Annotated in this window: 101 protein-coding genes, 1 tRNA gene and 1 pseudogene (2 of these 103 only partly in view); 55 read left to right on the plus strand and 48 right to left on the minus strand. The window is 68.5% G+C overall.

Annotated elements, in window-relative coordinates:
- Window positions 1-890, plus strand: partial view of an EAL domain-containing protein gene (locus AC07OC_RS04040; RefSeq protein ID WP_494600420.1) — the 3' end only. 1531 nt of this gene lie to the left of the window's left edge; 890 of the gene's 2421 nt are visible here — the last part of the coding sequence; the start codon falls outside the window, past its left edge; its stop codon occupies window positions 888-890.
- On the opposite strand, the gene AC07OC_RS04045 is transcribed toward AC07OC_RS04040, so the two are convergent.
- From AC07OC_RS04045 to AC07OC_RS04055, 3 genes are all read right to left on the minus strand, one after another.
- Window positions 820-1890, minus strand: a complete 1071-nt coding sequence (locus AC07OC_RS04045; protein WP_494600421.1) for a DMT family transporter — start codon at window positions 1888-1890, stop codon at window positions 820-822. The genes AC07OC_RS04040 and AC07OC_RS04045 overlap by 71 nt on opposite strands.
- A gap of 86 nt (window positions 1891-1976) precedes the next feature.
- Window positions 1977-2768: a helix-turn-helix transcriptional regulator gene (locus AC07OC_RS04050; RefSeq protein WP_494600422.1), complete on the minus strand. Its 792-nt coding sequence runs from the start codon at window positions 2766-2768 to the stop codon at window positions 1977-1979.
- Window positions 2769-2796: 28 nt separating this feature from the next.
- A complete protein-coding gene (locus AC07OC_RS04055) occupies window positions 2797-5211 on the minus strand; it encodes a YgiQ family radical SAM protein (RefSeq protein WP_494600423.1) in 2415 nt (804 codons plus the stop codon).
- 191 nt (window positions 5212-5402) lie between these two features.
- Between AC07OC_RS04055 and AC07OC_RS04060 the strand changes: the two genes are divergently transcribed.
- Window positions 5403-6377, plus strand: coding sequence for a bifunctional helix-turn-helix transcriptional regulator/GNAT family N-acetyltransferase (locus AC07OC_RS04060; protein ID WP_255594662.1), 975 nt, complete (start codon window positions 5403-5405; stop codon window positions 6375-6377).
- Window positions 6378-6410: 33 nt separating this feature from the next.
- Here the strand turns inward: AC07OC_RS04060 and AC07OC_RS04065 are convergent, their stop codons facing one another.
- The 4 genes from AC07OC_RS04065 to AC07OC_RS04080 all read right to left on the minus strand — a co-directional run bounded on the left by AC07OC_RS04065 (window position 6411) and on the right by AC07OC_RS04080 (window position 8505).
- Window positions 6411-7019, minus strand: a complete 609-nt coding sequence (locus AC07OC_RS04065) for a pentapeptide repeat-containing protein (protein WP_255590805.1) — start codon at window positions 7017-7019, stop codon at window positions 6411-6413.
- A 179-nt stretch (window positions 7020-7198) separates the two neighbouring features.
- Window positions 7199-7549 (minus strand): SMR family transporter, encoded by a 351-nt coding sequence (locus tag AC07OC_RS04070; RefSeq protein ID WP_218295130.1) that lies wholly within the window; start codon window positions 7547-7549, stop codon window positions 7199-7201.
- Entirely contained in the window at window positions 7546-8121 is a 576-nt protein-coding gene (locus AC07OC_RS04075; RefSeq protein WP_494598133.1) for a TetR/AcrR family transcriptional regulator, read from the minus strand. Before AC07OC_RS04075 ends, AC07OC_RS04070 begins: the two co-directional genes overlap by 4 nt.
- Window positions 8122-8307: 186 nt before the next feature.
- Window positions 8308-8505, minus strand: coding sequence for a hypothetical protein (locus AC07OC_RS04080; RefSeq protein ID WP_218295132.1), 198 nt, complete (start codon window positions 8503-8505; stop codon window positions 8308-8310).
- A gap of 207 nt (window positions 8506-8712) precedes the next feature.
- On the opposite strand from AC07OC_RS04080, the gene AC07OC_RS04085 reads away from it, so the two are divergent.
- The 3 genes from AC07OC_RS04085 (at window position 8713) to AC07OC_RS04095 (ending at window position 11185) form a co-directional block, all read left to right on the plus strand.
- A complete protein-coding gene (locus AC07OC_RS04085; RefSeq protein ID WP_218338668.1) occupies window positions 8713-9306 on the plus strand; it encodes an IMPACT family protein in 594 nt (197 codons plus the stop codon).
- A 156-nt stretch (window positions 9307-9462) separates the two neighbouring features.
- Entirely contained in the window at window positions 9463-10878 is a 1416-nt protein-coding gene (locus AC07OC_RS04090; RefSeq protein WP_218295134.1) for a dihydrolipoyl dehydrogenase, read from the plus strand.
- 91 nt (window positions 10879-10969) lie between these two features.
- Entirely contained in the window at window positions 10970-11185 is a 216-nt protein-coding gene (locus AC07OC_RS04095; protein ID WP_218295135.1) for a YjfB family protein, read from the plus strand.
- Between the two features lie 31 nt (window positions 11186-11216).
- On the opposite strand, the gene AC07OC_RS04100 is transcribed toward AC07OC_RS04095, so the two are convergent.
- The 3 genes from AC07OC_RS04100 to AC07OC_RS04110 all read right to left on the minus strand — a co-directional run bounded on the left by AC07OC_RS04100 (window position 11217) and on the right by AC07OC_RS04110 (window position 14597).
- Complete coding sequence (locus AC07OC_RS04100; RefSeq protein WP_492805298.1) at window positions 11217-12362, minus strand: NAD(P)/FAD-dependent oxidoreductase; 1146 nt, start codon at window positions 12360-12362, stop codon at window positions 11217-11219.
- A 21-nt stretch (window positions 12363-12383) separates the two neighbouring features.
- Window positions 12384-13943 (minus strand): amidase, encoded by a 1560-nt coding sequence (locus AC07OC_RS04105; RefSeq protein WP_494600424.1) that lies wholly within the window; start codon window positions 13941-13943, stop codon window positions 12384-12386.
- A 132-nt stretch (window positions 13944-14075) separates the two neighbouring features.
- A complete protein-coding gene (locus AC07OC_RS04110; RefSeq protein WP_255594663.1) occupies window positions 14076-14597 on the minus strand; it encodes a P-loop NTPase family protein in 522 nt (173 codons plus the stop codon).
- 93 nt (window positions 14598-14690) lie between these two features.
- Between AC07OC_RS04110 and AC07OC_RS04115 the strand changes: the two genes are divergently transcribed.
- The 3 genes from AC07OC_RS04115 (at window position 14691) to AC07OC_RS04125 (ending at window position 17510) form a co-directional block, all read left to right on the plus strand.
- Window positions 14691-14999 (plus strand): helix-turn-helix domain-containing protein, encoded by a 309-nt coding sequence (locus tag AC07OC_RS04115; RefSeq protein WP_492805301.1) that lies wholly within the window; start codon window positions 14691-14693, stop codon window positions 14997-14999.
- A 46-nt stretch (window positions 15000-15045) separates the two neighbouring features.
- Window positions 15046-16365: a type II toxin-antitoxin system HipA family toxin gene (locus AC07OC_RS04120; RefSeq protein ID WP_492805303.1), complete on the plus strand. Its 1320-nt coding sequence runs from the start codon at window positions 15046-15048 to the stop codon at window positions 16363-16365.
- Window positions 16366-16460: 95 nt separating this feature from the next.
- Complete coding sequence (locus AC07OC_RS04125; RefSeq protein ID WP_494600425.1) at window positions 16461-17510, plus strand: phytanoyl-CoA dioxygenase family protein; 1050 nt, start codon at window positions 16461-16463, stop codon at window positions 17508-17510.
- Between the two features lie 94 nt (window positions 17511-17604).
- Here the strand turns inward: AC07OC_RS04125 and AC07OC_RS04130 are convergent, their stop codons facing one another.
- A complete protein-coding gene (locus tag AC07OC_RS04130; RefSeq protein ID WP_494600426.1) occupies window positions 17605-18924 on the minus strand; it encodes a cation:proton antiporter in 1320 nt (439 codons plus the stop codon).
- Between the two features lie 217 nt (window positions 18925-19141).
- Between AC07OC_RS04130 and AC07OC_RS04135 the strand changes: the two genes are divergently transcribed.
- The 4 genes from AC07OC_RS04135 (at window position 19142) to AC07OC_RS04150 (ending at window position 21749) form a co-directional block, all read left to right on the plus strand.
- Entirely contained in the window at window positions 19142-19774 is a 633-nt protein-coding gene (locus tag AC07OC_RS04135) for a hypothetical protein (protein ID WP_218338672.1), read from the plus strand.
- A 236-nt stretch (window positions 19775-20010) separates the two neighbouring features.
- Window positions 20011-20295, plus strand: coding sequence for a 7(1) septoil knot domain-containing protein (locus AC07OC_RS04140; protein WP_218295142.1), 285 nt, complete (start codon window positions 20011-20013; stop codon window positions 20293-20295).
- A gap of 237 nt (window positions 20296-20532) precedes the next feature.
- A complete protein-coding gene (locus tag AC07OC_RS04145; protein ID WP_218338673.1) occupies window positions 20533-21132 on the plus strand; it encodes a chromate transporter in 600 nt (199 codons plus the stop codon).
- A complete protein-coding gene (locus AC07OC_RS04150; RefSeq protein WP_218338674.1) occupies window positions 21129-21749 on the plus strand; it encodes a chromate transporter in 621 nt (206 codons plus the stop codon). Before AC07OC_RS04145 ends, AC07OC_RS04150 begins: the two co-directional genes overlap by 4 nt.
- A 90-nt stretch (window positions 21750-21839) precedes the next feature.
- Here AC07OC_RS04150 and AC07OC_RS04155 read toward each other — a convergent pair whose 3' ends face one another.
- The 4 genes from AC07OC_RS04155 to AC07OC_RS04170 all read right to left on the minus strand — a co-directional run bounded on the left by AC07OC_RS04155 (window position 21840) and on the right by AC07OC_RS04170 (window position 25459).
- Window positions 21840-23006, minus strand: a complete 1167-nt coding sequence (locus AC07OC_RS04155; RefSeq protein ID WP_369642382.1) for an ABC transporter substrate-binding protein — start codon at window positions 23004-23006, stop codon at window positions 21840-21842.
- A gap of 136 nt (window positions 23007-23142) precedes the next feature.
- Window positions 23143-23874 (minus strand): SIR2 family NAD-dependent protein deacylase, encoded by a 732-nt coding sequence (locus AC07OC_RS04160; RefSeq protein ID WP_255590812.1) that lies wholly within the window; start codon window positions 23872-23874, stop codon window positions 23143-23145.
- 34 nt (window positions 23875-23908) lie between these two features.
- The gene (gene rlmB / locus AC07OC_RS04165; protein ID WP_218338677.1) at window positions 23909-24655 is read right to left on the minus strand and encodes a 23S rRNA (guanosine(2251)-2'-O)-methyltransferase RlmB; all 747 of its coding nucleotides are present in this window, start codon (window positions 24653-24655) and stop codon (window positions 23909-23911) included.
- A gap of 90 nt (window positions 24656-24745) precedes the next feature.
- Window positions 24746-25459, minus strand: coding sequence for an ABC transporter ATP-binding protein (locus AC07OC_RS04170; RefSeq protein ID WP_218295148.1), 714 nt, complete (start codon window positions 25457-25459; stop codon window positions 24746-24748).
- 15 nt (window positions 25460-25474) lie between these two features.
- Here AC07OC_RS04170 and AC07OC_RS04175 point away from each other — a divergent pair, with 15 nt between their 5' ends.
- Window positions 25475-26155, plus strand: a complete 681-nt coding sequence (locus AC07OC_RS04175) for an arylesterase (protein WP_369642381.1) — start codon at window positions 25475-25477, stop codon at window positions 26153-26155.
- Between the two features lie 15 nt (window positions 26156-26170).
- On the opposite strand, the gene AC07OC_RS04180 is transcribed toward AC07OC_RS04175, so the two are convergent.
- From AC07OC_RS04180 to AC07OC_RS04195, 4 genes are all read right to left on the minus strand, one after another.
- Window positions 26171-26362 carry a hypothetical protein gene (locus tag AC07OC_RS04180; protein ID WP_218295150.1) on the minus strand — a complete coding sequence of 64 codons (192 nt, stop codon included), beginning with the start codon at window positions 26360-26362 and terminating at the stop codon, window positions 26171-26173.
- A gap of 49 nt (window positions 26363-26411) precedes the next feature.
- Window positions 26412-27251, minus strand: a complete 840-nt coding sequence (locus AC07OC_RS04185) for a DUF2189 domain-containing protein (protein WP_494600427.1) — start codon at window positions 27249-27251, stop codon at window positions 26412-26414.
- 73 nt (window positions 27252-27324) lie between these two features.
- Complete coding sequence (locus AC07OC_RS04190; RefSeq protein ID WP_218338680.1) at window positions 27325-28563, minus strand: PLP-dependent transferase; 1239 nt, start codon at window positions 28561-28563, stop codon at window positions 27325-27327.
- Window positions 28564-28637: 74 nt separating this feature from the next.
- Window positions 28638-29096, minus strand: a complete 459-nt coding sequence (locus tag AC07OC_RS04195) for a BON domain-containing protein (RefSeq protein ID WP_218295153.1) — start codon at window positions 29094-29096, stop codon at window positions 28638-28640.
- A gap of 152 nt (window positions 29097-29248) precedes the next feature.
- On the opposite strand from AC07OC_RS04195, the gene AC07OC_RS04200 reads away from it, so the two are divergent.
- From AC07OC_RS04200 to AC07OC_RS04215, 4 genes are all read left to right on the plus strand, one after another.
- A complete protein-coding gene (locus AC07OC_RS04200) occupies window positions 29249-30961 on the plus strand; it encodes a SulP family inorganic anion transporter (RefSeq protein WP_218338681.1) in 1713 nt (570 codons plus the stop codon).
- Between the two features lie 84 nt (window positions 30962-31045).
- Window positions 31046-31813, plus strand: coding sequence for a GGDEF domain-containing protein (locus AC07OC_RS04205; RefSeq protein ID WP_218295155.1), 768 nt, complete (start codon window positions 31046-31048; stop codon window positions 31811-31813).
- A gap of 10 nt (window positions 31814-31823) precedes the next feature.
- Window positions 31824-32681, plus strand: a complete 858-nt coding sequence (locus tag AC07OC_RS04210) for a MinD/ParA family protein (RefSeq protein WP_218295156.1) — start codon at window positions 31824-31826, stop codon at window positions 32679-32681.
- A 98-nt stretch (window positions 32682-32779) separates the two neighbouring features.
- Window positions 32780-33526, plus strand: coding sequence for a sulfurtransferase (locus tag AC07OC_RS04215; protein ID WP_218338682.1), 747 nt, complete (start codon window positions 32780-32782; stop codon window positions 33524-33526).
- 117 nt (window positions 33527-33643) lie between these two features.
- On the opposite strand, the gene AC07OC_RS04220 is transcribed toward AC07OC_RS04215, so the two are convergent.
- From AC07OC_RS04220 to AC07OC_RS04240, 5 genes are all read right to left on the minus strand, one after another.
- A complete protein-coding gene (locus AC07OC_RS04220) occupies window positions 33644-34534 on the minus strand; it encodes a pirin family protein (RefSeq protein WP_218338683.1) in 891 nt (296 codons plus the stop codon).
- Window positions 34531-34938, minus strand: a complete 408-nt coding sequence (locus AC07OC_RS04225) for an OsmC family protein (RefSeq protein WP_218338684.1) — start codon at window positions 34936-34938, stop codon at window positions 34531-34533. Before AC07OC_RS04225 ends, AC07OC_RS04220 begins: the two co-directional genes overlap by 4 nt.
- A gap of 51 nt (window positions 34939-34989) precedes the next feature.
- Window positions 34990-35544, minus strand: a complete 555-nt coding sequence (locus tag AC07OC_RS04230) for a flavodoxin family protein (protein WP_218295160.1) — start codon at window positions 35542-35544, stop codon at window positions 34990-34992.
- Window positions 35545-35682: 138 nt separating this feature from the next.
- Complete coding sequence (locus tag AC07OC_RS04235; RefSeq protein WP_218295161.1) at window positions 35683-36096, minus strand: DoxX family protein; 414 nt, start codon at window positions 36094-36096, stop codon at window positions 35683-35685.
- A gap of 46 nt (window positions 36097-36142) precedes the next feature.
- On the minus strand, window positions 36143-36844 hold the full coding sequence (locus tag AC07OC_RS04240) for a pirin family protein (protein ID WP_218338685.1): 702 nt from the start codon (window positions 36842-36844) through the stop codon (window positions 36143-36145).
- Window positions 36845-36949: 105 nt separating this feature from the next.
- Between AC07OC_RS04240 and AC07OC_RS04245 the strand changes: the two genes are divergently transcribed.
- The 5 genes from AC07OC_RS04245 to AC07OC_RS04265 all read left to right on the plus strand — a co-directional run bounded on the left by AC07OC_RS04245 (window position 36950) and on the right by AC07OC_RS04265 (window position 41980).
- Entirely contained in the window at window positions 36950-37888 is a 939-nt protein-coding gene (locus AC07OC_RS04245; protein WP_218295163.1) for a LysR family transcriptional regulator, read from the plus strand.
- Between the two features lie 118 nt (window positions 37889-38006).
- Window positions 38007-39155, plus strand: coding sequence for an NAD(P)/FAD-dependent oxidoreductase (locus AC07OC_RS04250; protein WP_255590813.1), 1149 nt, complete (start codon window positions 38007-38009; stop codon window positions 39153-39155).
- On the plus strand, window positions 39152-40129 hold the full coding sequence (gene gluQRS, locus AC07OC_RS04255; RefSeq protein WP_218338686.1) for a tRNA glutamyl-Q(34) synthetase GluQRS: 978 nt from the start codon (window positions 39152-39154) through the stop codon (window positions 40127-40129). The genes AC07OC_RS04250 and gluQRS overlap by 4 nt, the downstream gene beginning before the upstream one ends.
- A complete protein-coding gene (trmB, locus tag AC07OC_RS04260) occupies window positions 40126-40893 on the plus strand; it encodes a tRNA (guanosine(46)-N7)-methyltransferase TrmB (protein WP_218338687.1) in 768 nt (255 codons plus the stop codon). Before gluQRS ends, trmB begins: the two co-directional genes overlap by 4 nt.
- A gap of 34 nt (window positions 40894-40927) precedes the next feature.
- Window positions 40928-41980: a GGDEF domain-containing protein gene (locus tag AC07OC_RS04265; protein WP_218295166.1), complete on the plus strand. Its 1053-nt coding sequence runs from the start codon at window positions 40928-40930 to the stop codon at window positions 41978-41980.
- A 93-nt stretch (window positions 41981-42073) separates the two neighbouring features.
- On the opposite strand, the gene AC07OC_RS04270 is transcribed toward AC07OC_RS04265, so the two are convergent.
- On the minus strand, window positions 42074-45052 hold the full coding sequence (locus AC07OC_RS04270; RefSeq protein ID WP_218338688.1) for an HD domain-containing phosphohydrolase: 2979 nt from the start codon (window positions 45050-45052) through the stop codon (window positions 42074-42076).
- A 98-nt stretch (window positions 45053-45150) separates the two neighbouring features.
- Window positions 45151-47784, minus strand: coding sequence for an alanine--tRNA ligase (alaS, locus tag AC07OC_RS04275; RefSeq protein WP_218338689.1), 2634 nt, complete (start codon window positions 47782-47784; stop codon window positions 45151-45153).
- A 474-nt stretch (window positions 47785-48258) separates the two neighbouring features.
- Between alaS and AC07OC_RS04280 the strand changes: the two genes are divergently transcribed.
- The 11 genes from AC07OC_RS04280 to AC07OC_RS04330 all read left to right on the plus strand — a co-directional run bounded on the left by AC07OC_RS04280 (window position 48259) and on the right by AC07OC_RS04330 (window position 59080).
- Window positions 48259-49173, plus strand: coding sequence for a dihydrodipicolinate synthase family protein (locus AC07OC_RS04280; protein ID WP_218338690.1), 915 nt, complete (start codon window positions 48259-48261; stop codon window positions 49171-49173).
- Window positions 49174-49255: 82 nt separating this feature from the next.
- Window positions 49256-50398, plus strand: a complete 1143-nt coding sequence (locus AC07OC_RS04285; protein ID WP_218338691.1) for a branched-chain amino acid ABC transporter substrate-binding protein — start codon at window positions 49256-49258, stop codon at window positions 50396-50398.
- 85 nt (window positions 50399-50483) lie between these two features.
- Entirely contained in the window at window positions 50484-51422 is a 939-nt protein-coding gene (locus tag AC07OC_RS04290; protein ID WP_218339071.1) for a 4-hydroxyproline epimerase, read from the plus strand.
- A 36-nt stretch (window positions 51423-51458) separates the two neighbouring features.
- Window positions 51459-52580: an NAD(P)/FAD-dependent oxidoreductase gene (locus AC07OC_RS04295; RefSeq protein WP_218338692.1), complete on the plus strand. Its 1122-nt coding sequence runs from the start codon at window positions 51459-51461 to the stop codon at window positions 52578-52580.
- The gene (locus tag AC07OC_RS04300; protein ID WP_218338693.1) at window positions 52577-52852 is read left to right on the plus strand and encodes a 2Fe-2S iron-sulfur cluster-binding protein; all 276 of its coding nucleotides are present in this window, start codon (window positions 52577-52579) and stop codon (window positions 52850-52852) included. The genes AC07OC_RS04295 and AC07OC_RS04300 overlap by 4 nt, the downstream gene beginning before the upstream one ends.
- Window positions 52849-54150: an NAD(P)/FAD-dependent oxidoreductase gene (locus AC07OC_RS04305; protein WP_218338694.1), complete on the plus strand. Its 1302-nt coding sequence runs from the start codon at window positions 52849-52851 to the stop codon at window positions 54148-54150. The genes AC07OC_RS04300 and AC07OC_RS04305 overlap by 4 nt, the downstream gene beginning before the upstream one ends.
- Window positions 54147-55193 carry an Ldh family oxidoreductase gene (locus tag AC07OC_RS04310; protein WP_218338695.1) on the plus strand — a complete coding sequence of 349 codons (1047 nt, stop codon included), beginning with the start codon at window positions 54147-54149 and terminating at the stop codon, window positions 55191-55193. The genes AC07OC_RS04305 and AC07OC_RS04310 overlap by 4 nt, the downstream gene beginning before the upstream one ends.
- A 128-nt stretch (window positions 55194-55321) precedes the next feature.
- Complete coding sequence (locus AC07OC_RS04315; RefSeq protein WP_218295175.1) at window positions 55322-55960, plus strand: TRAP transporter small permease; 639 nt, start codon at window positions 55322-55324, stop codon at window positions 55958-55960.
- A 16-nt stretch (window positions 55961-55976) separates the two neighbouring features.
- Window positions 55977-57242, plus strand: coding sequence for a TRAP transporter large permease (locus tag AC07OC_RS04320; protein WP_218295176.1), 1266 nt, complete (start codon window positions 55977-55979; stop codon window positions 57240-57242).
- 57 nt (window positions 57243-57299) lie between these two features.
- A complete protein-coding gene (locus tag AC07OC_RS04325; RefSeq protein WP_218295177.1) occupies window positions 57300-58301 on the plus strand; it encodes a TRAP transporter substrate-binding protein in 1002 nt (333 codons plus the stop codon).
- Window positions 58302-58405: 104 nt separating this feature from the next.
- The gene (locus AC07OC_RS04330; protein ID WP_218295178.1) at window positions 58406-59080 is read left to right on the plus strand and encodes a GntR family transcriptional regulator; all 675 of its coding nucleotides are present in this window, start codon (window positions 58406-58408) and stop codon (window positions 59078-59080) included.
- Between the two features lie 105 nt (window positions 59081-59185).
- Here AC07OC_RS04330 and AC07OC_RS04335 read toward each other — a convergent pair whose 3' ends face one another.
- Window positions 59186-60604: an aminotransferase-like domain-containing protein gene (locus AC07OC_RS04335; protein WP_218295179.1), complete on the minus strand. Its 1419-nt coding sequence runs from the start codon at window positions 60602-60604 to the stop codon at window positions 59186-59188.
- 188 nt (window positions 60605-60792) lie between these two features.
- On the opposite strand from AC07OC_RS04335, the gene gabT reads away from it, so the two are divergent.
- The 6 genes from gabT to AC07OC_RS04365 all read left to right on the plus strand — a co-directional run bounded on the left by gabT (window position 60793) and on the right by AC07OC_RS04365 (window position 68157).
- Window positions 60793-62085, plus strand: coding sequence for a 4-aminobutyrate--2-oxoglutarate transaminase (gabT, locus tag AC07OC_RS04340; RefSeq protein ID WP_218338696.1), 1293 nt, complete (start codon window positions 60793-60795; stop codon window positions 62083-62085).
- Between the two features lie 43 nt (window positions 62086-62128).
- Window positions 62129-63229 carry an ABC transporter ATP-binding protein gene (locus AC07OC_RS04345; protein WP_218295181.1) on the plus strand — a complete coding sequence of 367 codons (1101 nt, stop codon included), beginning with the start codon at window positions 62129-62131 and terminating at the stop codon, window positions 63227-63229.
- 78 nt (window positions 63230-63307) lie between these two features.
- A complete protein-coding gene (locus AC07OC_RS04350; RefSeq protein WP_218338697.1) occupies window positions 63308-64339 on the plus strand; it encodes an ABC transporter substrate-binding protein in 1032 nt (343 codons plus the stop codon).
- A 34-nt stretch (window positions 64340-64373) separates the two neighbouring features.
- On the plus strand, window positions 64374-65639 hold the full coding sequence (locus AC07OC_RS04355) for an ABC transporter permease (protein WP_218338698.1): 1266 nt from the start codon (window positions 64374-64376) through the stop codon (window positions 65637-65639).
- A 21-nt stretch (window positions 65640-65660) separates the two neighbouring features.
- On the plus strand, window positions 65661-66482 hold the full coding sequence (locus tag AC07OC_RS04360) for an ABC transporter permease (protein WP_494600428.1): 822 nt from the start codon (window positions 65661-65663) through the stop codon (window positions 66480-66482).
- A 184-nt stretch (window positions 66483-66666) separates the two neighbouring features.
- A complete protein-coding gene (locus tag AC07OC_RS04365) occupies window positions 66667-68157 on the plus strand; it encodes an NAD-dependent succinate-semialdehyde dehydrogenase (protein ID WP_304505114.1) in 1491 nt (496 codons plus the stop codon).
- A gap of 83 nt (window positions 68158-68240) precedes the next feature.
- Here AC07OC_RS04365 and AC07OC_RS04370 read toward each other — a convergent pair whose 3' ends face one another.
- Window positions 68241-69467 (minus strand): YeeE/YedE family protein, encoded by a 1227-nt coding sequence (locus AC07OC_RS04370; protein ID WP_494600429.1) that lies wholly within the window; start codon window positions 69465-69467, stop codon window positions 68241-68243.
- Between the two features lie 174 nt (window positions 69468-69641).
- Window positions 69642-70607 carry a sulfurtransferase gene (locus tag AC07OC_RS04375; RefSeq protein WP_218295186.1) on the minus strand — a complete coding sequence of 322 codons (966 nt, stop codon included), beginning with the start codon at window positions 70605-70607 and terminating at the stop codon, window positions 69642-69644.
- 166 nt (window positions 70608-70773) lie between these two features.
- Here AC07OC_RS04375 and AC07OC_RS04380 point away from each other — a divergent pair.
- A tRNA-Gly gene (locus AC07OC_RS04380) sits at window positions 70774-70847 on the plus strand.
- A gap of 101 nt (window positions 70848-70948) precedes the next feature.
- Here the strand turns inward: AC07OC_RS04380 and AC07OC_RS04385 are convergent.
- Window positions 70949-71863 carry a pseudouridine synthase gene (locus AC07OC_RS04385; protein WP_218295187.1) on the minus strand — a complete coding sequence of 305 codons (915 nt, stop codon included), beginning with the start codon at window positions 71861-71863 and terminating at the stop codon, window positions 70949-70951.
- Window positions 71864-72163: 300 nt separating this feature from the next.
- On the opposite strand from AC07OC_RS04385, the gene AC07OC_RS04390 reads away from it, so the two are divergent.
- Window positions 72164-74503 carry an AsmA family protein gene (locus tag AC07OC_RS04390; RefSeq protein ID WP_494600430.1) on the plus strand — a complete coding sequence of 780 codons (2340 nt, stop codon included), beginning with the start codon at window positions 72164-72166 and terminating at the stop codon, window positions 74501-74503.
- A gap of 53 nt (window positions 74504-74556) precedes the next feature.
- Here the strand turns inward: AC07OC_RS04390 and AC07OC_RS04395 are convergent, their stop codons facing one another.
- The 3 genes from AC07OC_RS04395 to imuA are packed head-to-tail and all read right to left on the minus strand — an operon-like array spanning window position 74557 to window position 80241.
- Complete coding sequence (locus AC07OC_RS04395; protein WP_494600431.1) at window positions 74557-77856, minus strand: error-prone DNA polymerase; 3300 nt, start codon at window positions 77854-77856, stop codon at window positions 74557-74559.
- Window positions 77857-77876: 20 nt separating this feature from the next.
- Window positions 77877-79400: a DNA polymerase Y subunit UmuC family protein gene (locus tag AC07OC_RS04400; RefSeq protein ID WP_494600432.1), complete on the minus strand. Its 1524-nt coding sequence runs from the start codon at window positions 79398-79400 to the stop codon at window positions 77877-77879.
- The gene (imuA, locus tag AC07OC_RS04405) at window positions 79363-80241 is read right to left on the minus strand and encodes a translesion DNA synthesis-associated protein ImuA (RefSeq protein WP_218295188.1); all 879 of its coding nucleotides are present in this window, start codon (window positions 80239-80241) and stop codon (window positions 79363-79365) included. Before imuA ends, AC07OC_RS04400 begins: the two co-directional genes overlap by 38 nt.
- Before the next feature lie 167 nt (window positions 80242-80408).
- Here imuA and AC07OC_RS04410 point away from each other — a divergent pair, with 167 nt between their 5' ends.
- The gene (locus tag AC07OC_RS04410; RefSeq protein ID WP_218295189.1) at window positions 80409-81029 is read left to right on the plus strand and encodes an IPTL-CTERM sorting domain-containing protein; all 621 of its coding nucleotides are present in this window, start codon (window positions 80409-80411) and stop codon (window positions 81027-81029) included.
- 66 nt (window positions 81030-81095) lie between these two features.
- Here AC07OC_RS04410 and AC07OC_RS04415 read toward each other — a convergent pair whose 3' ends face one another.
- Window positions 81096-82406 (minus strand): HD-GYP domain-containing protein, encoded by a 1311-nt coding sequence (locus AC07OC_RS04415; protein WP_218295190.1) that lies wholly within the window; start codon window positions 82404-82406, stop codon window positions 81096-81098.
- A gap of 473 nt (window positions 82407-82879) precedes the next feature.
- Between AC07OC_RS04415 and AC07OC_RS04420 the strand changes: the two genes are divergently transcribed.
- Window positions 82880-83167 (plus strand): DUF4148 domain-containing protein, encoded by a 288-nt coding sequence (locus tag AC07OC_RS04420; RefSeq protein WP_492254866.1) that lies wholly within the window; start codon window positions 82880-82882, stop codon window positions 83165-83167.
- 92 nt (window positions 83168-83259) lie between these two features.
- Complete coding sequence (locus AC07OC_RS04425) at window positions 83260-83556, plus strand: DUF4148 domain-containing protein (RefSeq protein ID WP_494600433.1); 297 nt, start codon at window positions 83260-83262, stop codon at window positions 83554-83556.
- A gap of 130 nt (window positions 83557-83686) precedes the next feature.
- On the opposite strand, the gene AC07OC_RS04430 is transcribed toward AC07OC_RS04425, so the two are convergent.
- From AC07OC_RS04430 to AC07OC_RS04440, 3 genes are read right to left on the minus strand one after another with little or no spacing between them, the layout of a single operon-like run.
- Entirely contained in the window at window positions 83687-84442 is a 756-nt protein-coding gene (locus AC07OC_RS04430; protein ID WP_218295192.1) for a GntR family transcriptional regulator, read from the minus strand.
- A gap of 1 nt (window position 84443) precedes the next feature.
- Entirely contained in the window at window positions 84444-86219 is a 1776-nt protein-coding gene (locus tag AC07OC_RS04435; protein WP_492244829.1) for a glycerol-3-phosphate dehydrogenase/oxidase, read from the minus strand.
- Window positions 86216-87760 carry an FGGY family carbohydrate kinase gene (locus AC07OC_RS04440; RefSeq protein ID WP_492244830.1) on the minus strand — a complete coding sequence of 515 codons (1545 nt, stop codon included), beginning with the start codon at window positions 87758-87760 and terminating at the stop codon, window positions 86216-86218. Before AC07OC_RS04440 ends, AC07OC_RS04435 begins: the two co-directional genes overlap by 4 nt.
- A 181-nt stretch (window positions 87761-87941) precedes the next feature.
- Here AC07OC_RS04440 and AC07OC_RS04445 point away from each other — a divergent pair, with 181 nt between their 5' ends.
- The 6 genes from AC07OC_RS04445 (at window position 87942) to AC07OC_RS04470 (ending at window position 94034) form a co-directional block, all read left to right on the plus strand.
- The gene (locus AC07OC_RS04445) at window positions 87942-88988 is read left to right on the plus strand and encodes a substrate-binding domain-containing protein (RefSeq protein ID WP_218295194.1); all 1047 of its coding nucleotides are present in this window, start codon (window positions 87942-87944) and stop codon (window positions 88986-88988) included.
- Window positions 88989-88999: 11 nt separating this feature from the next.
- Window positions 89000-90520, plus strand: coding sequence for a sugar ABC transporter ATP-binding protein (locus tag AC07OC_RS04450; RefSeq protein WP_494600455.1), 1521 nt, complete (start codon window positions 89000-89002; stop codon window positions 90518-90520).
- Window positions 90517-91551 carry an ABC transporter permease gene (locus AC07OC_RS04455; protein WP_492244831.1) on the plus strand — a complete coding sequence of 345 codons (1035 nt, stop codon included), beginning with the start codon at window positions 90517-90519 and terminating at the stop codon, window positions 91549-91551. The genes AC07OC_RS04450 and AC07OC_RS04455 overlap by 4 nt, the downstream gene beginning before the upstream one ends.
- Window positions 91548-92555, plus strand: coding sequence for an aldo/keto reductase (locus AC07OC_RS04460; protein ID WP_218295196.1), 1008 nt, complete (start codon window positions 91548-91550; stop codon window positions 92553-92555). The genes AC07OC_RS04455 and AC07OC_RS04460 overlap by 4 nt, the downstream gene beginning before the upstream one ends.
- Before the next feature lie 50 nt (window positions 92556-92605).
- A complete protein-coding gene (locus AC07OC_RS04465; RefSeq protein WP_218295197.1) occupies window positions 92606-93448 on the plus strand; it encodes a class I fructose-bisphosphate aldolase in 843 nt (280 codons plus the stop codon).
- 292 nt (window positions 93449-93740) lie between these two features.
- Window positions 93741-94034, plus strand: coding sequence for a DUF4148 domain-containing protein (locus AC07OC_RS04470; protein WP_218338710.1), 294 nt, complete (start codon window positions 93741-93743; stop codon window positions 94032-94034).
- 139 nt (window positions 94035-94173) lie between these two features.
- On the opposite strand, the gene AC07OC_RS04475 is transcribed toward AC07OC_RS04470, so the two are convergent.
- Together AC07OC_RS04475 and AC07OC_RS04480 are read right to left on the minus strand one after the other, a co-directional pair.
- On the minus strand, window positions 94174-94812 hold the full coding sequence (locus tag AC07OC_RS04475; RefSeq protein ID WP_218295199.1) for a 3-oxoacid CoA-transferase subunit B: 639 nt from the start codon (window positions 94810-94812) through the stop codon (window positions 94174-94176).
- A 2-nt stretch (window positions 94813-94814) separates the two neighbouring features.
- Complete coding sequence (locus AC07OC_RS04480; RefSeq protein ID WP_218295200.1) at window positions 94815-95522, minus strand: CoA transferase subunit A; 708 nt, start codon at window positions 95520-95522, stop codon at window positions 94815-94817.
- Window positions 95523-95599: 77 nt separating this feature from the next.
- On the opposite strand from AC07OC_RS04480, the gene AC07OC_RS04485 reads away from it, so the two are divergent.
- On the plus strand, window positions 95600-96142 hold the full coding sequence (locus AC07OC_RS04485; protein ID WP_218295201.1) for a PAS and helix-turn-helix domain-containing protein: 543 nt from the start codon (window positions 95600-95602) through the stop codon (window positions 96140-96142).
- Between the two features lie 4 nt (window positions 96143-96146).
- On the opposite strand, the gene AC07OC_RS04490 is transcribed toward AC07OC_RS04485, so the two are convergent.
- The 5 genes and pseudogenes from AC07OC_RS04490 to AC07OC_RS04510 form a co-directional block, all read right to left on the minus strand.
- Window positions 96147-96536 (minus strand): carboxymuconolactone decarboxylase family protein, encoded by a 390-nt coding sequence (locus tag AC07OC_RS04490; RefSeq protein WP_494600434.1) that lies wholly within the window; start codon window positions 96534-96536, stop codon window positions 96147-96149.
- A 119-nt stretch (window positions 96537-96655) separates the two neighbouring features.
- Entirely contained in the window at window positions 96656-98866 is a 2211-nt protein-coding gene (gene katG / locus AC07OC_RS04495; RefSeq protein ID WP_494600435.1) for a catalase/peroxidase HPI, read from the minus strand.
- Window positions 98867-99141: 275 nt separating this feature from the next.
- Window positions 99142-100086 carry an NAD(P)-dependent oxidoreductase gene (locus AC07OC_RS04500; RefSeq protein WP_494600436.1) on the minus strand — a complete coding sequence of 315 codons (945 nt, stop codon included), beginning with the start codon at window positions 100084-100086 and terminating at the stop codon, window positions 99142-99144.
- On the minus strand, window positions 100083-100769 hold the full coding sequence (locus AC07OC_RS04505; protein WP_494598391.1) for an RraA family protein: 687 nt from the start codon (window positions 100767-100769) through the stop codon (window positions 100083-100085). The genes AC07OC_RS04500 and AC07OC_RS04505 overlap by 4 nt, the downstream gene beginning before the upstream one ends.
- A gap of 270 nt (window positions 100770-101039) precedes the next feature.
- Window positions 101040-102036: pseudogene (locus tag AC07OC_RS04510) on the minus strand (Bug family tripartite tricarboxylate transporter substrate binding protein).
- Between the two features lie 133 nt (window positions 102037-102169).
- Here AC07OC_RS04510 and AC07OC_RS04515 point away from each other — a divergent pair.
- Genes AC07OC_RS04515 through AC07OC_RS04525 form a run of 3 tightly spaced genes read left to right on the plus strand, consistent with a single transcriptional unit; the run spans window position 102170 to window position 104358 of the window.
- Window positions 102170-103009: an IclR family transcriptional regulator gene (locus AC07OC_RS04515; RefSeq protein ID WP_255590817.1), complete on the plus strand. Its 840-nt coding sequence runs from the start codon at window positions 102170-102172 to the stop codon at window positions 103007-103009.
- A gap of 52 nt (window positions 103010-103061) precedes the next feature.
- Window positions 103062-103643 carry a peroxidase-related enzyme gene (locus AC07OC_RS04520; RefSeq protein WP_218338714.1) on the plus strand — a complete coding sequence of 194 codons (582 nt, stop codon included), beginning with the start codon at window positions 103062-103064 and terminating at the stop codon, window positions 103641-103643.
- Window positions 103644-103647: 4 nt separating this feature from the next.
- Complete coding sequence (locus AC07OC_RS04525; protein ID WP_218338715.1) at window positions 103648-104358, plus strand: hypothetical protein; 711 nt, start codon at window positions 103648-103650, stop codon at window positions 104356-104358.
- 24 nt (window positions 104359-104382) lie between these two features.
- Here the strand turns inward: AC07OC_RS04525 and AC07OC_RS04530 are convergent, their stop codons facing one another.
- Together AC07OC_RS04530 and AC07OC_RS04535 are read right to left on the minus strand one after the other, a co-directional pair.
- A complete protein-coding gene (locus AC07OC_RS04530; protein WP_218338716.1) occupies window positions 104383-104802 on the minus strand; it encodes an acyl-CoA thioesterase in 420 nt (139 codons plus the stop codon).
- A 142-nt stretch (window positions 104803-104944) separates the two neighbouring features.
- On the minus strand, window positions 104945-105727 hold the full coding sequence (locus AC07OC_RS04535; protein ID WP_218295210.1) for an SDR family oxidoreductase: 783 nt from the start codon (window positions 105725-105727) through the stop codon (window positions 104945-104947).
- 140 nt (window positions 105728-105867) lie between these two features.
- Here AC07OC_RS04535 and AC07OC_RS04540 point away from each other — a divergent pair, with 140 nt between their 5' ends.
- The gene (locus tag AC07OC_RS04540; RefSeq protein ID WP_218295211.1) at window positions 105868-107568 is read left to right on the plus strand and encodes an electron transfer flavoprotein-ubiquinone oxidoreductase; all 1701 of its coding nucleotides are present in this window, start codon (window positions 105868-105870) and stop codon (window positions 107566-107568) included.
- Between the two features lie 71 nt (window positions 107569-107639).
- Here the strand turns inward: AC07OC_RS04540 and AC07OC_RS04545 are convergent, their stop codons facing one another.
- Window positions 107640-109304: a methyl-accepting chemotaxis protein gene (locus AC07OC_RS04545; RefSeq protein WP_218338717.1), complete on the minus strand. Its 1665-nt coding sequence runs from the start codon at window positions 109302-109304 to the stop codon at window positions 107640-107642.
- A gap of 101 nt (window positions 109305-109405) precedes the next feature.
- Window positions 109406-112426: the 3' portion of a hydantoinase B/oxoprolinase family protein gene (locus AC07OC_RS04550; protein ID WP_494600437.1), read on the minus strand. It continues 642 nt past the right edge of the window; the window shows 3021 of its 3663 coding nt (coding positions 643-3663); its start codon lies beyond the right edge, outside the window — the gene reads right to left on this strand; it ends in the stop codon at window positions 109406-109408.

The following is a 112426-nucleotide window of genomic DNA, read 5'->3' on the forward strand; positions in this document are numbered from 1 at the left end:
CCGCGCTCACGTCCATACAGGAAGCGATGCGCGTGGCCGACATGGCCTGCTACCGCGCCAAGGAGGGCGGCCGCAACCGGGTGTTCATCTACCAGCCCGAGGACATCGAGATGACCCGGCGCGAAGGCGACATGGACTGGGTGCGGCGCCTGCGCCTGGCGCTGGAGCACGACCGCTTCCAGCTGCACGCGCAGGCCATCGGCGCGCTGCAGGTCCACGCCGAAGAGGGTTTGCACATGGAGGTGCTGCTGCGGCTGCGCGAGGAAGACGGCCAGCTCGTGGCGCCCGGCACCTTCATCCCGGCCGCCGAGCACTACGGAATGATGCCCTCCATCGACCGCTGGGTGATCCGGCACACGCTGCACGCGCTGGCGCTGCACCAGCGCACGCCGGGCGCCCTGCCGCTGCACACCTGCGCCATCAACCTGTCGGGCACCAGCCTGGGCGACGACAGCCTGCTCAAGTACATCCGCACCACCCTCACCGAATCCGGCCTGGACCCCGCACTGCTGTGCTTCGAGATCACCGAGACCAGCGCCATCTCGCACCTGCCCAACGCCGTGCGCCTGATGAAGGAGCTGCAGCAGCTGGGTTGCCGGTTCGCGCTGGACGACTTCGGCGCGGGCATGTCGTCCTTCACCTATCTGAAGCACCTGCCGGTCAACTACCTCAAGATCGACGGCGCCTTCGTGAAGGACATGCTGCAGGACCCCACCAGCCGCGCCATGGTGGAAATGATCCACCGCATCGGCCATGTGATGGGCAAGCAGACCATCGCCGAGTTCGCCGAGAGCGCCGCCATCGTGGACGCGCTGCGGCTCATCGGCGTGGACTATGCCCAGGGCTACGCGGTGGCGCGGCCCCTTCCGCTGGGCGAGTGCCTGGGCTAGGCGGTACCGCCGGCGGGTGGCGCCGCGCTCCCCGACGCGCGGCACGCCGCCTGAGGTCCGCTGCCAGGCGCCCCGGCACCACGGCGCCGCTGGCCAGCACCACGCCGGGGACCACCAGCGCCAGTGCCGCCCAGGCACTGCGCTGCGGCACCTCTCCCAGCAGCCAGGCCGCGCCCAGCGCCGTGAGCACGGGCACCAGCGCGGCGGACAGCGCCGCGCGGGCGGCACCCAGCCGTGCAATGGCCACCGTGTAGGCCACCAGCCCCAGCACACCGGCCATCACACCCTGCCCCAGCGCCTGGAAGGCCACGTCGGTCCAGGGTGCCGTCACCAGGCGCGGGGCGCCCCAGACAATCACCACGGGCACCAGCAGCACCGCAGATCCCAGGTTCACCAGGGCGGCCCCCTGCCAGGGCGACAGGCCACAGCCCCGAAACGCCAGCGTGTAGGCGGCCCACAGCACGGCCGCCAGCACAAACAGCAGATCCCCGCGCCAGGACGCCAGGCCATCGCGCCACACCCCCAGGCCCAGCGCCGCCACGCCCAGCGCCATCAGCACCAGGCCCAGCACGCGCAGGCGCCCCAGCCTGTCGCCCTGCACCAGCCGCCCGCCCAGCGCCACGAACAGCGGCATGCAGCCGGCCATGAAGATGCCCATGTGCGCCGCCGGCGCCCAGCGTGCCCCCGCCAGCACCAGCAGGCCAAAGGGCAGCCCGCCCCCCAGCACCAGCAGGGCCAGCCGTCCCAGGGACATCGCGGCGGGCCATCCGGTGCGCCGGCACCACAGCGGGGCCAGCACCAGCGCCGGAACGCCATAGCGCAGCACGGCCAGCTCCACCGGCCCGAGCGACGTGGTGACGCCGTGGCGCGTGACGATCTGCCAGCCGCTGCCCACAAGGGCCGCTGCCAGCGCGGCCAGCACCCCGATGGCCAGGTTCCGGGCCGGCGATGCAGGCCGCGCGTGAAAAATGCGAGAAATGGAAAACGCAGAAGAGGACATGGCGCCAGTCTCGCGCCCATGGCCCCGGCGGGATATCAGAATCCTGCGCTTCGCGCGGCCGCGGGCTTGGCAGGCTTTCGCGGGGTCTACCCGCCCCGCCCCTGCAGCGCGGACCGCGCCTGCGCCAGCGTCACGCCCACCTCGGCGCGAAAGACAGCGCCCAGGTGGCTCTGGCTGCAGTACCCCAGGTCGTGCGCCAGCGCGGCCAGGTCCGATTCACCCGCCTCCAGCCGCTGCAGCGCGGCCGCCATCCGCAGGCGCTGGCGGTAGCCGTGCAGGCCCAGGCCCAGATGCCGCCGAAACAGGTGGGCGAGGTGAAACGCCGAGCAGCCGGCCGCGTCCGCCGCATCCTGCAGGGACCACCGCTCGCCATCGGCCAGGGCCACCCGTTGGGCCATGAAGCGCCGCGCGCGCCCTACCGTCCGCGGCGCCGAATGCGGCGGCGTGCCCTGCGGCACATCGAACGCCGCGCCCCCGGCGGGCAGCGGGCGCCCATCGGCCAGCGCCCGCCAGTGCATGCGCAGGCGCCACAGCAGGCGCGGCGTGAGCATGCGCACGCGCGGCCACAGGTTGTTCTGGTTGCCCGGGGCGCCCACCGGCCCATTCCCCTGCGTGCTCACCACGATGCTGGTCTGCGGCGTGGGCTGCAGGGGCCGCATCTGGTAGGGCAGCCCCTGCGGCAAACCCAGGGCCGTCAGGCCGTCGAGCAGGACCACCTGCCCTGCCATCTGGAACTCGGACAGCCCGTCCATGGGCAGCACCCAGCGCCCGGAGGCTGCTTCGTAGGTCGCGCTCCACCGCACGGGCGCGGCATGCTTGAGAACCCGCTCGACCTTCCATGCGGCGCCGGCGTGCAGCAGGGTGCGTTGCTGGGGCATGGCGGGTGTGGCGCGCGTGGCGGCCCGCCTAGCGGGCCTTCTTGAATGCCTTGCCGCTCTTGCCGCCGCCGGACGCGGTGGCGCCCCCTGTCACGCGCGGTGGCAGGCCGGTGTGCTGGGTCAGGATGCGGCCCTTGGTGGGCTGCTGCACGCTGCGCGATGCGGGCACCACGGCAGCCTTGGCACCGGTGGGGGTGGAATTCTTGCGCCGGGCGCTCTGGTAGCCGCCATCGGTCAGCGGCTGGAAGGTCGGGATCAGGTGGTGCTTGCCGTTGCCAATGAGGTCAGCCCGGCCCATGGCCTTGAGCGCATCGCGCAGCAGCGGCCAGTTGTTCGGGTCGTGGTAGCGCAGGAAGGCCTTGTGCAGGCGGCGGCGCTTTTCGCCACGCACGATGTCCACGGTCTCGCTCTCGCGCGTGATCTTGCGCAGCGGGTTCTTGTTGCTGTGGTACATGGCCGTGGCCGTGGCCATGGGGCTCGGGTAGAAGGTCTGCACCTGGTCGGCGCGAAAACCGTTCTTCTTGAGCCAGATGGCGAGGTTCATCATGTCCTCGTCGCTGGTGCCCGGGTGCGCGGCGATGAAATAGGGGATCAGGAACTGCTTCTTGCCCGCCTCTTCGCTGAACTTCTCGAACATCTGCTTGAACTTGTCATAGCTGCCGATGCCCGGCTTCATCATCTTGGTCAGCGGGCCCTGCTCGGTGTGCTCGGGCGCGATCTTGAGGTAGCCGCCCACGTGGTGCTGCACGAGTTCCTTCACGTACTCGGGCGACTTCACGGCCAGGTCGTAGCGCAGGCCCGAGCCGATGAGGATCTTCTTGATGCCCTTGAGCGCGCGGCCCCGGCGGTAGATCTTGATCAGCGGGTCGTGGTTGGTGCCCAGGTTGGAACAGATGCCCGGGTACACGCAGCTGGGCTTGCGGCAGGCGGCCTCGATTTCGGGGCTCTTGCAGCCCAGGCGGTACATGTTGGCCGTGGGGCCGCCCAGGTCGCTGATGGTGCCGGTGAAGCCCTTGACCTTGTCGCGGATGTCCTCGATCTCCTGGATGATGGAATCCTCGGAACGGCTCTGGATGATGCGGCCCTCGTGCTCGGTGATCGAGCAGAAGGTGCAGCCGCCAAAGCAGCCGCGCATGATGTTGATCGAGAACCGGATCATCTCCCACGCGGGGATCTTGGTCGCGCCGTCGTGGCTGCCGTTCTCGTCGGCATAGCTCGGGTGCGGGCCGCGCGCGTAGTGCAGGTCGAACACGTGGTCCATCTCGGCCGTGGTCAGCGGGATGGGCGGCGGGTTGATCCATACGTCGCGGGCGGTGGCACCCTCGCCGTGCGCCTGCACCAGCGCGCGGGCGTTTCCGGGGTTGGTCTCCAGGTGCAGCACGCGGTTGGCATGGGCGTACAGCACCGGGTCGCTCTTGACCTGCTCGTAGCTGGGCAGGCGGATCACGCTCCTGTCGCGCGGCGGCACCTTGAGCTTCGCCTTGAGCGCCGGGTTGGCCACGAACAGCATGGGCTGGATGGCGGGGTTGGGTTCAGCCGTTTGAAGGTCTTTTTGGCCTCCAGCGCTTGATGGATCTGCGCCAACAGCTACAGAATCAGGAGCATCCTCCTTGCTGCAGGTGGTGCCCTGCGCCGCCGCCTGCTCGCTGGTCGTCATGTAGGGGTTGACGTGGGTCTCCACGCGCCCGGGCTCGTCCACGCTGGTGGAATCGATCTCGAACCAGCCCTTGCCGCTCTCGTCGTCGGGCCGGCGCACGAAGGCCGTGCCACGCACATCGGTGATCTGCTCGACCGGCTCGCGCGCGGCGATGCGGTGCGCCACCTCGACCAGGGCGCGCTCGGCGTTGCCGTACAGCAGCAGGTCGCACTTGCTGTCCACCACGATGGAGCGGCGCACCTTGTCGCTCCAGTAGTCGTAGTGCGCGATGCGGCGCAGGCTGCCTTCGATGCCGCCCAGGATGATGGGCACGTCCTTGAACGCCTCGCGGCAGCGCTGGCTGTAAACGATGGCCGCGCGGTCGGGGCGCTTGCCGCCAATGTCGCCGGGCGTGTAGGCGTCGTCGCTGCGGATCTTCCGGTCGGCCGTGTACCGGTTGATCATCGAGTCCATGTTGCCCGCCGTCACGCCCCAGAACAGGTTGGGCTTGCCCAGCACCTTGAAGGGCTCGGCGCTTTGCCAGTCGGGCTGGGCGATGATGCCCACGCGAAAGCCCTGGGCCTCCAGCGTGCGGCCGATCACGGCCATGCCGAAGCTCGGGTGGTCCACATACGCATCGCCCGTCACCAGGATGATGTCGCAGCTGTCCCAGCCCAGCTTGTCCATCTCGGCGCGGCTCATCGGCAAGAACGGGGCCGTGCCAAAGCGCTTGGCCCAGTACGGGCGGTAGCTGGTCAATGGCTTTGCGGCACGCGCAAAAAAGGAGACGTCGACGGGGGCGTTCATTCAGATGGGGAGCGCGGCCAGCCCATGTGCGGATGGGGCCTCGTGGGGCGCGGCTGTGGTGGATAACCCGTGATTTTACGTTGGCAGGCGTGTTTTGTCGCCCCGAACGCACTTGCCCTTCACTCCCCAAGGTTTGATGGAGATCAGGCATATACTTGCTTTTGTCAATTAATTACATGACAAAGGCATATATGAGCACGAATCCATCCTCCCAGGCCAGCGCAGCCGCAGGCAGCGCGCCCGTCGCCGCCGACGCCGTGAAGGCCGTGCGCAGGTTCAATCGCTTCTTCACCCGCCGCGTGGGCGTGCTGGACCCGTACCTGGGCAGCGATCTCTCGCTGACCGACGTGCGCGTGCTGTACGAGCTGGCCCACCGCGACGCGCCGGTCGCCAGCGAGCTGGCCCGGGACCTGGGCCTGGACGGCGGGTACCTGAGCCGGATCCTGCGGCGTTTTGAAGGCGCGGGCTGGATCCTGCGCAGCGCCAGCGCCCGTGATGCGCGCCAGAGCGTGCTCACGCTCACCCCTGCCGGGCGCGCTGCGTTCGAACCGCTGCAGCAGCGCTCGCGCGACGAAGCCGCCGCGCTGCTTGCCCCGTTGCCGCCGGCCCGGCGGCACGAACTGGTGGACGCCATGCAACGCATCGAGGCCTTGCTGGAGCCCGCCAGCGGCGCCGCGGCGGCGCCCAAGGTGGCCGTGCTGCGCGACCCCGTGCCCGGCGACATCGGCTGGGTGGTGCAGCAGCATGGCGAAATCTACTGGCGCGAGTACGGCTGGGACAGCCGCTTCGAGGCACTGGTGGCGGACATCGCCGCGCAGTTCGTGCGCAAGTTCCAGCCGGGCTGGGAGCGGTGCTGGATCGCCGAACTGGAGGGCGAACGCGTGGGCGCCGTGTTCGTGGTGCGCAAGTCCGCCAGCACGGCCCAGTTGCGGATGCTCATCCTGTCGCCCCGGGCGCGCGGCCTGGGGCTGGGCGCCCGCCTGACCGACGAGTGCATCGCGTTCGCGCGGGCCAAGGGCTACCGGAAAATGGTGCTGTGGACCAATAGCTGCCTGGCGGCCGCGCGTGGCATCTACGCCAAACGCGGGTTCAAGCTGGTCAAGTCGGAACCCTACGAGGGCTTCGGCCAGCAGGCCGTGGGCGAAACCTGGGAGCTCAGGCTGTAGAAAAGCGCCGGCGATCCGGCCGCCTCGCCGGCTTCACACCACCCGGATGCCCAGCTCGCTGACCAGCACCCCCGCCTGGTCGGCCGAGATGATGGCGCCCTTGAAAGACTGCGCCAGGTGCGCGATGCGCAGCCCGCCCAGGTCGACCGACCGCAGGTCCGCGCCATCAAAGCGCGCGTTCTTCAGGTGCGCATCGCGCAGGCTTCCGCCTTCGAACACAGCATCCCGAAAATCGCACCCGGCCAGATCGGCATCCGACAGGTCCAGCTGCTCCACCGTCTGCTTGCGAAACGAGACGCCGCGCAGGTCGGCCCCCACCAGCAGCGAATCGTGAAAACCCAGCCCCAGCGTGCCGGCCTCGCGAAAATGCGCGCCGGTGAGCTTGACTTCGGCGAACCGTGCCGAGGCCAGGTTGGCGCGGTCCCAGGAGGTGTTGTTCAGGTCGCAGCGGTGAAAGCGCGCCTCGGTGAGGTCCGCCAGGCGGAACTGCGCCTGCCCTGCCCGGCAGTCCAGCCAGCGTGTGCCGCCAAGATCCGCCTTGTCCAGGGAGGTCCCGAGGAACGAACAGCCAATGAACTGGGCGCCGCGCAGCGGCAGGCCCGCCAGGTCCAGCCCGTCGAAGTCGCATTGCTCAAAGTGCAAGGCAGGATGTCCTGCCGCCAGCAGCGCTTGCAGTTGCGCTCTCGAAGGTGTCTGGCCAGTGACGCAGAAAGGCCCGGCGGACGGGGAAGGTCGCAGGTTCATGGGAAACAGGTACAAAAACGGGAATCGGTGGATAGGACATGCCGCGAGGCCGCAAGCCGGGCCGCCTTGGCGGCTGCTCAGTGGCCCACGCTGTGGGAAAACAGGTTCACCACCAGGACACCCGCCACGATCAGGCCCAACCCAATCACGGCCGGCAGATCCAGGCGCTGGCCGTAGTACACCCAGCCCACGGTGGAGATCAGCACGATGCCCACACCGGACCAGACCGCATAGGCAATGCCCATCGGCAGCGTCTTGAGCGCCAGCGAGAGCAGGTAGAACGACGCCATGTAGGCCACCGCGGTGACCGTGCTCGGCACCAGCCGGGTGAATCCCTCGGAGGCCTTCAGTGCCGTGGTGCCCAGCACTTCCAGCAAGATGGCGGCGCCCAGGATCAGATAGGTGCCCGCGGACGTGCTCCAGGTCATGGCCGGCCTCCTTGGCACAGGGACAGGAGGATGTCCAGGATGGCGGCCTTGCGCGGCTGGTCGAGTGCATAGACATCGAGCATCTGCGCGAACCAGAACCCGTCTCCCGCCAGGCGGCAGGCCAGCAGCACATTGGCCATGTGGGGATCGTCGCCGTCGGCCTTCAGTGCCGCCGCCATCGCGGCATGCCACCGCTGGCGGCACGGCGCGGACGTCAGGGCCAGCAGGCCGATCGCCCGCTGCGTCTCCACCTGGCGGCTGTCCGAGCCGCTGTCAAAACAGGTCCTGATGTAGGCACGCGCATGGCGCCCGGGCGTGTCCTCTTCCTGGTCCAGCGCTTTCGCAAAACACTGTTCAAACTCCTCGAAGAGCTGGTCCGACAGCGCATCCAGCAGGGCCTGCTTGCTGCGGTAATGGTGCTGGAGCCCGCCCTTGGTCACGTGGGCCCGCTGGGCCACGGCATCGAGCGTGACGGCGTGGGGGCCCTCCCGCACCAGGAGTTCCCGGACCACGGCCAGCAATTGGCTGCGGATCAGTTCAGGCTGTTTTTGGCGGCGATGTGCTTCGGTCATTCAACAAACCATCCAGATGGATTGTTTATTGTACCGAGGAGCCAGACCGATATCGACGAAAGCCCGCAGGGAACCGTGGGGACTTTCCGTGGCCATGCACGGCCCTGCATTGCCGCTACCCAGGAAGAAGGAAGGCGCCCGGGTGCTGGACAGGGCGGGGCCGCCCGTCGAGCGCCGTCGCCCTGGCTACCATTCCCCGACTTCACGCACCCGCTGCGCCAGATCCGGGAACGCGTCCTCCGCCACCGCGGCTTCGGCCTCGGCAGGCATGGCCTGCGCAACCGCCACGCCAGCAGCGGGCGGTGCCGAGCGCGACAGGAACCTGCCAAAAAGATGGTGGCCCCAGGCGGCATGCGACGGGGCGGTGAACGGGATGGCGAACATGGCGGTTCCTTTTTATAAGGCTTCGGCGCTGCAAAAAACTGAGCGCCAGCGTAAGTCAGGGCTTCAATGCGCAGTGTAGGAATCCGCGCCGCACTCCTGTGTGACAGAACACACGGTCGCGGGCGTTTCACGCGGGCGTACCCCTTCCCGCGGCCCTGGGCTGTGACTTTTTTCACACACGGGCCGCCCCCTTACACTCTGCGCCCCATGCCCCACACTCTGGCCGCGCCCGCGCACAGCGAACTTGTCATCAAGAAAAGCCGGTTCATTGGCTGCGTGCAGCCCATGGCCGACCGAGCCAGCGCGCAGGCCGCGGTGGATGCGCTGTGGAAGCAGCACCCTGGTGCCGCGCACATCTGCTGGGCCCTGCTGGCGGGCGGCCAGTCGGCGGCGGTGGATGACGGCGAACCCGGGGGCACGGCCGGGCGGCCCATGCTCGACGTGCTGCGCCACCAGGACCTGGAGGGGGTGCTGGCCACGGTGGTGCGCTACTTTGGCGGCGTGAAGCTGGGAGCGGGCGGCCTCGTGCGCGCCTACACCGACACGGTGGCGCAGGCACTGCTCACCGCCCCCAAGGTCACGCTGCAGCGCATGAAAACCCTGCAGTGCCTGGTGCCCTACGCCCTGGAAGGCCTGCTGCGCCGCGAAATCGACCTGGCCGGGGCCGAACTGTCAGAGGTGCGGCATGGCAGCCTGGTCACCGTGCAGCTGCGCCTGCCCGAAGCGCGGGCCGCGGCCTTCGTGCAGCGCATCAACGACTGCGGCCAGGGCCGCGTGGGCTGGACCGAGCCGGCGGCCTGAACGACGGCACCTTTCGGGGCTGCCGCGAGGGCAAGGGCTTCGCCGGCCACGCCGCGCTGCCCGGGCAGGGGGAACCAACAAAGGCCTTTGCGCCTACAAGCGCCGCGCGGCCGGGCCGCGACACTCAGGGTTTGCAGGGCTCCCAAGGAACCACCCATGAGCCAACCGCTCGACACCATCATCATTGGCGCAGGCACAGCCGGCCTGGCCGCCCTGCGCGAGGTGCGCAAACGCACGGACCGCTACCTGATCGTCAACGAAGGGCCCTGGGGCACCACCTGCGCGCGGGTAGGCTGCATGCCCTCCAAGGCACTGATCGAGGCGGCCAACGCCTTTCACCGCCGCCACGCATTCGAGGAATTCGGCCTGCGGGGCGCACAGGCCCTGACCGCCGACATACCGGCCGTGCTGCGGCGCGTGCGCGCCCTGCGCGATGATTTCGTGGCGGGCGTTCTGAAGGCCACCAGCGGGCTGGGCAGCGCCCAGGTATCCGGGCGCGCGTCGCTGGCCGGCCCGCACGCGGTGGACATCGACGGCACCCGCCATGCCACGCGCAGCATCATCATCGCCACCGGCTCGCGCCCGAGCGTGCCGGACGAATGGCTGGCGTTTGGCGACCGCATGCTCACCACCGACACCCTGTTCGAGCAGCCCAGCCTCGGCCCCCGCATCGCCGTGATTGGCATGGGCCCCATCGGCGTGGAGATCTCCCAGGCGCTGGCCCGGCTCGGGCTGCAGGTGGCCGCCTTCACCACCGGCGACACACTGGCGGGCCTGAGCGACCCGGCGCTCAACGCCGAACTGACAGCGCTGCTCAAGAAGGACATGGTGCTGCACGCCGGGGCCCCGGCCGAACTGCGGGAAGTGCCCGGCGGCATCGAAGTGCGCAGCGGCTCCCACCGCGTGGTGGTGGACCAGGTCGTCGCTGCCATGGGCCGCGTACCCAATATCGAGCACCTGGGCCTGGACACCCTGGATGTGCTGCTGGACAAGCATGGCATGCCCACGGTGGATGCACGGACCCAGCAGATCGGCAGCCTGCCCGTGTTCCTGGCCGGGGACGCGAACGCCCACGTGCCGCTGCTGCACGAGGCGGCCGACGAAGGCCATATCGCCGGGATGAATGCCCTGGCGGAGACACCTGCGCGCTTTCAGCGCCGCACCCCGCTGGCCATCGTGTTCTGCGATCCCAACGTCGCGATGGTGGGCCAGCGCCTTGCCGACATGGACCCTGTCCACACCATCACGGGCACGGCCAGCTTCGACGACCAGGGCCGGGCCCGGGCAGCCCAGCACAACCATGGGCGCATCTGCCTGCACGCCGACCGGGCCACCGGCCGTCTGCAGGGCGCCGAGATGTGCGCGCCCCAGGGCGAACACATGGCCCACCTGCTTGCATTGGCCATTCAGCAGAAACTGACGGTGCACGACCTGCTGGGCATGCCGTTCTACCACCCCACGCTGGAGGAAGGCTTGCGCACGGCGCTTCGGGACGCAGCACGGCAGTTGCCCGGGGTTCGCGCGTCCGACCTGGCGGCGTGCGGAGCCATTGGGGCGGCGGCGCTGGAGTGAGAATGGCAACCCCAGGCGGGCCCGGATATGTAAAAACCCTCAAGCCTGCCGCACGCATGCCGATATGAATCCATCACCCCAAGGAATCACCATGGACGTCGCCCTCACCAACAGCATCGTCAACACCGCCACCGCGCTGGCCAGTGCCAAGACGTCCGATGCGCTGAACATGGTGGTGCTGAAGAAGGCGCTGGACATGCAGGCCACGTCAGCGGCCACGCTGCTGGATGCCATGCAGCAATCCATGCCCCAGCCAGGGCTGGCCACGTCCGGCACGCTGGGTACCCAGGTCAACACGTTCGCCTGAGGCCCCCTTCGGCCAAAAAGCAGACGCGCAGCTATCGCAGCCGTGCAGGCGACAGCCCTTGCGGCGCCACCCCCTCGCGCACCAGTTCTTCCGCCAGTGGCTCGCCGCGCAGCAGCTGCCGCGCCAGCAACGAGGCGCCCGCCGCGCTCTGAATCCCATACCCACCCTGCCCCGCCAGCCAGAAAAAGCCGGGTACATGGTTGTCCCAGCCAATCACCATGTCGCCATCGGGCACGAACGAGCGCAGGCCCGCCCAGGTGTGGGAGGGGCGGCGGATCTGGAAGGTAGTTTTTTCCTCGATGTGATAAATCCCCGTGGCCACGTCCAGTTCTTCGGGCACCACGTCGTGCGGGTGCGTAGGGTCCGCGTTGGCCGGCGAGCCCAGCAGCTGGCCCGCATCGGGCTTGAAGTAAAAACTCTCGTCGATGCCGATCACCGCAGGCCAGTGCGTGGCATCCATGCCCTCGGGCACGGCAAAGGTGAAGGCGGTGCGGCGGCGCGGCTCCAGGCCAATGGGCGGCACGCCTGCCAGGCCCGCTACCACGTCAGCCCAGGCGCCTGCGGCGTTCACAATGGTTTTGGCCTGCAGCACCCGGCCATCGGCCAGGGTCACCTTCCAGCTATCGCCAACGCGCTGCAGGGCCGTGACCTCGGCATTCGTCAGCACCTGGCCGCCGCGCTGGCGCAGGCCACGCAGGTAGCCCTGGTGCAGCGCGTGCACATCGATGTCGGCCGCCTCGGGCTCGCTCATGCCTGCGGCCACGGCTTCGGGCTTCAGGCACGGCAGCTGGGCCAGCAGTGCGGCCTGCTCCACCCATTCCACGTTGGGCGAGATCGCATGGGCCTCTGCATAGGCCTGTTTCAGCATGTCGAGCTGGTCCGGCCCCGCCACGTAGACGACGCCACGGGGCGAGAGGATGGGGTCCGACCCGAACTTTGGCGGCGGCGCGTCGTAAAAAGCGCGGCTCGCCCGCGTCAGCGCCTGGATGTTCGGTGTGCCGTAGGTAGCCATGTACAGCGCGGCCGAACGGCCGGTGGTGTGGTAACCGGGCTGCGATTCGCGCTCCAGCAGCAGCACGCTGGCGCCCTGCCCCCCGACGCGCTCCTGTACAAGCTGCCACGCCACCGAGGCGCCCGCGATGCCCGCGCCAATGACGATGGTGTCCGCTGATTGCATGGTTCTGTCTCCTGGCTCGAATTACACCGCTGACACTTGCGCCGCCGAGGTGGCACGGTCATCACGCGGCAGGCTGCGCGCATCGCGCGGATCGGGCGCACCGGTCACGATGGAGGTCAGCGTGGGCGCGGCGTTTGTTTGCATCAGCTTGGCGATGTCAGGCCGTGGGCGGGCAAGCCCGGCGATGCCCTTGAAGGCTTGCTCCAGCGCGTGGCCCACGCCCAGCGTGTGGCGGTCGGCGCGAAAGCGCCCGACGATCTGCAGACCAAACGGCATCCCCACGTCATCCAGCCCGCACGGCAAACTGAGCGCTGGGTGCGTGGTCAACGTGGTCACATAGGTCAGCGCCAGCCATCGGTAGTAGTTGGCCTGCGGCTCGCCGTTGATGTGGCTGGCGAACAGCTGCGTCCACGCAAAAGGCGACACGGGCGTGGTGGGCGCCAGGATCACGTCGTACTGCTCATACAACTTCTGGAACTGCGCCAGGATGCGCGTCTGCTCGGCCTGCGCCCAGGCGCTGTCCAGCAACGTCATCGCCGCGCCCATCTCGTAGTTGGCGCGGGTGTTGGGGCCCAGGCTGGTGGGGTCGCGCTCATAGGCCTCGCGCGTGCTGGCCACAAAGGCTTCGGCGCGCAGCACGTCAAAGCAGCGGTGCACGTCACCCAGGTCGATGTCGATGGCATCGCAGCTGGCAAACAGGTGCTTCATGGCCTGCACCTTCTGGCGGAACACGGCGCGGATGCCGTTGTCCACGGCGCAGGCGCCAAGATCTTCGGTGTACGCCACGCGCAGGCGGCTCAGGTCCACCGCTTCGGGCAACAAAAAACTCATCGGGTCCAGCGGGTAGCTCAGCGGGTCGCCCGCCGACATACCCGCCGTGGCGGCCAGTTGCAGGCAGGCCTCTTCTACCGTACGGCCCATGGGGCCCACCACCGAAATCGGCGTCCAGCCCAGCAGCTTGCGCGAGCTGGGCACCACGCCGGGCGACGGCCGGAAGCCCACCACGCCACAGATAGAAGCTGGAATGCGCAGCGAGCCGCCCGTGTCCGACCCCGTGCACACCGGCAGCATGTCGCACGCCAGCGCAGCGGCAGAGCCGCCCGACGAGCCTCCGGCGTTCAGGTTGGGGTTGAACGGATTGCCGGTGGCGCCCCACACGGTGTTGCGCGAGTTGGCACCGGCGCCCATCTCGGGGATGTTGGTCTTTCCGGTGACGATGGCGCCCGCCGCGCGCAGGCGCGCCACCAGCACGTTGTCCTCCGCCGGGATATTGCCGCAGTAGATCTCCGAGCCATAGGTGGTCAGCAGCCCGGCCGTGGCTTCCAGGTCCTTCACGCCCAGCGGCAGGCCGTGCAGCAGGCCCAGCGGCTCGCCGCGCAGCACCGCCTGCTCGGCGGCCTGGGCCTCGGCGCGGGCGCGGTCGTAGCAGGTGGCGGTGATGGCATTCACATGCGGGTTGACGGCCTCGATGCGCGCCATGCAGGCGTCGAGCAGCTCGACGGGCGAGATCTCGCCCGTGCCGATGCGGTGGCGCAGTTCATTGGCGGTCAGCTCGACCAGGGCGTTGTGTGGAGTGGTCATGGCGTTGGTGTCCCTTTCGTCGTTCTGTGGTTTTTCCGCTGGTGCGGCTGGCGGCGGTGTTGGCCGGGGCGTGAAACGGCGCGAACCCACGGCCGCCATCTTGGCATGGTGGGGGCGCCCCCACCCGTTGCTTCAGAACCCGGGCAATGCCCTCATCACAGCCGCCACCAGATTCTGGACGGGAGCGTCCGAGCTCAGTTCGATATGGGGACCGCGCCGTGCCGCGAGCCAGTCCCGCTGCCTCTGCAGGCTTCTGCCTGGCAACACCCCGTCATCGTATTGAGCCGCCCATTCCAGGAAAGCAGGATTCGCCTGGCCAAAGCGCTGCGCCTCCCGGTGGCGAAGGCGCGCGAGGCGCGCGGGAGCATCCAGGTAGAGAAACACGATCAGGTCAAAGCAGTCTTCCAGTTCCTGCCCCCACCCGGCCACGGAACCGGCCAGCACCGCCACCTTGCTGGCGCGCAAGTCGCCGAGGAGCAGGGCCAGGCGCTGTGTAGGGTCCCGCCTGCTGGTGAACGGCGGCGTGGTGGGCAGCCAGTAGTAGTCGTCAGCGTCGAGGTGGGCCCCGTTCAACGCTGCGGCCAGGGCCGCGCTCAGCGTGGACGTGCCAGAGCCTGAAGCACCGGTGACATGGATTCGCAGCAGCTGGGTCAATGGTGGATTCCTTGAACTGTATTTTTGCCAAGACCAATGGCGATAATGATACCTATGTTTATCTTTTTCAAATAAAAGAGTATAAATATAATCATGAACAACTATCTCATTCAGAGCCTGGCCATCGCCCGCAAAGCCGGCAAGCTCACCCAGGCCGAACTCGCCGAGCGCGCGGGCCTCTCCCGCATGACCGTCCAGCGCACCGAAGGTGGCGACCTGGACCCGCGCTACTCCACCCTGGCCGAGATGGCCCGCGTGCTGGGCATGGACATCATTGCCGTGCCCAGCAGCCTGCGGCCCAGCCTGGAGGCGTTCATCCAGTCGGGCGGCAAGTTCCTGGGCCAGCCCGCGGGAGTGGACGCGCCGCCGTCGGTGGTGGACAGCCTGAGCCGCGCCGGCTGAGGCCGCCAGCGCCCACACCCGCACGCGCCTGCGCATACCCGGCCCCATGAGCACCTCCATCCGCTACCTGCGCCTGTACCTGCACCGCCCCGCCCTGGCAGACGGCGCGGCGGGCGGGCGCGAGGCGATTGGCTACCTTTCGCAGTACGGCGACATCCTGCGCGTGTCGTTTGACGAGAGCTACATCCGCAACCCGCAGCGCCCCACCCTGTCGCTCAGCTTTCAGGGTGCCGACGAGGCAGCCACGCAGCAGATCCTGGCGTCGGCGCGGGATGCACGGCTGGTGCGCACCGACGGGCGCTGGCCCGTGTATTTTCAGAACCTGCTGCCCGAGGGCCACAACCGCGAGCGGCTGGCGCGCGAGCGCGGCTGCAGCCCCGACGACGAGTTCGAACTGCTGGCCGCCGCGGGCCACGACCTGATGGGCGCGCTGGAGGTGGAGCCCGTGCCCGCGCAAGACGGCATCCCCGACGTGGTGCGGCACTGGCACACCACGCAAGGGCTGGACGTGCTGGAGCCGGGCTTTGTCGAGTTCCCGGTGGAAGACGCCGCATCGCTGCCCGGCGTGGTCACCAAGTTCAGCGCGGTGCTGGACGGCCGCCGCTACACCGTGCGCCGCCAGGGCGCGGCCGGCAGCGTGATCCTCAAGCTGCCCACCACCGCGCACCCCGACCTGGTGGCCAACGAGTTCGCCGGCTACCAGCTGTGCAAGGCGCTGGGCCTGCACTGCGCCGATGCACGCGTCATCACCCGCGCCGAGGCCGACCTGCCGGGCACCGTGCCCTTCAACGAGATATTGGCCGTGCAGCGCTTTGACCACCTGCCCGGCGGCGCCCGCGTGCACATGGAGGAGTTCAACCAGGTGCTGGGCTACACCCCGCGGCAAAAGTACGGCAAGGGCATCCTGCAGGACTGGTCCACCATGCTGCGCGTGCTCAACCGCCTGAGCCGCCAGCCGGTGCAAGACACACGCGAGTTCCTGGCGCGCATGGTGGCGTTCATCCTCATGGGCAACACCGATGCGCACCTGAAGAACTGGGCGCTGGTCTACCCCGACGGGCGCGTGCCGCAACTGGCGCCGGTGTACGACCCGGTGTGCGTGGCCGCGTTCTTCGAGGGCGTGCCCGAGGGCCAGTACGCGATGAACCGCTCCATCGACCGCGCGCTGCGCGCGTTCAGCTGGGACGACATGGAAGGCCTCATGAAGTCGGCCGGACTGCTGCGCGTACCGCGCCACCTGGCGCTCCTGCGCGACACGGTGGCGCGGGCCCGGGAGCAATGGCCCCGCCTGATCGCGGATGCACCCGATTCCCTGCGGGCCGCCGTCAGCCAGCGGCTTGCCGGGGGCGTGGCCCTGGCACGTTGACAGCAGGCGACGTTGCAAAATGTGAGGGCGCCCTCGGGCACGCGTGTGCACCATCGGCCGTGCCCTCTTTCCATTCTCCTGTCCCCTGCCCCTCCATGTCCGCCGCTGCCGCCCCCACGCCCCTGCCCCACCAGCTGCCGCCAGACACGGAGACGGGCGCCTTGCGGGTCCCCCACCTCAAGCGCTGCTGGGCCCGCTGGATGGCCGCCCGCAGGGGCCTGGCACAGAGCTCCCACGGGGAAGGCCACCGCACGCAGATCGTGCTGGCCGCGCTGGGGGTGGGGCTGGAGCAGACCATGCAGTACGTGCTGCGCGAGGCCCCGGAGTTCGCCGCCTTCGAGGACTGGATCGTGCGCACGGCGGGCGCGCCCGATGCAACCAACGTGGCGCGGATTCAAGCCCTTGTGGATGGCGGCCCGGCGCCCGAAGCGGCCTTGCAGTTGCATGCCCGAATCGACGCGATGGAGCCCGTGCTGAATACGGACGACCTGGCGCATTGGGACGAGCATGGCTACGTGGTGGTGCGCGCTGCCGTGCCGCCGCACGACAGCGCCGCCGCGGCGCACGCCGTGTGGGACGCGGTGCGCGCCGACCCCGCCGATACGGCGTCGTGGTATGCCCACGCCCCGCGCAACACCATGGTCCAGCTGTTCCAGCACCCCGCCTTCGAGGCCAACCGGCGCTCCCTGCGCATCCACAAGGCCTTTGCCCAGCTGTGGGGCACGGCGGACCTGTGGCGCAGCACGGACCGCTGCGGGTTCAATCCACCCGAACGCGCGGGCTACCCCTATGGCGGCCAGGGCATGCATTGGGATGTGAGCCTGCACCAGCCCATCCCCTTCGCCACCCAGGGCATCCTGTACCTGACCGACACGCCCCCCGAACAGGGCGCCCTCACCCTGGTGCCGGGTTTTCACCGCCGGGTGGGCGGCTGGCTGGAGCACCTGCCCGCCGGCGCCGACCCGCGCCAGCAGGACCTGCACGCGCTGGGCGCCACGCCCATCGGCGCCCACGCGGGCGACCTGGTGATCTGGCACCAGGCCCTGCCCCATGGCCCCAGCCCGAACCGGGGCGCGCGGCCCCGCCTGGTGCAGTACATCAACATGGCCCCCGCCCACGTCCCCAGCCACGCCACCTGGATCTGACACCGCCCGCCCCTTCGCCCCGCGCGTCCCGGCAAGGCGCCGCTCCATCCGGCGGCATTGGGTGGCATCCACCGTGGCCGGCGGCCGGCGCCCTTCAGTCCTCGGCCACCCGCCTGGCCTCCTTGCGCTTCTCGTAGCGCCGCATCAGCGGCGTGACCGAGATGCCGTGCAGCAGCACCGAGGCCACCACCACCGCCAGCGTGATCGCCAGCAGGCGCTGCGCGATCACCGGGTGCAGGCCGTGCGTGATGGCGTACATGAGGTAGTACACGGAGCCGATGCCGCGGATGCCAAACCACGCGATGAGGCGGCGCTGGGAGCGCTTCGCCCGGGTCCCCACCAAACCGGCGTAGACCGCCAAGGGGCGGATGGCGAACAGCAGCAGGGGGACGAACCACAGCACCTCGGCATCAAAGTTCACCACGGTGAGCAGGGCGCCCACCACCAGCACCACGGCGACTTCGGCGATGCGCTCGAGCTGGGCGTTGAACCGCTCGACCGCCTGCATCATGTGGCCCGGCGCCTGCGCGGGCTCCATGTGCCCGACTTCCGTGGCGCCCTCCACCTCCGCCAACGTCGGCGCAGGGCCGGCGGGCTGCGCCGCCACGCGCCGCAGCGCCAGCCCGGCGGCGAAGACGGCCAGAAACCCGTAGGCATGGCACAGCAGGGCCGTGCCATAGGCCAGCGCGATGAGGCCCAGCACCATGAACTCGTCCGGCCCCAGCATCTCGCGGTGGCGCATGCGCAGGTACAGGATGGCCCGGCCCACCACCGCGCCCAGCGCGAAGCCGATGCCCACGCCCCCCGCCACGGCCCAGAGCACGTCCACCGCCCACCAGCGCCATCCCCCCTCGCCCAGGTCATGCAGGGACATCAGCCCGAGGCCGAGCATCACCAGGGGAAACGCGGTGCCGTCATTGAGCCCGCCCTCGCCCGTCAGGCCAAAGCGCAGGCGGTCGCGGTCCTGGGGGTCGGCCACCTGCACGTCCGACGCGAGCACGGGGTCGGTCGGGGCGAGGATGGCCCCCAGCAACACCGACACCCCCAGCGGCAGCCGCAGCAGCCACACGCCCACGGCCGCGATGGCCCCCACCGTCAGCAGCATGGAGACCGTGGCCAGCTGCAGCGGGATGCGCCAGCGCGCATCGCGCAGCGGCAGCTCCAGCTTCAGGCCCACGGTGAAGAGCGAAATCAGCACGGCGATCTCGGTGAGCCGCTCCAGCAGCGCCGCATCGCCCAGCGGGTCCAGCACCAGCAGGCCCAGCCCCCAGGGGCCGATGCCCACGCCCACGGCCAGGTAAAGGATGGCCGAGCTGAGCGGTACGCGCGAGATCAGCGAACTCGTCAGTGTCATCACCACCAGGAGCAGGCCCACCAGCAGGAAGCCCAGCGGGACAAGCAGGGCTTCGCTCATGGAGACACCGCGCCACACCCCCGGCGCACGGCCAGGGCGCCCCTGGCGCACGGGGGCAGGGGCCGGGCTGGGTGGCGAAAAGATGGCACGCTCATCACGCCACTTTACGGCCGTGCCCCGGCAAGGCTGTGCCGGGGCACGGCCCCTGCGGCTGTCAGCGGATGCCGCCAGTACCGAAACCTGTTCACAATCGCGCAAACCCTTCTTCGGCCCGCGCATGAACCTGTCAATGCTCCTCAAGATCGCCATCGCGCTGGCGGTGGCCTTTTTCGCCATCGAGAAGCTGCGGGTGCACCGGGCCGACCAGCGGCTGCAGAGCCTGGGGCCCGCCGCCGTGACGCAGCAGCAGCAGTTCGCGGACAGCCCGGTGCAGGCCGCCACCAGCGAGGCGCCTTTCGAGTTCCGGGGCTACCAGGTCAAGCCGCTGGCGGCATTCGCGGTGCGCGCACGGGTGCTGGCACGCGAGGACTACCACGCGGGCAAGGAAGCCGAGCTCTCCCCCGTGGACCTGGCGCTGGGGTGGAAGCGCATGGCGGAGCCGGCCGTGTACGAGCCCCTGGGCATCACCCAGGGCAACCGCTGGTACCGCTACTCCTGGCGCGACCAGCCGCCCATCCCGCTGCAGGAGATCATCGAATCGTCCGCCAACATGCACATGATCGCGGCCACGCCCACGGTGGAACGGGCGCTCAAGAAGGCACGCAAGGGCGGGTACATCCGCATCACGGGCAAGCTGGTCGAGGTCTCCCACCCCAGCGGCTGGCGCTGGACCAGCTCGCTCACGCGGTCGGACTCGGGCGCGCATTCGTGCGAGCTGGTGTTCGTGGAATCCGCGCAGGTGGAAGACTGAGCGGCGGGCCAGGCCCGGGGGCATTTCCACGACAACCTCCAAAAATGATAGCGTCGCACGCTGACCCAACCAGCGCTCAGGGCGGTTTCGGCCCAAAAATACGACAGACCCGCAGGGCACGCACCGCAGCGCCCCCAAAGCCCGGATACTCGGGTGGCGGGGCCGGTGGTTGCGCGGCGCGGCGGCTTCCCTTGCGCACAGCCACCTTCACCGCCTGACCGCCAGAAAGGATGCCCATGGCCAAGATCCTGGAAGTGAAGTACGAGCACCAGGCCGATGCGCGCGTGTGCGAGGTCGCCCACGAAAGCCTGGCCGACCTGTGCTGGCACGAGGTGGCCTATGCCACGCAGGCCAGCGGCGATGCGATCTGGTTCTTCGTGGCCTACGCGAACCAGGCCAGCTTCAAGGTCCTGCGGGTCAGGCACGCCAGCCAGGCGGACCTGAAGCTGTTCAAGGTGGGCACTCCCGAACAGGCAGGCTGGCGCAACAAGGACCATCTGCTGCGCGGCAAGCTGGGCTGAGCCCCGGCGCGCGGCCAGGGCGCAGCCCCAACGCCACCCTGCCATGGTGCTGGCGACGCGAATCGCAGGCCCAGCCTTGCCGCAACGCGAGGCCTGCCCCCCGCGCGCGCGGCGTGGCGCGCGTAACATGGCGCCTGGGCGCCGCGCGCCGGGCCGCGCACCCCGAATACTCCTGATTTGATAGCTGCCAGCGCTTGCTGCAAAAGCGCTAGTAGCCATTTTGACCAAATTTTCCCCATGGCCACAGCCACCGATCTGCCGTCCCCGCCCCCCGAACCCGCGCCCCGGCCACAGCCGCGCAACCCTGCCGACCTGTTCTGGTCCTTCACCTGGCTGGCCCTGCAGGGATTTGGCGGCGTACTGGCCGTGGTGCAGCGCGAACTGGTGGAGAAAAAACGCTGGATGACGAACGAGGAATTCGTCGAGGACTGGGCGGTGGCGCAGATCATGCCGGGCCCCAACGTGGTCAACCTCAGCATCATGATCGGCGACCGCTACTTCGGCCTGCGCGGCGCGCTCGCGGCGCTAGCGGGCATGCTGACCTTTCCGCTGATCCTGGTGCTGGCCCTGGCCGTAGTCTATGCCGAGTTCTCCAGCCACCCGGCCGTGGCGGGCGCGCTGCGCGGCATGGGCGCCGTGGCGGCGGGGCTGATCGCCGGGGTGGGCATCAAGCTCTTCGTCTCCATCCAGAAACACCCCCTGGGCCGCCCGCTGTGCGTGGCCTTCGTGGCGCTCACCATCGTGGCCATGGTGGTGCTGCGCTGGCCACTGCTGTGGATCCTGCCGGTGGTCGGCGGCGCGGCATGCCTGCTCACCTGGAGGAAGCTCGCGCCATGAACACGTCCGCCTCCACCGCATTGACCGCCCCGCTGCTCGCGCTCGGCCCCGCCGACTGGTTCAACCTCTTCCTGTACTACATGTCGCTGTCGCTGCTGGCCGTGGGCGGCGCCATCGCCACCGCGCCCGACATGCACCGCTTCCTGGTCGAGCGCCAGGCTTGGCTGACCGACCCGCAGTTCAACGCCTCCATCGCCATCGCCCAGGCCGCACCCGGCCCCAACGTGCTGTTCATCGCGCTGCTGGGATGGAACGTGGGCATCAACGCCGGAGGCCCCGGCATGGCCGGCTGGCTGCTGGGCGCGCTGGGCATGGCGGTGTGCATGCTGGGCGTGATGCTGCCCAGCAGCCTGCTCACCTGGCTGGCCACGCGCTGGGGGCACCGCAACCGCGAGCGCCGGGGCGTGCGCGCCTTCAAGCAAGGCATGGCGCCGGTGGTCATCGGCCTGCTGCTGGCCACCTCCTGGGTGCTGGCGCGCGCCCATGGCGGCCCGGCCACGGCCTGGCCCCTGTGGCTGCTGAGCGCCGTCACCGTGGTGCTGGTGTGGCGCACCAGGCTGCACCTGCTGTGGATGCTGGCCGCGGGCGCCGTGCTGGGGGCCGTGGGCTGGGTCTAGGGTCTAGCGCGCCGGCCGGGCACGGGGCCGGCGGCGGCGCGGGCCCCGCGAGGCCGCTGGCCCAGCGGGGGCTGGGCCGCTGCTGGTCGCCTAGCTGATGCGGCGTCCGTTCTCCGCGTACACCGCCAGGTAGATCGCGTCCGAACCGATGTAGGGCGCCTTGTTGCCAAAGCCCACGTTGAAGTCGCCGAACGACAGCGAGCGGATGCTGGCCAGGCCCGAGCGCAGGCGTTCACGCGTGACGTCCTTGCCGGCATTCTTCAGGCCCTCGATCATGATCTGGCCGTTGAGCCAGCCTTCCAGCGCGCTGCCGCTGTTCAGGAACGCCGCATCGCCGCCCGTGGCCTTCATGCTGCTCTGGAACTTGCGCACCACCACCGACTTTTGCGAGTTGGCATCCGGGAACACCTGCACCAGCGCCAGGCCGCGCGTGGAAGCGGCGAGCTTGGGCAGCTCGGAGGAGATCACCGTGACCGACAGGCCCGCCAGCGGCACGCCCTGCGCCTTGGCGCGAAAGGCCTGCACGAACGCGGTGTTGGCCGTGCCGGTGGTGGCCAGCAGCACGGCGCCCGGGCGCTCGGCGGCCACCTTGTCGGCCAGCTCGGCGCCGTTCTTGCCATCCACGGCCAGGGCAAACTCGCCCGCGCGCTCGACCTTGATCTCGTCGAGCACCTTGGACATGTCCTTGAGCACTTCCTTGCCAAAGGGGTTGTCCAGGTAGACCACGGCAATGCGCTTGAGGCCCATGTCCACGATCTGCTTGACCAGGCGCTGCGTCTCTTCGCGGTACGTGGGGCGCAGGAAGAACACATGGCGGTTTTCGGGCATGCGCAGCGAAGTGGCGCCCGTGACGGGCCCCACGGTGGGAATGCCCTTGGATTCGATGAGCGGAAGAATGGACGCGGTATTGGCCGTGCCCAGCGGCGAGATCAGCGCGAACACCGACTGCGCCTCGACCATGCCGGTCACGTTCTGCAGGGTGCGGCTGGCCACATAGCCGTCGTCCTTGATCTCCATGCGGATCTCGCGGCCGTGCACGCCGCCGGCGCTGTTCACTTCGGCAAACGCCGCCTTCATGCCCGCCACCTGCTCGATGCCTGCCTGGCCCAGCGGGCCGGTCAGCGCGATGGAGCAGCCCAGGTTGACGCTCCGGGCGGTCAGGGCTTCTTCTGCGGCCATGGCGGTCTGGGCCCATGCGGGCAAGCCGGTGGCAGCCACGGCCTGGGTGGCGCGCAAAAGAAAGTGTCTACGGCTCATGTCGATACGCCCCAAAGTAGTGCAAAGGTGGCGCAGGCTACAGGCAGATGCGGGTTTCACTTGTCAGCTTCGCGACAGCTGTGCGCATCACGTCACACCACGGCCGCCGGCCCGCAGCAAAGAACCTGCCTGCGCTCTAGCCGCGGGCCAGCAGCAGTTGCGGCAGGAGCGTGGCGGCGGTGCCACGCAGCACCGCATGCGCGGCGCCATCCAGCTCGCTGGGCGCGGGGTTGAGCACCGCCACCCGGGCACCGGCCGCGCGCGCCTGGTGCGCCAGGCCGGCCGCCGGGTAGACCGCACCGGCCGTGCCCACGACCAGCATCAGGTCGCAACGCCCGGCTGCGTGCTGCGCGGCCTCGAGCGTTGCATACGGCAGGGCCTCCCCGAACCACACCACCCCGGGGCGCAGCAGGTTGCCGCAGCGGTCGCAATATGGCGGACGGCCCGCCACGGCGTGGTCGACATGGCAGCAGTTGCGCGGCATATCCAGCCAGCGGTCCTGGAAGATGTCGCCGTGCAGGCACAGCACTCCGGCGCTGCCGGCACGCTGGTGCAGGCCATCGACGTTCTGGGTGATGAGCGTGAGGCGGCCAGGATCGCCACGCTGAAAATCGGCCAGCGCAAAATGCCCCGCATTGGGCGCCACCCCCTGCAGCAGATCGCGCCGGTACTGGTACCAGTCCCACACGCGCTGGGGGTGGGCGCGAAAGCCTTCCTCGGTCGCCATGTCCTCGGGGCGGAACTGGGCCCAGTAGCCCGTCCGGGCGTCACGGAAGGTGGGCACCCCCGATTCCGCGCTCACGCCCGCCCCGGTCAGCACGGCGATGTGGCGGGCCTGCCGCACCCAGTCCTTCACGGTGTCCAGCAAGGCCCCTCCTGCGTCGTCCGGGCCGGCGCAGGAATCAGGAGCGTTGACGGAGCGCCTCATACAGGCACACGCCGCTGGCCACCGACACGTTCAGGCTCTCGACCGCGCCCTTCATGGGAATGCTCACCAGTTCGTCGCAGGTCTTGCGCGTGAGCTGGCGCATGCCATCGCCCTCGGCGCCCAGCACCAGGGCCACGGGGCCTTTCAGGTCCACCTGGTAGACCGTCTTGGGCGCATCGTCGCTGGTGCCGATGCACCAGATGTTGCGCTCCTTGAGCTCGCCCAGCGTGCGCGCCAGATTGGTGACCATGAAGTACGGCATGGTCTCGGCCGCGCCGCTGGCCACCTTGGCCACCGTGGCGTTGATGCCCACGGCATGGTCCTTGGGGGCGATGACGGCATGCGCGCCCGCGCCATCGGCGACGCGCAGGCAGGCGCCCAGGTTGTGCGGGTCGGTCACGCCGTCGAGCACCAGCAGCAAAGGCTGCTCGATGCCGGCGGCTTCCAGGTTCTCCAGCAGTTCGTCGAGCGAAGTGACCTGGGCCACGGGCTCCACCCGCGCGGCCACGCCCTGGTGGCCGTGGCTGCCGGCCAGCTTGGCGATGCGCGCGCTGTCGGCCTCGATCAGGCGGGCACCGGCCTCGCGGGCACGGTCGAGAAACTGGCGCATGCGGGCGTCGCGCCGCGTGGCTTCGTAGTAAATCTCGATGATGGATTTCGGCGCGGTCTTCAGACGCACGCCCACGGCGTGAAAGCCGAAGAGAACTTTGGGGCTGGACATGGCGTGATTATCCGTTGCACGTCATAGCTATCATTTTTATAGCTACAGGCGCTTGCACTGCTTGCGCTTTAGTGCAAACAGCACTTGAACTCAAACGACCCGCCCGGCCTCGATGGTGATGCGCCGCTCGCACTGGTCGGCGATGGCCCGGTCGTGCGTGACCAGCACCAGGGTCGTGCCCTGTTCGCGGTTGAGGTCGAACATGAGCTTCATGATCGTCTCGCCGGTGGCGAAGTCCAGGCTGCCCGTGGGCTCGTCGGCCAGCAGCACCGCCGGCTGCACCACGAAGGCACGCGCCAGCGCCACGCGCTGCTGCTCGCCGCCCGACAGCACCTTGGGGTAGTGCGCGAGGCGCTGCCCCAGGCCCACGCGGGCCAGCATGTCGGCGGCGGCCTTGCGCGCATCGCGCCGGTTGGCCAGCTCCAGCGGCAGCATCACGTTCTCCAGCGCGGTGAGGTTGCCCATGAGCTGAAAGCTCTGGAACACGAAGCCCACTTTCTGGGCGCGCAGCGCGGCGCGCGCATCCTCGTCGATGGCAAAGAGGTCGTGCCCGTCCAGGCGCACGGTGCCCCGCGTGGGGGTGTCCAGCCCCGCGATGATGGACAGCAAGGTGCTCTTGCCCGATCCCGAAGCCCCCACGATGGCCGCAGTTTCCCTGGAGGCCAGGCGGAAATCGATATCCCGCAGAATGTCGAGCGTTCCGGTGGAATCCGTCACCGACTTGAAGACATGCTCCACGGCAATAATGGGTGCCGCGGACGGCGCCGTGGCCGATGCCACGGGCGATGAGAGGGATTCGGACATGAAAGGCTCTTTACTTTGATTCGAGATCTGCATCGACGCCACTTTATCCTGAGCGCCGCCACCGGCGCCGTGGTGGGGGCTTGCGCCCCCACCGCCTGGGCCCAGGCCAGCGCGAAAGCCGCGGCCACGCCGCCTCGCCCTCCTCTCATCCTCGTACTGGGAGACTCCCTGAGCGCCGAGTACGGGCTGGCGCGCGGCACGGGCTGGGTGGCCCTGCTGGAAAAGCAGCTCGCCCAGGACAAGCTGGCGGCCACCGTGGTCAACGCCAGCGTGAGCGGGGAGACCACCGCGGGCGGGCGCTCGCGTCTGGCAGCGCTGCTGGCGCAGCACAAGCCCAGCCATGTGGTGATTGAACTGGGCGGCAACGATGCCCTGCGCGGGCTGCCGCTCAAGAATACCGAAGAGAACCTGACGTGGATGACGCAGGCGGCGCAAAAGGCCGGCGCCAGGGTGCTGCTGGTGGGGATGCAGGTGCCGCCCAACTATGGCACCGACTACGCGAACCGGTTTGCGGGCCTGTTCGCCACGGTCGCGCAGGCCCAGAAGGCCGCCGTGGTCCCTTTCTTCCTGAAGGGCGTGGCGGACGGGGCGGACCCGACCCGCCTGTTCCAGCCGGACCGCATCCACCCACGCGCCGAGGCGCATCCGCAGATGCTGGCCAACGTATGGCCGGAACTCAGGAAATTGCTGCGCTGAAATGGGCCCGGCGCCTCAGGCGCCGGTGGAATCCGCGGGCTGACCGGCAGGGGCATCCGCGCCCTCGGCCGGCTGACCGTCCGAGGGCTGGTCCCCCTGCGGGTCATCGGGCCGGCGCTGTGTTTTGGCCCTCAGCTTCTCTTCCTTTTTTTTCTTTTTGGCGAGTTCGCGCTGGCGTTTTTCGTATCCGTAGTTGGGTGTTGCCAAGGTAGTTGCTTCCTGAAGTAGAGGCTCACTGTAACAGCATGGTCTTTTTTCAGGCACATGCCGCAGCGGGCCGCAGTGGGGTTACTGATGCACGGTACGCATGCCAGCTGGCATGGCCCAGGACAGGGCCCGCCAGAAGCAGCCCAATGCCCCAGAACCAGAGCGAAACGGCCACCGCGGCGGTAATGATCGCCCCCCAGAGCAGCATCACGGCAGTGTTTTCCACCACCACGCGCATGCTCGTGATGCCGGCCGTGAGGGCGTCGGTGTCGCGGTCGAGGATCATGGGGATGGACACGACGGATGTGGAGAACACCAGTGCCGCGAACACGCCCCCGACCACGGCATAGACCGCGACGAAGCTCCAGTTCTGCGGGTTGAAGACCGCCTGCAGCACGCCCGTGGTCGATGGCATGCCGGTGTTGAAGAACACGGCGAACACCACCAGCGAGGCACGGCCCCACAGCAGCTCGAGCACCACGAGGACCAGCACCAGCATGCCCATGCTGCCCATGTGGCTGTCCCAGCAGGTGAGCGACTCGCTCAATGCCGGCGCCAGCCCCGCCTCGCGCCGCCGGCTGGTGTCATACAGCCCCATGGCCAGGAAAGGGCCCAGCAGCAGGCAGCCGCTGGCCAGGGACATCGTGTACTCCGGCCGGGTGCGAAAGACCCAGCCCAGCACCAGCGCCATGGCCCAGAAGCACGTGCCGTAGAACACGGCGATGCCGGGCGCGGCGCGCACGTCCCGCAGGCCCCTGGCGAGCCAGCGGAACGGGTCGGCCAGGCGAAGGCGCTGCAGGGTGACCTGCTGCGCGGTGCCGGTGTCGGCGGCCGTGGAGCCCGCAGGGCCTGCCGCGTCGGGGGCGGGCTTGGAAGAGGTGGCAGTCATGCCGCCACACTAAGCCCCCCGGCACCTGCACGCCACTGCGGAAACTACCACCCCCTGGCCCGTCCGGCGGGGGTCAGGCCCCCGGGAAGGCCCGCTCCAGGGCCTGCTGCAGGTCCTGCCGAAGATCCTCCACCGCTTCCAGCCCGATGGAAAACCGCACGAGCGTGCCGGGCTGGAGATGCGCCGTGGGACGGCTGCGCATGCTGGCAAGGTGGTAAGGCACCACCAGGCTCATCGGCCCGCCCCAGCTGTAGCCGAGCTTGAACAGGCGCAGGCTGTCGCAGAACACGTCCACCTGCTGCTGGGTGTGGCGCGCGTGGATCATCACGCTGAACAACCCGGCGGCCGCGCCCTCGCCGCCGTCGGCAGCACCGCAAAGCGCCTTCCAGTGGCCGTGGCCAGGCGCCCCCGCCAGCGCCGGGTGCAGGACCTGGGCCACGGCAGGCTGCTGCTGCATCCACTGCGCCAGGCTGCGGGCCGCCCTGTCATGGGCGCGGTAGCGCAAGCCAATGCTGGGCAAGGCGCGCAGCACGGCCTCGGCATCGTTGCCGCCCACCCCCAGGCCCAGCCGCATGTGGGTCAGCTTGATCTTCATGTGCAGGCCCGGGTCGCGCGTGATCACGCTGCCCATGAGCACGTCACCGCCGCCACTGGGGTATTTGGTGAGGGCATGGGCCGAGATGTCCACACCCAGGCTGCCGTCTCCGCTGAGATCGAAGGGCGCAAACGCCAGGCCCGCCCCCCAGGTGTTGTCCAGGGCGGTGATCACGCCACGGGCACGGCAGATGCGCACCTGCTCGCAGAGATCCGGAAACTCCATGGTGACCGAGCCCGGGGCCTCCAGCCAGACCAGCCGCGTGGCCGGCGTGATGCGGGCCGCCAGGTCGGCGGGGTCCAGCGGGTCGTACAGCCCATGGGAAACGCCGAAACGCGCGAGTTCGCCGTGGGCGAAATCCTTGCCGGGACCGTAGGCGTTGTCGGGTATCAGCACCTCATCGCCCGGCTTGAGCAAGGCCAGCCCCACGTTGGCGATGGCCGCCAGGCCGCTGGGCACCAGCACGCACTGCAGGCCCCCTTCCAGCGTGCACAGGCGCTCTTCGAGGATGAAGGTGGTGGGCGTGCCGTGCAGCCCGTAGGTATAGCCGCTCTTGTCCTTCCACTCGCGCGAGCGCATGGCCGCCACGTTGGGGAAAATGACGGTGGAGGCCTTGTAGACCCCCGGCTGCGGGGCCGCGAACCCGCTGGGTGGCACGTAGCCGTGGTGGACGATGCGGGTGGCGGGATCGGTGTCGTGCTCTTTCATGCCAGCCATGGTAGCGCGCCGCCAGGGATACCCCTGGCGGCGCGTATGGCGTGCGGCGCGGCTACGGCGCGCTGGCAGGCGAATCAGCTGGCGGTCACGACCAGCTGGTTGTTGACCTCCGTGACGCCCGTAACGCCCTTGGCAATCGTTTCAGCACGGTCGCGGGCGACGGTGGAAGGTGCGGGGCCGTTCAAAGTCACCTTACCGTTCACCGTATCTACATTGATTTTCACCGCGCTCAAATCAGGGTCCTTGGCCAAGCTTGCGTTGACTTGGGCAGTGATAGTGGCGTCATCGATCGCGCCCGCAGCAGAATTGGTAGCCTTCTTGGCAGAAGATTCCGCATTTTGCATGGCGCTTTCAGCTTTCATGCGGGCATCCGCGGCAGCCTGTTCAGTCTTCTCGACCGCGGAGTCCAAGCGTTGGCCCACGGTAGGCTCGTCCTTCTTGCCGCATGCCGACAAGCCCAAGGCCAGGGCGCTCACAGCCAGGATACTGGCAATACGGTGTGCGGGACGCTGGGAAATCATCTGGGTATTCATGCGAAAACTCCTTGCGGTTGAAACATGGGCTCGACTCTAGGCAACCTTGCGCTGGCCCCGGGTCGGACGCCACCGAAGCGACTGTAGGACGGTGCCGCCAGGCGGCCGCGCAGATGCCAGGGCCACCTCAGGACAGGGGCGACAATGTATGCATGCTTGCTTTCCCCTCCTCGCTGACCCGCTGGCTTCCCTTTCTCTCCTGGCCCCGGCCCGACCGCGCCCTGCTCAAGGGGGAGTTCTGGGCCGGCATGACGGTGGGCCTGATGCTGGTGCCGCAGGGGGTCGCCTATGCGGCCCTGGCCGGCATGCCGCTCGTGACGGGCATCTATGCCTCGCTGATTCCCGCCCTGGTGGCGGTGCTGTTCAGTGCGTCCACCCGTCTGGGCGTGGGTCCCACGGCGCTCACCAGCCTGCTGATCGGCGCTTCGCTCACGGGCCTGGCCGAGCCGGGCAGCGCGCAATGGGTGGCCATGGCGGCATGGATCGCCCTGATGTCCGGACTGCTGCAGCTGGTGATGGGCATCGCGCGTTTTGGCTGGCTTCTGAACCTGGTGACATCCCCCGTGCTCAGTGGCTTCACGCAGGCGGCGGCCCTGTTGATCCTGGGCTCTCAGCTCGCGGCGCTCACGGGCCTGCGGTCGGACTGGGGCGCGCTGCTGTCCACGCCCTCGCCCGGCCTGTTTGACCTCGCCGCGGCCGCTTTTGGCCTGGGAAGCCTGGCATTGCTGACCCTCGCACGCCGCTGGCGGCCCAATTTCCCCGCCGCCATCGTCGTCGTGGGCGCTGCGGGCGCGCTGAGCTGGGCGCTGGGCTATGCGGACGCTGGTGGCGCCGTGGTGGGGGCGCTGCCTTCGGGGCTGCCCGCCCCCTACTGGCCCGGCGCCCTCCCCTGGTCGGGATTCGCCGCCCTGGTGATGCCGGTGCTGGTGGTCACGCTGGTGAGCTTTCTCGAAACCGCGTCCAGCGCCAAGGTGGAAAGCCAGCGCTCGGGCGAGCGCTGGAACGAAAACCAGGATCTGATTGGCCAGGGCCTGGCCAAGATCAGCAGCGGGCTGTGCGGCAGCTTTGCCACCAGCGCCTCGTTCTCGCGGTCGGCCATCAACCTGTACGCGGGCGCAAAAAGCGGCTGGGCCACCGTTTTTGCGATCGCGCTGGTGCTGGTGGTGCTGCTCTGGCTCACGCCGGCGCTCTACCACGTGCCGCAATCGGTGCTCGCGGCCGTGGTGGTGACCGCGGTGACCAGCCTCATCAAGCCTGGCACGCTGCTGCGGCTGTGGCGGGTATCGCGGGTGGAGGCGGTGATCGGCGGCGTCACCTTCGCACTGACGCTCGCCACGGCACCCAGGATGTACTGGGGAGTGCTGGTGGGATTGCTGATGAACCTGAGCCACTTCCTGTACCAGCGGCTGCATCCCCGCATCATCGAGGTGGGCCTGCACCCTGACGGCAGTCTGCGCGACCGGCACTTGTGGCATCTTCCCGCGCTCGCCCCCCGGCTGCTGGCGCTGCGCATGGATGCGGAACTCGATTTCGCCTCCGCCAGCGCGCTGGAGCGCCGCGTCACCGAACACCTGGCGGCCCACCCGGAGGTGGTGCACCTGTGCCTGCTGGCCCAGCCCATCAACCGCATCGACGTGACGGGCGTGGAGACCTTCGCCCACCTGCTAGGCCTGCTGCGGTCCCGCGGCGGCACGCTGCACCTGAGCGGCCTCAAGCTGCCCGTGGAGCGGGTGCTGCGCCAGGCGGGCCTGCTGAACGCCGGCGCCGGCCTGGCGATGTACCGCACCGATGCCGACGCCTTGATGGCGCTGCAGCTGCTGCCACCCTCGCCATTGCCCCCTTCTACGGCCCCCGTCCAGGGATAGCTTTGCGGGTTTCACCTAGACACAGGGCTGGCCCTCTTTTTGCTGACGCACTGGTACACTTCATAAACTCTCTTTGCTCCATTTGTGTCTGACTCTGCGGCCTCTTACCTTGTAGATCTGCGCGACCTTCGCCTGGATACTGCACACGCGCTGGTGGCTCAGGCCAGCGGCAGCGAAGCTGCATTGCACCGCGAGGTGCCTTCGCGCTACCTGCAGGGCCTGATCGACGGCCTGTGCGAGCTGTCCCTCAAGGACCCGCTCACCGGCCTGGCCAATCGCCGGCATTTCCGGGCGGTGCTCGAGCGCGAAATCGACCGCGTCACGCGCTCCGGCGAGGCGGCGCTGCTGCTCATGCTCGATATCGACCACTTCAAGAAGGTGAACGACACGCATGGCCATCTGGCCGGCGACATCGTGCTGCAGTCGGTGGCCCGCACGCTCAATGCCTGTGTGCGCCCCATGGACACGCTGGCACGCTATGGCGGCGAAGAGTTCGCGGTGGTGCTGCCCGCATGCCAGGCAGGGTTTGGCCGCGTGGTGGCCGAGCGCATCCGGCGCGCCGTGGCCAACACGCCCATCCGGGTTTCCAGCACGGTGGAGCTCAACGTGTCGGTGAGCATAGGCGGCGCCTTCGCCATGCAGTGGATCCGTTCGACCACGCTGCTGTGGACGGACCGTGCCGACCATCAGCTCTACCAGGCCAAGGCCGAAGGCCGCAACCGCGTCAGCATCGAGGAGCAACCCGACAGCACGGTCAGTGCCGAAGAGAAAAGCCTGTTGTTCGGACCGCTCTACACCCCCTCGGGCTGGGGCGATCTGCCCCCGCTGGACCCAACAGGCAGCGCCTACTGAAAGTTAGAAGATGAGCGACGCGCTGTCCCCCTCCCCACCCACATCGCCAGCAGTTCCTGCCGGCCCGGCCACGCCCCACGCTCCCGCCCCCGGGGGCGCCCGCATCATTGCGGTCACGAGCGGCAAGGGCGGGGTGGGCAAGACCTTTGTTTCTGCCAACCTGGCCGCCGCCCTGACCCGCCGCGGCCAGCGTGTGCTGGTGCTCGATGCCGACCTGGGCCTGGCCAACCTCGACGTGGTGCTGAACCTGCACCCGAAAATCACGCTGCACGATGTCTTCACCGGCAAGGCCACGCTGGACGAAGCCGTGATCCAGGCGCCCGGCGGCTTCAACGTTCTGCTGGCGGGATCGGGGATGGTCGAGTATTCGCGCCTGACGCCCGAGGTGCGCAACCAGTTCCTGAGCGTGATCCAGGCGCTCACGCCCCAGTACGACGTGGTGCTGCTCGACACCGGCGCCGGGATCTCCGACGTGGTGCTGTTCTCCATTTCGCTCGCCTCCGAGGTGCTGATCGTGGCAACGCCCGAACCCACCTCGCTGACCGACGCCTATGCGGCCATCAAGGTGCTGGCCATGCAGCAAAAGCGCCAGCACGTGCGCATGGTCATCAACCAGGCCGCGCGCCCGGGCGATGGCCGTGCCATCACCAGCCAGCTGCAACAGGTGCTGGACCGCTTTGTGAGCACCGAGTCGGGCCGCCCCATGCGCCTCATCCACATGGGCGACATCCCGGCCGACCCTTCCGTGCGCGACGCCGTGATGCGCCGCCAGCTGCTGTTGCTGCAGACCCCGGGCTGCCCCGCGGCCCTGGCCATTGCCCAGCTGGCCAACAAGATCGAAACCACGCTGCTGACGCCCGCCCCCTGAGCAGCCCGCGGGCTGCTGCGGACCCCTGGCTGCACGGCGGCGGCCCGCGCGGAAGGCGAAGCGCAGCGGCCCCATTGCGCTGCCTTGCCGTGAATCCCATGGACAACATCCTCAATATCTCCTGCTACAAGTTCGTGCCCCTGCCCGACGCGGCGGCGCTGCGCGACCTGCTGCAAGCGCGCGCCACCGCGGCGGACCTCAAGGGCACCATCCTGCTGGCAGGCGAAGGCATCAACTTCTTCCTGGCGGGGCCTGCGGACGCGGTGCGCGGGTTCGTGGATGCGCTGCGCACCGATGCGCGCTTCGCCGACCTCGACCCCAAGGAAAGCTGGTCGGCCACGGTGCCGTTTCGCAAGATGCTGGTGAAAGTCAAGCGCGAGATCATCCGCATGGACCATCCCGCCATCCATCCCGCGGAGGGCCGCGCGCCCTCCGTGGCCCCGGCCACGCTGCGCCGCTGGCTGGAGCAGGGACACGACGACGAGGGCCGCGAAGTGGTCACGCTCGACACGCGCAATGCCTTCGAGGTGGACCACGGCACCTTCGACAACGCGATTGACTGGCGCATCGGCAAGTTCACCGAATTCCCCCCCGCCCTGCGCGCGCACAAGGATGCGCTGCAGGACAAGACCGTGGTGAGCTTCTGCACGGGCGGCATCCGCTGCGAGAAGGCAGCCATCCTCATGCGCGAGGAAGGCCTCTCCCATGTCTATCAGCTCGAAGGCGGCATCCTCAAGTACTTCGAGTTGACCGATGGCGCCCACTACCGCGGTGGCTGCTTTGTGTTCGACGAACGCGCGGTGCTGGCCAGCGACCTGTCGGCGGCCGAAGAATCAAGAAAGTGAGCAACCAGCGCTTGCTGGACAAGCGCTGACACCTTGTTTGGCTTGAAAATTCAGCAAGCAGCCATGCGGGGCCACCGCCTCGCATGAACGGGCAGGGGCCTTCGCCAAGGTGGCTGCCTACTTGATGAAGCGGCGCTCGGGCAGCGGTATCCACTCCACCTCGCCGGGCACCTGGCCCAGGGCCTGCGCATCCCAGTCGTCCGCCGCCTGCACGATGCGCTCCTTGCGGCTGGAGACGAAGTTCCACCACATGTGGCGCGGCGCATCGAGGGCATCGCCGCCGATCACCATGAGGCGCGCAGCGGCCTCGCCGGGCACGGACAGGCGCATGCCCTGGCCCGGCTCCACCACGGCGAGCAGTTGCGCACCCAGGGCTTCGCCATCGAGCTGCACGGGGTTGTCCACCGTGTACACCGCCATCTCCTGGGCCAGCGCCGGGATTTCCAGCGTGGCGCCCCCGGGCAGCTGCACGTCGAGATACAGCGTGGGGGAATAGGTCGCCACCGGGGAGGTCTGCCCAAACGCGGTGCCGATGAGCACGCGCACCGTCGCGTCCCCCACGCGCACCTCGGGGATGGTGGCCGCCGGCGTGTGCACGAACGACGGCTCCGCCTCCTCGTGCGCCGTGGGCAGGGCCGCCCACAGCTGGATGCCGTGGTTCACGTAGGCCGTGTCCGCCAGGCTTTCCGGGCGCCGCTCGGAATGCACGATGCCCCGGCCGGCCGTCATCCAGTTGATGGCGCCAGGCTCGATCTGCTGCACGTATCCCAGGCTGTCGCGGTGCATGATGGCGCCGGAAAACAGATAGGTCACGGTGGCCAGCCCGATGTGCGGATGGGGACGCACGTCGTGGCTGTCTCCCGGCACCACGGTCACGGGGCCGAAGTGGTCGAAGAACAGGAACGGCCCGACCGCCTGGCGCTGCACGGCGGGCAGCAGGCGGCGCACGGTGAAGCCGCCGCCCAGGTCCTTGGCGTGGCCCTTGAGTTGCAGGATCGGCCCGCTCATGGCATGCGCTCCGCCGAGGTGCTGATCTCCGTCGTCACGGTGGTCATGAGCTTGTGCACCGGGCATTTCTGCGCAACGGTTTCCAGCTCGCTGATCTGTGCGTCGGTCAGGTCGCCGCTGATCTGCAGCCGTGCCGAAAGGCGGTAGGTGCCGGCACGCTCGGCCGAGGCGTCGCGTTCGATCACGGTGTGCACGTCCTGCACCGGCAGGCCCTTGCGGCGCGCATACCACAGCACGGTGAGCGCCTTGCAGGCGCCCAGCGCCGCGTCGTACAGGTCATGCGGGTTCGGGCCGCTGTCGACGCCGCCCTCCTGCACGGTGCCGTCGGCCACGAATTCGTGGCCGCGGATGTGCACGGCCTGGGCCATCGGCGCACCGGGGATGCGCCGCAGTTCGATGGTCATGGGAGCTTCTCCTTTGTTCTCGTGCGGGCCACTGTAGCGTGAAGCGCGTGCTCAGCGGGCCCAGCGCAGGGCCGCGGCCGCCACGCGTTCGCCGAACTGGCGGCCGGTCGCCAGGTCGCCCGGGAACATCTCGGCGGCCGAGGCGTCCGATGGCGACTGCGCCATGGCGCCGCTGAAGGAGCCGATCCAGTTCACGTCCTGGCGCGTGGCGGCCTTGGAGTTGGCAGGCATCATGCCGTTGCCCACCCAAAGGCCGCCATGCTGCATGGCCAGGTGGAACAGGTAGTCCAGCGTGACCTGCTTGTCGCCGTTGGTGCTGGCGCTGTTGGTGAAGCCGGCGAAGAGCTTGTCCTTCCACGCCTGGCTGAACCAGGGCTTGGACGAGGCATCGGCGAATTTCTTGAACTGCCAGCTCGGCCCCGCCATGTAGGTGGGCGAACCGAAAATGATGGCGCTGGCGCCGGCCAGCGTGTCCCAGCCTCCCTCGGGCAGGTTGCCGTCCGCATCGATCGCGACAAGCTCGGCGCCCGCGCCTTCGGCCACGGCCTGGGCCAGGCGCTGGGTGTGGCCGTAGCCCGAGTGGTAAACAACGGCGATGTGTGCCATGAAGAAACTCCTGATGGGGAAGCAAGCAGTGAATGAAAACAGGTGGAAGTCAGAAAAACAGGCGCGGCGCAAGGGCGTGCATGGGCTGCGCTGCCCGCGCACGCCGCCGCCGTAGCGGCCCGGCCCCGTCAGCGCAGTTCAGCGCGCACCGCGCCGGGCGTCCAGGCTCCAGCCGCCCGCGCCAAACGCGACGAGGGCCAGCAGGCCGCCGCTGATGGCGACGTTCTTGAAGAACATGAGCTGCTGCATCATCTGCTTGTCGGCGGGCAGGCTCCAGTACGCGTGGAAGAAAAAGCTGGCCACCAGCGTGAAGAGCGCCAGCGCGAGGGCCGCAAAGCGCGTGCCAAGGCCGAAGATGAGCGCCAGGCTGCCCAGCACCTCGACGGCCGCGGCCACGGCGGCAGCGACGGTCGGCATGGGCAGCCCCACCGAACCGATATAGCCCACGGTACCGGCAAAGCCGGTGATCTTGCCGATGCCCGCGGGCAGGAACAGGGCCGCCAGCAGCAGGCGGGACGCCAGGGCCAGGGGATTTTGCAGGGATGTGAACATGGTGAACTCCTGGAGAAGTGGTTGCGAAAAGAACGTCAGGTAACTATCAGGCGGCCAGATCAAACACCAGCACCTCGGCATCGTGGCCATGGGTCAACGACAAGGCGGTTTCGTTCTCGATCAGCGCGGCGTCGCCGCCCGACAGAGCATTTCCATTCACCGTGAGCCCGCCACGCACAAGGTGCACGTAGGCCTTGCGCGCCGGGTTCAGGGCCAGTGTGACGGCCTCGCCGGCATTGAGCAAGCCGGCGTACAGGGACGCGTCGGCGTGGATCGTGACCGAGCCGTGCGCGCCGTCGGGCGAGGCCACTAGGCACAGCGCGCCCCGCTTGCTCGCCTCGGCAAAGGTCTTTTGCTCATAGCTTGGCGGGATGCCGCGCACGTTCGGCTCGATCCATATCTGCAGGAAGTGCGTCGTCTGTCCCGGCGCATGGTTGAACTCGCTGTGCATCACGCCCGAACCCGCGCTCATGCGCTGCACGTCGCCCGGCGGAATGCCCAGGATGTTGCCCATGCTGTCCTTGTGGGCCAGTTCGCCCGACAGCACGTAGCTGATGATTTCCATGTCCCGGTGGCCGTGCGTGCCGAACCCCGTGCCCGGCGCAATGCGGTCTTCGTTGATGACACGCAGGTTGCCAAAGCCCATGTGGGCCGGATCGTAGTAGCCGGCGAACGAGAAGCTGTGGAACGAATGGAGCCACCCATGGTCGGCATGGCCCCGGTCTTGTGATTTGCGAACAGTCAGCATGGCGCGTGCTCCCTTCAAGCCCCCACTGTAGAACCCGGGTCCAGCACGCAGGGGCTGCCAGATTGATGGAACCATTCAAATAATCTGAATTAACATGGCGCCACCATGCAAAATGCCCGTGATGTCCTGACCCCTGACGCATTGACCATGCTGCAGGTGATCGCCGAGGCGGGCAGTTTCGCCGCCGCCGCCCGGCAGCTCGGCCTGGTGCCCAGCGCCCTCACCTACCGCGTGCGCCAGATCGAGGACGCGCTGGATGTGCTGCTGTTCGACCGCAGCGCCCGGCAGGCCAAGCCCACAGAGGCGGGCGTCGAACTGCTGCGCGAAGGCGCGCGCCTGCTGCAGGACATCGATGCCGTGGCCCACCGGGTGCGCCGCGTGGCCACCGGCTGGGAGCCGCAGCTCACCATTTCGGTCGATGGCGCGATCTCGCCGCACACCATGCTGGAGCTGGTGGACGCGTTCTACGCCATGGCCCCGCCCACCCGGCTGAAACTGCGCGACGGCATCATGACCGGCACCCTGGAGGCCCTGACCTCGGGCCGGGCCGACCTGGCCATCGGCGTGTCGGTTGCCGGCGCCAACGTGGCCGGCCTGCAGCAGGCGCCCCTGGGGGACCTACTGTTCATCTACGTGGTGGCGCCGCACCACCCGCTGGCCTCCGCGCCCGAGCCCATCACCGACGCCATGCTGCTGCAGCACCGCGCCGTGGCGGTGGCCGATTCGGCCACGCGCGGCGGCGCCACCATGGGCCTGCTGGGCGGACAGGACGTGCTCACCGTGGACACCATGCAGGCCAAGGTGCGCGTGCAACTGCGCGGCCTGGGCGGCGGCTTCCTGCCCGAACCCATGGTGCGCCCGTACCTCGAGGCCGGCAGGCTGGTGGCGCGCCGCGTGGCGCGCCCCGAACGCAACGTCCGCGTGCACTACGCCTGGGGCGGCCCGGGCTTCACGGCCCCCGGCCGCGCGCTGCAATGGTGGCTCCATCAGCTGCAAAGCCCCGCCACCCGCCGCGCTCTGCTGGAAAACCACCATCATTTCTGATCCGGCGCACACGCCCACGCGCCGCAGCGCGTGTAGAGTGGTTCCTGTTGCATGGCATTTGCGCTCACGCGCGCAGGGCCGTGTATTTCACCTGCCGACCGTCATCGAAAGGCCTTCCATGAGCAACCCCGTTCCACGCCCCGCCAAACGGCACCGACGCACCGCAGCCTCCGGGCCATCCGCCTCCGTGCCGGCCACGGACGCGGCGCCCACCACGTATTCGGGGGCCGCGCAGCGGCACTTCGCCATCATCGGCGCCGGCATGGCGGGCATTGCCTGCGCCCGCACGCTGGTGCAGGCAGGGCACCGCGTGACGGTGTTCGAGAAATCGGCGCAGGCCGGCGGCCGCACCGCCACCATCGACAGCCCGTTCGGCAACTTTGACGCGGGCGCGCAGTACTTCACCGTGCGGGATCCGCGCTTCGCGCGCGCCATCGACACCGTGCCCGGCATCTGCAAGCGCTGGAGCGCCAATTCCGTGCAGGTGCTCGACGCCACCGGCCGCGTGGCCGCCGCCGGCCTGCCCCATCGCGAGGCGCACTGGGTGGCCAGCCCGGGCATGCAGTCGCTGGTGGCCACCTGGGCCGAGCCGCTGCGCCAGGCAGGCCAGCTGGTCACCGGCACGCGCGTGGTCCGCATCGAACGCGACTCCGTGAATGCCCCCGGCTGGCAGCTTCGCACCGAAGGCCCGGGCGGCACCCAGCGCGTCTACGCGGGTTTTGACGCCGTGCTGCTCGCGCAGCCGTCGGTGCCCGCCCAGGCGCTCCTGGCCAGCTCGGCGCTGGACACGCCGCTCACCGAAGCGCTTTCCACCGTCGCCATCGCTCCCTGCTGGACGCTCATGCTGGCCTACCCCCAGGCCGTGCGCCCCGGGCTCACCACGCTGGGCCCGCAATGGAACGCAGCGCGCAGCACCCACCACCGGATTGCCTGGCTGGCGCGCGAATCGTCCAAGCCCGGCCGCAACGTGATCGAGCGCTGGACGGTCCAGGCCAGCCCGGCCTGGTCCGCCGAGCACCTGGAAGACGACGAAGGCCGCGTGCAGGCCAAGCTCATCAAGGCGTTCGCCGAGGTCACCGGCATCCGGGCCGAACCCGCCCATGCCGACACGCGCCGCTGGCGCTACGCGCAAACCACGCACCCGCTGGGCCGCAGCCACCTGTGGGACGCGGGCATGGGCCTGGGCGCCTGCGGCGACTGGTGCCTGGGCCACCGGGTGGAGGATGCCTTCGTGTCGGGTCTGGAGCTGGCACTCGCGGTGGCATGACGGCGGGCGTGGCCGCGGGGCCCCGCTACACCGGCCGGTTCGCGCCCTCTCCCACGGGCCCGCTGCACGCGGGCTCGCTGGTGGCCGCGCTGGCCAGCTGGCTCGACGCCCGGGCCCACCAGGGGCGCTGGCTGGTGCGCATCGAGGACGTGGACACGCCACGCTGCGTGGACGGCGCCGGTGAGTTCATCCTGCGGCAGCTGGCCACCTGCGGCCTGGTGCCCGATGCGCCGCCGGTCTGGCAATCCACCCGCGGCGCGCTGTACCAGCGGGCGCTGGACCAGTTGATCGCGCAGCACCATGCCTACCCCTGCGCCTGCTCGCGCAAGGACATCGAAGAAGCCCAGGCGGCCCTGGGCCATGCGCGCGAGCGGCATGCGGCACTCCCCTACCCCGGCACCTGCCGCCACGGCCTGCACGGACGCACCGGCCGCTCCTGGCGCTTCAATGCCACAGAGTTTCAGCCAGATCAGGCCCCGGCGCATACGGATCAAACACGGGCAGCTACATATTCGATAGCATCCGGCATCCTCGACTGGCAGGACCGCCGCCTGGGCACACAGCGGCAGGACGTTGCCCATGCCGTGGGCGACTTCGTGCTGCGCCGGGCCGACGGGCTCTGGGCCTACCAGCTCGCGGTCGTCGTGGACGATGCGGACCAGGGCATGACCCATGTCGTGCGCGGCGAGGACCTGGCCGACAACACGCCCCGGCAGATCCTGCTGCAGCAGGCCCTGGGCGTGCCCACGCCCCGCTACCTGCACACGCCGCTGGTGTGCGGCGAGAACGGCGAAAAGCTGTCCAAGCAGAACGGGGCCCGGGCGCTGGAGCTGGCCGTCCCCCTGCAGGCACTGGCCGGGGCCGCGCAGGTGCTGGGCCTGCCGCCGCTGACAGATCCGAACACCCGTTGCATCTCGGATGCGCTGACCCTCTGGGTGGCAGCGTGGCGACGAAACTACAATGTCGCACCGTGACCGAACTGACCCACAACGCCTCCACCCCCGCCGCCGCGCCTGCCGCGCCCTCTGCGGCCTCCACGACAACTGGTGGAGCCCCCGCCGGCGTGAGCCATCCCAAGACCATCAAGAGCTTCGTGCGCCGCGCCGGCCGCACCACGACGGGCCAGGCCAAGGCCTTTGAAGACCTGGGGCCCCGCTTCATCCTGCCCTATGCGCCCGCGCCGCTGGATGCCCCCGCGGCCTTTGGCCGCACGGCCCCGCTGGTGCTGGAGATCGGATTCGGCATGGGCGAGGCCACGGCCCATATCGCCGGGGTCCGCCCGGACGACAACTTCCTGTGCTGCGAAGTGCACGAACCCGGCGTGGGCGCCCTGCTCAAGCGCATCGGCGAGCAGGGGCTGACCAACATCCGCATCCTGCAGCACGATGCCGTGGAGGTGATCGACCACATGCTGCCCGAAGGCAGCCTGGATGGCGTGCATATCTTCTTCCCCGACCCCTGGCACAAGAAGAAACACAACAAGCGCCGCCTGATCCAGGCGCCCCTGGTGGCCAAGCTGGCCGCGCGGCTGAAGCCCGGCGGCTACCTGCATTGCGCCACGGACTGGCAGCCCTATGCCGAGCAGATGCTGCAGGTACTGGCCGCCGAGCCCCGGCTCCAGAACACCGCCACGGGCTTCGCCCCGCAACCCGGCTACCGGCCCCTCACCAAGTTCGAGAACCGCGGCCTGCGGCTGGGGCACGGTGTGTGGGATGTTGTGTTCGTGCGACGCCATTGACAACATGACCGCGCCGGCCCACCGTACACCACCCATGAAGCCCATTCTTCAGAACCTGGTTGAGATGACCGGCCACCGCGACCACCTGCGGCTGGAAGTGTCGGTGCTGTCCACGCTGCAAAAGCTCAGCGGCATCGTTGAAGTCAGGGCCCTGGAGCTGTTCACGCATGCCGGCGTGCCCCACGTGCGTCCACGCACCTGGGTGGAAGAGGGGCACCTGGTGTCCACCGACTCGGAAGCCGCCGCAGACCCCCGGCGGGAAACGCTGGACCAGTATCCCGCCCTGCGCGAATGCGTCGCGAGCCACGGCGACAGCGCGCTGGCCTCGCCGCGCAAGGGCCGCCATGTGCTCTGGCTGCCGGTGTGGATGCACGACAAGGTCAACACCTGCCTGGAAATCACGCACTCCCGCCCGTTCTCGGCGCACAAGCTCGAAGTGCTCAAGGGCGTGTTCCAGGTCTACCAGAACTACCAGAGCCTGCTCGACTACAGCGAACGCGACGCGCTCACGGGCCTGTTCAACCGCAAGACCTTCGACGAACAGTTCTCGCGCCACGCCGTGAGCGGGCTGGCCAGCAGCCGTTCGGGGCCCCTGACCGAATCGTTCCCGCCTGAAGAAGGCTCATTGCCCGGCGAACCGGTGCAGCAGTGGCTGGCCGTGGTGGACATCGACCATTTCAAGCTGGTGAACGACCGCTTCGGCCACCTGTATGGCGACGAGGTGCTGATCCTCATTGCCAACATCCTGCGCAGCTCGTTCCGCAGCCATGACCGCATCTTCCGTTTTGGCGGCGAAGAGTTCGTGGTGCTGCTGCGCTCCACCACATTGAGCACGGCCCACCGGGTCTTCAACCGCTTTCGCCTGGCGGTGCAGGAGTACCCTTTTCCCCAGGTGGGCCAGGTCACCGTGAGCCTGGGCTTCGTGAGCACGGCCCGGGGCTCGCCGGTGGAAATACTGGGCCAGGCCGACCAGGCGCTTTACTACGCCAAGGAACATGGCCGCAACCAGGTCTGCTTCTACGATGAACTGGTGGCCACCGGCCATCTGTCCGCCAAGGTCGCCAACGACGACGTCGAGCTGTTCTAGCAAGCGGCCGGCTGTCTCGCGCGGCGTTCCCCGGCGGCAGCCATCGCGCCGCAGCCGCTCGAAGGAGGCAGCGCCCGTACCCGGCGCGCGCCGTCAGTCCAGCGACGCCACGAGGGCCGGCACATCCACCGCATCGCGCTGCGCGGCAGGCAGGAAGCGCTCGGCGTAGTCCAGCCACACCCCGCTGGACAGGAAGAAGCGGAACACCTCGGCATCGATATGGCGGTCACGCACCATGTGGGCCATGATCCGGAGCGACTCGGACAAGGTCTTGGGGGCCTTGTACGGACGGTCCGCCGCCGTCAGCGCCTCGAAGATGTCGGCCAGCGTCATCACGCGGTCCGCCAGTGTCAGCTGCGCCGCCTTGAGGCGCCGCGGGTAGCCGGTGCCATCGAGCTTTTCATGGTGCGAGCCCGCGATGGACGGCACACGCGCCAGGTGCGGCGGAAACGGCAGGCCGCTGAGCATGACGATGGTCTGCACGATATGGTCGTTGATCTTGAAGCGGTCTTCCGCGGTCAGGGTTCCGCGCCGTATCGACAGGTTGTGCAACTCGCCCAGATGCGCCTCCTGGGACGGCAGCGCCATGTCGAAGCCCCATTTGTTGGCCGGGTTGCCCGCCTCCACCGGCGGGCGCCGGGAACCCCAGGGCACGATGTGCTCGGCCCGGTCGGCCAGCAGGGGCTCGTTGGCGGGCAGGGGGCGCACCGGCACGTCCGCCAGGCGCCCCATCTCCGCCATCGACAGGCCCAGCCGGTCGTCGAAATGCCGCTGCCACACCTGGCGGGCAATCCCGGCGAGCCGCTGCACGTCCGCATCGGCCATGAATTCGCCCCCTACGTTGCATCGCGCTACGAAGGCGAACTCTTCCTGCAGCCGGTCGCGCCGCTGCAGCAGCTCGCGCTGCAGGCGCACCGGGTCCACGCCGGAGACATGCTGCTTCCAGTAGTCCAGCTCGGCATCGCGCCACAGCACCTCGAAGCGCATGCGCACCTCGTGGATGCGGTTGTACAGCGCCTCCAGCTTGGTGGCCTTGTCGATGATGTGCTCGGGGCTGGTGACCTTGCCGCAGTCGTGCAGCCAGGCGCCCAGACGGAACTCGTAGCGTTCGGCATCGGTCATCGCCACCTGCGCGAAAGGCCCCTCCTTCGCCTCGCACATGCGCTGCATGAGGGATTCGGCCAATTGCGGCACACGCTCGCAGTGCCCCCCCGTGTAGGGGCTTTTCGCATCGATGGCATCGGCCAGCAGGCGGATGACGGCGTCGAACAGCTTCTTTTGCCCCTCGATCAGGCCGCGCGTTTCAATCGCCACCGACAAGGTGCCGGACAGCTTCTCGACAAACGCCCGGAAATGGACATCCTCCTGCCGCGGGTCCGACAGGTAGCGCAGCACCAGCAGGCCCAGGGGTTGCCCATCGCGCGTGCGCAACTGCACGCGCAGCACGCGCTGGGGCATGGCGTCCCCATCGCCCTCCTCCTGGTCGCCGGGCTGCGGCTCGGCATGGTTGATGAAATGCACCATGGGCAGGTGCTCCGGGTACCGTGGCTGGTGCTCGGGGTCTTCGCAGTACCGCGCCGTGCGCAGCAGCCCCGCCCGCTGCTCCTCCACCAGGTACACCGCCCCGCCCGTGCAGCTGGTGGCACGCACCAGTTCGTAGAGCACGCTGGACAGCATGAGCTCCATGCGCGACTCGGCACTGATGTGGTGGGTGATGTGCAGAAACTCCTGGATGGTGTCCGACATGCGGTCCATCACCTGGCCCAGTTCGCGCACCTCGCGCACGGGCGACAGGCGGTGCGCCGGCCGCCGGAAATCGAACCGCGCCAGCGCCTGCGCCTGGGTGGCCAGCCCCGAAAGGCTGCGCCCCACGCGCCGCCCGGCCATCCATCCCACGGGCAGCATCAGCACGATGAGCCCCAGGGACAGCCATACCTGGCGCCACAGGTTCTGATTCACATCCGCCAGCAGTTCGGCGGTGGGGATCGCCATCAGGATGTGCAGCCCCTGCCAACGCTGCGATTTCAGGGGCAGCACCGTGGCGAGCCACTCCTCGCCATCGGCCATGAAGCGGCGCGACGGCCCCTTCGCCGTCCCCCCGCCGCCCAGGGCCTGCAGGCTGGGCACACCCAGCTCCTTCAGCGTGCGCAGCTTGAGGCTGGTCTCCCCACCCTCGCGCAGCAGCACGCGCGACATGTCCGGATACGCCAGCACGCGCTGGGCCGGGTCCACCACGGCGATCTCGGTGCGGGGCATCAGCCGCAGGCTGCCAATCTCCCTCCCGAGGTCGGTGAGCGCCACGTCCAGGCCGATCACGGCGCGCCCGTCCTCGCTGGGCTGGCTCAGCGTGACCCCCACCTCCTGCGTGGTGAAGAACACATAGGGCGCGGTCAGTATCTGCGTGTTCTTGTCTGCCGCTTCGGCGTACCAGGGGCGCGAGCGGGGATCGTAGAGGTAGCCAGGGCGCACGGAGGATTCGAGCAGGCGCAGCTGCGCGTCGTAGTAGCTCCAGCGCCCCACCAGGCCTGCGGTGCCGCGCTCGCGGGCCATCGACTGGAGCAGGAACGCGGCCTGCGCCGGCGCGTCCAGCCGCGTGCGCAGTTGCGCATCGCGCAGCGGCCGCACCAGCAGGAACTGCCCGTCGGCATATCCGATGAAAACCGCCGACAGCAAGGGATTTTGCTCCAGCAGGCGCGCAAACACCGGCAGGCGGCGCAGCCGGGCCTGCAGGCTGGTCGCCGAGGCAATGGGATCGAACGCGAGCAGCCTGATCGTGGCATCGGCGGGGTCCACGATGTGGTGCACCCTTTCGCTGATCAGCTGGCTGATGTGCCGGGCGCTGTCGTCCGAGGCCGCGATGATCGCCTCCCGCGCGCTGGTACCCACCTGGTAGACCAGCACCACCGTGAGCAACAGCATGGCGGACACCACCACCGAGGCGATCACCACCTCGAACGGAACGGTGATGCGCCGCCACCAGGGCAGTCCGTCAGCCCCCTGGGCTGAGGAGGGGCTGGAGCGGGCGCCATGGCCTGGCTCGGGCTCTGGCGGGCTTTCGCGCAGGGTGTCCATGCGCACCAATGTAGGGGGAAAGGCGGTGGCCCGTCATCCCCTATTTCGCCGCTCGGCGGTGGCCGCCCGGACCACCGCTCCGCAGGGCGTCCAGGTCCTCAGATTTTCTGCGCCACCCAGCCGGCCACCGAGGCGAGCGCCGCGGGCAGGCTGGAGGCATCGGTGCCGCCCGCCATGGCCATGTCGGGCTTGCCGCCGCCCTTGCCGCCCACTTGCTGGGCCACGAAGTTGACCAGCTCGCCCGCCTTCAGGCGGCCCACGCTGTCGGCCGTGACGCCGGCGGCGATCTGCACCTTGTCGCCATCGACGGCGGCCAGCACGATCGCGGCGGTCTTGAGCTTGTCCTTGAGCTTGTCCATGGTGTCGCGCAGGGTCTTGGCGTCGGCGCCGGGCAAGGCAGCGGCCAGTACCTTGAGGCCCTTCACATCGACGGCCTGGTTCACCAGCTCGTCGCCTTGGTTGGACGCCAGCTTGCCCTTGAGCGCCGCCACTTCCTTCTCCAGCGCGCGCGCGTTGTCGAGTGCCTGGGCGATCCGGCCATTGAGTTCGCTCACGGGGGCCTTCAGCGTACCGGCGGCCTGGGTCACGGTGTCTTCAAGCTGCTGCAGGTAGGCGAGCGCGTTGGCGCCGGTCACGGCTTCGATACGGCGCACGCCCGCGGCCACGCCGCCTTCGGCGACCACCTTGAACAGGCCGATGTCGCCGGTGCGCTGCACGTGCGTGCCGCCGCACAGTTCGCGGCTGGTGCCGATGTCCAGCACGCGCACGGTTTCACCGTATTTCTCGCCGAACAGCATCACGGCACCGGTCTTCTGGGCCGACTCGATGTCCATCACGCGGGCCTGCGTGGGCTGGTTGGCCAGGATTTCCTCGTTCACGCGGCGCTCCACCTCGCGGATTTCCGCTGCGGTGACGGCGCCGTTGTGCGTGAAGTCGAAGCGGGTGCGGTCGGCATTGACCAGGCTGCCCTTTTGCTGCACGTGGCCGCCCAGCACTTCGCGCAGGGCCTTGTGCATGATGTGCGTCACCGAGTGGTTGCGCACCGTGGCCGCACGCACGGCCGTGTTCACCTGGGCCTGCACGGTGTCGCCCACGTTCAGGGTGCCCTCTTCGAGCGTGCCGTGGTGGCCATACACGTCGGCCTTGATCTTGAGCGTGTCGCCCACCGCGAAGCGGGCCGAGCCACTGGTGATGACGCCTTCGTCGCCCACCTGGCCGCCGCTTTCGGCATAGAACGGGGTCGTGTCGAGCACCACCACGCCGTTTTGACCACTCTTCAGGGCGGCAGCGCTTGTCCCGTCCACGTAGATAGCTACGATCTTTGCAGTTTCCGCCAGGTGTTCGTAGCCGGTGAACTGGTTGGCCGCGCCGGTGTACTCCAGCGCCTTGTCCATCTTGAACTTGCCAGCGGCGCGGGCCTGGGCCTTCTGTTTTTCCATGGCGACCTTGAAACCGGCCTCGTCCACCTCGACGTCGCGCTCGCGGCACACGTCGTTGGTCAGGTCCAGCGGGAAGCCGTAGGTGTCGTGCAGCTTGAAGGCCACGTCGCCGGGCAGCACCTTGGCGCCACCGCCCAGGGCTGCGTCCAGAATCTCCATGCCATTGGCCAGGGTCTCGAAGAAGCGCTCTTCCTCGGCCTTGAGCACGTCGGTGATGCGCTGCTCCTGCTCGCGCAGCTTGGGGTAGGCGTCGCCCATCAGGCGCACCAGCTCGCCCACCAGCTTGTGGAAAAACGGCGTCTTCTTGCCCAGCTTGTAGCCGTGGCGGATGGCGCGGCGCACGATGCGGCGCTGCACGTAGCCGCGGCCTTCGTTGCTGGGGATCACGCCGTCGCTCACCAGGAAGGCGGTGGCGCGGATGTGGTCGGCGATCACGCGCAGGCTCTTGTTGTTCAGGTCGGCCACGCCGGTCTCGCGGCCGGCGGCCTTGATCAGCGCGTCGAACAGGTCGATCTCGTAGTTGCTGTGCACGTGCTGCAGGATCGCGGCCAGGCGCTCCAGGCCCATGCCCGTGTCCACGCAGGGCGCGGGCAGCGGCGTGACCGAGCCGTCTTCGGCCATGTCGAACTGCATGAACACGTTGTTCCAGATCTCGATGAAGCGGTCGCCGTCTTCATCGGGGCTGCCGGGGGGGCCGCCGGGAATGTGGTCGCCGTGGTCGTAGAAGATCTCGCTGCAGGGGCCGCAGGGACCGGTGTCGGCCATCATCCAGAAGTTGTCGGACTTGTAGCGGCCGCCCTTGTTGTCGCCGATGCGGATCACGCGCTCTGGCGGCAGGCCGATTTCCTTGGTCCAGATGTCGTAGGCTTCGTCGTCCTCTTCGTACACGGTGGCCAGCAGGCGCTCGGGCGGCAGCTTGTACACGGTGGTGAGAAGTTCCCAGGCCCATTTCAGCGACTCGCGCTTGAAGTAGTCGCCAAAGCTCCAGTTGCCCAGCATCTCGAAGAAGGTGTGGTGGCGCGCGGTGTAGCCCACGTTCTCCAGGTCATTGTGCTTGCCGCCGGCGCGCAGGCAGGCCTGCACCGACACGGCGCGGTTGTAGGGGCGCTTGTCGGTGCCCAGGAACACGTCCTTGAACTGCACCATGCCGGAGTTGGTGAACATCAGCGTGGGGTCGTTGCCCGGCACCAGCGAGCTCGAGGCCACGATGGTGTGGCCCTTGGAGGCAAAGAAATCCAGGAAGGACTTGCGGATGTCGGCAACCGAGAACGAAGGCGTGGTGTTGTGGGTCATGTGCGAAAAGGGGCAACAGGCCTGGATCAGTGAGGGGCCTCGCGCACGCGGCGCGGCCACCCGGTTTATGGGGAGAACCACGGATTCTATCGAGACGGCGGCCTGAACCGGCCTCCGGCCCTGGAGGCCCCTTCATTCAATGCCGCCCGGGCACGGGCGGCCTGCCGATAGGTCAACCGGGCAACCGGGTGCGGGGACACCTCGGCCAGGCCCGGGCCCTGGGCGCACCTGCGCCGGGCATGCATCCACCCCGCGCACTGCGCTGGGGCCGCCCGCGCCCCGCTGCGGGGCATGCCGGCGCCCGGGACACCCGCTTTGGGACCATCCAAGCGCAAATCCGGCTGGCACGCAAGATGCTAAATACCCTGACAAGATATTTTAAATATCTTCTTAATATATTTACAGCAACGCTACTTTATCGTCACCACCCACCCCCGCCCTTTCCCATCCTTCTTTTTCCTCAGGAGTCCATCCATGAACCATCCCCGCTGGCAAGGCATCTTCCCCGCCATCACCACCAAGTTCCACGCCGACGAGAGCATCGATGCCGAAGGCACGGCGCGCCACATCGACTTCCAGATCCGCAACGGTATCCACGGCCTGGTGACCTGCGGCTCGCTGGGTGAAGCCAGCACCCTCTCGCTGGAAGAAAAGCTGCAGGTCGCCAAGATCGCACTGGAAGCCGCCGACGGCCGCATCCCCGTGCTGGCGAATGTCTCGGAGACCAGCACCCGGGAAGCCCTGCGCTACATCGACGGCGGCAACAAGCTCGGAGTGGCCGGCTACATGGTCATGCCCTCGGTGATCTACGTCGCCGACGCGCGCGAAGCCATGCTGAACGTGCGCACCATGGCCGAGGCCGCGCAGAAGCCGGTGATGGTCTACAACAACCCGGTGGCCTACCGCGTGGACCTCAAGCCCGAGCACTTCGCCGAGCTGGCGGACTGCAAGTGGATCGAAGCCATCAAGGAAAGCACCGACAACATCCGCCGCGTGACCGACCTGCGCATCGCGCTGGGCGACCGCTACCAGATCTTCCTGGGCGTGGACGACCTGGCCTACGAGGGCCTGGCGCTGGGCTGCGACGGCCTGCTGGCCGGCGTGGGCTGCGCCTTCCCGCGCGAGACCGTGGCGCTGTACGACCTGATGAAGGCCGGCCGCTTTGCCGAGGCACTCAAGCTCTACCAATGGATGACGCCCATGCTGCACCTCGACGTCTCCACCAAGCTCGTGCAGAACCTCAAGCTGATCGACCTGCTGGTGGGTGTGGGCACCGAGCACATGCGCCGCCCGCGCCTGCCCCTGATTGGCGAGGAGCGCGCCTTCATCGAGCGCATCGTCAGGAAGGCGCTGGACACACGCCCCGCCGAGTACCAGTCCGTGGCCTGAGACGGTATCGACCGACAGGCTGCCCCCCGGGCCGCAGGAGACAACAGCGGCCCTTCCCCTTCGCACATACAAGAGGTTTCCCATGACACGTGCATCTTTCGGATTTCGGACCCTGACGCCCGCCGCCATCGCGGCGCTGATGCTGGCCACACATGCCGGCGCCCAGGAACAGCTGGTCAAGATCGGCCACAGCGGCCCGCTCTCCGGCCCCAATGCCTTCGCGGGCAAGGACAACGAGAACGGCGTGCGCCTGGCCGTCGAGGAGCTCAACGCGAAGAAGATCGTGGTGGGGGGCAAGACCCTGAAGTTCGACCTCGTGTCCGAGGACGACCAGTGCGACGCCCGCACCGGGGTGAGCGTGGCGCAGAAGATGGTGGACAGCGGCGTGAAGTTCGTCATGGGACCGTACTGCTCGGGCGTGGCCATTCCCGCCTCACGTGTCTACAGCGAAGGCGGGGCCATGGTCTCCACCGTGGGCACCAACCCCAGGGTCACCGAGAACGGCTACAAGAACCTGTTCCGCATCATCGCCAGCGACACCCAGATCGGCTCGAACATGGCCGTGTATGCCGCCCAGGTGCTCAAGGTCAAGCAGGTGGCGGTGATCGACGACCGCACCGCCTTCGGCCAGGGCGTGGCCGACCAGTTCACCAAGGAGGCGAAGAAGCAGGGCCTGACCGTGGTGGGCCAGGAGTTCACGACCGACAAGTCCACCGATTTCCTGTCCATCCTCACCAGCCTCAAGGGCAAGCAGCCGCAGGCCATCTTCTTTGGCGGCTACGCCCCGCAGGCCGCGCCCATGGCGCGGCAGATGAAGCAGCTGGGCCTCACGGCCAAGCTCTTGGGTGGCGACACGCTGTGCAGCCCCGAGGTCGGCAAGCTCGGTGGCGAAGCGGTGAACGACACCGTGTTCTGCGCCCAGGGCGGCACCATGCTCGACAAGGCCGCGAGCGGCCCGGCCTTCAAGGCGAAATACAAGGCGCGCTTCAAGCTGGATGCCGATGCCTATGCGGCGTCCTACTACGACCAGGTGATGTTCATGGCCGATGCCATGCAGAAAGCCCAGTCCGTGGAACCCGCCAAGGTCGGCGCGCAGATGCTCCAGGGCAGCCACCAGGGCGTGGCGGGCACCTATGCCTACGACGACAAGGGCAACCTCAAGCAGGCTCCCATCACGGTGCTCACGTTCAAGAACGCCGCCCCCGTGCCGCTGGCCAGCTATTGAAACTCCGCCGCGAAATCGTGGCGGCCCGCCGCTACGATGCCTGCACCTTTCTGCCATGTGACCGACCATGACCCACGACACCCGCATGCAACGCATACAGATCCTCGACTCCCACACCGGGGGTGAACCCACGCGGCTCGTGGTGGGCGGCTTTCCCGACCTGGGCACCGGCAGCATGGCAGAGCGCCGCGCCCTGCTGGCCAGCCAGCACGATGCCTGGCGCGCGGCCACGGTGCTCGAGCCGCGCGGCAACGACGTGATCGTGGGCGCGCTGCTGTGCGCCCCGCAGGACCCGGCCAATGCGGCGGGCGTGGTGTTCTTCAACAACACCGGCTACCTCGGCATGTGCGGCCACGGCACCATCGGCCTGGTGGCCTCGCTGGCCTACCTGGGCCGCATCGAGCCGGGCGAGCACGGCATCGAGACACCCGTGGGCACGGTGATGACCACGCTGCACGAGGACGGCTCGGTCAGCGTGCGCAACGTGCCGGCCTACCGGCTGCACCAGGGCCTGTCGCTCACGGTGCCGGGCATCGGCACCGTCACGGGCGACGTGGCCTGGGGCGGCAACTGGTTCTTTCTGATGAGCGAGCACGGCCAGCGCGTGGCCAGCGACAACCTGCAGGCGCTGACCGACTACACCAGCGCCATCCAGCAGGCCCTGAAGGACCAGGGCGTCCGCGGCGACAACGGCGGCGAGATCGACCACATCGAGCTCTTTGTCGACGACGACGTGGCCGACAGCCGCAACTTCGTGCTCTGCCCGGGCGGTGCCTACGACCGCTCGCCCTGCGGCACCGGCACCAGCGCCAAGCTGGCCTGCCTGGCGGCCGACGGCACGCTGCAGCCCGGCCAGGCGTGGCGCCAGGCCAGCATCATCGGCAGCAGCTTCGAGGCACGCTACGAACCCGACACCCAGGCCGGCAGGATCATCCCCACGCTGCGCGGCACGGCCCACATGAGCGCCGAGGCCACGCTGCTGATCGAGGCCAGCGACCCCTTCGGCTGGGGCATCCGGCTCTAAGGCCCTCTTTTCAGGCACACCCACCCGGCAGGCACCATGCGACACGCGGACGTCATCGTCATCGGAGCAGGCATCGTCGGCGCGGCCTGCGCCCATGTCCTCGCAGGCCGTGGCCTGCATGTGCTGGTGCTGGACGCCCGGCTGGGCGCCGCCACGGCGGCCGGTATGGGCCACCTGGTGGTGATGGACGACAACCCCGCCGAGCTGGCGCTGAGCCAGGCATCCCTGGCGCTCTGGCATGCGTGGGGACCACGGATGACGGCCGACCAGCCCGGCTGCGCCTACACCAACTGCGGCACGCTCTGGCTGGCCGCCAACGACGCCGAGATGGCCGGCGCCGAAGAAAAAGCCCAGCGCCTGCAGCGCCACGGCCTGCCCTGTGACCTGCTGGACGCCGCCACCCTGCGGCGCCTGGAACCCGCCCTGCGCCCCGGACTGCGGGGCGCACTGAAGGTGCCCGGCGACAGCGTGGTGTATGCCCCCAATGCCGCCCAGTGGCTGCTGCAGCAGGCACCGCGCCAGATCCGCGTCGAGCAGGCCGAGGCATGCCGCATCGAGGGCGGCCGGGTGCAGCTGGTGGACGGCAGCTGGCGCGAAGCCCAGGCCGTGGTGCTGGCCGCCGGCATCCATGCCACGCGCTTGTGCCCCGAGCTCCCCATCCGCCCCAAGAAGGGCCACCTGCTCATCACCGACCGCTACCCCGGCGTGGTGCGGCACCAGCTGGTGGAGCTGGGCTACATCAGCAACGCCCACCAGACCGACGGCACCTCCGTGGCGTTCAACCTGCAGCCCCGGCCCACCGGGCAACTGCTGCTGGGCTCATCGCGCCAGTTCGACACCACCGACCCGGCCATCGACCAGGACGTGCTGGCCCGGATGCTGCGCCGCGCCTTGGACTACATGCCCGGCCTGGCCGGGCTGAACGCCATCCGCACCTGGACGGGATTTCGCGCCACCACGCCCGACAGCCTGCCCATCATCGGGCGCCACCCCACCCGCGACCAGCTCTGGCTGGCCGTGGGCCACGAAGGCCTGGGCGTGACCACCGCCCCCGCCACCGCCGAGTTACTGGCGGCGCAGCTGACCGGTGGGCCCCCGCCCCTGGACCCCGCCCCCTTCGCGGCGCAGCGCTTCAGCCTGGAAGGCCTGGCGGCATGAGCACATCCACTCCCCTGGTACACGCCGTCATCGACGGCACCACCATCGAGCTGGCACCGGGCCACAGCGTCGCGGCGGCCCTGGCCCTGCTGCCTCCGGGCTGCGCCCGCACGTCGGTCACCGGCGAGCGCCGTGCGCCTTTCTGCGGCATGGGCATCTGCCACGAGTGCCGGGTGCTTGTGGACGGCCGCCAGCGCCTGGCCTGCCAGACCCTGTGCACCGACGGCATGGTGATCGACACACGCGGCCAGCCGCAGAGAGGCATGCCATGACCCCCCACCAGCGCTGCGATCTGCTGATCATCGGCGCCGGTCCCGCCGGCATGGCGGCCGCCCTGGCGGCGGCGCCCCGGGGCCTTGCCATCACCCTCGTGGACGACAACATCCATCCCGGCGGACAGATCTGGCGCGACGGCCCCGGCAGCACCCTGCCCCCGCTCGCTCGCCAGCACCGCGAGGCGCTGGAGCGCTACCCGAACATCCGCCTGCTGTGCGGCACGCGCGTGGTGGGGCTGGGTGGCCCCTCGGCGCCGCAAGATGCCCCCGCCTTGCTGCTGGAAGACGCCGAACAGGGCTGGATCCAGCACAGCCACCGCCTGGTGCTGTGCAACGGAGCACGGGAGCTGCTGCTGCCCTTTCCCGGCTGGACGCTACCCGGCGTGACCGGCGCCGGCGGACTGCAGGCGCTGATCAAGGCCGGCTTGCCGGTGCAGGGCCAGCGCATCGTGGTGGCCGGCACCGGTCCCCTGCTGCTGGCCTGCGCCGACACCGCCCGCAAGGCCGGCGCCCAGGTCATCCGCATTGCCGAACAGGCTTCCTGGCGGGCCCTGGCCGCCTTCGCGCTGCAGCTGCCGCGCTGGCCCGCCAAGGCGCTGCAGGCAACGACCCTGTTCAACCACCACTGGCGCGCCTCCAGCCACGTGCTGCATGCACAGGGCCAGGACCGGCTGGAGGCCGTGCGGATCCAGCGCGGCACGCGCCAGGAAACCCTGGCCTGCGACCGGCTTGCCTGCGGCTTTGGGCTGGTGCCCAACACCCAGATGGGCCAACTGCTGGGCTGCGCGCTCAACGATCGCCAAGGCCTGCAGGTGGACGGCCTCATGGCCACCAGCGTGCCCCATGTGTACGCCGCAGGGGAATGTACCGGCTTTGGCGGCAGCGAACGCGCGCTGGCACAGGGCGCCATCGCGGGGCATGCCGCCGCAGGCGACACGGCCCGGGCCCAGGCCCGCCAAGCCGCCCTGGCCCGCTGGCAAGGTTTCGCGGACCTGCTGCGCACCCAGTTCGAGCTCGGCGAGGCGGTGCGCCAGCTGGCCGCCCCGGACACCCTCGTCTGCCGCTGCGAAGACGTGCCCTTGCGCGAGCTGGCCTCCCGCAGCAGCTGGATCGACGCCAAGCTGCACACGCGCTGCGGCATGGGCGCCTGCCAGGGCCGCGTGTGTGGTGCCGCCACCCATGCGCTGTTCGGCTGGACGCCCGCCCCACCCCGCCATCTGCTGGCGCCCGCGCGCATCGGCACGCTGGCGCAATGCCCCACCCCGGTGGACGAATCCACCGGCATCCGCCCATGAACGACACCACTCCCCTTCCCGCCCCCGCCAGCTCCGCGATGGTGCACGTCCCCCTGGACGACCTGATGGCCCTGGCGCGTGCCATGCTGCTGCGTCTGGGCCTGGGCGAAGCCCACGCGGGCGCCATGGCCCGCGTCATCGTGGCCGGGCAGCGTGATGCCTGCCAGTCGCACGGCGTCTACCGGCTCACCAGCTGTGCCCACACGGTGCGCACCGGCAAGGTGGAGCTGCAGGCCCTGCCAGTGCTGCAGGCGGGCTCTGGCCCGGTCGTGCGGGTGGACGCCCAGGGGGCGTTTTCACCCCTGGCTTTCGAACAAGGCCTGCCCGCGCTGGTGGAGGCCACCCGCCGCCACGGCATGGGTGCGCTGGTCATCAACCGCTGCGTGCACTTCTCGGCACTGTGGCCCGAGATCGAGGCCCTCACCGCCCACGGCCTGGCGGCCCTGGCACTCACGCCCAGCCACGCCTGGGTGGCGCCGGCCGGCGGGCACCAGCCCGTCTTCGGCACCAACCCCATCGCCTTCGGCTGGCCACGCCCGGGTCCCCACCCCTATGTGTTCGACTTCGCCACCAGCGCCATCGCGCGCGGCGACCTGGAGCTGCACCGCCGCGCGGGCCAGCCCCTGCCCGAGGGCTGCGGGGTGGACGGCCAGGGCCGGCCTTCCACCGATCCGGTGGCCGTGGCCCGGGGCGCCATGCGCACCTTTGGCGGGCACAAGGGCTCGGCCCTGGCCACCATGGTCGAGCTCATGGCCGGCACGCTGATCGGCGACTGGACCAGCCGCGAATCCATCGCCCACGACGCGGGCGCAGGCGCCACGCCCCTGCATGGCGAACTGGTGCTGGCCTTCGACCCCGCCCAGTTTGCGGGCGGCGATGCGGCCCCTCACCAGGCGCGTGCCGAGGCGATGTTCGATGCCATCACCGGCCAGGGCGCCCGGCTGCCCTCGCAGCGCCGCTTCGCCGCCCGGGCGCTCAGCCTGGCCGAGGGCGCGGCGGTGCCGCGCGCCCTGTACGAAGAGATCCTCGCGATGGCAGGCTGAACCCGGCAGCGCGGGCGCGCCGACCGGTAAGCGCGCCACCCGCGGGCATTCATCTTGCTTCTACATATATCAAGAAGATATTTAAACCGGCGCCCCATTCCCGACACCCAGACCACGGAGCCCACCCCATGTCCACCGCCACCGCTTCTCCCACCCCACCCGGCGGGCCCGCGCCCGCAGCGCCGGCCCGCGCGGTCCTCGCCCTGTCCAGCCTGGTGCTGCGCGCGGAGCGCAACTGCCTCACCGCCCTGATGACCTTGCTGGTGGCGCTGATCCTGCTGAACGTGGCCACCCGCTACACCGGCTTTCCCATTTACTGGATCGACGAGGCGGCGGTCTACACCGTGGTCTGGCTGACCTTCGTGGGGGCCTCGGTGATGACACGGCTGCGCATGGACTTCGCGGTGGGCATGCTGACCGAGAAGCTCTCCGAGAAATGGGCCAAGGCGGCCAAGATCATCGCCACCACGGGGGTGCTGCTGTTTGGCATCGCCATGCTGGTGATGTGCTGGCTGTGGATGGACCCGGTGGGCATCGCCCGCTACGGCTTCGACGCCAAGGAATTCGGTGCCGAGACCTTCAACTTCCTCTACACCGAGCGCACCCAGACCCTGAACTGGCCCACCTGGGTGCTGCAGCTGATCCTGCCGCTGTTTTCCCTCACCTTCACGCTGCACGCGCTGGCCAACCTCATCGAGGACATGGGCCTGGCGCCGCGCCGCAGCCACCCTGGTTTCGACGTCGTCAGCGCCGACGCCGTGAACTGACCCCGGAGCCCGCCCCATGTTCACTTCCCTCTTCTTCTGCGCGGCCCTCATGGTGGGCGTGCCCATCGGCGTGTGCCTGTGCATCTCGGGCATCGCGTACATCTTCAGCACCGGCAACACCGTGCTGTTCCAGTCCTTTCCCATGCAGATGTTCGCGGGGGTGGACAGCTATGGGCTCATCGCCATTCCGCTGTTCATCCTGATCGGCGAGATCATGAACAGCGGCGGCATCACGCGCCGCCTGGTGGACATGTCGATGGCCTTCGTCGGCTCCGTCAAGGGAGGCCTGGCCTACGTGAACATCCTGGCCAACATGCTGGTCTCGTCCATCATCGGCTCGGCCACGGCCCAGGTGGCCATCATGTCCCAGGTGATGGTGCCCGAGATGGAAAAGCAGGGCTACGACAAGACCTTCGCCGCCGGCCTCACGGTCTACGGCGGCATGCTGGGGCCGATCATTCCACCTTCAGTGATGTTCGTGGTCTACAGCGTGCTGGCACAGGTGGCCGTGGGCGACATGCTCATCGCGGGCATCCTGCCGGGCATCCTGCTCACCATCCTGTTCTTCATCATCATCGCGCTGATGGGTTTCATCTACGACTACCCGCGCAGCGAAAGGCGCACGCTGGCGCAGCGGGCCCGCACCGTGGTGACATCCAGCCCCACCCTGCTGATCCCGATCGTGATCGTGGGCTCCATCCTGGGCGGCCTGGCCAATCCGACCGAAGCGGCCGCCGTGGGCGCCCTGGCCGCGGCGCTGGTGGGGCGGTATGTGACCAAGGAATTCCGGCTCGGCTCCATGCCCGCCATCCTGCTGCGCTCGGCCATCTACTCGGCCATCGTGCTGTTCCTGGTGGCCGCCGCCGCGGTGTTTTCCTGGCTGCTGATCTACGGCAAGGTGCCGCAGATGGTGGCGGCCTGGATCCAGACCGTGGCGCACGACCCGATCACCTTCCTGCTGCTGGTCAACGTCATCCTGCTGGTCATCGGCACCGTGATCGACGGCATCCCCGGGCTGATCATGACCGTGCCCATCCTGCTGCCCATCGCCACCGACATCTACCACATCGACCCGCGCCACTTCGGCGTGGTGGTGGTGATCAACCTGGTGCTGGGCCTGATGTCGCCGCCCGTGGGGCTGAGCTTCTTCGTCGCGGCCGCCGTCACCGGCGCCAAGCCCGGCAAGATGTTCATCGTCACCCTGCCCTTCTTCCTCATCAGCTGCGTGGCGCTGGTGATGCTCTCCCTGTTCCCCAGCCTGTCGCTTGCCCTGATCAAGTAAGCGGCTCCATCCCTTCGCCCTCTTCGCATTGCCTCGCACAACTTCCAGGAGTTCACCATGACCATTTCCCGCCGCCACTTCATCCAGTCCACCGCCGCGGCAGCCGCCGCAGCGGCCCCGCTGGGCTTTCCGTCCGTCGTGCTCGCCGCCGATGCCAAGGAATTCCGCCTGGGCCTGATCACCCCGGCGGGGCACTCATGGAACCGCGCCGCGCTGCAGTTCGGCGAAGCGCTGAAGAAAGAGACCGATGGCCGCCTGAGCGTGACCGTGTTCCACTCGGGCCAGCTGGGCAACGAGACGGCCATGATGCAGCAGCTGCAATCCGGCGCCCTGGACATGGGCTGGATCCAGGCCGCAGAGCTGGGCTCGCGGGTGGCGAGCGTGGCGGCCATCAACGCGCCCTACCTGGTGCGCTCGACCCCCGCGGTGGCCAAGCTGGTGCGCACCCCCGCCGCGCTGAAGCTGCTGGAGGTGCTGCCGCGCGAGACCGGCACCATCGGGCTGGGCTGGGGCATCACCGGCATGCGCGCGGTGTTCGCCACCAAGGACATCGCGGTGCCGACCGACCTCAAGGGCATGAAGCTGCGCATCAACCCCACCCCCGTGTACCGCGACTTCTACCAGTTGCTGGGCGCCGCCCCGACGCCCATTCCCACGCCCGCCGTGTTCGACGCCATGAGCAACGGCCAGGTGGATGGGCTGGAAGCCGACATCGAGTTCTCGTGGAACCAGCGCTTCGACAAGGTTTCCAAGACCCTGCTGCAGATGAACGCCCTCTTCATGCCCTTTGCCCCGCTGGTGTCGGGCCGCATCTGGCAGGGCCTGGATGCCAAGGACAAGGAGCTGATCCGCAAGCTGGTGGCCCAGACGCTGGACGCCCAGATCAACGACATCGTCACCACGGAAGCCGGCCTGATCGAGAAGTTCAAGGGCTCGGGCATCGCGTTCAAGAGCGCCTCCAGCTACAACCCCGACGGCATCATCCAGGAGTTCGACAAGCTGTGGCTGCCCAAGGCTCCTCAGATCGCCGAGCTGCGCAAGGCGGGCGCGGGCCTGTAGGAAGGGTGCGGGCGGGAGCGCTCCCCGTGCCACGGACCGCCAACAGGTTCTAAGATGCGGCACCGCGCCCCCGCGGCCAGGACAACGAACGCCATTCCCCCAGCATGAAACCGAGCAGCGCATCCCTCCCGCGAGACCCCGCCCCCAAACGGCGCGCGGCCGACGTGGCCTACGACGCCATCGAAGCCATGATCTCCACGCTGCAACTGCAGCCCGGCAGTCCGGTGGTCGAGGCCGAGATCGCCGAAAGCACCGGCCTGGGCCGCACCCCGGTGCGCGAGGCGCTGCTGCGCATGGTCTCCATCGGACTCATCGCGCAGCAGCCCCGGCGCGGGCTGCTGGTATCGCACATCGACCTGGCCGACCACCTGGACGTGATCCAGACACGCCGCGTGCTGGAACGCCTGGTTGCCTCGTGCGCGGCACGCCGCGCCACCGCGCCGCAGCGCCAGGCCATCGTGCGCTGCGCGGAAAAGATGGTGGACGCCGCCGCGCGCGGCCATCTGGACGACTACATGCTGGCCGACCACGAGCTGGACGTGGTGACGCACCAGGCCAGCCAGAACCACTCGGCCGTCAAATGCGTGTCGCCGCTCATCGTGCAGTGCCGCCGGTTCTGGTACGCCTACCAGCACGAGGGCGAGGTGTCCGAGGGCGCGCGCGCCCACATGCACCTGGCCCAGGGCATCGCCACGGGCGACGAAGCGAGGGCCGTGGCCGGTGCGGAGCAGCTCATGGACTACCTGGAGCGGTTCGCGCGGCGCATCATCGACCAGTAAGACAGGGCACAGAGCACCGATTTGCTATAAATAGGATAGCTTCCAGCGCTTTACCACTCTGCGCCCGGGGCCTGAAAGGCACTAAATCCAGCAGCCTGCCGCCAGCTACTCCGCCACCTGCTGCCCCAGCAGGATGCGCTGCTCCAAGAAGCGCCACATGCGCTCGTCCTGGCTGAACGACACGTTGAAGCGCAGCCAGCCCGTGGGGCGCGGCTCCACCAGGAACAACTGGCCCGGGCCGAGCATGATGCCCGCGCCCGTGGCCTCCTTCGACAGCTCCGCGCTGTCGGGCAGATCGGGGTGGCGGGCCCACAGGTACATGCCCGCCTCGGGCTCATGGAAGAGCTCGAAGCCCAGGTTCAGCAACCGCCGCCCCACCACGCCGTGCGCCTCGGCCAGGCGCTCGCGCAGGGACTTGAGGTGCTTGCGCCAGCGGCCATCCGTCACCACGCCGAAGGTGATGCGCTCGGTGATCTCGGACGATGTGAGCCCCGAGATCATCTTGAGCTGCACCAGCTCGTCCAGCAGGTCGCCCCGCGCCGCCACGAAGCCCGTGCGCAGGTTCGGCGAGATGGTCTTGGAGAAGCTGCCCAGGTAGATCACCCGGCGCAACTGGTCCAGGCTGGCGAGCGAGGGGCGCACGCCGGTGTCCATATCGGCATAGATGTCGTTCTCGACCAGCATGAAACCATGCTGCTCGGCCAACTGCAGCAGGCGGTGCAGATGCGCCACCGAGGCCACCGAGCAGGTCGGGCTCTGCAGGCGCGGCTGCGTGAAGAACACCGTGGGCTTGTGCGCGGCCAGCAGGGCTTCCAGCGCGAGCAGGTCATAGCCCCCCGCCGTGCGCGGCACCCCTACCGGGTGCGCGCCCGCGAAGCGCAGCATGAACAGCAGGTTGGGATAGCCGGGGTCATCCACCAGCACCACATCGCCGGGTTTGACGAGGCGCCGCGCCACGAGGTCGAGCGCCTGGCTGGAGCCCTGCGTGAGCAGCACCTGGTCGGCGTCCACCGCCAGATGGTGCTCGGCCAGCGACTCGGCCACCACCATGCGCAGCGCCATGTGGCCATGCGGCAGGCCATAGCCGTCGAGCTCGGGGCCGTCGGAAGACAGCTGGCGCATGCTGCGGCGCACGGCATCGCCGAACAGCCAGTCGTGCGGCAGCCAGCCGCAGCCCGGTTTCATGGGCAGGTTGCGGTTTTCAAAGATCTGCTTGAGGTACCAGCGTGCGTCAAAACGGGGCACCGGCCGCTCCTGAGGCCCGGCGCCGGGCACGGCGCCTTCTTCGCTGCGGCGCTTCACGAAGAAACCCGCATTGGCGCGCGACACCAGCCAGCCTTGCGCCACCAGGCGGTCGTAGGCCTCGACCACGGTGAACACGCTCACGCCATGGGCGGCGGCAAAGGCACGGATGGAGGGCAGTTTGCTGCCGGGCTTGAGCACCTGCCCGGCGATGAGACCCCGAAGACCATCGACGATCTGGCTGACCAGGGGAGTCTGGAGGTCCGGGCTGAGAGTGAGCATCAGGAGAGCCAAAAAGGGGGCGAATTGTGCACCGACTTGGCGCACACCAGATCAGGGATTGCCTGTACAGGATTCTAGACCTGCACAGTGCGCGCAAAACCGCACCCCGCTGTACATGGACGGTGCGCGGCGCGGCTTCCAGAATTCGCCCATTCCTTCATTCCGTGTTCACACCACCGCCCACCGCCATGCAGCAAGACCGCCACTTCACCAACGCCGCCCTCCTCGCCCGCCGCCATGCCGCCGTGGCCCGGGGCGTCGGCCAGGCCCACGACATCTTCGTCCAGAAGGCCCGCAACGCCGAACTGTGGGATGTGGAGGGCCGCCGCTTCATCGACTTCGCCGGCGGCATCGCCGTGCTCAACACCGGCCACCTGCACGCGGGTGTGATCGCCGCCGTGAAGGCACAGCTCGACCTGTACACCCACACCTGCTTCCAGGTGGTGGCGTACGAGCCCTACGTGGAAGTGTGCGAGCGCCTGAACACCCTGGCCCCGGGTGCGTTTGCCAAGAAGAGCCTGCTGCTCACCACCGGCGCCGAGGCCGTGGAAAACGCCATCAAGATCGCCCGCGCCCACACCCGGCGCCCCGGCGTGATCGCCTTCACGGGCGGCTACCACGGCCGCACCAACCTCACGCTGGGCCTGACCGGCAAAGTGGTGCCGTACAAGACGGGGTTTGGCCCCTTCCCCGGCGAGGTGTACCACGCCCTCTTCCCCAACGCACTGCATGGCATCAGCGTGGAGCAGGCGCTGCACTCGGTGGAGCTGATCTTCAAGAACGACATCGAGCCCGAGCGTGTGGCGGCCTTCATTCTTGAGCCCGTGCAGGGCGAAGGCGGCTTCTACGTGGCGCCACCCGAATTCATCACCGGACTCAAGGCCCTGGCAGACCGCCATGGCATCCTGCTGATCGCCGACGAAGTGCAGACCGGCGCAGGCCGCACCGGCACCTGGTTTGCGTGCGAGCAGTGGCCCGTGGCGCCGGACCTCATCACCACCGCGAAATCGCTGGCGGGCGGCTTTCCGCTGTCGGGGGTGGTGGGCCGCGCCGACGTCATCGACGCCCCGGCGGCCGGTGGCCTGGGCGGCACCTACGCGGGCAGCCCCGTCGCCTGCGCCGCAGCGCTGGCCGTGATCGAAGCCTTTGAGAAAGAAAACCTGCTGGCCCGCAGCCAGGACATGGGCGCGCTGCTGGTCAGGGCGCTGAAAGGCATGGCCGCCAAAGTACCCGCCATCGGCGACGTGCGCGGGCTGGGCGCGATGGTGGCCATCGAGCTGTTCGAGAACGGCGATGTCCACCGCCCCGACGCCGCGCTGACCAAGAAAGTCGTCGCCGAGGCCGCCCAGCGCGGGCTCATCCTGCTGTCGTGCGGAACCTACGGCAACGTGATCCGCATCCTGGTGCCGCTGACCGCCTCCAACGAGTTGCTCGACGAGGGCCTGGCCATCCTGGCCGACAGCTTTGCCGCGCTGGGCTGACATGCGGCCCGGCGTTCATTCTGCTTACAAGGTGCCCCCAACCATGAACCCATCGGCAGAGCCCCTGGTCCGCTTCAGCGGCGTGCAAAAGACGTACGACGGAGAACAACTGGTGGTGCGCGCGCTGGACCTGGACATCCAGCGCGGCGAGTTCCTGAGCCTGCTGGGGCCCTCGGGCTCGGGCAAGACCACCACGCTGATGATGCTGGCGGGGTTTGAGTCCCCCACCGCGGGCGACATCCTGCTCGATGGCAAGCAGATCACCGGCACGCCGCCCCACAAGCGCAACTTCGGCATGGTGTTCCAGAACTACGCGCTGTTCCCGCACCTCACCGTGGGGCAGAACGTGGCCTACCCGCTCACCGTGCGCAAGGTGCCCAGGGCCGAGCAGGCCGACCGCGTGAAGAAGGCCCTGGACATGGTGCGCCTGACCGGCATGGCCGACCGCCTGCCCGCGCGTCTGTCAGGGGGGCAGCAGCAACGCGTGGCCCTGGCCCGCGCCCTGGTGTTCAACCCCCAGCTCGTGCTGATGGATGAGCCGTTGGGCGCCCTGGACAAGCAGCTGCGCGAACACATGCAGATCGAGCTGAAGGAGCTGCACCGCCAGTTGGGCGTGACCTTCGTGTACGTGACCCACGACCAGGGCGAGGCGCTGACCATGAGCGACCGCGTGGCCGTGTTCAACGAAGGCGTCATCCAGCAGCTGGCCAGCGTGGAGGCGCTGTATGAAACCCCCGCCAACCGCTTCGTGGCCGGTTTCGTGGGCGACAGCACGGTGCTCACCGGCACCCTGCAGGGCGCGGGCGCCGAGACGGCCATCCAGCTGCCGGGCGGCCACCTGCTGCCCGGTGTCAACGTGAACCAGACCGCCCGGGGCGCCCCCGTGCAGGCCTGCGTGCGGCCCGAGCGCATCGTGCTGCACCCGCACTCGCACTACCCCAGGGGCTCGGCCGTCCCGGCGACCGTGGCGCGCACCATTTACTACGGCGACCACCAGCGCCTGATGTGCGACCTGGGCCACGGCCAGGAGCAGGCCGTGGTGAAACTGCCCCTGAACCCCACCGGCACGGGCATGCATCCGCAGCCGGGCGATGCCGTGCTGCTGGAGTTTCCACCGGCCTCCACGCGCATCTATGCCGTTTGAGCACTGTCCCCACACCCCCCTTTTCCGAGCCCTGTCCCCGAGTCCCCGTTCCTCCACAACCCAAGGAAAAACTGCACCATGAAAAAAAGCCTCATCGCCTGCGCCTCCCTGGCCGCCTGCCTGGCACTGCCCAGCTTCGCGCAGCAGCAACTCACCGTCGTGAACTTCGGTGGCGCCAACGCCAACGCCCAGAAGAAGGCCTTCTACGAGCCCTACGAAAAGCTGGGCAACAAGATCGTCGCCGTGGAATACAACGGCGAGCAGGCCAAGGTCAAGGCCATGGTCGAGGCCAGGAAGGTGACCTGGGACGTGGTGGAGCTCGAATCGCCCGACGCGGCGCGTGGCTGCGACGAGGGCCTGTATGAAAAGCTCGACTACAGCAAGATCGTGAGCAAGGCCGACCTGCTGCCCGCCGCCGTGTCCGACTGCGCCGTGGGCATCTTCGTGTGGTCCACCGTCATGGCCTACAACGGCGACAGGCTCAAGACCGCCCCCACCAGCTGGGCCGACTTCTGGGACACCAGGAAGATCCCCGGCAAGCGCGGCATGCGCAAGGGCGCGCGCTACAACCTCGAATTCGCGCTGATGGCCGATGGCGTGAAGCCCGCCGACGTGTACAAGGTGCTCGCCACCAAGGACGGCGCCGACCGCGCCTTCAAGAAGCTGACCGAACTCAAGCCCCACATCCAATGGTGGGAAGCCGGTGCCCAGGCACCGCAGTTCCTCGTGGCGGGCGACGTGGTGCTGACCACCGTGTTCAACGGCCGCATCGACGCGGCCAACCGCGAGGGCCGCAACCTCAAGATCTACTGGCCCGGCGGCATCTATGACCTGGATTACTGGGCCATCCCCAAGGGCACGCCGAACAAGGAGGCTGCGGTCAAGTTCATTGCCCACACCCTGCAGACCACCAGCCAGGCCGCCTACGCGCAGAACATCGCCTACGGCCCGGCCAACACCACGGCCCTCGCCAAGCTGGACAGGAAGGTGCTGGACGACCTGCCCACATCGGCCGCCAACGCCAAGGAAGCCATCCAGTTCGGCGTGAGCTTCTGGGCCGACCAGGGCGAAGCGCTGGAGAAACGCTTCGCCGCCTGGGCCACCCAGTAAGTCAGTAACCCGCACCCTCGGAGCGCAAGACACCATGCAAGCCTCTTCTGCCATCGCCCCCGCCGCGCTTGCGCTGGACGCCCACGCACCCGGCGCACTGCGCAAGGCGCTGTCGCGTGCCGAAGCGCGGCGCAAATGGCGGGCCTTTGCCCTGACCCTGCCCTTGCTGGTGTTCTTGCTGCTCACGCTGCTGGTCCCCATTGCCGCGCTGCTGCAGCGCGGGGTGGAGAACCCCGAGGTGGCCAACACGCTGCCCGCCACCATCGAGGCCTTGCATGGCTGGGACCGCCATGAGGCACCGGGCCCCGCTGCCTACGCCGCGCTCATGAAGGACCTGGCCCGCCTGCCCGACAGCTCTGACGCTGGCGCGCTGGCGCGCAGGCTGAACTCGGAAGTGCCCGGCGCGCGCTCGATGGTGATGGGCGCCTTCCGCGCCCTGCCCATGCAGGGCACGCCCGAATCCATCCGCGACCAGCTGCTCGGCAAGGACGCGCGCTGGGGCGAAGCACCTTTCTGGCGCGCCATCGCCAAGAACGGCGCGCGCTGGACGCCCGACTACCTGCTCGCCTCGGTGGACCTGCAGCGCGACGCGCTGGGCCAGGTCGAGCGCATGCCCGAGGAGCAGCGCGCGTTTGGCGGCATTTTGCTGCGCACCTTCCACATCAGCTTTGTGGTGACGCTGTTCTGCCTGCTGCTGGGCTACCCGCTGGCCTGGTGGCTGACCTCGCTGCCCGCGCGCCAGGCCAATGTGCTGATGATCCTGGTGCTGGTGCCGTTCTGGACCTCGATCCTGGTGCGGGTGGCCGCCTGGATCGTGCTGCTGCAGTCCGAAGGCCTGGTCAATCGCGGTTTGATGGGCCTGGGCCTCATCGAGCAGCCACTGGCGCTGCTGTTCAACCGCACGGGCGTGGTGATTGCGATGGTGCACATCCTGCTGCCGTTCATGGTGCTGCCGCTGTACAGCGTGATGAAAAGCGTGCCCCCCACCTACCTGCGCGCGGCGGTGTCGCTGGGCAGCTCGCCCATCGCCGCGTTCTTTCGCGTGTATGTGCCGCAAACCTACCCGGGTGTGGGCGCGGGTGCGCTGCTGGTGTTCATCCTGGCCATCGGCTACTACGTCACCCCCGCGCTGCTGGGCGGCGCCGACGACCAGATGCTGAGCTACTACATCGCCCGCTACACCAACGTGGAAGTGAACTGGGGCATGGCCTGTGCGCTGGGCGCCCTGCTGCTGGCCGCCACGCTGCTGCTGTACGGCGTGTACCGCCGCATTGGCAAGGCAGAACTGAGCCTGGGCTAAACACTTCTGAAGACCCTCACCATGCGCCATTTGCTCCCCCAATTCCCCCTGTACGCCACCTGGGCCGACAAGCTCGGCTGGTGGGCCGTGCGCGCCCTGTGCGTGGCCGTGCTGGTGTTTCTGCTGGCCCCCATCCTGGTGATGGTGCCGTTGTCGTTCTCCGAGAGTTCGTTCCTGGCCTACCCCATCCACGGCTGGTCGCTCAAGTGGTACCGCCACCTGTTCGATTCGCCCGAGTGGGCCCGCGCCACGCGCAACAGCTTCATCGTGGCGCCCGCGGCCACGCTGATCGCCACGGCCCTGGGCACCCTGGCGGCGGTGGGGCTGTCACGGGCGGACTTCCGCTTCAAGGGCCTGCTCATGGGCATCCTGATCGCGCCCATGGTGGTGCCCATCATCGTGGTGGGCGTGGGCACCTACCTGTACTTCGCGCCGCTGGGCCTGGCGGACAGCTATGCCGGCCTGATCATCGTGCACGCGGCGCTGGGGGCGCCGTTCGTGCTGACCACCGTGCTGGCCACGCTCGCGGGCTTCAACCACAACCTGGTGCGCGCGTCGCTGAGCCTGGGGGAAACGCCTTTCAACACCTTCTTTCGCGTCACGCTGCCGGTGATCGCGCCGGGGGTGATCTCGGGGGCGCTGTTCGCGTTCGCCACGTCGTTCGACGAAGTGGTGGTCACGCTCTTTCTGGCCGGCGCCGACCAGTCCACGCTGCCACGCCAGATGTTCAACGGCATCCGCGAGAACATCTCGCCCACCATCGCCGCCGTGGCCACGCTGCTCATCCTCTTCACCACCAGCCTGCTCCTGGCGCTGGAGTGGCTGCGCACGCGCAGGGGCTGAGCCACGGTGAAAACGGCCTGAATCCCTGCCTTCCTGAAAAACTGAAACACTGGCGACAGTGGGCCATTTCACCCGTGATAGCCTGCCCGCTGCGCCAATTTCAGGCCCCCGCCGCCCTGCCCGCCTTTGCCGGCGGCGAGCCCTTGCCTACCGCTCATCAACCCACTGCATCTGGAGAAATCTCATGGACATGAAGACCTCGCCCCTCGCCTTGCTCAACGACCCCAGCCTGCTCAAGACCGACGGCCTCATCAACGGCCGGTGGGTGGCGGGCGGCAGCCGCTTCGACGTGAACGACCCGGCCACCGGCCTCAAGCTGGCCGACGTGGCCAACCTGGGCCCCGCCGATGCCGAAGCCGCGATTGCCGCCGCCAATGCCGCCTGGGGCCCCTGGAAGATCAAGACCGCCAAGGAACGCAGCATCATCCTGCGCAAGTGGTTCGACCTGCTGATGGCCAACCAGGACGACCTGGGCCGCATCATGACCGCCGAACAAGGCAAGCCGCTGGCCGAAGCCAAGGGCGAGGTCGCCTATGGCGCCAGCTTTGTGGAATGGTTCGCCGAAGAGGCCAAGCGCGTGAACGGCGAGGTGCTGCCGCAGTTCGACAACAGCCGCCGCCTGATGGTGCTCAAGCAGCCCATCGGCGTGTGCGCCGCGATCACGCCCTGGAACTTTCCGCTGGCCATGATCACGCGCAAGGTGGCGCCCGCCCTGGCCGCCGGCTGCCCCGTGGTCATCAAGCCCGCCGAGCTCACGCCGCTCACGGCCCTGGCCGCCGCCGAGCTGGCCCTGCGTGCGGGCATCCCGGCTGGCGTGTTCAACATCCTGCCCGCCGACAGCGACAACTCGATCGCCATCGGCAAGGTGCTGTGCGCGAGCGACGTGGTGCGCCACATCAGCTTCACCGGCAGCACCGAGGTGGGCCGCATCCTGATGGCGCAGTCGGCCCCCACGGTCAAGAAGATGTCGCTGGAACTGGGCGGCAACGCGCCCTTCCTGGTGTTCGACGATGCGGACATCGACAGCGCCGTGGAAGGCGCGTTCGCCAGCAAGTACCGCAACGCGGGCCAGACCTGCGTGTGCACCAACCGCTTCTACGTGCAGGAAGGCGTGTACGACGAGTTCGTGGCCAAGTTCGCCGCCAAGGTCAAGACAGCCAAGGTGGGCAACGGCTTCGAGGCCGGCGTGAACCAGGGCCCGCTGATCGAGGAAGCCGCGCTGGCCAAGGTGCAGCGCCACGTGGACGATGCCATTGCCAAGGGCGGCCAGGTGGTGGCCGGTGGCCAGCGCCTCACCAGCCTGGGCTCGGGCCAGTTCTTCGAGCCCACGGTGGTGGCCAACGCCACGGCCGACATGCTGTGCGCACGCGAGGAAACCTTTGGCCCCTTTGCTCCGGTCTTCAAGTTCAAGACCGAGCAGGAGGCCATCGACGCGGCCAACCACACCGAGTTCGGCCTGGCCAGCTACTTCTACAGCCGCGACGTGGGCCGCATCTTCCGTGTGACCGAGGCGCTGGAATACGGCATGGTCGGCGCCAACGTGGGCATTCTGGCCACCGAGCACGTGCCCTTTGGCGGTGTCAAGCAGTCGGGCCTGGGCCGCGAAGGCTCGCACCACGGCATGGACGACTATGTGGAGATCAAGTACCTGTGCCTGGGCGATATCCAGAAGTGACCGGCCCCGGGCCGGGTACCTTTTTGATATGTTTTTGATAGCTGCTCGCGCTTTCTGGATAAGCGCTGGCGGCCAAAAATGCACTAATTCGCCCCCCATCCCTGGCGCCACGGGGCGGCCTTCGCGCGCAGGCCCGCCCACACCGCGAAGAACACCGCCGCCCCAAATACCCAGCCTGACAGCGCTCCGGCCATGCCGCCCGACAGCAGCGTGCCCATGGTGCAGCCCAGCCCCGTCATCGCGCCCCAGCCCAGCAACACGCCGCCCGACAGCCCCCGCGCGGCATCGCGCCAGGTGGGCCAGCGGGGGGCCATCTGGCGGCTGGCCAGCGCCGCGACAAAGGACCCCGCCACCAGCCCTGCCAGCAGCAAGGCATTGGGCGTGAGCCAGGTGGCTTGCGGCAAGGTGGCGCAGCCCGCGAAGCCGTCGAGCCCGTCGAGCCGCTCGGGAATCCACCCCTGCCCTTGCGCCCACTGGCGCGCCGCGCTGCCCAGCGTGGCCGTCACGCCCAGGGGCCGCATGCGCACGATGGCAAACGTGCCGATCAGCCCCACGGCCAGGCCCCCAACCCAGTAGTGCCAGCGCCCGGTCCACAGGTTGCGCCACACGGTGCCCAGGCCGGGCACGGGCTTCATCACCCCGGGTGCATCGCCCGCCGCGCCCTCCTGCGCAAAGCCACGCCACAGCCAGGCGCCCACCAGCGCCAGAGCGCCCCATTGCACCAGCAGCGCGCCCCCATACCCCAGGTGCGCGGGCAGCCACACCACGGGCGCATCGGCCACGCTCCAGCTGTACAGCGCATTCCAGGTCCTGAAGCCCGCGATGAAACCCAGCGCGGAGCCCAGCAGCGCGAAGGGCGACACCGCCGAGCCCTCGGCGAGCCGGTACCAGTGCGCGCTGATGCAGGAGCCCGAGACCACCATCCCCGCGCCAAACGAAAGCCCCGCCGCCACCAGCACCCAGCTCACCGGGCCGATGTGCATGTCCGGCGGCAGCTTGCCCGGCTGCGGCACGGGCAGCCAGCCGCCCAGCACCACGGTATGGCCCAACACACCCACGGCCAGCGCCAGCACGATGGCCAGCAGCCCGCGCGGGTTGCGGTCTTCGAACCAGTCGCGCGCGTGGCAGTAAAAACAAAAGCGCGAACGCTGCAGCACGACGCCAAGCACCGCGCCACAGGCCAGCGCAAACACCAGCGTGCGCCCGCCCGCCTGGCCCTGCAGCCACGGGACGGCCGCCAGCAGGGCGGCCAGCAGCGCCAGCGCGATATAGGAGGAAGTGGCTGGAACAGTGCGCAATGGAAGGCTCATGGGTCGTCGATGGTTCGCTGTGTGGCCCGCGCGGCCATCGCGGGCACCGAGAAAAAAAGCCCGCACGAAGCGGGCTGTAAAGGAGACCCCTACCAAAAAATCGTGGCCTTTCGCCGTCTCCCGATCGCCGCTTCATTCACCCCCTCAATCGCGGGCGTGGCACGGCCCGCGGGCTCATTTGGCCGCCCAGACGGTGCCCGCCGGATTCGTGATGGGAACGCCCACCGAGTTGCCATATTCCGTCCAGGAGCCGTCGTAGTTCTTCACGCTGTAGCCGAGGATCCTGGACAGCGCGAACCAGGTGTGGCTGGAGCGCTCGCCGATGCGGCAGTAGGTGATGATGGGCCGGCTGCCGTCCACGCCCGCGCTGGCATAGAGCTTCCTGAGCTCGTCGGCGGACTTGAAGGTACCGTCCTCCCTCACCGCCTGCCCCCATGGCACGTTGGCCGCGCCTGGAATGTGGCCCGCGCGGATGCTGAGCTCCGGCACACCGGCAGGCGCGAAGATCTTGCCGGTGTATTCATCCGCCGAGCGGATATCCACCAGCTTCGCATTGCTCTTGCCCTCGGCGGCGGCCAGCGCGTCCGCCAGGCGTGCGCGCAGCTGGGTATTGACCTGGCCCACCCTGTAGCTGCTGGCGGCGAACTCGGGCACGCGGTTGTTCAGGGGCAGGTTCTCGGCCTCCCACTTCTTGCGCCCGCCGTCGAGCAGCTTGACGTTCTTCACGCCGTAGATGTCGAACACCCAGGCCCCCCAGGCCGCAAACCAGTTGTTGGTGTCGCCATACAGCACCACCGTGGTCTCGGGCGACACGCCAGCCCTGGACAGCAGCGCCTCGAAGCCTTCCTTGCCCACGATGTCGCGCCGCACGCGGTCGTTGAGGTCCTGATGCCACGAGAAATTGACCGCCCCAGGCACATGGCCCCGCTCGTACAGGCCCGGGTTCACGCTCACCTCGACGATGCGCACCTGCTGGTTGTCGAGGTTCTGCGCGAGCCATTCGGTGGTCACCAGGGGGCCAGCGGGAATGGGAGTGGCGGCCCACAGCGCTTTGCAAAAGAGCACCGTGCTTCCTGCCACGCAGGCGCGAAGCCAGGCACGCCAGCCTGGTGGCATTGAGGGATTGCGTTGCATTGTCATTCGCGTCCTTTCGGTGAAGAGCCTGCGCCGCGCTGCAGGTGAAAGGAATTTAGAGCCCGCAGTGCATCAGACCAACCAACAAGATCGGCTATGCATATGCGTTTTGCGCGTTTGCACCAGGCGCCCGTCGGGGACCGGGCGGATGCTGCCTATAATTGCAGGCTTCGCGGGTGTAGTTCAATGGTAGAACGGCAGCTTCCCAAGCTTCATACGAGGGTTCGATTCCCTTCACCCGCTCCAGATTCTGAAACCTGCCCTGCATTGCTGCATGGCAGGTTTTTTTATTTGCGTCACCCGCAAGCCCTGCTGTACCTTGGCGGCGTCTCTTTAAAACCCAGCCCTCAGGGCAGGCCCAGCCGCTGCCCGCTCTCGAACACCCGCCGCGCACCCGACAGCGGGTCCACGAACTCCAGCGAGCGCGCCAGAAGCTGCAGCGGCCGTGAATAGTCGCCCTCGGGCGGATCGTTCACGACCGGGTAGAACGGGTCGTTGCGCAGCGGCAGCCCCAGGGCCGCCATGTGCACCCGCAGCTGGTGGCGCTTGCCCGTGACCGGCGACAGGCGGTAGCGCGCCCACCCGCTCGCGCCTGCCACGTCCAGCACCTCGATGCGCGTGTGGCTGTTGGGCTCGCCAGGGACTTCCTGCATGCGAAAGAACTGCGGGCTTTCCTCCAGCCGGCTGATGTGCTCCCGCGGAAAGGCGATATCCGCGCGCCAGGGGGCGATCGCGTCGTAGTGCTTGGTGATCTGGCGGTCGCGGAACAGCGCCTGGTAGGCCCCGCGCGTGCGCTGGTGCACCGACAGCAGCACCAGGCCCGCGGTGTCCCGGTCGATGCGGTGCAGGGGCGAAAGCTCCGGCAGGCCCAGCTGGCGCTTGAGCCGCACGAGCAGCGTGTTGTGAAGGTAGCGGCCGGACGGTGTCACGGGCATGAAATGCGGCTTGTCGGCCACTACCAGGTGCTCGTCCTGGTAAAGCACCGTTTCCGTGAAGGGCAGCGCGGGCTCCGCGGGCAGGCTGCGGTAGTAGTACAGCCTGAGGCCGCCTTCAAACGGGCGAGCGGGCGCCACGGGGTCGCCGCGCTCATCCACCACATCGCCCGCCTGCATGCGCCGCAGCCACTCCTCACGGGCCACCGCCGGGAGCCGCCGCGCCAGGAAGTCGAGCATGCTGCCCTGCCCCTGGCTGGGCAGCACCACGCAGCTGGGCCCCACGCCATCGCGCACGGCAGGGGCATGGGTATGGCGGGGGTTGTGCATGGTGGGCACATTTTATGAACCCTCTCCTTCGATGCCGCACAACCCGTCTGCACCCGAGAAGGCAGCCCCCTTGACCTTGCGCGGACCCGCCGGGGCCCACGGGCATGCGGGGTTCTTGCCCCTGTAGGACAAGGGCGGCAGTTGCGCCCGTGCTGCTGCGATACGCGCCGATGCGGGCTAGCATGAACGCCAAAAGGCCCCGTGGACGCGCACACCGCTCCCCCTGGGCCGGATGCGCTTACCGCTGAAAACACGCCCAACAGTCCCACTCCACACCCACGCTGCCCGCCGACTGACTTCATGCCATCCACACCTGCCGCGCCTTCCACCGACATGCCTAGCCCCGCCGTGGCCCAGGCCCGCCAGCGGCCTGCACCCGGCATCGGGAGGCGCCTTGTGGTGTGGACCTTGTGGGCCGTCGGGCTGGTGGCGATGGTGCTGGTGCTGCTGGGGGTCCTGCTCGCCTGGATCGACTGGAACCGCGCGAAGCCCTGGGTCAATGAAAAAGTGAGCGAAGCCACGGGCCGGCATTTTGCGATCGAAGGTGACTTGTCCGCGCAATGGCGCTGGCCCCAGCCCCTGGAAGAAGGGTGGCAGCGCTGGGTGCCGGGCGTCACGGTGAAGGCCGAACGCCTGGTCATGGACAACCCCTCCGGATTCACGCCCCCCTTCCAGCGTGCCAATGGCAAAGCGGTTTCAAAAGGCGCAGCCGGCCCGGCCGAGACGGCCGGCAAGACCGACGGCAGCCCAGCCACCATGGCCCGCATCGGCAGCGCGACCGCCACCGTGCGCCTGCTGCCCCTGCTGGGGCGGCATCTTTCCATCGACACCGTGGCGCTCACCGGCCCCCAGGTGGCGCTGGCCCGCACGGCCAGCGGTGCGAGCAACTGGACCTTCGAGCGCAAGGACGGGCCCAGGAGCGGATGGAGCTTCGACGTGGACCGGCTGGTGGTCCACCAGGGCGTCCTGGCCTATGCCGACGGCATGAAGGACCTGGACCTGCAGGCCCGCATTGACACCACCGAGCCGGTGCTCCCCGGCGGGCCGGCGGCCACGCCATCCGGCACCTCCGCCGCCGCATCGACCCCGGCGCAGCCCGCGCTGGCGCGGGCATCCTCATCCGCGAGCGCCGCTGCCTCCGGGGCCGATGCGGCGGCGGGGCCGGTGCCCTATGGCCTGCGCTTCGAACTGCAGGGCCGGTATGCCAAGGCCCAGGTCAGGGGCCAGGGGCGAGCGGGCCAGGTCATCAGCCTGCGCAACAAGGTGGTGAACTACCCCCTTCAGATCGACGCCAGCGCCGGCAGCGTGTCGCTGTCGGCGCAAGGAATTCTGGCCAACCCTGGCGCATTGTCCGGCCTGGACTTCCAGGTCCGGCTCAAGGGCGGCAGCATGGCCGACCTGTACGACCTGACCGGGCTGGTGCTGCCCAACACCCCGCCCTTCGAGACCACCGGCCGGCTGACCGGGAGCCTGGAGCCCGAACGGGCGGTCTGGGAATACAACGGCTTCCGAGGCAAGGTGGGCCAGAGCGATCTTCAGGGGTCGCTCAAGTACACGTCGGGCAAGCCGCGCCCACGGCTCACCGGGACGATGGCGTCCAACCAGTTGCGCCTGGCGGACCTGGGGCCGACCATCGGGACCACCAAGTCCGACAACACGCACCGTGGCCGCGACCAGCGTGGCAAGGTGCTGCCGGACTCCAAGTTCGCGGCCGAGCGCTGGAATGCCATGGACATGGACATCGTGTTCAAGGGCCGCCACATCATCCGCCCCGAGAGCCTGCCGCTGGAAGACCTGAGCGTGCGGGCCGTGATGGAAAACGCGCAGCTCAAGCTCGCGCCCCTCACGTTTGGCGTGGCGCAGGGCAAGATCGAATCGCAGGTGAGCATCGACGGGCGCGCCGCGCCCTTGAAGGCGCAGATACGCGGCACCGTGCAGGGCTTGCAGCTTTCGGCGCTGTTCCCCAAGGTACAGCTCATGCAGAAGAGTTTTGGCCACATGGACGGCGCCATCGCACTGGAGAGCCGCGGCAACAGCCTGGCCGGACTGCTGGGCCAGGGCACGGGCGAGATGCGCCTGTACGTGCGGGACGGCACGCTGAGCAAGCAGATGCTGGACCTGGCCGCGCTGAACGTGGGCAGCATCATCGTGGGCAAGCTCTTTGGTGAAAACAAGGAAGTGCACCTGCGCTGCGCGGTGGCCGATTTCACGGTGGTGGACGGCCTGGCGACCACGCGCGTGGTGAAGATGAGCACCGAAGACGCGATCGTCGAGGCCACCGGCACCATCGACCTGGGCACCGAGGAGATGAACCTGCGCATCAAGCCCGAGTCGCTGCAATGGAAGTTCTTCTCGCTGCGCTCGCCCTTGTACGTGAAAGGCACGTTCGGCGACCCGAAGGTCGGCGTGGAAGCCGGCCCGCTGCTGCTGCGCGCGGGCGCGGCGGTGGTGGCAGCGGCCGTGGCTCCCGCCGCGTTGGCGCTGGTGCCCATCACCGTGCCCGCGGCCGACGACGACACGCATTGCAAGCCCCTGCTGGATCTCGCCAGGGAACCCGTCCGGCCAGGCGCCCAGGGGGCCGCGGGCACCGCCTCGCAACCTGCGCGGCAGGCCGCCAGCAAAGCATCGCCCGCGCGCTGACCTGACCGGACGGCGCCCGGTCAATTGCGGGTCAGGGGGGCCACCCTCCTTCATCAATGGAAATCGCGGCTCCCCTGCAGCGCATGGGCCATGCGGCCGAGCAGCGGGGTCAGGTCCTTGAAACGCTGGGCCACCAGGTGGCGCACCACCGTGGGTGCCGGCGCCTGCGGGGACGATGGCGGAATGGAACCCGGGGCGGGCGCGCCGTCGCCTTCCGGCACGCTGCACTGCCACATGCCTTCCACCGCCAGCAACTGCGAGCGCAGCAGCGCGTTGCGCCAGGTGTCCACCAGCGCGGGCCACACGATCACATTCACGGGGCCGGTCTCGTCTTCGAGCGTGACGAACATCGTGCCCTTGGCCGTGCCGGGGCGCTGGCGCACGGTGACGATGCCGCAGGCGCGCACCTTGCGGCCATGGGGTACGGCATTCAATTGCAGCGCGCTCAGCAGGCGCCAGCGGTCCAGGCGCGGGCGCAGCAGGGCCAGCGGGTGGCGGCGCAGCGTGAGGCCGGTGGCGGCGTAGTCGAACAGGATTTCCTCCCCTTCGGGCGCGGCTGGCAAGGCAAGCGGCGCTTCGTGCACGGGCACATCGCGCAGCAACGCGGGGGCGGGGTGCTGCGCGGCAGCGTCCCACATCTGCTGGCGCCGGTGGCCCGAAAGGCTGGCCAGGGCATCGGCAGCGGCCAGAGCCTGCAGGTCCTGCGGGCTCAGGCGGGCCCGCAGGGCCAGGTCTTCGGTATTGGCAAAGGCAGGGCCCGTGACGCGGACTTGCACCAGGCGTTTGGCAGCCTCTTCCTGCAGGCTGCCCACCAGCCGCAGGCCGAGGCGCACAGCAGGCTGCGGTAGCAGTGGCGCGGGCAGCCCCTTGGCAGGCCGCAAGTATTCGGCCGGACCTTCCAGCGTGCAATCGTGGTGGCTGAGGGTCACGTCGACGGGCAGCACGCGCACGCCGTGGCGGCGCGCGTCCTGCACCAGTTGTGAGGCGGTGTAGAAACCCATGGGCAGCGAGTTGAGCAGCGCGGCCAGAAAACACGCGGGCTCGTGGCATTTGAGCCAGCTGCTGGCATAGGCCAGCAAGGCAAAGCTGTGGGCGTGGCTTTCGGGAAAGCCGTATTCGCCGAAGCCCAGCATCTGCTGGAAGATGCGGTCGGCGAATTCGGCGGCATAACCACGGGCGACCATGCCGTCTTTCAACGGCTTTTCAAACCGGTGCACGCCCCCCTTGCGCTTCCAGGCCGCCATTGAGCGGCGCAGGTCATCGGCTTGGCCCGGCGTGAAACCGGCGGCATCGATGGAGATCTGCATCACCTGTTCCTGGAAGATGGGCACACCCAGCGTGCGTTCGAGCGCGTTGCGCAGCTCCGGGTACTCCAACGGAAAAGGCTCCGTGCTGCCCGCACTGCGCATCTGCCGCTCGACCTCTCGCGCCTTCAGGTACGGATGCACCATGCCACCCTGGATGGGCCCGGGCCGCACGATGGCCACCTCCACCACCAGGTCGTAGAACTTGCGCGGCCGCAGGCGCGGCAGCATGCTCATCTGCGCGCGGCTCTCGATCTGGAACACGCCCACGGTGTCGGCGGCGCAGATCATGTCGTAGGTGGCAGGGTCTTCGCGGGGGATGCCCTTGAGATCCCAGCGCTCACCGCGCAAGGCATCGCGCAAATCCAGGCAGCGGCGCAAGGCACTGAGCATGCCCAGGGCCAGCACATCGACCTTGAGCAAGCCCATGGTGTCCAGGTCGTCCTTGTCCCACTGGATGACGGAACGATCCTCCATGCTCGCCGGCTCCACCGGCACCAGGCGCGTGAGCTTGCCCTGCGTGAGCACGAAACCGCCCACATGCTGGCTCAGGTGGCGCGGAAAGCCTTTCAGGTCCGCCGCCAGTTCCAGCCACAGCTGGGCCGTGTGCCGGTGCAGCGGTGCGCCCAGGCTTTCCGCCAGTTCCTGCAGCCGGTCGGTGGCGAACTGTTCGTCAAACCAGTGGTGGTCCTTGGCAAAGGCATCGACCAAGGCCGGCGCCACACCCAGGGCCTTGCCCACATCGCGCAGGGCACTGCGCGTGCGGTAGGTGGTGACCACCGCAGCGATGGCGGCGCGCTCGCGGCCGTATTTTTCGTAGATGTACTGGATGACCTCCTCGCGCCGGTCGTGCTCGAAGTCCACGTCGATGTCGGGCGGCTCCTTGCGCTCCTTGCTGATGAAGCGCTCGAACAGCAGGTTGGTGTTCTCGGGCGGGACGGCCGTGATGCCCAGCATGTAGCAGACCACCGAGTTCGCCGCCGAACCGCGCCCCTGGCACAGGATCCCCTGGCTGCGCGCGTAGCGCACGATGTCATGCACCGTGAGGAAGTACATCTCGTACTGGCAGTGCGCGATCAGATTCAGCTCCTTGCGGATCTGCACCCGCACCTTCTCTGGCGCGCCTTGCGGGTATTCGCCTCGCACGCCCACATCCACCAGCCAGGCCAGGGCCTGCGCGGGCGTCATGCCGGCAGGCACGGTCTCCAGCGGGTACTGGTACTTGATTTCATCCAGGCGGAAAGTGCAGCGCCCCGCCACCGTGAGCGTGGCGTCCAGCAACTCGGGCGGGTAGATGCCCGCCAGCCGCACGCGCCGGCGCAGGTGGCGCTCGGCATTGGGCTGCAGCGCAAAACCACATTCGCCCACGCTGCAGCCCAGGCGCACGGCGGTGATCACGTCCTGCAGCGGCTTGCGCGAACGGGCGTGCATGTGCACATCGCCCGCTGCCACCAGTGGCAAGCCCAGCGCCGCGCCCGCACGCTGCAGCGTGGCCAGCCACAGGCTGTCGTCCGGGGCCAGGTGCAGCTCGACCGCCAGCCAGAGGTGGCCGTCAAAATATGAGCCAAATTGGCCTTTGGCGCTGGATAGGCAAGCGCTGACAGCTATCAAATCAGAAGCATCAAAGCCATGCCGGCAGGGGAACAGCAACAATTCGCACCCCTTCAAAGCCGCCCATGGGCTGGCCGCGCCCACGTGGTACTGCCCCTTGGGCGCGGCCGCGCGGGCGGCGGTGATGAACTCGCACAGGTTGCCCCAGCCCTCGGCATCCCGCGCCAGCACCACCACCCGCAGATCGCCCCACACAAACTCGCTGCCCACGATGAGGTGCAAGCCGCATTCCAGGGCCGCCTCCCAGGCCCGCACCACGCCCGCGACGGAGCATTCGTCGGTCAGTGCCAGCGCCCGGTAGCCCAGCTCCAGCGCACGCGCCACGAGTTCCTGCGGGTGCGATGCCCCGCGCTGAAAGCTGAAGTTGGACAGGCAATGCAGCTCGGCGTAGTCCGGCAACCCGGCCACAGCGGCATTCCCTGGCATGGGCGAAGACATGGTGAAACTCCCTGGCGCCATCATCCGAAGATTCCATGCAGGAACCAGCGGTGGGGGCGCGCCGCGGCCCGCGCGCCCTCCGGCACGGATGCCAGGCGCTCGCGAAACACCCACACCAGCCCCGCCACATCGTTGTGCGCGACGAAGTAGTCGCGCAAGGCCAGGCCGGCGCAGGGATGGGCCGGGTCTGCATCGTCGCTGCCGGCCCCAGACCACCAGCCCGCCTCGAAGCGGTGGGGACCGGCCAGCAGGCGCAGCAGGCCGTGGTGGCACGGGCGGTTGCCCTGCACGGCCAGGCGCCGTGGCGGGTTCAGCAGCCAGGTGGGCTGCAGCAGCCCGCCGGGCGTGGCGTCCAGGGCCGCGTCGGAAGCGCTGGCGGATGCACCCCGGGCCGCGGGGCGGGGGGGCACCGCCACGCGCAGCACCTCGGCCGCCGGGCGCCACTGCTGCATGCGCTCGGGGCGGTGGTCGGCCTGCAGCACCGGCGCCTGCACATGCTCGGCCCCCAGCCGGGCGGACAGGCGCTCGAGCAGCTGGTGCAAGGCCTCGCCTTGCACGCCACCCGGCAGGCCCGGGTCGCTGCCCCCACGGCCATCCGGCGGCAGGAGGCTGGCGCTGCGGTGCGCCAGCGGGGCCGCATCCAGCAGGCGCAGCCTGATCTGGTTCGCTGGCGCGGCCAGCGTGGTCCGCGCCAGGTTTTCCGCCAGGAGCCGCCGCAGATGCGCCATGTCCTGCGTGGCCTGCGCCGTGCGCACCTGCAGCGCCTGCACGGGCGCGATCATCACGCCGTCGATGCGCCGCAGGTCGTGGCGCCACGCCAGCTCCAGCCCCAGCACACCTTGCTGGCGTGCCTGCAGCCAGCCATGCAGGGCCGCGATGCCACGGTGGGCACTCCAGAGCAGCGCATCGGCCGACGCCGCCAGCGCGGGCAGCTCCAGGGTCAGCGCGAACTGTTCGGGCAGTTCCAGCCACGCATGCGCTTCGGGGGCATCGCCAAAGGCCTGGTCCAGGGCCCGCAGCACCCCCGCGCCAAAGCGCCGCGAGACCCCCGGACGCGGCAGCGCACGCAGCGCCCCCCAGGTGCGGCAGCCCATGCGCTCCAGGCTGGCCACATGCGGGCGCAAGGCGGTCAGCGCATGCAAGGGCAGCCCTGGCGGCCCCTGCGCAGGCGGCGCCCGGCCCGCCAGGGCCAGCCTCAGAAAGCCGTGCGCCACCAGCGCCGTGGGGCCGCAGCCCCACGGCGGCTGCGCACAGGGCCTGCTTCCTTCAGAAAAAACAGGCTCTCCCTGCCCGCCCGAGGTGGAAGCCGCCACGGCCCAGGCCTGCAGCACCTGCGCCAGCAAGACATCGCGCCCGCCCCAAAGCCGTTCGGTGGAGGACACTTCCAGCAGCACGGCCTCATCGTCCACCAGCGCCACGCGCGGTGTAAAACGCAGCGCCCACCAGCCCGCCGACGGCTCCATCGCCACGGCGGCTCCTGCCAGCGCCGTGGAACCGCCCTCCCTCTCATCCGGCCGTGGCCATGGCAGCGCGATCCAGTGCATGCCCCCTCCCCCCTGGCGATGCGGGCGCGGGCGCCCGACGCGGCACGGCGCCCCCGGCGGGGAGTGCAACGGCCAATGCGCCCCGGCCTTCCTCCATCATGCCCACCGCCGCGGCCTGGGCAGCACGCCGCCGTTCGGCCTGCGCCGCCAGCACCTGCGCCAGCAGAAGGTGGCATCCGGGCAATGGCAGCCCCTGCGCCAGGGGCGGCCCCCGGCGCTTGAGAATGTGCACCTGCATCCCGGGGAACACGGGCGTGCCCGCGGGCATGGGCATGCCCTGGACTTGCAGCCGCAGCAAGGCTGGCGACGCCTGGGGGGCCGCGCTGACGGGCCGAAACACCCACAGCAGCTGCTGTTGCTGGGCCGCGGCCAGCTGCAGCCGGCGCAAGGCCGCCGGCTGTGCCTGCGGCAGCCAGGCCATGACGGCCAGCACATCCCGGCACCGCAGCGCCTGCTCGGCGGCCCACAGCGCCGACATGGCCGTATCCGCCCGCACCAGGCCCAGCCGCCCGGGGGGCAGCCCCTGGGCCTGGAGCGCCGGGCCAAAAGGCTCGCACGGGGGCGCCACCACGACCACGGCCCCATGCCGCGCGGCCGTGGCCTGGGCCAGGGCGGGCAGCACCAGCTGCCATTCATGCAGGCCCGCCAAGGGCTGCAACACCTCGCTCAGCGCCCCGACAGGCCACCCTCCACCCGGTAGCTGCGCATCCAGCAGCGCATACCCCGTGGATTGCGCCTGGTGCTGTCCCGTGCCCACCAGCCCGTCCGCGTGCCAGACGCCAGGCACGGCAAATGGCAGATCGGAGGCGACAACCCGCGGGGAGTGACGTTGCGCAGGCATGGTGGGAAGAGAGGGTCCGAAAACACGAATACTGTAAATATAACCAGTATTTTGCCAGCAGCATGAAAACCTCGGAAAGGCCCGGGAAGGCCCTGCCATTCAGAGCTGGGCGGCACACGCCGCGCTCCCTACAATGGGTCGCAAAAGGAAACAGAGGGAGTCGTTCAATGAAGGCAATCCAGTCGGCAGCAGTCGCCCTGCTGCTTCTCCTGTCGGGCAACACGTTCGCCGCCTATGCGGTCTACGTTTTCGAAAGTGGCGGCAATGTGGTCGCCAGCGGCAGCGGCCGCATGAACATGGCAGCCCTCACCCCGGCCGGCAACGGGCCTCTTTTCTCCGTGGTCATCCCCTCGGCTGCGCTGATTTTCACCGGCACGGCCGGGACGGTGGAGGCCTACATGGGCGTCTCCGGGCCTCCCATGCTGGGGGCGGGAGGCCCTGTCCTCGCCGATACATCGTCGGGCGACATGGTGGGACTGGACGGCATGATGGCACCGGGGTTTGTCTTCGCCCCCCTGGGCTACGTCTCCGGATCGGCGCTCGCTTCCTCGGCCACGTGGACGGGGACCTCGCTGGCCAGCCTGGGGCTCACGCCAGGCTCCTACACCTGGACCTGGGGCGCGGGCCCCACCGCCGATTCGTTCACGGTCCACGTGGGCATCGCGCCACCCGCCGCCCCGGCTTCCATTCCAACGCTGTCCGAATGGGGCCTGGCGATCCTCTCGGCCCTCATGGCGGGATGGGCGATGCGCCATCGCCTCCCGCGGCGCCGCAACAAGGCGGCCTGAAAACACGTTGACTCACGGGCCCCGGCAAGACGCTTGCGCGCCCCCGAAAAGATCCTGAACAGGTTCTCAGAGCTTTCGGAGGGCCCAATCACACCAATCCGCCACCGCCCCATCCGCGGGCGTGGCGCGCTGCGCCAGTTGCGGCCAACGGCGGTGGCTGGCATTCAGGATGCTCTGGAGCTGCCACAGCGCCTCGCGCCCCACCAGGGCCACTTCGGCCATGCCCATGGTGTCGCCCCGCAGCTGCGCCATGAACTCGCCCTGCTGCTGGGGGTGCGAACCAGCTTCCGTCAGGGCTTTCTGAAGGGCCAGCAGGCGGGCATCGACAAATGCGAGGGCGCTCCCCGGCAGCGTCTTCGCGCTGGTTCCGGGGGGCAATGCGGCCTTGAGCTGGTCCCAGCAGGCAAAGGCTTCGGCGAGAAGGTCCATCTGGCGTGGGGCATCGTTGCCCAGGGGCATGAGCGCGGAGTCGCGGGCGACCTCCTCCTGCAGCAGGGGCAGGAGATGCGCCACCAACGCCGATGGGAACTTGCGATGGTTCAGCCGCAGCACCAGTGACAGGCGCTGCGCGGGCATGTCGTCGTATTTCTCGTAGAACGCAGCCACCACTTCGGCCAGCAGCAGGATGCGGCCCAGCACCGAGATATCCGCACCCGCCAGCCCTCGCGGATAGCCGCTGCCGTCCATGCGCTCGTGGTGTTCCAGCACCGCCACCTCCACCGGCCGGGGGTAGGCCTGGGTGTCGCGGATCATGAGCATGGCGGTGATGGGGTGCGCCACCAGGTGCTTGCGCTGCACGCCAACGACCTTGTGGTCGGGATCGCTCCAGGCCGGGTCCATGTGCAGCACGCCCAGGTCGTGCAGCAAGGCTGCGGCGGCGAGGTTGGCGCAGTCGCGCTCGCCCAGCTCGCTCTTGATGGCCAGAAACACGGCCACGGTCATCATCTGCAGGCTGTGCTGGAAAAGTTCAGGCCGCTGCTCGCGCATCACGGTGAGTTTGCAGGCCATGGAGGGAGGCAAGGGCAGCGAGCGCAGCGGCGCCAGCAGCCGGGCAGCCGAACCCAGCGTTTCGGCCAGCAGCCGGGGCAGCACCTCCCGCTCCACCAAGGCCTGCCCCGCAGCCAGCAAGGCAGGCACATCCACGGGATTGTCGATGGACAGGTGCCGGTCAATCGGCTCGCGCAGCTTGTGCTGCACCAGGCGGTCGTACAGGCGGCCATCGATGCGGGCCCCCTTCTCGACCAGCTTGATGCCGTTGTCGGTGTAGATGGCGGCGTCAGCGACCACCATGCGCCGATCGGCCATGTCGGTCAACGCGCGCAGGTAGTGGGGGCTGTCCGCGGTGTCGATGCCCGCAGGTACAAGAGAGTCTGTCATGCAAGAACACAAAGGGTTACCTTGGACTATATGACGTTCCCTCCCTGTGTATCGCCCCGGCCGCCTTGGGCATGCGGTACCTTGATGCAGATCAAGCGCCTGGCGGCAGTACGCGGATGCCGGGCGCAATCCTGGGGGCGCCACGTAGGCGGAACTCGCGCCAGCCGTCCTTCGCATGGGCATTGCCCCGGTTTCCCATCGTTCCTGAAAAACGCCCTACTCGCCAGGATTCGAGGCGCCAAAACCCCATTGCTGCCACAAAAATGTGGGTAAACCCTGCCTTTTCACACCCTCATTGTTTCCAATACCGGAACAGTTAGTTTGCGACCCGGTGGTTTTTCTTCGCGCCCCATCCACGTACAGTTCATCCCATCGATGAGCCGAACCCGCAAGGCGACTCACCGAACCCGGTTCAGAAATGGTTTTTGTCCCGGTTTTTCTGAGACGCTTTTTTCTTCCTGAAGGATTTCATCATGAACAAGACCGCCCGCTTCCTCTCCATCGCCGCCGTGGCCGCTTTCGCTTCTTTCGGTGCCCAGGCTGATGAAGCCGATGCCTCGCAGTTCGCCACGAAGTTCGAGACGAACCGCACCCGCGCCGAAGTGGCCGCCGAAGCCGCCACCGTGGCCCAGACCCGCTCCATCGAGCCCGCAGGTTCGCGTGTGGTGACCTACAAGTCCACGGCCGACCGCGCCGCCGTGCGTGCCCAGGCCGCCGATGCCGTGCGCACCGGCCAGATCCCTTCGGGTGAGCGTGGTTGATCAGCGTTTGATTCGCTGAATCCAGGCCCTCTCCTGCTGCGTATTTCCAAGTACATCGCCCTCATTTTTTTGAATTTCACCGGAGTTTCACCATGAACAAGACCGCACGCTTCCTCTCCATCGCCGCCGTGGCCGCTTTCGCTTCTTTCGGTGCCCAGGCCGACGAGGCCGATGCATCGCAGTTCGCCACGAAGTTCGAGACGAACCGCACCCGCGCCGAAGTGGCCGCCGAAGCCGCCACCGTGGCACAGACCCGCTCCATCGAGCCCGCAGGTTCGCGCGTGGTGACCTACAAGTCCACCGCCGACCGCGCCGCCGTGCGTGCCCAGGCCGCCGATGCCGTGCGCACCGGCCAGATCTCGGCGGGCGAAATCGGCAACGCCATGTAATTGCTGTGCGGCGGGGCGGCCATGCCCCCCGTTCCTTCCGCGCGGTGGTTGCCATGAAGGCATGAATGACAAACGGGCTCCTGCGGGAGCCCGTTTTGCCTGGAGAGACTGCCCGCGCCTCAGGGGGTCATCATGTCGTTGTCTGCACGTGCAGGCGGCTCGACTTGCAGCGGTGCAAGGCGTTGTAGTACTCCAGGCGGCGGCCGTTGGCGCCATAGGCGATGGACTCGATGCGCAGCAGCGGCTCGGGGCTTGCCAGCTGCAGCAGTTCGCAGGTCTCGGCGTCGGGCAGCACGGCGTCGATCCAGCGCTCGGCGCGCACCAGCCGCACCCCGTACTGGCGGCGCAACACGTCGTAGAGCGAGCGGTCGTCCAGGCGCATGCGGTGCAGGCCGGGCGCCAGGTCGGCGGGCACCACGGTTTCCACCAGCAGGCGCAGCTCGCCGTCCACGCTGCGCAGCCGCTTCAAGGCCACCACCTGGGTGTCGTCCGTGAGGCCCAGCGCGCTGATCTCCTGCGGCGTGGGTGCGCGCAACTGCTGACCAAGGACCTGGGTGCGCACCGAACGGCCCTTGCGCTCCATCTCGTCGGAGAAGCCGAGCACGGTGGAAACGAAATCCTCGTCGCGCTCGCGCGCCGCGACAAACGCACCACGGCCCTTGATCTTGTAGATCAGGTTGTTGCGCACCAGGTCGGCCAGCGCCTCGCGCACCACGATGCGCGAGATGCCGAACTGCTCGCCCAGTTCGGCCTCGGACGGCAGCTTGGCGCCGATGGCCAGTTCGCCCTGCAGTATCTGCAGGCGCAGGGCATCGCGGAACTGCGCCCACAGGGGCGATTCGGAGTTGCGGTCGAGCAGGGGCTGGAGTTCGGTCGGTGAATTCACGTCAGGACGGGCTCAGGGCCGGGTGGATGGTCAATGATGCATGGAAAGCCGGCGCTGCATCGGTGTGATCAGGGACTGCGGGAGCCAGGCGCACGCCATGGCGTTCGCGCAGTGCGGTGGTGCAATTGTGCAGTTCCTGCCGTTCGCGCCCCGCATCCCAGCCCAGCGCCCGTGCGGCGATGCCCGCCATTTCGGCCAGCGCCGCGTCCGTGACGAGGCCGCGGATGGCCAGCAGCGTGCGCCGGATCACCAGGTCGTCGAGGTGGATCACGCCGGTGTCGGTGCACAGCCAGGCCACCTCCGCCGCCGAGTAATCGGGTGCATGCTGCAGCGGCAGGTCCCCCGCCACCTTGAAATGCGGGGCCATGCCCAGGGCCTGGGTGCCGTAGCGGCGCAGCAGTGCCTGGGCGCGGACACGGCCCAGGCTGGAATCCTGGGCGATGCGGTCGATGAAGCGCTCGGTCGCCGGCCCGCCCTGCGGCATGTCAGTGCCGCCGCCAATGGGCAGTTGCCGGGTCGAGGCCGTGCGCCCGCGCCCCAACAGGCGCAGCACCTCGTCGGTGGCCTCCTCGGCCAGCGCGCGAAAGGTGGTCCACTTGCCCCCCACCAGGCCCACGACCGGGATATCGCGCGATGGGGACGGTGCATCGATCACCACCGAATGGTCGCGCGAGATCTGCCCCGGCTTGTCGGCGTCCGAGCGCGCCAGCGGCCGCACGCCCACATAGGTGTAGACCACGTTACCGCGGCCGAAGGAGAGGTTGGGAAACACCTCGCCCAGCACCTCCAGCAGGTAGTCCACCTCGGCAGGTTCGGTGGCGATCTGGTCGGGGTCGTCCACCGGAATGTCGGTGGAGCCCACCAGCACCCGGTCCAGGAAGGGGTAGACGATGCACACGCGCCCGTCCAGCGCCTCGAAATAGGCCATGCGCCCGCCCAGCGCGTCGCGCAGCAGGGGGTGGTCGAGCACCAGGTGCGAGCCCTTGGTGCCCATCACGCGCGGGCCGGGGCCGCCCAGCAGTTCGGTACTGCGGTCCAGCCAGGCGCCGCTGGCATTGACCACCGTGTCGGCCGTCACCTGCACCACCTCGCCCGTGACTTCGTCGCGCAGCGTGAGGGTCTTGCCCGCGCAGCCCGTCACGCGGCAGTGGTTGACGGCCGCCGAGCGGGGCTGGTCGCGGCAGGCGTCGCGCACCAGCTCCAGCACCAGCCATTCGGGGTGGCTGATCCAGGCGTCGAAGAAGGTCGCCGTCCAGCGCACGGCCGCCCGGAACAGCAGGCGGTCGGCCGGCTGCACGCGGCTGATGCGGTGGTTGGGCATCACGCGCTGGCGCCGGCCCAGCAGGTCGTACAGGCGCAGCCCGGTGGCCACGGCCAGCAGGCCGCGCGTGCGCTGGGGCGGCGTGCGGCCCAGGAACTTGAGCGCGCTGCTCATCAGCCCGCCGAAGAAGCTCGACAGCGGCACCACGGTCTTGAGCGGCTGCACCAGGTGCGGCGCGTTGCGCAGCAGCAGGTTGCGCTCGCGCGTGGCCTCGGCCACCAGCGAGAAGCTGCCGCTTTCCAGGTAGCGCAGGCCGCCGTGGATCATGCGCGAGGGCGCGCTGCTGGCACCCGCACTGAAGTCGCCCTTGTCCACGATGAGGCAGTCCACGCCCTGCAGCGAGAGGTCGCGGAACACGCCCACGCCGTTGATGCCGGCGCCCACGATCACGGTCGAAAAATGGTGCCCCGACACGGCGGCCGGACGCACGAAAGGCAATGGTGCAGGCGTGCTCATGGCAAGGCCTCCACGCGCTGCGCGGGTGTGGGGGTGGGCGCAAGCGCTGGCAGCGGCGCAGCAATGCCCGGCGATGTGCCCGCCAGATGGCCGAATACAGGGGACATGGTGGCTATCAGTTCGTTGAAGTTGGCATTGAAGTCCGCATGGGCCCGCGCCTGGCTGGCATCGGGTTCGACCGTGTCGCAGGGCGCGCGCAAGGGGTGGGTGTCGATGCCTTGCGACATCGCCGCGTAGATCGCCGCGCCGCGCGCGCCGGTCTCGTCGTCGGCGCAGCGCTCCACCGGGTGCCCGAGCAGGCCCGCGAGCAGGCGCACCAGGCGCGTGTCGCTGGCGCCGCCACCGAGCACGGTGGAGGCCGACACCGGCAGCCCGCCGGCCGCCAGGCGCGCCGTATGGCGTGCATGCAGCGCCGCGACCGCATCGACCACGGCACGCGCCATGTCGCCGCGTGTGTGGTGGCTCTGAAGGCCGACAAAGCCGGCCGAGACGCCCGCACCGCCGTTCACGAAAGGCAGAAAGCGCAGTCCTCCGGCCCCGAACGGCACCGACATCGCCAGGTCGACCACGGCCCGCGCATCGGGCAGGCCGAGCACCCCGGCCAGCCAGCCGATATTAGCCATCGACGAGGGGCTGTTCTCCATGTACAGGCGCCGGTCGCTCGGCCCGAAATTCACGACGGCCACCACGTCGGGCCGGGGTTCCACCACCGGGCCGATGACGGCATTGACGCACCAGGTGCCCAACACCGAGACGGCGCGGCCGCGCTCCTCGGCACGGATGGCGGTCATCGACGCCAGCAGGTCGATGGCGCCCATGGCCACCGGGATGCCCGCTGGCAGGCCGTGCGCCTCGGCCGCCGAAGTGTGCAGCGTGCCGATCACCTCGCCGCTGTCCACCAGCGGCCCGAAGGCCTTCGGTGAAAGATCGGCGACGCCCGAGGCCGCAAAGGCCAGCGGCGACCATGTGCCGGTGGCCACCGAGAGCAGGCCCGCCGTGCTGGCGTCGCTGGCGTCGGTGGCGATCTCGCCCGTGAGCAGAAAGCCCACGTAGTCCTTGGCGAACATGAGGCGTTGCAAGGCACCGCTGCGCACAGCGTCGCTGCCCAGCAACTCGGCCGCGATCACGGTGGGCTGGCCCGGCCAGGGCTGGCAGCCGACCTCGGCGCGCAGTTGCAGGCCATGGCTGCTTGCCAGGGACTCGGCCCGCGCGCCGGCGCGCTGGTCGGTCGAGGCCACGGCGCGGCCGCCGGCCAGTTCATTGCGGGCATCCAGCGCATACAGGCCCGCTCCATGCCCCGTGCAGCCGATGGCACGGACATCGGCCACGCGGTCGCCGAGCTGGTGCGCCACATCGCGCAGCACGGTGGACAGGGCCGAGCGGATCATGGATGCCCCCACTTCGCAGCCACCACCGGGCAGGCGGTCGTGCTGCAGGGGCATGCGGGACAGGGCGACGGTGCGGCCGCTCGCGGCCTCCAGGGCCAGGGCTTTGAGGCTGCTCGACCCGAGGTCGATGCCAATCAGTAGTTGGGTCTTCATGTCATAACAGCTTCCACCGAACCAGCCGGCATATCCAGTAGTGTTTCCCCTAACTATCTGGCGCTTCGATCCAAGATTACATTCTGCCTGTCATAACAACTGTCGTGACACCAAGCACCCCATCACAGCCCTGGAGAAAGCAGCAATCACACGCTGCTCCGTTCAACAAGAGGAGACATCAATGAGGCGTAATTTCCTGAAGTCCGCAGCCGCCGCCGGTATCGGCCTGGCCGGCACCAGCGCGTTCGCGCAGCAACCTGCAGCAACCCCCGCCGCCGCGGGTGGCCTGCGCGGCAACCCCAGCGACGTCTACGTGATGAACGTGATGGTCTCGGGCGTGGAGTACTGGTTTCCGGTCTACGAGATGATGAAGCAGTTGGGCCGCACGCTGGGTGTCCGCACCCGCTACACCGGCACCCCCGAGTACGACGTGAACAAGCAGCTGGCCTCGTTCGAGCAGGAGCTGGCACGCAAGCCCGCCGGCATCCTGCTGCACCCCATGAACCCCGACCCGTTCATCGAGCCCATCAACCGCGCAGCAGCCATGGGCATCCCGGTCGTCACCTTCGCGGCCGACTCGCCCAACTCCAAGCGCACCTCGTTCATCACCTCGGACAATGACCGCGAAGGCGCGCAGGCCGCCGACGCGATCGCCGCATCGTTGGGCGGCAAGGGCGAGTTCGCCGTGCTGGAAAACCCCGGCCAGGACAACCACGACCGCCGCATCGCCGCCTTCATCAACCGCATGAAGACCAAGCACCCGGGCATGAAGCTGGTGGGCCGCGCCGCGAGCAACCAGGACCCGAACAAGGCCTACCAGGCCGTGCAGAGCCTGGCGCAGGCCAACCCCAACCTGGGCGCCCTGTTCATGCCCGAGGCCAACTCGGCGCTCGGTGCGGCCCAGGCCAAGGTGGAGACCAAGAAGAACATCAAGGTGATGTGCTGCGACGTGAACGCCAAGATCCTGGACATGATCAAGTCCGGCGACGTGTTCGGCGCCATCAACCCCAACCAGGGCATGCAGGGCTACATGGGCATGATGATGCTGTTCCTGGCCAAGAACCCCGGCCTCATCGACCCGATGAATGACGCCAAGCGCAACGGCACCAACCCCATGGCCGTGCCCTTCCTGGACAACGGCCTGGCCGTGGTCAGCAAGGCCAACGCCGACGACTTCTACTGGGACAAGTACCTCGCGCGCCGCGGCACCAAGGGCATCAGCGAGTGAGCACCACCACCATGGGCGCTCCCCTGCTCGCGCTGCGCGGCATCTGCAAGCGCTTCGGCGCTTCGCATGCGCTCTCGGGCGTGGACTTCTCGCTGCAGGCGGGCGAGATCCACGCCCTGTGCGGCGAGAACGGCGCGGGCAAGTCCACGCTGATGAACATCATCGATGGCATCCACCAGCCGGACGCAGGCGAGATCCTGCTGGACGGCCGCGTGGTGGCCATCGATGGTCCGGCCCAGGCCATGCGCCTGGGTATCGGCCTGGTGCACCAGGAGATCGCCCTGTGCGCCGACGCCACCGTGGCCGAGAACATCTTCATGCCCGAGATCAATGCCGGCCGGCAGGCGTGGATGGACTACGCCGACCTCAACGCGCGCGCCGCCAAGGTGCTCCAGCGGCTGGGCCAGGACATCGACCCCGCCGCCTGCGTGGGGGACCTGCCCATCTGCAGCCAGCAACTGATCGAGATCGCCAAGGCGCTCACGCTTGACTGCAAGGTGCTGATCCTGGACGAACCGACCGCCGCGCTCACGGACAACGAGTCGGCCGCCCTCTTTCGGGTGCTGCACGACCTCAAGGACCAGGGCATAGCCATCATCTACATCAGCCACCGCATGGCCGAGATCTTTGCGCACTGCACCCGCGTGACGGTGCTGCGCGATGGCCGCAACGTACATTCGGGGCCGCTGGCCGAGCTCGATGCCGACGGCCTGGTGCGGCGCATGGTCGGGCGCGACCTGGGCAACTACTACCCGCCCAAGCAGCAGGACGCAGACCCCGGCGAGCACGTGCTCGAAGTGAGCGACCTGGCCGACGGCGAGCGCGTGCACGGAGTCTCTTTCACCGTGCGGCGCGGCGAGATCCTGGGCATCGCCGGGCTCATGGGCGCCGGCCGCAGCGAGCTGGCGCAGACCCTGTGCGGCCTGCGCCTCGCCACTGGCGGCAGCGTGCGCCTCAACGGCAAGCAGCTTGCCATCCGCAAGTACAGCGACGCGCTGCGCGAAGGCATCGCCTACCTCAGCGAGGACCGCAAGGCCGCAGGCGTGTACCTGGACCTGCCGATCGCGCAGAACATCGCGTCCATGGCGCTGGCGCGCGTGAGCTCGCGCCTGGGCCTGCTGCAGCGTGCGACCGAGCACCGGCTGGCGCAGGAGCTGGGCGCGCGCCTGAAGCTCAAGTCCGACGGCGTGCAGATCGAGGTGGCGAGCCTGTCGGGCGGCAACCAGCAGAAGGTGGCCATCGCCAAACTGCTGGCCACCAACCCGTCGGTGCTGCTGATGGACGAGCCCACGCGCGGCGTGGACGTGGGCGCCAAGTCGGAGATCCACCACATCCTGCGCGACCTGGCCTGCCAGGGCGTGGGCGTGGTGGTGATCTCCTCGGAGCTGCCCGAGATCATCGGCCTGTGCGACCGGGCCCTGGTGATCCGCGACGGGCGCGTGGCGGGCGAGGTGCAAGGCAAGGACATGACGGAAGAGGCCCTGCTGCGGCTGGCCTCGGGACTGGAACGACAGCAAGAGGAAATCGCATGAATCACCCCGCACAATTGGACGCCGGCTCCGTCGCCGGCCTGCAGCCGCCGCGCGAGGCGCCCGGGAGGCCGGGCAAGCCCGGCGCCCCCAAGCTCACCAGCATGCGCGAGATGGGCCTTCTGGTCATCATCCTCGCGCTGTGCGTGGGCATGAGCTTCGCGTCGCCCTACTTCCTGACCTGGGACAACATCCGCGCCATGCTGCTGTCCTTCTCCATCGAGGGCATCGTGGTCGTGGGCATGACCATCCTGCTCATCGTGGGCGGCATCGACCTGTCGGTGGGCTCGGTGGTGTGCTTCGCGATGGTGGTCACGGGCAAGCTGTTCCTGATGGGGTTCGATCCCTGGACGGCCGGGCTCATCGCGATCGCCGCCAGCGCGCTCATCGGCGCCATGATCGGCGGCTGCGTGGTGCGCATCGGGCTCAACCACTTCATCGCCTCGCTGGCCTTCATGGTCATCGTGCGCGGCCTGTGCCTGGCGCTCACCCAGGGCACGCCCCAGTCGCTGTTCTCGCTGCCGGCCTCGTTCAAGTTCATCGGCCAGGGTACGCTGTTCGGCATCCCGGCCGTGATCCTGATCTTCCTTTTCATCGTGGTGGTCAGCGATTTCGTGCTGCGCCGCGCGAGCCTGATGCGCCGCGTGTTCTACACCGGCAGCAACGAGAAGGCGGCGCTGTACTCGGGCATCCGCGTGGGCCACGTGAAGTTCTGGGTGACGGTGCTGTGCGCCGCATCCGCCGGCCTGGCCGGGGTGATCTACACCGCGCGCTTCGGCGCGGCCACGCCCACCTTCGGCGTGGGCATGGAGCTCAACGTGATCGCCGCGGCCGTGATCGGCGGCGCCAGCCTGAAGGGCGGCTCGGGCACGGTGCTCGGTGCCGTGCTGGGCCTGGCCCTGCTCTCGGTGGTGACCAGCTCGCTGATCCTGCTGGACGTTTCGCCGTACTGGCAGGACGTGATCAAGGGCCTGATCCTGCTGGCCGCCGTGACCATCGACCACCTCATGAACACCCGAAAGACCCAACGATGAATGCCGTGATGATGAACGCAGCGATGAAGACCACCACCCTGGGCCCGTCGGGCATCCAGTGCTCGGCCATCGGCCTCGGTACCTGGGCCATGGGCGGATGGATGTGGGGCGGCCAGGACAGTGCCGCCGCCACCGACGCCATAGCCGCCTCGCTCGACGCCGGGGTGACGCTGATCGACACCGCGCCGGCCTATGGCCTGGGCGCCTCCGAAAACATCGTTGGCGCCGCCCTCAAGGGCCGCCGCCATGAGGCGGTGATCGCCACCAAGTGCGGCCTGGTGTGGCACACGCAAAAGGGCACGCACTTCTTCGACGAAGACGGCCACCCCGTGTACCGCCACCTGGGCCGCGAATCGATCTTCCACGAGGCCGAGGAGAGCTTGAAACGCCTGCAGACCGACTACATCGACCTGTACATCACCCACTGGCAGGACGCCACCACGCCGGTCGAGGAGACCATGGACGCCCTGCTCACGCTCAAGCAGCAGGGCAAGATCCGCGCCATCGGTGTGAGCAACGCGAGCCCCGAGACGCTGGCCGAGTACCTGCAGTACGGTCCCGTGGACGCGGCGCAGGAGCGCTACAGCCTGATCGACCGCGAGATCGAGCAGACGCTGCTGCCCCTGTGCAGCCGCCATAACGTGGCCATGCTGGGCTACTCCTCGCTGGCGCTGGGCCTGCTCGCCGGCCCCATCGACCCGGCGCGCGAATTCACGGGCGACGACCAGCGCGCGAGCAACCCGCGTTTCAGCGCGGCCAACCGCGCCAGGCTCAAGGCCTTCTTCGACGAACTCGAACCAGTGCGCCGGCCACTGGGCTGCTCCTTCGGTCAGCTGATGATCGCCTGGACGCTGGCCAGCGGCAATGTATCGGTGGCGCTGTGCGGTGCACGCACGCGGGCACAGGCCACCGAGAACGCCACCGCCGGCGCGCTGGACCTGCCCGAGGAGGCCGTGTTGCGCATCGACACGGCCGCCGCCCGGCACCTGAAGGCGCTGGCCTGACGAACCTCTTCCCCCTTTTTCTTACTCCCACCAACCAAGGACCTCTTCGTATGTCGAAGGACAAGACCGCACGCCTGAACCGCCTGCTGACCCACGGGCGCTGCCTGGACATCGCCCTGGACCACGGCGTGTGCAACGAACCCTCGTTCCTCAACGGGCTGGAGGACATGCCCGGCGTGATGGACAAGCTCGTGGCCGCCGCGCCCGACGCCATCCAGCTCAACTACGGCCAGGCCGACCTGCTGCAGGACCGCCCGGGCCGCAGCAAGCCGGCGCTGGTGATGCGCATCGACATGGGCAACCCCTACAACGCCACCGCCCACCGCGTGATGTGGGCCGTGCTGCAGAACGAGCACGATCCCGTGCTGCCGGCCGTGCAGCGCGATGCCGCCTGCGTGGTGGTCAACCTGTTCATGCTGCCCAATGAACCCGACCTGTTTCGCCAGTGCGTGCAGAACATCGCGCGCGTGCGCGCCGACTGCGACCGCTACGGCATGCCGCTGATGATCGAGCCGCTGGTGATGCGCCCGCACAGCGAGCAAGGCGGCTACATGGTCGATGGCGACGCCGAGAAGATCGTGACCCTGGTGCGCCTGGCGCGCGAGATGGGCGCCGACATCGTGAAGGCCGACCCCACCACCGACCCCGCCGAATTCCACCGCGTGGTGCAGGCAGCGCGCTGCCCGGTGCTGGTGCGCGGCGGCGGCCGCGAAGACCTGCAGCAGGTGTTCGCGCGCTCGCGCGTGCTGCTGGACCAGGGGGCCGTGGGCATGGTCTATGGCCGGAACGTGTACCAGCACGCCAACCCGTCGGCGGTGGTCAACGCACTGATGGCGATGATCCACCGCGGCGCGAGTGCGTCCGAGGCCTGGGAGCTCTACACAGCGGCGTGAGATGAATCCCTGAAACCGGAGGGCCTGTGGTCGCCAGACGCCCACAGGCCCTTTTTTGTTGCCCCGGCGCAGGACGCGGCGTGTGCCGCCATGCGCCCGTCAACTGTTGTCAAAACTGGAACAGTTAGTTCGCGACCAGATGGTTTTTCTTTGGATACCCCAGGCGTACAGTTCAACCCATCGATGAGCCGATCCCGCAAGGCGACTCACCGAACCCGGTTTGAAGCAGTTGTCACTTTCCGCTTTGTCCCGGTTTTTCTGAGACGCTTTTTTAACTTCAAGGATTTTCATCATGAACAAGACCGCCCGCTTCCTCTCCATCGCCGCCGTGGCTGCTTTCGCTTCTTTCGGTGCCCAGGCCGACGAGGCCGATGCCTCGCAGTTCGCCACGAAGTTCGAGACGAACCGCACCCGCGCCGAAGTGGCCGCCGAAGCCGCCACCGTGGCCCAGACCCGCTCCATCGAACCCGCAGGTTCGCGCGTGGTGACCTACCAATCCACCGCCGACCGCGCCGCCGTGCGTGCCCAGGCTGCTGAAGCCGTGCGCACCGGCCAGATCCCCGCTGGTGAAATCGGCGCGATGTAAAAGGCCACCGCCATGCGGTGCAGGCGCACCGCAGCCGCCACGCAAAAGGCCGGAGCCCCGTGAAGGGCTCCGGCCTTTTTGTCTTGCATGCCTGAAGGGTCAACCCGCCGCCGCATGCGGCGGCGCATGAAGCAACGCCTTACGGCAGCAGCGTCACGCCCGTCTTGCCCTGCAGGGCTTCGAAGGTGACGCCGGGTGCCAGTTCAATGACTTTGAGGCCTTCGGGCGTCACGTCCAGCACGGCCAGGTCGGTGATGATGCGGTCGACCACGCCCACGCCCGTCAGGGGCAGCGTGCACTGGGGCAGGATTTTGAGGTCTTCAGTGCCGTCCTTCTTCTTGGCCACATGCTCCATGAGCACGATCACGCGCTTGACGCCAGCCACCAGGTCCATGGCGCCGCCCATGCCCTTGACCATCTTGCCAGGGATCATCCAGTTGGCCAGGTCGCCCTTCTCGCTGACCTGCATGGCACCCAGGATCGACAGGTTGATCTTGCCGCCGCGGATCATGGCGAACGACTGGTCGCTGCCAAAGATCGACGAGCCCTTGATCGTGGTGACGGTCTGCTTGCCGGCATTGATGAGGTCGGGGTCCACCTTGTCGTCGGTAGGGAAAGGGCCGATGCCCAGCATGCCGTTCTCGGACTGCAGCCACACTTCCTTGTCGCCCGTGAAATTGGCCACCAGCGTGGGGATGCCGATCCCCAGGTTCACATAGAAGCCGTCTTCAAGTTCTTGCGCCGCGCGTGCGGCCATCTGGTCTTGGGTCCACGACATGGTCAGGCTCCTGCTTTCTCGGTGATGGTGCGTTTTTCGATGCGCTTTTCAGGGTTGGCGTTGAGCACGATCCGGTGCACGTAGATGCCGGGCAGATGGACGTCATCGGGCGCAAGCTCGCCCGTTTCCACGATGCGCTCCACCTCCACGATGCAGACCTTGCCGGCCGTGGCCGCGGCGGGATTGAAGTTGCGCGCGGTGAGGTTGAAGCGCAGGTTGCCGGACTTGTCCGCCACATCCGCCTTGATAAGCGACACCTCGGGTACCAGGGAGCGCTCCATCACATAGGTTTCGCCGTCGAACTCGCGCAGCTCCTTGCCGTCCGCAACGATGGTGCCCACGCCGGTCTTGGTGAAGAAGGCCGGAATGCCCGCGCCGCCGGCGCGCAGCTTCTCGGCCAGCGTGCCCTGGGGCGTGAACTCCAGTTCCAGTTCGCCCGCGAGGTACTGGCGTTCGAACTCCTTGTTCTCGCCCACGTACGAAGAGATCATTTTCTTGATCTGGCGGGTCTCGAGCAGCTTGCCCAGGCCAAAGCCGTCGACGCCCGCATTGTTGGAGATCACGGTGAGATTCTTGGCACCCGAATCGCGCAGCGCATCGATCAGCGCCTCCGGAATGCCACACAACCCGAAACCGCCCACAGCCATGAGCTGGCCGTCTGCAACCACACCCCGGAGGGCCTCGGCCGCGGAGGGGAATATCTTGTTCACCACGATCTCCTTGTGAATTTTGGATGCGCTACGATACTACGTACCCGAATAAGTAGTATCCCCTAAAGATTTGCACTATGGACGTTGATTACCGACTCGCTTTCGACATGGCTCCCGTGGGCCTGGTGCTGTCACGCAACCGCACCATGGTCGATTGCAATCGGCAGGTCTGCGAGATGTTCGGCGCCTCGCGCGAGGTGCTGATCGGCCAGTCCTTCCAGGTACTTTATCCGAGCGCCGACGAGTATGAGCGCCTGGGCGCCCACATGGAGCCCATCCTGAACGCCAAGGGCCACTACGCCGACAACCGCATCATGAAGCGCGCCAACGGCGAGGTCTTCTGGTGCCATGTGTCGGGGCGCGCGCTCAATCGCAATGCACCGCATGAATCGGGCATCTGGAGCTTCGAGGACCTGAGTTCCCAGCGCCCCGTGAAAGCGGAGCTGACAGGCCGCGAACGCGAAGTGGCGGCACGCCTGCTGGAAGGCCTGACCTCCAAGGAGATCGGCCGCACGCTGGAGATCAGCCACCGCACGGTGGAGATCTACCGCGCCCGCCTCATGCGCAAGTACAACGCGTCGACCGCAGCCGATCTCGTGCACAAGCTCCTGGCGGGCTGAAGCCTTATTTTTTCGGCCCGTCGATCACGTCGGCGGCCGTGCGGAAAGCCTCCACGGCGGTGGGCAGTCCGCAGTAGATGCTGGCATGCAGCAGCACCTCCTGGATCTCGGCCGCCGTGGCGCCGTTGTTGAGTGCACCGCGCACATGGCCCTTGAGCTCGTGCTGCTTGCCCAGCGCGGTGAGGAACGCCACGGTGATCAGGCTGCGCGTCTTCATGTCCAGCCCCGGGCGCTGCCAGACATCGCCCCAGGCATTGCGGGTGATGAACTCCTGGATCGGCTGGGTGAACTCCGTGGCATTGCCAAAGGCACTGGCCACGAAGTCCTCGCCCATGACCTGCTTGCGCGTGGCCAGGCCTTTGTCGAAATCCTTGGAGGATGGGGGTTGCGTCATGCGGGCTCTCCGGTTCGGTTTGGGGCCGCCATGGTAGCCGCCCTGCCCGCCCGAAAAGCACAACGCCACCAGCCCTTCCCCAAGGAGGCCAGGCCGGTGGCGTCGTCAGTCCGGGGGGCTCAGGCCTGTGCTGGGTGTGCCGCGGGCGCGAGATCAAAGCGGTCCAGGTTCATGACCTTGGTCCATGCCTTCACGAAGTCCTGCACGAACACCGCCTGCGCATCGCTGCTGCCATACACCTCGGCCAGCGCGCGCAGCTGCGAGTTGGAGCCGAACACGAGGTCGGCCACCGTGCCCGTCCACTTCGGAGCGCCACTCGCACGGTCCACGCCCTCCAGCACGCCGGCCTCGGAGGCCGATTTCTGCCACCGGGTGCGCATGTCCAGCAGGTTCACGAAGAAGTCGTTCGTGAGCACACCGGGACGCTGCGTGAACACGCCGTGCCGGCCCTGCCCTGCATTGGCGCCCAGGGCGCGCAGGCCGCCCACCAGCACGGTCATCTCGGGGCCGGTCAGCGTGAGCTGGTTGGCGCGGTCGATCAGCAGCTCGGCCACCGCGCCTTCGAGGCCGGGGCGCACATAGTTGCGAAAGCCATCGGCCAGCGGCTCCATGACCTCGAACGAAGGCACATCGGTCTGCTCCTGTGAGGCGTCCATGCGGCCTGGCGTGAAAGGCACGACCACTTCCTGGCCTGCGCTGCGGGCGGCCGACTCGATGGCCGCAGCACCGCCCAGCACGATCAGGTCGGCCAGCGAGACCTTCTTGCCGCCGCTCTGCGCGGCATTGAAGTCCTGCTGGATCGCTTCGAGCTGGCCCAGCACCTTGGCCAGTTGCACAGGCTGGTTCACTTCCCAGTCCTTCTGCGGTGCCAGGCGCACACGGGCACCGTTGGCGCCGCCGCGCTTGTCGCCCCCGCGGTAGGTGGAGGCCGAGGCCCAGGCGGTGGACACCAGCTCCGCAACCGACAGGCCCGACGCCAGGATCTTGGCCTTGAGCACCGTCACGTCCTGGTCGTCCACCAGGGCATGGTCCACCTCGGGAATCGGGTCCTGCCAGATCAGCACTTCGGCCGGTACCTCAGGGCCCAGGTAGCGCACGCGGGGGCCCATGTCACGGTGCGTGAGCTTGAACCAGGCGCGCGCAAACGCGTCGGCGAACTGCTCGGGGTGCGCGAGGAAGCGGCGCGAGATCTTCTCGTAGGCCGGATCGAAGCGCAGCGACAGGTCGGTGGTGAGCATGGTGGGCACGCGCTTCTTCGAGGGATCGTGCGCATCGGGAATCGTCGCCTCGGCGCCCTTGGCCGTCCACTGGTGCGCGCCAGCCGGGCTCTTGGTCAGTTCCCACTCGAAGCCGAACAGGTTCTCGAAGAAGTTGTTGCTCCATTGCGTGGGCGTGGTGGTCCACGTCACTTCCAGGCCGCTGGTGATGGCGTCGCCGCCAAAGCCGCTGCCGTGCTTGCTGATCCAGCCGAAGCCCTGGTCCTCGATGCCGCCGCCTTCGGGCTCCTTGCCCACCAGGGCCGCGTCGCCCGCACCGTGGGTCTTGCCGAAGGTGTGGCCGCCGGCGATCAGCGCCACGGTCTCTTCATCGTCCATGGCCATGCGGGCAAAGGTGTCGCGGATGTCGCGCGCCGCCGCGATGGGGTCGGGGTTGCCGTTGGGACCCTCGGGGTTCACGTAGATCAGGCCCATCTGCACGGCGGCCAGGGGCTTGGCCAGGTCGCGCTCGCCGCTGTAGCGCTTGTCGCCGCCCAGCCAGGTGGTCTCTGCGCCCCAGTAGACGTTTTCATCGGGTTCCCACACGTCGGGGCGGCCGCCGCCGAAACCGAAGGTCTTGAAGCCCATGGATTCGAGCGCCACGTTGCCGGTGAGAATCATCAGGTCGGCCCAGGAAATCTTGCGGCCGTATTTCTGCTTGATGGGCCACAGGAGGCGTCGCGCCTTGTCCAGGTTGGCGTTGTCGGGCCAGCTGTTGAGCGGCGCAAAACGCTGCTGCCCGGCCCCCGCGCCACCGCGGCCGTCGGCCAGGCGGTAGGTGCCGGCGCTGTGCCAGGCCATGCGAATGAACAACGGACCATAGTGGCCGAAGTCGGCCGGCCACCAGTCCTGCGAGTCGGTCATCAGCGCGTGCAGGTCGGCCTTCACGGCGGCCAGGTCCAGGCTCTTGAATTCTTCGGCGTAATTGAAGCCGTCGCCCATGGGGTCGACGAGCGGAGAGCTCTGGTTGAGCGGGCGCAGGTTGAGCTGGTTGGGCCACCAGTCCGCGTTGCCACGGCCCTTGGGCGCGGCGGCCTTACCGTGGTCGAAAGGGCATTGGGCTTCTGTCGTCATGGGTCTCTCCTTGTGTAAGCGGTTCAGGCACTTGGCGAGACCAATGGTAGGAAGCAATCCATGACACGTAAATTAAATCGATTGAATTCGATTGATAGTCAATATTTATCAAACCACAAAGGCCGGTAGCTTCACGGGCTTGGATGGGTAGTCGCCAGCCTGCGCCAGGCACGCTGCAGGCGCTATCAATAGCGTAGCTTCCAGCGCCTTGCAGGTAAGCGCTAGAGGCCATTTTTGCTTGAAAATTTTGCTCACGAGCATGTCCCCCGCCCTGGCTACGCGGCTGGGGCGGCTGCCGCCTCACCGGCCAGCACGGCGAGCAGGTTCTGGGCCGCGCCCACGCCCATGTTCACGTAGGCGTCGCTCGTCACGCCGCCGATGTGCGGGCTGAGGATGAAATTCTTCTCGCCCTGGAACGGGTGGCCGGCCACCATGGGCTCCACTGCAAAACTGTCCAGGCCCGCCGCCATCACCTGGCCCGAGCGCACGGCCGCCAGCAGCGCGGCTTCGTCGATGAGGCCGCCGCGGGCGGTGTTCACCACGATGACGCCGCGCTTGCACTGTGCGAGCGTGGCGGCATTCAACATGCCGCGGTTCTCGTCGGTCAGCGGGCAGTGCAAGGACACGGCATCGGCCTCGCGCCAGATCGTTTCGAGCGGAACGCTCTGCACGTAGTCGGGCAGGTTCTTGGCGAACGGGTCGAAACCGATCACGCGCATGCCCAGGGCGTCGGCCATCTTGGCAAAGCGCAGGCCAATGGCGCCCAGGCCCACCAGGCCCACCGTGCGGCCGTAGAGCTCCAGGCTCTTGTGCGTGGCCTTGTCCCAGTGGCCGGCGTGCATGCGCGCATCCAGCTGCACCACCGACTTGGCACAGGCCAGCAGCAGCGCCAGTGCCTGCTCTGCCACGGCCGCGGCATTGGCGCCCACGGCAGCCACCACCTCGATGCCGCGCGCCTTGGCCGCCACCTTGTCGATGGTGTCGGTGCCGCTGCCGTGCTTGGAGATCACCTTGAGCGAAGGCGCCGCGTCCATCACGGCCGGGCCCACCTTGCCGTAGCGCACGATGATGGCCACGGGGTCATGTTGCCTGGCCAGGGCGACCATGTCGTCTTCGGTCGGCGTCTTGCCCGCGTAGACGATGTCGTAGCCGGTGAGCAGGTTGAGCGCCTGCTGCGCCAGGTCGGCGCCCGTGACGATGATGGTGGGGTTGGTGCTCACAGCGATTCCCCTTCCTGGAGGACACCCGCCGCACGCAGCGCGGCGGGCAGCCACTTCGAGGCGGTGTCGCCGCGGGCGATGGCGTCGATGCGGGCGGCCTCGTCGGCCACTTTCTTGTCGGCCAGCGCCATCATGCCGGGGGCCTTGGCGCGCTCGATCACGACCACGCCGTCGGCATCGCCCACCACCAGGTCGCCGGGGTTCACCGTGGCGCCGCCGGCGGAGATGGGGTGGTTGATGCGGCCGGGCACGTACTTGGTGGGCCCGGCGGGATTGAAGCCCGCGCTGAACACGGGGAAGTCCAGTTCCAGGATCTCGAGCTTGTCGCGGATGGCCGCGTCCACGATCACGCCGGCCAGGCCGCGCTTCTTGCAGGCGCTGAGCATCAGGGTGCCCATGAGGGCGGCGGTCAGGTCGCCCTTGCCGTCGATCACCAGCACGTCGCCCGGCTGGGCCAGCGCGATGGCGGCGTGGATCATGAGGTTGTCGCCGGGGCGCACTTCCACGGTGAAGGCCGGGCCGGCCACCTGCATGCCCTGGTGCACCGGGGCCACGCGGCCATGCATCGTGCCGCGGCGGCCCGCCACGTCGGCCAGGATGGCGGCCTGGAAGGTCGCGGCTTTGTGCACGACCTCGGCGCTCACGCGGTCGATGTCACGGATGATGTCGGGGAGTTGGCTCATGGTGAATTCCTTGTAGAGAGCACGAAAAACGGTGGGGCCTGCGCGGCTGCGGCGGGCACGGTGTCAGCTGCGCAATGCCCATGCCGCAGCGCGACCGCGGACGTGGAGCGGCTGCAGGCAATGCGGTTGGAAAAAGATGGACGGGCGACGTGTGGGGCCCGGGCGTGGGGCGCGCTTGGCATTTCAACGGATCGCTGGGCGGGGAGCCGCAGGCAGTGCGGTACACGGCAAAGCTCCCCAAGGAGACAGGCCTGTTGAAGGCAAGCCGTATCAGTCCAGGCTGGCGCCCGAGTCCTTGACGATCTTGCCCCAGCGCGGCACTTCGGTGCGCAGCAGCTGGCCGAACTGATCGGCCGAGCCGCCCAAGATATCGCCGCCTTCGGAGCGCAGCTTCTCGGCCACTTCAGCGTGCTGCAGTGCCTGGTTGATCGCCTTGTTCAGCTGCGCCACGATGGGAGCGGGCGTGCCGGCCGGCGCCAGGATGCCGAACCAGGTCACGGCCTCGAAGCCCTTGTAGCCCGACTCCGCCAGCGTGGGCACATCCGGCAATTGCGACGAGCGCTTGGCCGACGTGATGGCCAGCACCTTGAGCTTGCCGTTGCGCACCTGGCCCAGCAGCGTGGGCACGGACGACATGTACAGATCGATCTGCCCGCCCACCAGGTCGGTCATGGCCTGGGCCGCGCCCTTGTAGGGGATGTGGCGCAGCTTGATGCCCGCCGCGTTCTCGGCCAGCTCGCCGGCCAGGTGGGCTACCGTGCCGTTGCCCGAGTAGCCCAGGGTGAGCGCGTCGGGCTTGCCCTTGGATGCGGCCACCACATCGGCAAAGGTCTTGTAGGGCGAATTGGCCGGCGCGGCGATCACGATGGGCGACGACGACACCAGTGCCACGGGCACCAGGTCCTTGATGGGGTCGTAGGGCAGCTTGGGGTACAGCGTGGGGTTGATCGCCAGGTTGCTGGTCTGGCCCATGACCAGCGTGTAGCCATCGGGGGCCGACTTGGCCGCGGCGTCCACGCCCAGGTTGCCGCCTGCGCCGGGGCGGTTGTCCACGATCACGTTCCACTTGTTCTGGTCCGTGAGCTTTTGCGCCACGGTGCGCGCGATCATGTCGGTGCCGCCGCCGGGTGGGAACGGCACGATCAGGCGGATGGGCTTGTTGGGGTAGGCGGGCTGCGCCAGCGGGTGCGGCCAGGGCGGCAAGGCCCAGCACAGCGTGGCACAGGTGCGCGCCGACGGCACGCGAAAGCGATGGAAAAGCTGGCATGGATTTGTCTCCGTTTATGGTGGTTATTCACGCCGGTCCGCAGAACCTGCGAGGGCCCGGCGCCGTGGCCGCGACTTTACGCAGACGTTTCAACCCATACAATGGCGTTGCACACAATGAAACGAATGGCACCATGAGCAACAGCCCCAGCAAACCCGCGCGTCCTGCAGCCCACCGTGCACCGGCGCCCAAGCCACCGGCCCCCGTGCCAGCCCCAGAGGCCTCAGGGGCCGCAGACTCCGAGCCTGCGACGGGTGTCATCGCCGTCACCCGGGCCCTGCAGGTGCTGGAGGCTTTTGCCCTGGGCGAATCCAGCCTGCCGCTGGCCGAGCTGAGCCGCCGCTGCGGCCTGCACAAGACCACGGTGCTGCGCTTGGCGCGCACGTTGGCGCAGTCGGGCTTCATGGTGCAGCGCGAGGACGGCGACTGGCGCCTGGGCCCTGCCGCGGGCTGGCTGGGCGCGCGTTACCAGGCGGGCTTTGATGTGCAGAACGTGCTGGAGCCCGCGCTGCGCGAGCTGACCCACGCCACGGGCGAAAGCGCGGCCTTCTACGTGCGCGAAGGCCAGGTGCGGACCTGCCTGGTGCGCGTGGAGGGCCCGCAGGCACTGCGCCACCACGCCCGCATGGGCGAGGGCCTGCCGCTGGACAAAGGCTCGCCGGGCCGCGTGATCCTGGCGTTCTCGGGCGAGCCGGGCAAGGCGTACGAAGACATCCGCAGGAAGGGCTACCACTGGTCCATCGGCGAACGCGAGCAAGGCGTGGCCACGGTGTCGGCGCCGGTGTTCGGCATGCACTGGCGCCTGATGGGCTCGGTGTGCATCTCCGGCCCCGCATCGCGCCTGCCGGCCGAAAAGCTCGAAGCCCTGGCCCAGACGGTGATCGGCGCCGCGACGCAGCTGTCGTATGCGCTGGCGGGCAACACGGCAGCGCCCGCGCAAAGCCCCGTGCGCGCCACGCAGTGGCATCCCTGAATCCCGGATACTGATGCCTGCCACCTACTGAAAAATCGACAAGGAGACCCCTGTGACCCGCTACCCTGTGCCCTCGCTCGACAGCCTGCCCGAAGACATCCGCGTCCGCATCCTCGAAGTGCAGGAGAAGGCTGGCTTCATCCCCAACGTGTTCCTGGCGTTTGCCCGGCGCCCGGCCGAGTGGCGCGCGTTTTTTGCGTACCACGATGCGCTCATGCTCAAGGAAGAAGGCAGCCTCACCAAGGGCGAGCGCGAGATGATCGTCACCACCACCAGCGCCGCCAACCAGTGCCTGTACTGCGTGGTGGCGCATGGCGCCATCCTGCGCATCTACGAAAAGAAGCCTTTCCTGGCCGACCAGGTGGCGGTCAACCACCGCAAGGCCGACATCACGCCGCGCCAGCGCGCCATGCTCGACTTCGCGATGAAGGTCTGCGAACGCTCGCACGAGATCGAGGATGCCGACTTCGCCGCGCTGCACGCCCACGGCTTCGACGACGAGGACATCTGGGACATCGCGGCCATCACCGCGTTCTTCGGCCTGTCCAACCGCATGGCCAGCTTCGCGGGCATGCTGCCCAATTCCGAGTTCTACCTGATGGGTCGCGTGCCCAAGGCCAAGCCTGCCGCCTGACGCCATGCGCGCCGCGCCCGGAGCCTTGCTGCTGGCGCTCGCCTTCACGGCGGGTGCGGCGCGGTGCGCCGGGTTCGGGCCTCCCGCCGGAACGCTGGCCGTGCACCCACTGCCCTTGGCCGTGCCCCCCGGCGCGCTGTCGCCGCTGCTGTCGTCCACGCTCTACCGCAGCGGGGACGCGGCACCGGCCTACTACCTGGGCGCGGGCGTGGGCATACCACGGCTGCAGATCGCGGACTCCCCCGGCGCCACGGCCTGGAAGGTGGTGCCTGACACGGACTGCGCCCACCTGGAACCGGTGCCCGTCGCAGCGCTGCAGGCACCGGCCGTGCAGCCCGTCATGGTGCGGCAGAACCCGCTGCCCATGGACTGCGCGGCCGCATTCGAGGGCAGTTGCACCAGCCGCGACGGCCAGCTGCGCATCGCCACCACGTTCCAGGGCACGCACCGCAAGGCCCGCGTGGGCGGCGGCTTCTTCGGCACCGAAGGCCGCATCGACAGCACTTTCTATACGGGCGTGCGCACCCTGGCCATCGAACACCGGCCAACGGGCCGGATGCTGCGCATGCAGGAAAGCCTGTCCGACACCAATGGCTACAGCGCACCACAGACCGCGGTCCGCTACCTGCCCGAGTTGCGGCGGGTGCTGCTGCTGGGCGCAGCGCAGGAGCGCGGCGTGCCGCTGGCCCACTGCATCGCGCTGCCGGCCGATTGAGCCCGCGGGCCGTCCGCCCCCGCCTCAGCTGACCAGCGCCCGCATCCAGTCAGGCAGTTCCGTGGCCTTCTGCTGCGGAAAATCCACCCAGATCGTCGTGGCGCCGCCCGCGGCGCAGACCACGCCCGGCTGGTCCGCCCGCTCCATCGTGCCCCAGGTCTCGAACGTGGTGCGGCCCGGATCGCTCACATAGAGCTTGAGCAGCACGTCGGCCGGGTATTCGAGCTGGCGGTAGAAGTTGCAGAAGGCGTTGACGATCACCGGACCCTGCCCGTGCGGGTCGGGGTTGCAGCCCACGGACACCATCCAGTCGATGCGCGCCGTTTCCAGGTAGCGGAAATACACGGTGTTGTTCACATGGCCCATGGCGTCCATGTCGCCCCAGCGCACGGGAAAGCGCATTTCATGGACGAGTTTCTTGACCTCAGGGATTTCGATCTTCATCGTTGACTCAGTTGTTTGCACGATCACGGCCTACGCAGCTGGCGCGCCCCACCCAACACCCGTGCCACCGTGGAACTGGCCCTGCCAGACCGCGGGGTGGAGCCTCCCTCAGGGAGAAGGCGCGCAGCGACTCAGGGGGAACCTATACCGCAAAACCGTCGTCCGCCGCAATGACCGCGCCGTTGATGAAATGGCTCTGGTCGCTGGCCAGCATCACCAGCAGCGCATCCAGGTCTTGCGCGTTGCCCACGCGCTTGCGGGGCAGCATGTCGATGAGCTTCTTGCCCTGCTCGGTGTTCCAGTGGTGGTGGTTGATCTCGGTGTCGATGTAGCCGGGGCAGATCGCGTTCACGTTGATGCCGAACTTGCCCCACTCCATGGCCATGGCCTTGGTCATCTGCACCACGGCGGCCTTGCTCATGCAGTAGGCGCCGATCTGCGGCAGCACCTTGAGTCCGGCCATCGAGGCGATGTTGATGATGCGCCCGCCCGTGAAGCTGCCCGGCGCCGCACCGCGCGAGCGCGCCAGCATGCGCTTGCCCACCTCCTGCGCGACGAAGAACGCACCCTTCACGTTGGTGTCGAAGATGAAGTCGTAGTCCTCGGGCGTCACGTCCTGGATGCGCTGCGTGGTGCTCACGCCCGAGTTGTTCACGAGGATGTCGATGGAGCCCATCTCCGTCTCGGCATGCGCCACGGCGGACTTGATCGAGGCATGGTCCGTCACGTCGAGTTCGATCACATGGGCATCGCCGCCCTCGCCTTCGATGCGTGCGCGCAGTTCCTTGAGCTTTTCCACCCGGCGGCTGGCCAGCACCACCCCGGCGCCGGCGCGGGCCAGCGTGCGGGCGAACTGCGCGCCCAGGCCGCTGGAGGCGCCCGTGATGAAGGCCACGCGGCCGGACAAGTCGATGCTGTAAGCCATTTAGAGTTTCCCCACTGATCAAAATAGAACGGTCGTTCGATTGTCTCTATTCCGTGAATACAATCAGTCGCCAGCCAGACAGGGCATTGCACCCTGCTCTGTAGAAAATAGCCCATTATCAAACGCCCGACGAGAAGCCCATGACAAACGAAGAAATCATCGCCCAGTATGGTCCCCGTGAATCGATGGAATACGACGTGGTGGTCGTTGGCGGCGGCCCCGGCGGCCTGGCCACCGCGATCCGCCTGAAGCAGCTGGCCGCTGAAAAAGGCCAGGATGTCTCGGTGGTGGTGCTGGAAAAAGGCTCCGAGCCCGGCGCGCACATCCTCTCGGGCGCCATCATGGACCCCAAGGCGCTCTCCGAGCTGATCCCCGACTGGAAAAAACGCGGCGCCCCGCTGAACCAGCCGGTGACCGATGACGCCTACATCTTCCTGTCGGAAAAGTCGGGCTTTCGTGTCCCCAACGTCTTCCTGCCGCCGTTCGCGCAGAACCACGGTAACTACATCGTTCGCCTGGGCGACGTGACCAAGTGGATGGCCGAGCAGGCCGAGGCGCTGGGCGTGGAGATCTTCCCCGGCTTCGCGGCCGCCGAGGTGCTCTACAACGACAACGGTTCCGTCAAGGGCGTGGCCACCGGCAACATGGGTGTCGGCAAGGACGGCGAGCCCACCGAGAACTTCCAGCTGGGCATGGAACTGCTGGGCAAGTACACCGTGTTCGCCGAAGGCGCACGCGGCCACCTGGGCCGCCAGCTGATCGCGCGCTACAAGCTGGACGCAGACCGCGACCCGCAAAGCTTCGGCATCGGCGTGAAGGAGCTGTGGGAGATCGACCCCAAGAAGCACCAGCCCGGCTTCGTGATGCACACCGCCGGCTGGCCCATGGAGAACGACACCTACGGCGGCGCGTTCCTGTACCACCTGGACGACAACAAGGTCGCGCTCGGTTTCGTGACCGGCCTGGGCTACCAGAACCCCTACCTCAGCCCGTTCGAGGAGTTCCAGCGCTGGAAGACGCACCCGAACGTCCGCTACTACTTCGAGAACGACAAGGGCGAGATCACCGCCAAGCGCCTGTCGTATGGCGCGCGCGCCATCAACGCCAGCGGCATCAACGCCCTGCCCAAGACCATCTTCCCGGGCGGCGCGCTCGTGGGCTGCAACGCGGGCTACCTGAACGTGGGCCGCATCAAGGGCAGCCACGCCGCCATCAAGACCGGCATGCTGGCCGCGGAGGCGGCCTACGACGCCATCGTGGCCGGCCGCCAGCACGACGAACTCAAGGCCTACCCCGAGGCATTCGAGGCCAGCTGGCTCTACACCGAGCTGAACAAGGACCGCAACTTCAAGAACTGGTTCAAGTACGGCCTGACCACGGCCACGCTGATGAACGGTTTCGAGCAGTTCGTGCTGCGCGGCCACATCCCCTGGACGCTGCACCGCGACAAGCCCGACCATGCCTACCTGAAGCCCGCGGCCGAGTGCAAGCCCATCGTCTACCCCAAGCCTGATGGCAAGCTCACGTTTGATCGTCTCTCCAGCGTCTTCATCAGCAACACCAACCACGAAGAGAACCAGCCCGCCCACCTGACGCTCAAGGATGCGAGCGTGCCGGTCAACATCAACCTGGCCAAGTACGCCGGCCCCGAGGCCCGCTACTGCCCGGCGGGTGTGTACGAGTTCGTGCCCGACACCGCCAAGGGCGGCGATGCGCAGCGCCTGCAGATCAACGCGCAGAACTGCGTGCACTGCAAAACCTGCGACATCAAGGACCCGACGCAGAACATCGTGTGGGTCACGCCCGAGGGCGGCGGCGGCCCCAACTACTCGGGCATGTAACTATAAAAATCATAGCGCCTTGCGCTTGATGGGCCTGCGCTGCAGGCCCTTTTTTATTGGATTTTCCAAAATCAAACCGCTGCACGGACGAGCTGGAACTGCCCCATGGCCTGCGCCAGCCGGTGCGCCTGGTCCTGGAGGCTCTGCGCGGCCGCCGCGCCCTCTTCCACCAGCGCGGCGTTCTGCTGCGTCATGTGGTCGAGCTGGTCCACCGCCTGGCTCACCTGGCCGATCTGCGTGCTCTGTTCGGTGCTGGCCTCGTTGATCTCGGACATCAGCGCGGTCACGCGCTCCACGCTGCGGACGATGTCGTCCATGGTGGAGCCCGCGGTCACCACCAGCCTCGCGCCGTCGCTCACCTTGTCCACGCTGTCGGCGATCAGCGCCTTGATCTCGCGCGCCGCGTTGGCGCTGCGCCCGGCCAGGCCCCGCACCTCGCTGGCCACCACGGCGAATCCGCGGCCCTGCTCACCGGCACGGGCCGCCTCCACCGCCGCGTTCAACGCCAGGATGTTGGTCTGGAACGCGATGCCGTCGATGATGCCCACGATGTCGGCGATCTTCTGGCTGCTGGCATTGATCTCTTCCATCGTCGTGACCACCTGGCCGACCACCTCGCCACCTTTGCTGGCCACCCCCTTGGCATTGCGCGCCAGCGCATGGGCCTGACCGGTGCTGTCGGCATTGGCCGCCACCATCTGCGCCAGCTGGGCAATGCTCTCCGCCGTCTGCTGCAGGCTGCTGGCCGCATGCTCGGTGCGCGCGCTCAGGTCGGTGTTGCCCGCCGCCACCTCGGAGCTGGCCACGTGGATGGAATCGCCCGCATCGCGCACCTCGGTCACCACATAGTGCAAGGACTCGACCATGGCGTTGAGCGCGGTGAGCAACTGCCCGATCTCGTCCGTGCGGCGGGTCTCCAGGTGCACCGTGAGATCGCCGTTCGCCACCTGCGCGGCGGCCTCGCACGCCTGGCGCAGCGGCAGCACGATGGAGCGCCGCAGCAGCCACCCGAACAACCCCGACAGGCCCACCACCACCAGCACGGCGATGGCGCTGATCCATTGCGCGCGCAATGCGTCGGCGACCATGGTGTCGGCCGCCGCCAGCGATGACTGCTCCGACGCATCGAGCAACAGGTCGATCGCCTGCAGGTAGCGCGTGAGCGCTGCGGCATGGTCCTGCAGCTCCTTCTGGCTGATCACCTTGGACTCCAGGGCGTTCTGCACCAGCGTGTCGCGCAGTGCCGCGTACTGCTGGCGCTGCGCCTGGGCCGCCGCCCACAGGGGCTTGGTGTGCTCGGCGGTGGAAGCACCGGCCAGCGCCGCCTCGATGCGCCCGCGCATGGCGTCTTCATCCGCCAGCTGCTTGCGCAGCTCGGCCACCAGGGGGAAAACGTCGGACGACACCGTGGCGCGCAGCGCGATCTGGCCGATGGTGACGGACTGCGTCTTCCAGTCGCGCACCGAGCGCTCGATGGGCAGCTGCTCACCCGCAAGCAGAGCGGCCTGGCGGCGGGTGCCCTCGCCTGTCATCCAGGTCATCGCACCCAGCAGGGCCACCGCGCAGCCCAGCAGGCCAAAGCTGGTGGCGAGCTTCTGGCCCACGCTCAGGTTGCGCCGCCGGGGGGGCGCCGCGGTGCCGCCGCCGCCGGCGGTGCGCGCCGACGCCTGGGCCCGTGGCGAAGCCCTTGCCTGGGCGGGCAATGCCGACGCGGTGGTGGCAGGCAGATAGCTCATGAAAATCCCTTCCCTGGTTCAACATGCGCCCCACGGGGGCGGCTGGCGTGCAGGAACGCAAGCGCCGTGCCTGCCCCTGGCCGCGGCGTTCCTGCCCCGGCTCAATGCGCCGCACATTCCCCATAGCCGCCGCCGCCGGGCGTGGAGATCTCGAACACATCGCCCGGCTCCATGAGCGCGGCGCCGATGTGGCCCAGTTCCTCAACCTGGCCATTGGCGCGCAGCACCCGGTTGGACCCGGCACGGCCCGGCTGGCCGCCTGCCATGCCAAAGGCGGGATTGAGCCGGCCGTTGGACAGGATGCTGGCGGTCATGGCCTGCAGAAAGCGCACGCGCCGCACGCCGCCATCGCCGCCGGCCCAGCGCCCGGCGCCGCCGGACCCGCGCTGGATCTCGTAGCTGTCGAGTACCACCGGGAAGCGGAACTCCAGCACCTCGGGGTCGGTCAGGCGCGAGTTGGTCATGTGGGTCTGGACCACGCTGGTGCCGTCGAACCCGCGCACCGTGCGGCCCGAGGCATCGAACACCGCGCCCGCGCCGCTGCCGCCGGCGATGGTTTCGTAGTACTGGTACTGCGCGTTGCCAAAGGTGAAGTTGTTCATGGTGGGCTGGCTGCCCGCCATCACGCCCAAGGCGCCGAACAGCGCATTGGTGATGCAGGTGGAGGTCTCCACATTGCCCGCCACCACCGAGGCCGGCGGGTTGGGGTTGAGCATGGAGCCCTGCGGGATGAGGACCTGCAAGGGCTTCAAGCACCCGGCATTGAGCGGAATGTCGTCGTCCACCAGCGTGCGGAACACGTACAGCACCGCGGCCATGCACACTGCACGCGGCGCGTTGAAGTTGTTGGTCTGCTGCGCGCTGGTGCCCGCGAAGTCGATCACCGCGCTGCGCTCGGCCACGTTGACCTTGACCGATACGCTGATCTGCGCGCCGTTGTCGAGCGGCAGGGTGAACTGCCCGTCCTTGAGCTGCGTGATCACGCGGCGCACCGATTCTTCGGCGCTGTCCTGCACATGGCGCATGTAGGCCTGCACGACGGGAAGGCCGAACTGCTCCACCATCTTCGCGAGCTCCTGCACGCCCTTTTCGTTGGCCGCGATCTGCGCGCGCAGGTCGGCCAGGTTCTGCTCTGGGTTGCGGCTCGGGTACGCCGTGGTGCCGCCGCCCGTGGCCAGCAGGGTGCGCACCTCCTCTTCCAGGAAGATGCCGCGGTCCACCAGCTTCACGTTGTTGATCTGCACGCCCTCTTCGTCGATGCGCGTGGAAAACGGCGGCATGGAGCCCGGCGTGGTGCCGCCGATGTCCGCATGGTGGCCCCGGCTGCCGACGTAGAACGTGGGCTCCGCGCCTTCGGCCACGTACACCGGCGTGATCACCGTCACATCGGGCAGATGGGTGCCGCCATGGTAGGGGTCGTTGAGCATGAACACATCGCCGGGGTGCATCTTGCCGGTGTTCTCGCGGATCACGGTCTTGATGCTCTCGCCCATCGAACCCAGGTGCACCGGCATGTGCGGCGCGTTGGCGATCAGGTTGCCGGTGGCATCGAACAGCGCGCAGCTGAAGTCCAGCCGCTCCTTGATGTTCACCGAGTACGCGGTGTTCTGCAGCTGCAGGCCCATCTGCTCGGCGATGTTCATGAACAGGTTGTTGAACACCTCCAGCAGCACCGGGTCCACCGTGGTGCCGGCGGCGTACTGCACCTTGCGCGCGGTCACGCGGTCCAGCACCAGGTGGTCCAGGTCGGTCAGGCGCGCCGACCAGCCCGGCTCCACCACGGTGGTGGTGTTCTTCTCGGCAATGATCGCGGGGCCGGGGACCACGTCGCCGGGGCGCAGGTCCTCGCGCACCACCAGGGCTGCGTCGTGCCACTCGCTGCCCGAATACATCTTCACCGTTTCGCGCAGCGGGTGCTTGCGGTGGGCGTGCACCGGCAGGCGCGGCTCTGCGGGCGCATCGCCGGCGATCACCGCCTCGACCGACACGGCCTCCACCACCAGGCCCTTGCCCACCATCAGGAAGGCAAAGCGCTGGCGGTACGCCGCTTCGAAGGCGGACTGGATGGCCGCCATGTCGCCAAAGGGCACGACCAGCGCGGAGTCGGTGCCTTCGTAGCGCACATGCACGTTGTGGCGCACCTGCACCGGGTTGGCACTGACCTGCTGGCGCTCCAGCTCGGCCTGGGCGGCAGAGCCCAGCGTGTCCAGGCGCTCGGCGATCAGAGGCAGCACCTCGGCGGCCAGCGGCATCTCCACCGCCTGCTCGCGGATCACGTTCTGGTCCGCCAGGCCCATGCCGTAGGCACTGAGCACGCCCGCCAGCGGGTGCACGAACACCCGCGTCATGCCCAGGGCATCGGCCACCAAACAAGCATGCTGGCCGCCCGCGCCGCCAAAGCATTGCAGCGTGTAGCGCGTGACGTCGTAGCCGCGCGCCACGCTGATCTTCTTGATCGCGTTGGCCATCTGCTGCACGGCGATCTGGATGAAGCCTTCGGCCACTTCCTCGGGCTTGCGCCGGGTCTGCGTGGCGATGTCCTGAAAACGTTCGCGCACCGCGTCGGCGTCCAGCGTCTCATTGGCGGCCGGGCCGAACACGCTGGGGAAGTAGCGTGGCTGCACCTTGCCGACCATCACGTTCGCGTCCGTCACGGCCAGCGGGCCACCCCGGCGGTAGCTGACGGGGCCGGGGTTGGCACCCGCGCTCTCCGGGCCCACGCGGAACCGCGAGCCGTCGTACGCCAGCACCGAGCCGCCGCCGGCCGCCACCGTGTGGATGCTCATCATGGGCGCGCGCATGCGTACACCCGCCACATGAGTCTCGAACTCGCGCTCGAACGCACCGGCGTAGTGGCTCACGTCGGTGGACGTGCCGCCCATGTCGAAGCCGATGACCTTCTCGTGCCCCGCCAGGCCCGCCGTGCGCGCCATGCCCACGATGCCGCCCGCCGGGCCGGACAGGATCGCGTCCTTGCCCTGGAAGGTGCCCGCATCGGTCAGGCCGCCCGACGACTGCATGAAGGACAGCTTGACCCCTGGCATCTCGCTGGCCACCTGGTCCACGTAGCGGCGCAGGATGGGCGAGAGGTATGCATCCACCACCGTGGTGTCGCCCCGGCT

The organism is Acidovorax sp. GW821-FHT10E04, from assembly GCF_059415185.1.

What these genes read in the sequence shown, in the direction of transcription:
- AC07OC_RS04150 (WP_218338674.1), top strand. Translation starts at nt 21,129, where the DNA reads ATGAACACGTCCGCCTCCACCGCATTGACCGCCCCGCTGCTCGCGCTC.
- AC07OC_RS04135 (WP_218338672.1), top strand. Translation starts at nt 19,142, where the DNA reads ATGAACCTGTCAATGCTCCTCAAGATCGCCATCGCGCTGGCGGTGGCC.
- AC07OC_RS04230 (WP_218295160.1), bottom strand. Translation starts at nt 35,544, where the DNA reads ATGGCACACATCGCCGTTGTTTACCACTCGGGCTACGGCCACACCCAG.
- rlmB (WP_218338677.1), bottom strand. Translation starts at nt 24,655, where the DNA reads ATGTCCAGCCCCAAAGTTCTCTTCGGCTTTCACGCCGTGGGCGTGCGT.
- AC07OC_RS04240 (WP_218338685.1), bottom strand. Translation starts at nt 36,844, where the DNA reads ATGCTGACTGTTCGCAAATCACAAGACCGGGGCCATGCCGACCATGGG.
- AC07OC_RS04210 (WP_218295156.1), top strand. Translation starts at nt 31,824, where the DNA reads ATGAGCGACGCGCTGTCCCCCTCCCCACCCACATCGCCAGCAGTTCCT.
- AC07OC_RS04350 (WP_218338697.1), top strand. Translation starts at nt 63,308, where the DNA reads ATGAAAAAAAGCCTCATCGCCTGCGCCTCCCTGGCCGCCTGCCTGGCA.
- AC07OC_RS04305 (WP_218338694.1), top strand. Translation starts at nt 52,849, where the DNA reads ATGACCCCCCACCAGCGCTGCGATCTGCTGATCATCGGCGCCGGTCCC.
- gluQRS (WP_218338686.1), top strand. Translation starts at nt 39,152, where the DNA reads ATGACGGCGGGCGTGGCCGCGGGGCCCCGCTACACCGGCCGGTTCGCG.
- AC07OC_RS04300 (WP_218338693.1), top strand. Translation starts at nt 52,577, where the DNA reads ATGAGCACATCCACTCCCCTGGTACACGCCGTCATCGACGGCACCACC.
- AC07OC_RS04545 (WP_218338717.1), bottom strand. Translation starts at nt 109,304, where the DNA reads ATGAGCTATCTGCCTGCCACCACCGCGTCGGCATTGCCCGCCCAGGCA.
- AC07OC_RS04335 (WP_218295179.1), bottom strand. Translation starts at nt 60,604, where the DNA reads ATGCTCACTCTCAGCCCGGACCTCCAGACTCCCCTGGTCAGCCAGATC.
- AC07OC_RS04465 (WP_218295197.1), top strand. Translation starts at nt 92,606, where the DNA reads ATGTCGAAGGACAAGACCGCACGCCTGAACCGCCTGCTGACCCACGGG.
- AC07OC_RS04200 (WP_218338681.1), top strand. Translation starts at nt 29,249, where the DNA reads ATGCTTGCTTTCCCCTCCTCGCTGACCCGCTGGCTTCCCTTTCTCTCC.
- AC07OC_RS04385 (WP_218295187.1), bottom strand. Translation starts at nt 71,863, where the DNA reads ATGCACAACCCCCGCCATACCCATGCCCCTGCCGTGCGCGATGGCGTG.
- AC07OC_RS04050 (WP_494600422.1), bottom strand. Translation starts at nt 2,768, where the DNA reads ATGCCCCAGCAACGCACCCTGCTGCACGCCGGCGCCGCATGGAAGGTC.
- AC07OC_RS04120 (WP_492805303.1), top strand. Translation starts at nt 15,046, where the DNA reads ATGAGCACCTCCATCCGCTACCTGCGCCTGTACCTGCACCGCCCCGCC.
- AC07OC_RS04270 (WP_218338688.1), bottom strand. Translation starts at nt 45,052, where the DNA reads ATGGACACCCTGCGCGAAAGCCCGCCAGAGCCCGAGCCAGGCCATGGC.
- AC07OC_RS04530 (WP_218338716.1), bottom strand. Translation starts at nt 104,802, where the DNA reads ATGAAGATCGAAATCCCTGAGGTCAAGAAACTCGTCCATGAAATGCGC.
- AC07OC_RS04290 (WP_218339071.1), top strand. Translation starts at nt 50,484, where the DNA reads ATGCAACGCATACAGATCCTCGACTCCCACACCGGGGGTGAACCCACG.
- AC07OC_RS04415 (WP_218295190.1), bottom strand. Translation starts at nt 82,406, where the DNA reads ATGACAGACTCTCTTGTACCTGCGGGCATCGACACCGCGGACAGCCCC.
- AC07OC_RS04475 (WP_218295199.1), bottom strand. Translation starts at nt 94,812, where the DNA reads ATGTCGTGGACCCAAGACCAGATGGCCGCACGCGCGGCGCAAGAACTT.
- AC07OC_RS04400 (WP_494600432.1), bottom strand. Translation starts at nt 79,400, where the DNA reads ATGCACTGGATCGCGCTGCCATGGCCACGGCCGGATGAGAGGGAGGGC.
- AC07OC_RS04450 (WP_494600455.1), top strand. Translation starts at nt 89,000, where the DNA reads ATGGGCGCTCCCCTGCTCGCGCTGCGCGGCATCTGCAAGCGCTTCGGC.
- katG (WP_494600435.1), bottom strand. Translation starts at nt 98,866, where the DNA reads ATGACGACAGAAGCCCAATGCCCTTTCGACCACGGTAAGGCCGCCGCG.
- AC07OC_RS04225 (WP_218338684.1), bottom strand. Translation starts at nt 34,938, where the DNA reads ATGACCATCGAACTGCGGCGCATCCCCGGTGCGCCGATGGCCCAGGCC.
- AC07OC_RS04390 (WP_494600430.1), top strand. Translation starts at nt 72,164, where the DNA reads ATGCCATCCACACCTGCCGCGCCTTCCACCGACATGCCTAGCCCCGCC.
- AC07OC_RS04235 (WP_218295161.1), bottom strand. Translation starts at nt 36,096, where the DNA reads ATGTTCACATCCCTGCAAAATCCCCTGGCCCTGGCGTCCCGCCTGCTG.
- AC07OC_RS04220 (WP_218338683.1), bottom strand. Translation starts at nt 34,534, where the DNA reads ATGAGCGGGCCGATCCTGCAACTCAAGGGCCACGCCAAGGACCTGGGC.
- AC07OC_RS04145 (WP_218338673.1), top strand. Translation starts at nt 20,533, where the DNA reads ATGGCCACAGCCACCGATCTGCCGTCCCCGCCCCCCGAACCCGCGCCC.
- AC07OC_RS04535 (WP_218295210.1), bottom strand. Translation starts at nt 105,727, where the DNA reads ATGGCTTACAGCATCGACTTGTCCGGCCGCGTGGCCTTCATCACGGGC.
- AC07OC_RS04370 (WP_494600429.1), bottom strand. Translation starts at nt 69,467, where the DNA reads ATGAGCCTTCCATTGCGCACTGTTCCAGCCACTTCCTCCTATATCGCG.
- AC07OC_RS04490 (WP_494600434.1), bottom strand. Translation starts at nt 96,536, where the DNA reads ATGACGCAACCCCCATCCTCCAAGGATTTCGACAAAGGCCTGGCCACG.
- AC07OC_RS04265 (WP_218295166.1), top strand. Translation starts at nt 40,928, where the DNA reads ATGAAGCCCATTCTTCAGAACCTGGTTGAGATGACCGGCCACCGCGAC.
- AC07OC_RS04330 (WP_218295178.1), top strand. Translation starts at nt 58,406, where the DNA reads ATGAAACCGAGCAGCGCATCCCTCCCGCGAGACCCCGCCCCCAAACGG.
- AC07OC_RS04095 (WP_218295135.1), top strand. Translation starts at nt 10,970, where the DNA reads ATGGACGTCGCCCTCACCAACAGCATCGTCAACACCGCCACCGCGCTG.
- AC07OC_RS04310 (WP_218338695.1), top strand. Translation starts at nt 54,147, where the DNA reads ATGAACGACACCACTCCCCTTCCCGCCCCCGCCAGCTCCGCGATGGTG.
- AC07OC_RS04285 (WP_218338691.1), top strand. Translation starts at nt 49,256, where the DNA reads ATGACACGTGCATCTTTCGGATTTCGGACCCTGACGCCCGCCGCCATC.
- AC07OC_RS04325 (WP_218295177.1), top strand. Translation starts at nt 57,300, where the DNA reads ATGACCATTTCCCGCCGCCACTTCATCCAGTCCACCGCCGCGGCAGCC.
- AC07OC_RS04440 (WP_492244830.1), bottom strand. Translation starts at nt 87,760, where the DNA reads ATGAAGACCCAACTACTGATTGGCATCGACCTCGGGTCGAGCAGCCTC.
- AC07OC_RS04525 (WP_218338715.1), top strand. Translation starts at nt 103,648, where the DNA reads ATGCGCGCCGCGCCCGGAGCCTTGCTGCTGGCGCTCGCCTTCACGGCG.
- AC07OC_RS04315 (WP_218295175.1), top strand. Translation starts at nt 55,322, where the DNA reads ATGTCCACCGCCACCGCTTCTCCCACCCCACCCGGCGGGCCCGCGCCC.
- AC07OC_RS04280 (WP_218338690.1), top strand. Translation starts at nt 48,259, where the DNA reads ATGAACCATCCCCGCTGGCAAGGCATCTTCCCCGCCATCACCACCAAG.
- imuA (WP_218295188.1), bottom strand. Translation starts at nt 80,241, where the DNA reads ATGCCTGCGCAACGTCACTCCCCGCGGGTTGTCGCCTCCGATCTGCCA.
- AC07OC_RS04130 (WP_494600426.1), bottom strand. Translation starts at nt 18,924, where the DNA reads ATGAGCGAAGCCCTGCTTGTCCCGCTGGGCTTCCTGCTGGTGGGCCTG.
- AC07OC_RS04360 (WP_494600428.1), top strand. Translation starts at nt 65,661, where the DNA reads ATGCGCCATTTGCTCCCCCAATTCCCCCTGTACGCCACCTGGGCCGAC.
- AC07OC_RS04445 (WP_218295194.1), top strand. Translation starts at nt 87,942, where the DNA reads ATGAGGCGTAATTTCCTGAAGTCCGCAGCCGCCGCCGGTATCGGCCTG.
- AC07OC_RS04075 (WP_494598133.1), bottom strand. Translation starts at nt 8,121, where the DNA reads ATGACCGAAGCACATCGCCGCCAAAAACAGCCTGAACTGATCCGCAGC.
- AC07OC_RS04045 (WP_494600421.1), bottom strand. Translation starts at nt 1,890, where the DNA reads ATGTCCTCTTCTGCGTTTTCCATTTCTCGCATTTTTCACGCGCGGCCT.
- AC07OC_RS04410 (WP_218295189.1), top strand. Translation starts at nt 80,409, where the DNA reads ATGAAGGCAATCCAGTCGGCAGCAGTCGCCCTGCTGCTTCTCCTGTCG.
- AC07OC_RS04420 (WP_492254866.1), top strand. Translation starts at nt 82,880, where the DNA reads ATGAACAAGACCGCCCGCTTCCTCTCCATCGCCGCCGTGGCCGCTTTC.
- AC07OC_RS04295 (WP_218338692.1), top strand. Translation starts at nt 51,459, where the DNA reads ATGCGACACGCGGACGTCATCGTCATCGGAGCAGGCATCGTCGGCGCG.
- AC07OC_RS04515 (WP_255590817.1), top strand. Translation starts at nt 102,170, where the DNA reads ATGAGCAACAGCCCCAGCAAACCCGCGCGTCCTGCAGCCCACCGTGCA.
- AC07OC_RS04395 (WP_494600431.1), bottom strand. Translation starts at nt 77,856, where the DNA reads ATGTCTTCGCCCATGCCAGGGAATGCCGCTGTGGCCGGGTTGCCGGAC.
- AC07OC_RS04455 (WP_492244831.1), top strand. Translation starts at nt 90,517, where the DNA reads ATGAATCACCCCGCACAATTGGACGCCGGCTCCGTCGCCGGCCTGCAG.
- AC07OC_RS04345 (WP_218295181.1), top strand. Translation starts at nt 62,129, where the DNA reads ATGAACCCATCGGCAGAGCCCCTGGTCCGCTTCAGCGGCGTGCAAAAG.
- AC07OC_RS04470 (WP_218338710.1), top strand. Translation starts at nt 93,741, where the DNA reads ATGAACAAGACCGCCCGCTTCCTCTCCATCGCCGCCGTGGCTGCTTTC.
- AC07OC_RS04435 (WP_492244829.1), bottom strand. Translation starts at nt 86,219, where the DNA reads ATGAGCACGCCTGCACCATTGCCTTTCGTGCGTCCGGCCGCCGTGTCG.
- AC07OC_RS04375 (WP_218295186.1), bottom strand. Translation starts at nt 70,607, where the DNA reads ATGACAATGCAACGCAATCCCTCAATGCCACCAGGCTGGCGTGCCTGG.
- AC07OC_RS04055 (WP_494600423.1), bottom strand. Translation starts at nt 5,211, where the DNA reads ATGAACGCCCCCGTCGACGTCTCCTTTTTTGCGCGTGCCGCAAAGCCA.
- AC07OC_RS04190 (WP_218338680.1), bottom strand. Translation starts at nt 28,563, where the DNA reads ATGGCTGGCATGAAAGAGCACGACACCGATCCCGCCACCCGCATCGTC.
- AC07OC_RS04355 (WP_218338698.1), top strand. Translation starts at nt 64,374, where the DNA reads ATGCAAGCCTCTTCTGCCATCGCCCCCGCCGCGCTTGCGCTGGACGCC.
- AC07OC_RS04425 (WP_494600433.1), top strand. Translation starts at nt 83,260, where the DNA reads ATGAACAAGACCGCACGCTTCCTCTCCATCGCCGCCGTGGCCGCTTTC.
- AC07OC_RS04245 (WP_218295163.1), top strand. Translation starts at nt 36,950, where the DNA reads ATGCAAAATGCCCGTGATGTCCTGACCCCTGACGCATTGACCATGCTG.
- alaS (WP_218338689.1), bottom strand. Translation starts at nt 47,784, where the DNA reads ATGACCCACAACACCACGCCTTCGTTCTCGGTTGCCGACATCCGCAAG.
- AC07OC_RS04085 (WP_218338668.1), top strand. Translation starts at nt 8,713, where the DNA reads ATGCCCCACACTCTGGCCGCGCCCGCGCACAGCGAACTTGTCATCAAG.
- AC07OC_RS04195 (WP_218295153.1), bottom strand. Translation starts at nt 29,096, where the DNA reads ATGAATACCCAGATGATTTCCCAGCGTCCCGCACACCGTATTGCCAGT.
- AC07OC_RS04365 (WP_304505114.1), top strand. Translation starts at nt 66,667, where the DNA reads ATGGACATGAAGACCTCGCCCCTCGCCTTGCTCAACGACCCCAGCCTG.
- AC07OC_RS04100 (WP_492805298.1), bottom strand. Translation starts at nt 12,362, where the DNA reads ATGCAATCAGCGGACACCATCGTCATTGGCGCGGGCATCGCGGGCGCC.
- AC07OC_RS04080 (WP_218295132.1), bottom strand. Translation starts at nt 8,505, where the DNA reads ATGTTCGCCATCCCGTTCACCGCCCCGTCGCATGCCGCCTGGGGCCAC.
- AC07OC_RS04185 (WP_494600427.1), bottom strand. Translation starts at nt 27,251, where the DNA reads ATGACTGCCACCTCTTCCAAGCCCGCCCCCGACGCGGCAGGCCCTGCG.
- AC07OC_RS04170 (WP_218295148.1), bottom strand. Translation starts at nt 25,459, where the DNA reads ATGTCCGAATCCCTCTCATCGCCCGTGGCATCGGCCACGGCGCCGTCC.
- AC07OC_RS04215 (WP_218338682.1), top strand. Translation starts at nt 32,780, where the DNA reads ATGGACAACATCCTCAATATCTCCTGCTACAAGTTCGTGCCCCTGCCC.
- AC07OC_RS04460 (WP_218295196.1), top strand. Translation starts at nt 91,548, where the DNA reads ATGAATGCCGTGATGATGAACGCAGCGATGAAGACCACCACCCTGGGC.
- gabT (WP_218338696.1), top strand. Translation starts at nt 60,793, where the DNA reads ATGCAGCAAGACCGCCACTTCACCAACGCCGCCCTCCTCGCCCGCCGC.
- AC07OC_RS04140 (WP_218295142.1), top strand. Translation starts at nt 20,011, where the DNA reads ATGGCCAAGATCCTGGAAGTGAAGTACGAGCACCAGGCCGATGCGCGC.
- AC07OC_RS04485 (WP_218295201.1), top strand. Translation starts at nt 95,600, where the DNA reads ATGGACGTTGATTACCGACTCGCTTTCGACATGGCTCCCGTGGGCCTG.
- AC07OC_RS04125 (WP_494600425.1), top strand. Translation starts at nt 16,461, where the DNA reads ATGTCCGCCGCTGCCGCCCCCACGCCCCTGCCCCACCAGCTGCCGCCA.
- AC07OC_RS04320 (WP_218295176.1), top strand. Translation starts at nt 55,977, where the DNA reads ATGTTCACTTCCCTCTTCTTCTGCGCGGCCCTCATGGTGGGCGTGCCC.
- AC07OC_RS04540 (WP_218295211.1), top strand. Translation starts at nt 105,868, where the DNA reads ATGACAAACGAAGAAATCATCGCCCAGTATGGTCCCCGTGAATCGATG.
- AC07OC_RS04505 (WP_494598391.1), bottom strand. Translation starts at nt 100,769, where the DNA reads ATGAGCCAACTCCCCGACATCATCCGTGACATCGACCGCGTGAGCGCC.
- AC07OC_RS04105 (WP_494600424.1), bottom strand. Translation starts at nt 13,943, where the DNA reads ATGACCACTCCACACAACGCCCTGGTCGAGCTGACCGCCAATGAACTG.
- AC07OC_RS04115 (WP_492805301.1), top strand. Translation starts at nt 14,691, where the DNA reads ATGAACAACTATCTCATTCAGAGCCTGGCCATCGCCCGCAAAGCCGGC.
- AC07OC_RS04250 (WP_255590813.1), top strand. Translation starts at nt 38,007, where the DNA reads ATGAGCAACCCCGTTCCACGCCCCGCCAAACGGCACCGACGCACCGCA.
- AC07OC_RS04090 (WP_218295134.1), top strand. Translation starts at nt 9,463, where the DNA reads ATGAGCCAACCGCTCGACACCATCATCATTGGCGCAGGCACAGCCGGC.
- AC07OC_RS04070 (WP_218295130.1), bottom strand. Translation starts at nt 7,549, where the DNA reads ATGACCTGGAGCACGTCCGCGGGCACCTATCTGATCCTGGGCGCCGCC.
- AC07OC_RS04155 (WP_369642382.1), bottom strand. Translation starts at nt 23,006, where the DNA reads ATGAGCCGTAGACACTTTCTTTTGCGCGCCACCCAGGCCGTGGCTGCC.
- AC07OC_RS04060 (WP_255594662.1), top strand. Translation starts at nt 5,403, where the DNA reads ATGAGCACGAATCCATCCTCCCAGGCCAGCGCAGCCGCAGGCAGCGCG.